This is a genomic window from Duganella zoogloeoides, assembly GCF_034479515.1.
Taxonomy (GTDB): domain Bacteria; phylum Pseudomonadota; class Gammaproteobacteria; order Burkholderiales; family Burkholderiaceae_D; genus Rugamonas; species Rugamonas zoogloeoides.
The window spans coordinates 3,035,024-3,150,366 of sequence record NZ_CP140152.1; the positions used below are offsets into that span (position 1 = coordinate 3,035,024).

A 115,343-nucleotide genomic window follows, 5' to 3' on the forward strand; every position below is an offset into this window, starting at 1 on the left:
GCCGATCCCAAGCCATAACCCCCGCCCAACCGGCTGCCGGCACCAGCGGTGACTGCTGTCAGCGGTTGCTCTCGCGGCGCTGCGCCGCAAACCGCAGCAGGTCGGCGGCGGCCACCGGCCGCGAGATATGGTAGCCCTGCAGGTAGTGGCAACCCATCGCATCGAGCGCGTCGGCCTGGCCGGCGGTTTCCACGCCCTCGGCCACCAGTTGCAGTCCCAGGCTCTGCCCCATGGCGACGATGGTCGCCACCAGCGCGTGGCTGCGCGGGCTGTCCACCATGCCGGTCACAAAACTGCGGTCGATCTTGAGTGTGTTGATCTCGAACTGGGTCAGATAGCTAAGCGACGAATAACCGGTGCCGAAGTCGTCGAGCGAAATGCTCACGCCCAGCTCGCGCAGCCGCCCCAGCGCCGCCCGTACCTGTTCGCCGTTACCGATCAGTACCCGCTCGGTCAGCTCCAGTTCCAGCCGCTGCGGCGCCAGGCCGTGTGCGGCCAGCGCCTGCTCCACCAGCAAGAGGAACGCCGGATCGAGCAACTGCCGGGCCGAGACATTGATGCTGACCGCCAGGTGCGGCAACTGGTCGCGCCACGCGCCCAGCTGGCGGCACGCCTCGGCCAGCACCCAGGCACCGAGGTCGATGACCAGGCCGCTGTCCTCGGCCACCGGGATGAAGCGGTCGGGCCCCACGTGGCCGAGGGTCGCGCTCTGCCAGCGCAGCAGGGCTTCCACCTTGTCCATGCGGCCGGTGCGGGCATCGACGATCGGCTGATAGACCAGCCGCAGCTCACTGGCGGCAATCGCCCCGCGCAGCGCGCCGTCGATCACCAGCGCTTCGCGCGCGTAGGCGCTCATGCCGGCGTCGAATAACCGCAACGCTCCCCGGCCCGATTTCTTGACGTCGTGCATGGCAATATCGGCGTTGCGCACCAGGGTATCGGCCTCGTCGCCGTCGCTGCCCTGGCAGGCCACGCCGATGCTGGCCGACACCGTGATGGCGTGCGGCGCCAGGTCGAAGCTGCCCCCCAGCGCGTGCAAGATTCGCTCGCCACAGGCAGCGGCCTGCGTCGGCGCCATGCCGGCGGCCAGTCCCGGCAGCACCACCACGAATTCGTCGCCGCCGAAACGGCCCAGCAAATCGCCGTCGCCCACGCAACTGCGCAGCCGCGCCGCCATCTGGCGCAGCAATTGGTCGCCGGTGGCGTGGCCGAACGAATCGTTGATGCGCTTGAACTTGTCGATGTCGATGAACAGCACCGCGCACTGCTGGCCGGCGTCGCGGGCGCGGACCAGCGCCTGGTCCAGTTCGATGCCCAGGCCGTGGCGGTTGAGGGTGCCGGTGACACTGTCGTAGTGGGCGGCGCGGTAGAGCTGATCGTCTTTTTTCTTGCGGTCGGTGATGTCCATCACCAGCATCATGCACAACAGCTGGCCGCGCTCGTAGTGCGGCGAGGCGATCAGCTCCACCGGCAGCTCGAATTCGGTCCCGTGGCGAAATACCGTGGTCTCCACGTAGGGATAGGTGGCGGCGCTGGCAAAGCGCTGGAAATGGCCGGCCACCGTAGTGCGGGTGACGCCCGTCATCCAGTCGCCGATATTGCTGCCGATTAGTTGCCGCATACCGGGCGCGCCCAGCAAGCGGACGCAACGTTGATTGGCGGTGCGGATCACGCCGTCGCGGTCATAGACCAGGAAGCCTTTGCCCAGGCTGTCGATGGCGTGGGTGTAGCGGCGCTGGATCTTGTCCTGCACCGCGTGGATCAGGCACAGCATCGAGACCGACTTGACCAGGAACGACCAGATCAGCCACAGCTCGATCAGCTGCGGCACCAGGTGCATGCCGTTGGCCAGGTTGAACACGCCACGCAGCACGAACACCACCGCCAGCAAGCGGTAGCCGGAACGCTGGCTCAACAGGCGCCAGCCGATCCACAGGAAAGTGAGGCCATAGATACCGGCAATCACCGATGCAATCGACCGGGAATGACCGATGGCGACGAATACGCCATAGCAGGCAAAACCAAGTCCGACGGACACAGCGGCCGCGCGCCGCAGCCGCGCCGGGTTCAATTTTCCAAGGAAGGCTTCGGTACCGGCCCAGAAACCGGCCACGCTGACCGTCAGCGTGAGCGCGGCCAGTACGGTCTTGGGCAGGTACTGGGGGCCGAGGCTCCAGCAGACAATGCCGAACGAGAGCGCAAACTGACCGACGGCCCAGGCCAGCGCGTGCTTTTCATCGTTGTGGCGCCACCACAAAAACACCAGCACCATGCACAGGACGAGATCGACCCCGAGCGAAAAAAGAATAAAAACCTGTGAATCTACGTTCATCTGGGCGTCGATTTGCGTGGTGATTAGCGCGAACGATTGTAAATCAGTCTAAGAATTGAGCGCCACTTTTATTTCTTAAAGGAAGGATTTCAACCACGGCATCGGCCATGCGCCATGCGGGCGACGTTGTCGGCCTGCTGTGACTAGACTTGCAAGACCCTCTTTTCTCAGCCAAGGAGACCCGCCATGTACCAGCTCATCACCCGCCTGAATGGCTGCGCCCTCGCTGCCGCAGCCCTGACCTGCCAAGCCCAGCCGACAGCCCCACCGGGCGCCGACAAGTCGGCCCACACTCGCGCGCTCGAATTGGGGGCCAAAGTCTTGCAGGGCAATGGTCCGCTGCCGGGCTTCCATATTTACCTGGTGGGATTCCACCCGATGCGCGACATGCCGGAAAACCAGATCGAAGCGCACCATTACTGCCAGCAGCAGAACGAAGACTTCGCCCAATGTGTATTATTCGACGGCAGCAGCCGCAGCGCCAATCTGCACGGGGTCGAATACATCATCTCGGAGAAACTGTTTGCCACGCTGCCGGCAGCAGAGCGCAAGTACTGGCATCCGCACAACGGTGAAATCCTCAGCGGCCAGCTGATCGCGCCCGGACTGCCGGCGGCGGCGGAAAAATCGCTGATGCGCTCGAAGATGAACAGCTATGGCAAAACCTGGCACATCTGGAACACGGGCCATCATGGCGAACACAACGACACACTGCCGTTCGGCGAGCCGATGCTGGCCTGGTCGTTCAATCGCGACGGCGAAGCCAGGCCCGGGCTGGTGGAGCAGCGCGACCGCCGCCTGGACGTGGATACCAGCCACATCCGTAGCGAGCGCAAAGAATTGCGCGAGCTGGCGCGGCCGCAAACCGGAGTCGATGCCATGCAAGGCCAGTTTGCGCGTCCCACCAGCGGCATCCCGGGCGTGGTCGATAGTGGCAGCGCCGGCAAATCGGACTAGTTCAGCACGCCGTAGCCAGTAGGGCCGTGCCCAATTGGCGCTGTTCGGCGACGATTTCGCGCAAGTGCGCCGGCGTGGTATGGACATTGCTGAGCACCACGCGCAGCACCGTGATGCCATCGGCAAACGGTGCGCGCTCGAGCACCGTGCGCGACACGAAACTGTGGCCGTTGGCCTTTTGCCGCTCCTGCAAGCGCGCATTGAGCTCATTGACCTGGCGGTTGACGATGGTCGCCTCATCCACGCGGCCGGCGGCCAGCAATTGCGCCAGGCGCTGCCCCAGTGCCGGCGGCAGGAAGCGGTAGGTCAGGATGAAATTGTCCGAATTGCTGGTCAGTTCGAAATCGGGCTGGGCGGCGATCAGTTCACGCATGGCGGCAGCCAGGCTGGCGGCGTGACCGAGCAGCGTGGCATAGCCGCCCTCCCCCAGCAGCTTGAACGACACCCACAGCTTCAAGGCATCGAAGCGGCGCGAGCCTTCCAGCGAAGTCTGTCCCAGGTCGCCCGAATTGCTGCGGATGATGTAGTTGGCGTTGTGTTTGAGCAGGTCGAGGCTGGCCGGGTCGCGCAACAGTACCATGCCCTGCGCCATCGGCACCCAGAACAGCTTGTGGCCGTCGATCACCACCGAATCGGCCGCTTCGATGCCGGCATACAGCGGCCGGAAACGCTCGGCCATCAGCAGCGCCCCGCCCCAGGCGGCATCGACGTGGAACCAGGCCTGTTCGCGCTGCGCGATGGCAGCCAGTTGCGCCAGCGGATCGATGGCGCCGGTCTCGGTGGTGCCGGCAATGCCAACGATGGCGACGATGCGGATGCGGTCGCGCCTGAGCGCGGCAATGGTGTCGTCGAGGGCCGCCAGGTCGATGCGGTTGTCGCCATCGACCGGGACGCGGTACAGCGCGTCCTCGCCCAGGCCCAGCGTGCCGAGCGCCTTTTTCAGCGAATAATGGGCGCGCGCCGAGGCGATCACCGCCAGGCCGCGATGGCCGGACTGCTGCATCGCCGCGTAAATGCCATGCTTGCGCACGCCGGGCAGGGTACGCTCGAGCGCCACCGCCAGCGCGGTCAGGTTGCCCATGGTGCCGCCATTGACGATATTGCCCAGCGCGTGGTTTTTGGCGCGCATGGCGTCCGCGTACAACGCATCGGGCGCGCGATAGACCATGCGGTGCATCCAGCCGAGCACCTGTTTTTCCACCAGGGTGGACGCGTAGGCGGTTTCGATCTTGACCTGGTTCTGGTTCAGGGTGGCAGTGAGCGCTTCCACCAGCACCGTCATCCAGGGCAGCGCCTGGGTCATGTGGCCGATGAACTTGGGGTGGTTCAGGCGCGCGGTATGGGGCAGCAGCTTGCGTTGCAGTTCTTCCAGCACATGCACAGGCGCCATGCCGCCCGCGGGCGGCGCCAGCTCGGCGAACAGCGGCAGCAGCTGGTCGATGGGCGTGACCGGATACGGCGACCTGCCCTCGGGCGTCATCCAGTCGCGCACCATGCCTGCCATTTGCTGCAGCACGTCCGCATCCACCTGTTCGACCGCGAAGTGCCGATTCAGCAATTCGCGCAAGTCGCTGTCACTCATCTGCCACCCTTCAACCCAATGCGGGGTGGCAGTATAAAACAAAGTGGCAAAAAAGTGCTTCAGATCAGCGTTCGCCACCACCTTTTATGCGCACCAGCCGCCAGGCACCGGCCGCAAATACCAGCCAGGCCAGCAGGCATACCGCTGCCGCCGCGCGCCACGGGGCTGGCGCCGCGCCTGGCGCCGGCGCGAATACCGGCTGGTGGGCCGCCTGCGCCGGTCCGAACGGCAGGTCGGTAAACAGGTAGCCATAATAGAAATTGCGCAGCGCCTCGTGGAAGCTGCTGATGCGCTGCTGGTACGCCAGTTGCGCCGGCAGGTCGGTGGCGGCCAGCCGGTGCAGCACCGCCTGCACACCGACGCCGGGCAGCACCCAGCCCAGGCGGTCGGTCCAGGCCTGGCGTGCCAGCAGCCCGGCGCGGTATTGCTGCACCTGCCCGGCCACGCTCTCGTCGCCCAGCTGGTGGAATGCGAAATACCACTTCCAGTGGAACCCTTCCGGCAGCGGCGCGCTGTGCTGCCATTGCGGGTGGCCGAGATAGAACTTGCGCATGGTCTCGTCGCGCGGCACTTCCCAGGCGCCGTGCACCACCTGGCGCTGCGCCAGCATCAGGTCCACGCCCTGGTGCACGGGAATGGCGCGGGTAAGCGCAACGTTGGCCAGCGTGGGCAACACCAGCGTGAGCACCGCCCACACGCCCATCAACGCGGTGGCATTGGTGACCGAGCGCCGGCCGTGCGCCCCGACCAGCAGCGACACGCCGATCCAGAACGCCAGGTAGCTGGCCGCCACCGCCAGCACGATGACGCTCGCCCCCATGTCAAGCCCGGCCCACCCGGCGCCGGCCAGCACCGGCAAGACCAGGCAGGCCAGCAGCAGCGCGAAGCGCAGCGCCACCCGGCGGCGCCACAGGCGGCCGCCATCGGGCATGGCCGCCAGCATGCGCAGCCGGCCCGATTGCCGCTCGCTCGACACCAGGTCGTGCAGCAGCGCGATCACGAACAGCGGCGCGAGGTAAATCAGCACGAAGGCGAAGTCGAACCTGCCCGGCAGCGCCACCTCCGGGTTGAAGGTCTCGCCTTCGTAGAGCTGCGCCTGCAGGCCGAGCGCACGGATGCGCAGCGCGTACGGCGCCACGTCGCGCAGGCCCAGCGCCAGGAAGGCGGCGTCCGCCGGTGCATCCCAGGTGTGGTGGAACGTGTAGTAGGCGGCGCTGCCGGCGTTGCCGCCGGTGGCATTGCGCGTGGTCGCGACAGCGGCGTCCTGCGCCTGCAAGGCCGCCAGTTGGGCAATGGTGTCGCGCTGGCGCGCCACTTCCTGCACGCCGGACCACACCGACAGCGTGGATAACACCAGCAACAGCAGCAAGGCCACCACCGACAGGCGGGAACGGGCGATCAGGCGCCATTCGAAAGTGAGCCAATCTATGGAAAAATTCATCGCACGGCCCTCCCCAAACGTCCACCCAGCCACCAGGTCAGCCCCGTCAGGGCCAGTATCCACAGGATCAGCGCGGCGCCGGCAGGCGCCGCGCGCAGCAGGATTTCATCCACCTGCGCCTGGCGGTAATGGAATGGCGGGAAGCCCTGCCAGTGGCTGTTCGAGATGCGGTTTTCCTTGCCGGCCTGGCCTTCGTCGGCGTAGTGCACTTCTTCCGCATGCAGTTTATTCAGGCCCTGGATCAGCGCGTAGCGATAGGCTTCGCCCTGCTCGAGGAAGCTGCGGAAGCTGGCCAGGTCGGTGCCGGAGGCCGTCATCGACAGGCGCCGCAGCGCCAGCGCAGGACTGAGCCAGCCGGCGTGATCGATCAGGCGGCTCTGCGCCTGCTGCCGGTCCATGCCGGCCGCAGCGTAGCGGTTGAACAGTTCCGTCGAACGGCGTTCGCCTTCCATGCTCACCAGCCCTTTCAGGTTGACCGGCAGGTCTTCCACGCGGGTGACGTTGTATTGTTTGAGCAGGCCGTCGCGGAAGGCGGCGAACTTGGGATCCTGCGGGTTGTGCGAGTCGCCCAGCGCCAGGTAGTCGCGCTGGACGTTGATGACGTTTTCGTAACGCGTGGGCAGCGCCACGGCGCTGCTGGCCAGATCAGGAATCCAGCGCGGCAGCAGGATCACCGCTACCGTCCACACGGCCAGCAACACCAGCAAGGCGTCGCGGCCACGCGCAAACAAGGTCGAGACCAGCACCACGCCCAAGGACCACAGCAGCAGCCAGCCGGTATAGCCAGCGGCCAGCAGCAGCACCGGCAGCCACGGTGCGTGGCCGCTGGCGGCCATCCAGGCCAGGCCGGCCAGCGCCGGCAGCAGCATCAGTGCGGTAAAGCCGCACAACGCCAGCAGCTTGCCCAGCACCAGCTGGCGGCTGGCCACGCCCTGCGCCAGCAGCACCCGCAAGGTGCCCGACTCGCGCTCGCGCGCCACGGCCGCGTGGCCGAAGAACACCAGCAGCAGCGGCGCCAGCACCTGCAGCACGAACGCCGGCGTCAACTGGCCGAAGCGCAGCAGCAATGAGGTCTGGCGCACGTCACCGAAGTTGGCGCTGTTCTGCTGGTGCCCTTCGACGAACAGCGTGCTGCCGGTGTAACCGTCGATACCCGGATCGAATGCCGCCAGCGGGTTCACCGGCCGGAACAGGAAATGGCCGTAGTGGACCATGCGGTGCGGGTGGCGGTCGGGCTGGGCCTGGAATTCATGGTTCGACTGGGCCTGGTAGCGCGCCCGTTCGGCATTGGCGCCGCGCTGCTGTTCGTACGCGGTCAGCGCGGCCACCAGCATCAGCACAGTCAACAACAGCAGGCCGACGACGGCGGCGCGGTCGCGCGCCAGTGCGCGCCATTCCTCCAAGGCGATGCGTTTGATCATGGAAGCGGCCATGGTCATGCTGCCTGGCCGGACTGCGCGGCAGGTGCCGCAGGTGCCACTGGTGCCGCCTGGGCAGCATAGCGGCGGTGCAGGGCGCGCACATCGAAGCGGTCGGCGCCGGTGGCGGCCACCTCCTCGCGCAGGCGCCCCGCTTCCAGGAAGCCGATGCGGTCGGCGACGTCGGCGGCGCTGAGCAGGTCGTGGGTCACCATCAGGATCGCCACGCCCTGGGCGCGCAACACGCCCAGCAGGCGGTTGAACTCCGAGGTGGCTTGCGGATCGAGGCCGGACGTCGGTTCGTCGAGCAGCAGCGCCGGCACCTTGCGCGCCAGGGCCAGCGCGATCGCCACCTTCTGCCGCATGCCCTTCGAGAAGCCGGCCACGCGGCGGTCGAACGCCGCCGCATCGAGGCCGGCGGCGCCCAGGGCTTGGTCGATGGCGGCGGCGTCTTCCTGCTGGCCGGCCAGGTGCAGCAGGTAGCCGACGTTTTCGCGCGCGCTCAAATGCTCGTACAGGGCGACATTCTCCGGGATATAAGCGAGGTGGCGGCGTGCCTGCCCCGGTTCGCTCACGGGATCGAAGCCGTTCACCTTGACCGTGCCGGCAGTGGGCGCGACAAAGCCAAGGAACAGGCTGACGCTGGTAGTCTTGCCAGCGCCATTGGCGCCCAGCAGCGCATAGATCTCGCCGGCGCGCACCTGCAAATCGAGCTGCTGCAAAATGATCTTGCCGCCATAGCCGGCCACCACGGCGGTGGCGTCAAGCACGGGGCGGCCGCCCGGTTGGATGCCCTGCGCGGGCGGGTGAAAACTGTCGATGGTCAAGCAATTCTCCTGGTCGGATGGGGTAGAAACACTGTAATCGCAACATGGTTGCGTTTACTAATGAGAATAGTATCTCATTAGAAGCATGTAGCGCCAGCCTCATCCACGCTCGTTTGCCTGATATTTGCGCACGCTTCGAAAATCGTCGAGTATGGCCCTCGGCCACAATGACTGGAGAGCACCATGCAAACCACGGTGACAATCAGCGACGAGTTGTATGCGCAAGCGCTGGAAATGGCTGACCCCGGCATGGAGAAAGGACAACTGTTCCAGGAAGCGATTCAAACCTTCATTCGGGTGCAAGCCGCCAAGCGCCTGGCGGCGCTCGGGGGCGCAGCGCCGGGAATGAAAGATGTGCCACGCCGCCAAACTGAATCTGCAAAATGACAGGGGTACTGCCAGAAGCCAGACCAGCTCCGCTAGCCGCTGCAACAGGATTGACCGAGCGGGAAGCGCTATTCGGTTCAGGTTGCGGCCTGGTCGATATGTCTTTGCTGACTTCGACACTAATGACGCCGGGGGCCAAGTTATGGACACTGGACAAGCGCCAGTCGGCACTTGCCAAGCGCTTTGCGGTCCTGCACTGACATTACTGCACAGTGCGAAAACGCTCAATCCCGTGATTGTTCACGCCGCCGTAGCAATCCCGGGGATATCACCCGCTACTATTTCGGCATGAAACCTCTGACCTTTACCAAGCCCCTCGCCGCCACGTTGCTGGCTTTCTCCCACCTGATTGTGGCCGCTCCGGCGTTGGCCGGTACTCCCGTCAAAATCGGCACGGTCGCCGTCGTCCCGTCCGACGCCACACTTCAAGTGAGTCTCGACCGTGCGGACTGGACCTACGCGGTCGGGCAGGCTGCGACGTTCCGCGTCAAATTCAATCTCGCGCCCTACCCGGCCGAAGGCGTGACCATTTCCTATCGCCTGGGGCCGGACATGCTGGAAGGCGCCGAGCGTACGGCGATCGTGCCGGAACAGGGTTTGAGCCTGCCTGCGACGGCGCTCGCGCAACCAGGTTTCGTGCGGCTGCTGGTCAAGGCCACCGTGCAGGGAAAAGTGCAGGAAGGCCGGGCCACGGCCGCGTTCAGTCCGCAGAACATCGTGCCGGTGCAAACGGAGCCGGCGGACTTCGACCAGTTCTGGCAGGCGCAAAAGCGCGCGCTGGCCGCCGTGGCGCCGCAGTTTACGCTGACGCCGGCGCCGGCGCTGTCGAACGAACAGGTGGAAGTGTCGTACCTGACCTTCCAGAACGTGGCGCAGCCGCCGGGCGGGCGCCCCACCCGTATCTATGGCGTGCTGTCGGTGCCGCGCGGCGCCGGGCCATATCCAGCCGTGCTGCAAGTGCCGGGCGCCGGGGTGCGCGGCTACAAGGGCACGCCGGAGATGGCGGCCAACGGTTACGTCACGCTGCAGATCGGCATCCACGGCATTCCCGTCAATCTGCCCGACGAGTTGTACGAGCAGCTCAACTTCGGCGCGCTGGAGAGCTACAACCGCTATAACCTCGACAACCGCAACGCCTATTACTATCGCCGCGTGTACCTGGGCGCCTTGCGCGCGCTCGACTACCTCGCTCAGCACCCGAAGTGGGACGGCAAGAACCTGGTGGCGCAAGGCGGCAGCCAGGGGGGGCAGCTGGCGATCATGGCCAGCGCGCTCGATGCGCGCGTGACCGCCACCGTCGCGTCGTACCCGGCCTACAGCGATGTCACCGGCTACCTGCACGGGCGCGCGGGCGGCTGGCCCGGCCTGTTCCGGCAAGATGCCCAGGGCCGCGTGCAAGACCAGCCGGTGGACGCCAAGGTAACCACCAGCGCCTACTACGACACCGTCAACTTCGCCCGCCGCCTGCGCGCGCCGGTGCTGTACTACGCCGGTTTCAACGACATGGTGACGCCGCCTACGTCCACGCTGGCGGTGTTCAACGTGATCACCGCGCCGCGCGAACTGGTGCTCGATCCGCAGCAGGTACACTTGACTACGCCGGAGCATCGAGCCACCATCGAGCGCTGGCTGGCGCAACAGGTTGGGGCAAAGCCGTAGGTGTTACTGTAGTCGAACAATAAAGTTCGACACAAATGCGACTAACAAAATTAATGGGGGAAAGAAATGGTAAGAGTCAGCGCCAAGAGTCTTTGTCTGGCCGCGTTTTTGTTTCTGTCTTTTAACTCTCATGCTGAAGATTTGATACAGATCCATTTAGTATCCGGCTACTCCACACTAAGGCAGGCTGTGACGGAATCATCGATTGTGGCAAAAATACAGGTTACTTCAATTTCTCCTGTTCTGGATGTAGCTGTAAAGGAAAGGCCTGCTTGCGGGTTTCTGTATGGTGCAAAAGTCATTCAGTCATTCAAGGGTGGTTCCGATAATTTTAATTTTTTCATGCCATCGCAAGTTGGGTTGTTTTCTCCAGGAAAGAATTATCTGGCTTTTGTCAAACATCGAACGACAGATGAGCAGAACATTATTTTTTCAAACTTTGATAGTGCAATGAGTCCATCTGAGAGCTATTCGGCCAGATGCAGGTTCAAAAGTGGTTTTTATGTATCGGCAAATTTTCCTCTTGTTTTTCCTTTTGATATGGATGCGGGAAAACAGTTTGGTGGGCAGTGGTTAGTTGATACGCCTGGAATAATTTTTTGTCAATACGAGGTGGATTATTCGGAAGAGAATGATAATTTTTCCAGAAAAAATAAGTTGGGAAAATCTTTTATGAACTGGTTGGAGGTAGAGCGTCTGATCAAAAAATCCAACAGGTGGTTTGATTTTTTTCGACAACATACAACTGATTCGTGTATTGAATAAACGTTTGTATGGAAGAGAATTTCGAGAAGGTATGGCAGGTGCTACCGGAGTACTGGGGCGAGGCGCCACACCCGACCCTGACGAGCGTGGGTGTGACGTGGTTGTTCGGGTTTCAGTTCGAGATCAAGGTGATCGCGCAGCTACCCGTGGCCGGTTAATACAGCACGACCGAGCGGATCGACTCGCCGGACTTCATCAAATCGAAGCCCTCGTTGATACGCTCGAGCGGCAGGCGGTGCGTGATCAGGTCGTCGATATTGAGCTTGCCGTCCATGTACCAGTCGACGATCTTCGGCACGTCGGTACGGCCACGGGCGCCGCCGAACGCGGAACCTTTCCACTCGCGGCCCGTCACCAGCTGGAACGGCCGGGTCGAGATTTCCTGGCCGGCCGCCGCCACGCCGATGATGAACGACTGTCCCCAGCCCTTGTGGGTGCACTCGAGCGCTTCGCGCATCAGTTGCGTGTTGCCCACGCACTCGAAACTGTAGTCGGCGCCGCCGTCGGTCAGTTGCACGATGTGGTCAACCACGTTCGGCGTGTCTTTCGGGTTGATGAAGTGCGTCATGCCGAACTTGCGCGCCATCTCCTGGCGGTTCGGGTTGATATCGACCCCGATGATCTTGTCGGCGCCGACCATCTTGGCCGCCTGGATCACGTTCAGGCCGATGCCGCCCAGGCCGAACACCACCACGTTGGCGCCCGCTTCCACCTTGGCCGAGAACACCACGGCGCCCACGCCGGTGGTTACGCCGCATCCGATGTAGCAAACCTTGTCGAACGGCGCATCCTCGCGGATTTTCGCCAGCGCGATTTCCGGCACCACGATGTAGTTCGAAAAGGTGGAGGTGCCCATGTAGTGGAACAGCGGCTTGCCGTCGAGCGAGAAGCGGCTGGTGGCGTCTGGCATCAGGCCCCGGCCTTGCGTGGAACGGATGGCCTGGCACAGGTTGGTCTTGCGCGACAGGCAGAATTTGCACTGGCGGCATTCCGGGGTGTACAGCGGGATGACGTGGTCGTCTTTTTTCAGGGTGGTCACGCCGGGGCCCACATCGACCACGATGCCCGCGCCTTCATGGCCGAGAATCGCCGGGAAAATGCCTTCAGGATCGGCGCCGGACAGCGTGTAGTAGTCGGTATGGCAGATGCCGGTGGCCTTGAGTTCGATCAGCACCTCGCCGGCGCGCGGGCCTTGCAGGTCCACTTCCTCGATGGTGAGCGGCGCGCCTGCGCGCCAGGCTACGGCTGCTTTGGTTTTCATGGTGGTTCCCTTTGCTTGAAGATGCGCGATTCTGGCACCCGCAAGCCTGCGCGTGGGGCGGCGCGCCGGAGAATGGCAGGATTTGGTGCAATAATGACCGGATTTTCTCCTGATACCAGCGCTTCATGACAGTCACACCCGCAGCAATCACCATCGACATCGTGGTCTACCCCGGCTTCAAGGCCATGGAAGCCGTCGGCCCCATGTCCGTTTTCGAGTACGCCAACCTGCATTTGCAGCGGCGCGGCCACCCGCCCGGCTACGACGTGCGCATCGCCTCGTGCCAGGCCGGCCCGGTACGTTCCGACACCCTGATGTCGCTCGACGCCACCAAGGCCCTTGATCCGCTGGCATTGCCCGACAACGCCATCATCGTCGGCGCGCGCCACATCCGGGAAGCGCTGGTGGACAGCGCCGCCATCATCGCATGGGTGGCCGCCGTGGCGCCGCGCATCAAGGCGTTGACGGCGCTGTGCTCGGGCGCCTTTTTCCTGGCCGCCGCCGGCGTCCTCGATGGCAGGCGCGCCACCACCCACTGGAGCGTGGCCGAGCGGCTGCAAGCCGAGTACCCGGCCATCGAAGTCGATGCCGACGCGATCTTTCTGCGCTCCGGCAATGTATGGACGTCAGCGGGCGTCACCGCCGGCATCGACCTGGCGCTGGCGCTGGTGGAGGAGGACTACGGCCGCGACCTGGCGCTGGAAGTGGCCACCGAGATGGTCGTGTATCTGAAACGCCCGGGCGGACAATCGCAGTTCAGCGCCCACCTGCTCAGCGAGCGCACCACCCGTCCCACCATCCGCGAGCTGCAGAACTGGATCCTCGAGCACTTGGACGAAAAGCTCACCGTGGCGCAACTGGCGCAGCGCGCGATGATGAGCGAGCGCCATTTCGCCCGCGTGTTTCAGCAGGAGGTGGGCCTGAGCACGCAGGAGTTCATCGAGCTGTGCCGGTTCGAGCGCGCCACCCAGCTGCTGGCCGACCTGGCGCTGCCGCTCAAGACGGTGGCGGCGCGCGCCTGCTTCACGGACGAAGCCCATATGCGGCGCGTGTTCATGAAAAAGCTCGGCATCACGCCGCGCACGTACCGCGAGCGCTTCGCCACCACCGGGGTCGATGGCTGAACCTCGCTACGGACAAGGTTCGTCGCCAGGCGCGGCGCCCAGGGTCTCCACAGCGGCGATCGTCGTGGACATCGGCAGTTCCAGAGGCAGCTTCACCAGCGGGAACATGGCGCGATAGGCGGTCAGGTCGCATTTGTCAGTGACGGCCGGATCGCAGATCCGTACCCGCACCAGCCGGATGCACGCGGCGCTGTTGGGATCCTTCATGCAGGCGATGCGGTTGTTCACCGGGCACGCTGGCATGTTGCCGGCGGCGATGGGCTGCATCACTTCGGTGCCGGCGCCGGACAACGACATGTAGTCGATACGCACATGGGCATCGCTGACCGGCGCGCCCATGATCAGGTTGCCGGGCATCGTGCGCAGCACCGCGCGCTGGCGCACCGCCGCCATCGCTTGCGGGTTGGAAAAGTCGGCGCTGGCAGCGGCAAGCGCCGCGCGCTGCGTCACCATGTACAAGGCGTTGTACAGGTACATGGCGCGTCCCACTTCCAGCACCCCGCAGGCGACGGTCAGGAATACCACCAGCACCAGCGAAAATTCCGCCGTCACCAGGCCGCCCGCCCTGCGCATGGCGTTCACCGGTACAACTCCACCGGACCGCCCAGGGTGTGCTCGGGCGCCAGGCCGCCAAACTCCGCATACAGCGTGGTGGGCGTGGCCGGTACCGTCATCAGGAATTTGCCGATGGCCAGCACGGTGGCCGGCTCGGGCCCGCCGGCCGCCACCGGACAGGCCAGCAAGGGCACGTTGAGCACGCGGCGATTGGTCACGCCCTTTTGCACCAACGGCGGCGCCTGGAAATTGGTCCCGCTCGTGCTCTGGTACGGGATGGTGCCGGGATAGCTCTTGGCGGCGGGCGCGCCCGGGGCGTACAGGCTGGCCCAATCGCCGGCGCCAAAGGTCGCGTAACCGGCCGCCGGTTCATCGACGCCCTCCTTCCATTCGCTGAACGGCACCGCCCTGGCATAGGCCCACAACGGTCCGTATGCTTTAGGGTCGGTGCCGGCGGGCGCTGGCGACAGGTCGGCGATGGTGCGGCGCTTGCCGCCGCTGGTAATGACCTGCGCCCCTTGCTCATTGGGCGTGGCGGCCATCCACGGCACGCCGCCGTCGCGCAGATACGGCCGCGAGTTACGGTCCACCACCGCGGTCGCGGCCGCGCACAGGTTGTTTTCGTACTGGGCGAAACGCGAATTGAGCTGGCGGTACAACGCTGCCAGCGGAAACGGCTGCGCCACCATCAACTTGCCGCCCTGCAACGTAGTAATGCCCAGCTGGCCGGTACATACGTGCGGTCCCACCACAGCATCGCTCAGTCCGGCGGCAACGCCAGCGCCGCCGGCTTGCCCAGCTGCCAGCGTGGGATGAATCACGAAGCTGACGGGAACGACGCCGTCCGGATTAAGTTGCATCAGATCGTAGGCGACGCCGCGCCGGAAGCCGTATTCCACCAATTCCTCGGTGGCCGGCGGACCGGTATTGAGGCGCTTGGCACCGGCCGCTTCGGACATCGCACACACCGCCAGCGGCATGACGTCGATGCCGGAGCGGCCCGCCACGGCGGTGGCGGCCACCGCCACCGATTGCATGGAAGAGTGAAGCAGCCTGATGATGAACAGCGCGACCGAGCCCACTGCCGCATCGAGCTTGCCGGTATCAGCGCGCACGAACAGCAGTCCCGCCGCCGCCGCCCGGGCCGCATCCGCGCTCTGCCAGCCGCCGGTTGGCGTGGCGCCGAACGACAGCATGTCATCGCGCCACGCCAACCGGCGCGCGCCATAGCGGTAGCGCAGGTCGGCCAGCGCCTCCGCCCCCTTTGCCAACGCGTTGTCGATGCCGCTGGTTTTGCCATTGAGCTGCTGGGCAGCGGCCACCGCCACCGTGCGCGCGGCGAGATCGAGCTCCTGGCGACGATATTGCACCAGGGCCAGGTCGAGCGCCATGCCGCTGAACACTAGCAGGCCCATCAGAATCATGATGAACATGAGCGCAGTGACGCCGCCCTGGCGACGGCGAGGAAGGGTTCTGTATATTGCCATTGCGAAATTGTAGATCGCAGGAAATATTCAGATTTGTTTTAACGCAAGGTGAGCATGGGGTCGGTCGGCCGCCATGGCTGCCATGGGTGCGCCAGCGGCTGGGCCATGGCTGCGGTGCCGGGCAATGTCAGCGGCGCTTGAGCAGGTAATAGCCCACGCCCAGCGCCACCGCCGCAATCGCGGTTTTCTTGACCGTGCGCTTGTCCACCCGGCGGGCGATGCCTGCCTGGATGGCCGGCGCCTGCGTCAGCAGCAGCTTGCCCCACTCGCGCAGCTCGTTGTGGGCCAGCTTGGAGCTGGTTTGATCGAGCAGTTGCCTGACGCGATCCGGCAGGGTGTCGACAAAAGTCGGTTCGTGGCCGGTGACCAGGTCAGGGTTGGTGGCAGACTGGTTGACGGGCTTGTTGACAGGCTTATCCAAATTCATGGCGATGCTCCTTTGGTTAGTTTGTTAAAAGATACACGGACAGAAACCCGTTCAACGTGCGCTCGCTAACCCTGGCCACACTGTCTGAAAGAACAGGCTGTACCAACGCGGCACACGCTGTTGTCGAAGATGCTTTACAATCAGAAACATTGTTCATGAATGAAACATCTTCAGGAACGTGATATCTACTTACAGCAACGGGAGCAGCATGACCGCCACAACACAACCCCATTACAGCGCCGAGGAAAAACGCAAACGCGTGTTTGCCATCATCAGCGCTTCCTCCGGCAACCTGGTCGAATGGTTCGACTTTTACGTTTATTCGTTTGCCTCGATCTACTTCGCCAGCCAGTTTTTCCCCAGCGGTAACCCCACCACCGAATTCCTGAAGTCCGCCGCCGTGTTCGCGGTCGGCTTCCTGATGCGTCCGATCGGGGGCTGGCTGTTCGGCCGTATTGCCGACCGCGTGGGCCGCAAGAAATCGATGATGATCTCGGTGATGATGATGTGCGGCGGCTCGCTGGCGATTGCCGTATTGCCGACCTACGCCACCATTGGCGTGGCGGCGCCGATCCTGCTGCTGATAGTGCGCATGTTCCAGGGCCTGTCGGTGGGCGGCGAGTACGGCACCACCGCCACCTATATGAGCGAAGTGGCGCTGCGCGGCCAGCGCGGCTTCTTCTCGTCGTTCCAGTACGTGACCCTGATCGGCGGCCAGTTGCTGGCCGTGTTGACGGTGGTGATCCTGGAAGTATTCCTGACCGAAGCCGAGCTGAAGGCCTGGGGCTGGCGCATTCCGTTCGTGATCGGCGCGATTGCCGCCGTGGTGTCGCTGCTGCTGCGCCGCACCCTGCACGAGACCAGCAAGGCCGCCGACATGAACAACAAGGAAGCCGGCACCCTGGCCTACATCTTCAAGCACCACCGCGCAGCTTTCATTACCGTGATCGGCTACACGGCCGGCGGCTCGCTGATCTTCTACACCTTCACCACCTATATGCAGAAATACCTGGTCAACAGCGCCGGCATGCCGGCCAAGACCGCCAGTATCGTGATGACCGGCGCGCTGTTCCTGTACATGTGCATGCAGCCGCTGTTCGGCATGCTTGCCGACCGCATCGGCCGCCGCAACTCGATGATGTTGTTCGGCGCCCTGGGCGCCATCGCCACCTTCCCGATCCTGGCCATGCTGCGCGGTAACGACAGCCCGGTGCTGGCATTCCTGCTGATCACGCTGGCCCTGGCCATCGTCAGCCTGTACACGTCGATCGGCGGCCTGGTAAAAGCGGAAATGTTCCCGCCAGAAGTGCGCGCGCTGGGCGTGGGCTTCTCGTACGCGATCGCCAACGCCATCTTCGGCGGCTCGGCCGAATTCGTGGGCCTGACCTTCAAGAACCTGGGCCACGAAAACTGGTTCTTCGTCTATGTGACGGTGATGATGGTGATCGCCTTCCTGTTCAGCACCCGCCTGCCGAAGACGCCGTCGTACCTGCATACCGATCACTGACCGGCAGCGCCGGGCCTGCGATTTACTCCCACGCCCGCGCCGCCGACCTGTGGATGGTCCACGTAAAGCCGATACCGGCCGACCAGCCGCTGTTCTTGCGCAGCAAGGGGCTGTCGCGGTTGGCCGCGTGGCTCAGGTTGTCGTAGCGGGTAAAGCCGAACAGGCGCCAGTCGGGTGACACGCGGCGCGACAGGCTCACGCCCAGCCGGGTCATCATCAGGCCGGCGTCCGCCTGGTAGGCGGGTCGCTCGGCGGTGGCGTATTGCGGCGCCACGTCGTAAAAATACTGGTTCAAGCGGGCGTTACCGAAGACCATGCCGAGGTTGGCGTCGGCTTGCCACAGGCCGCTGCGGTCGCCGGTCTCCGCCACCAGGCGCGGCTCGAACACCAGGCCCTGGCGTTTGAAGCCATTGCCCAGTTCCAGCGGCACCCGCAACGGCAGCTCCAGCCGCAGGCGCGACATCCCGGTCTCGGCCAGGCGCACTTTCAGGCGCGGGCCGAATTCCAGTAACGAATTGAGGTCGGGCATGCCGGCGCGCGCTCCCACGTCGTCGGACTTGGCCGGCAGCGACAAGGCGAAGCCGACGTCGAGTTCCACCCGGTCGGTGTTGAGCAAGCGCGCACCGATGCCGGAACGGTCGGCGCGCAGCACCTTGCCGCGATAAATCACCATCGGCAACACCAGTGCCCGCTGCGAACGGTCATCGGCGCCCGGATAGGCCGGCGTGCTGGCGGCGCCGCCAAACAAGCCGACTTCCCACAGCGGCAAGTCCGGCGCTGGAGCCGGAACCGGGACTGGTTCCACCCGCTGGGCGACGGCCGGGGCTGCCAACGCAGCCACCACCACCACGGTCCACAAACGTACCTTCATTAATACTCCAGGTTCAGGCCAACAAGTGCGGGCCAATCTCGCGCACCGATTTTACGCCCGTGAGCACCATGGTGGTCCGGATATCTTTTTCCAGGATGGCCAGCAGCTTGTCCACGCCAGCCTGGCCCTGCGCCGCGAGCGCATACACGAACGCCCGGCCCAGCAGTACACCGTCCGCGCCCAGCGCCAGCAGGCGGAAGATGTCGGTGCCGGTACGGGCGCCGCCGTCGGCAAAGATGGTCATCTTGCCTTTGACTGCCTCGGCAATTGCCGGCAGCGCGCGCGCGGTGGACAGCGCGCCGTCGAGCTGGCGGCCGCCATGGTTCGAGACAACGATGCCGTCCGCACCGAACGACAGCGCGGCGCGCGCATCGTCCGCTTCCAGGATGCCCTTGATCACCATCGGCCCTTCCCACTCGTCGCGGATCCACTGCAGGTCGCTCCAGCCGATGGCCGGGTCGAAATTATTGCCCAGCCAGCCGATGTAGTCGGCCAGCCCGGTCACCTGGCCGCGATAGGTCGAAATATTGCCGAGGTCGTGCGGGCGACCGTGCAGGCCCACGTCCCAGGCCCAGCCCGGGTGCGTGACCGCCTGCAGCATGCGCCGCAGCGCAGCGTTGGGGCCGCTCATGCCGCTGTGGGCATCGCGGTAGCGTGCGCCAGGCACCGGCATATCAACGGTGAATACCAGCGTGGTGGCGCCCAGCGCCTTGGCGCGCTGCAAGACGTCGCGCATGAAGGCGCGGTCCTTGAGCACATACAGCTGGAACCACAGCGGCTTGTCGATCGCCTTGGCTACCTCGGCCAGCGGACACACCGACACCGTGGACTGGATGAATGGAATGCCGCGCGCACTGGCCGCGCGCGCAGCCTGCACCTCACCCCGGCGCGCGTACATGCCGGTCAGGCCCACCGGCGCCAGCGCAATCGGCATGCCGTAGGTGTTGCCGAACCACTCGGTGGTCAGGTCCAGGTCTTCCGACCCTTGCAGGATGCGCTGGCGCAGGTTGATCTGTTGCAGGTCATCGACGTTGGCGCGCAAGGTCTGCTCGGCGCCGGCGCCGCCGTCGAGATAGTGGAACAGGAACGGAGGAAGCTTGCGTCGCGCGACGGCGCGGAAATCGGTTGCGGATGAAACGATCATGGGCTGGCAGACGGGTTGGCGGGGGTTGCCCGATTGTATCATTGCTACTCTTTTGCAATCGTTGGCAATCAGCATCAATCATCAAGATGCGCATTACTCGTCGGTCTACCGGAGCATCAGCTGTTAATTTCCATGCGTAAAAAGTAGTAGAATTCCCCGCTGACCACCTCAATACGCGAGTTCCCCTTGTTAGACAGCTTTCCGGTACGCGCCCTGCGCGCCGCCCTCGACCAGGGCGACCTGGACCTGCACGGCTGGCGCGCCCGGCTGCTGGACGGCCTGTGCAGCGCTGCTTTCTGGCTAGGTTTGCTGGTGATGCTGCCCAGCCTGTGGGGCGGCGCCAGGCAGGGCCACTGGATGCTGGTCGTGGCCGACATCGTTGCCGTCACCGGCATGGCCGTGCTCAATTTCCGGCGCGGGCTGTCCTACCGCTGGCGCGCCGGCGCGCTGCTGGCGATCGCCTACCTGATTGCGGTGGCAGTGCTGTTTTCCATCGGCCCGCTGTCGCAGATTTACCTGATGGCAGTGCCGGTGCTGTGCACGGTGCTGATCGGCAGCCGGGCAGCCTTCTGCGCCTTGCTGTGGTGCAGCGCCACCTTGCTCGTGGCGGGCGTGGCCGGCGGCATCGAAACCGGCGTGGCCGTCCTGGTGATCAGCCCGCTGGCGCACTGGATCCTGCTCACAATTAATTTCTTGCTGGTCGCCGCCGTGCTGACCATTTCCTGCACCTACCTGTTGCACGGGCTCGACGGCGCATTGGCGCGCCAGCGTGCCCACATCCTCGCCCTGCAGCAGCGCGAAACCGCCCTGCAGGCCTCGCAAGTGCGCCAGGCCGAGTCGCTGGCTGCGCAGCGGGCGGCCGAAGTCTCGAACCAGCTTAAAAGCGATTTCCTGGCCATGATCAGCCACGAGATCCGCACCCCGCTGGGCGGGGTGATCGGCATGCTGCGCTCGGCGCTGAAGGACGCGGGACTGCCGTCTGACACCGTCGGAAAGCTGCGCGTCGGCCTCAGCAACGCCGAAGTACTGCTGCAAATCATCAATGACATCCTTGATTTCTCGCGCCTGGAAGCGGGCAAGATGCCGCTTGAAACGCTCGACTTCGACCTGCCGGCCCTGCTGCACGACGTGGTGGACCTGCTGGCCGACCGTGCCGAGGCCAAGGGCATTTCGCTGATTGCCGATCTCGACCCTGGCTTGCCCGCCTGGTGGCGCGGCGACCCGACGCGGGTGCGCCAGATCGTGGTCAACCTGGTGGGCAACGGCATCAAGTTCACCGACCATGGCGAAGTGCGCCTGGGCGCCGCCGCCGACAGCGACGGGATAGTGCTCAGCGTGCGCGACAGCGGCATCGGCATTGCCGCCGACGCTCTCGACCGCCTGTTCCAGAAGTTCGCGCAAGCGGACGCCGGCACTGCCCGCAAGTACGGCGGCACCGGCCTGGGCCTGGCGATCTGCAAGAATATCGCCGCCGCCATGGGCGGCCGCATCGAAGCCGGCAGCGAGCCCGGCGTGGGCAGCGTGTTCCGCGTCTATCTGCCGCTGGCGCCCGGCACACCGGCGCCACAATCGGCCGTCGCGCCACGCGAGCCGCATGGCGCCCGCCTGGCGGTACTGTGCGCCGAAGACGGCAGCACCAACCAGATCATCCTGCGCGAATTGCTGGGCGAAATGGGCCATGCCATCACCATCGCCGAAGACGGCGTGGCAGCGCTGGAGCAACTGGCCGCGCGCGATTACGACCTGGTGATCATGGACGGGCGCATGCCGCGCATGGACGGCATTGCCGCGCTGCGGCGCCTGCGCGCCGGCATGGACGGCGTGCGCGACCCGCAAGTACCGGTGATCGCGCTGACAGCCAACGCCACGGTGGAAGAACGCCGGAGCTTCCTGGCGGCGGGCGCCAACGGCTTTCTGGCCAAGCCGGTGGACGAGGCCGACCTGCACGCCGAAATCGCGCGCCAGTTGATGGCGTTACAGGCCCTCGGCAAGCCCCTGGCCGGCGCACAAACCGCAACCGACCCGCGCCGTCAACTGGACACGATGTTCGGCGTGGCCGACCTGGCGCCGGCCGACGACACCTTGCAGCGCGCCTTGCGCGCCGCGTTCCAGACCGAAGGCCCGCGCCTGTTGCAGATCATCGGGCAGGGCCTGGCACAAGGCGATACGGCCGCAGTGGCGCTGGCCGCCCACAGCCTGCGCGGTGCGGCCGCCTTCCTGGGCGCCGCCGCGCTATCGCAACGTTGCCACCGGATCGAACAACTCGCCGATGCAGGTGCAACGGAGGCCATAGGTCAGCACCTGGCGGCGCTGCGGCAGGAGCTTGGGCAAGCGCTGGCGGACATAGCCGTTACCGGCCACGCGCCACGGTGACAAAGCGCGCATTTTTGCGCCATGCCGATATGCTAATCTTGCTGATTACTTTTTTTCAACAAGGACTTTCCATGCGCCACCTGGCCCCGCTGTTCATCGTCGCTTCTGCCCTGCTCTGCGCGCCAGTGCACGCCGACAATACCGGCGCGGTATCCAAAGCGAAAAACGCGGCGGAGCAATGGCTGGCTTCAGCCGATGCCGGCCAGTACGACAAGAACTGGGAGGAAAGTGCCAGCGCCTTCAAGAAGGCTGTCACCAAGGCGCAGTGGGAAAACAGTCTGAAGTCGGTACGCGGCCCGCTCGGCCCGCTGAAAAGCCGCACCCTCGCCGCCGCCGACTACACCCAGAGCCTGCCCGGCGCCCCCAAGGGTGAATACGTGGTGATCCGGTACACCAGCGAGTACGCCAACAAGGCCGGCGTGGTCGAGACCGTCACGCCGATGCTGGACGCTGACGGCACCTGGCGTGTATCGGGCTATTTCGTCAAGCGGTAATCAGGGACGCACCAGCACCGGCACGTCGTCGCCCTCTTCCGGGTTCTTGCTCAGATACACCACGGTCTGGGTCGGGAAAGCCAGCTCGATGCCGGCTGCTTCAAGCTGCTCGTAGATGTTCAGCAGCAGCTCCTCGCGGATAATGACCTGGGTATCGAATTCCTTCACGTTGATGTAGGAAAAAACTTCAATATTGAACGAGCGGTCGCTGATATTGCCCAGGCGCGCGCGGCCGCCTTCGGCCATGTTCACATTACCGGAAATGATCTGCTGCACGATCGATATCGCCTCGCGCAGCTTGGCCGACGGCGTGCTGTAGGCAATCGCGATGATCGGGTTGAACAGGAACCGGTCGCGGTCGGCGTAATTCTCGATCTGGCGCGCCGACAGGTCGCCGTTGGGGACCGTCACCACGGTGCGCTCGCCGGTGCGGATGCGGGTGGAACGGATGCCCACGTCTTCCACCGTGCCGACCACGTCGCCCACCTTGACGAAGTCGCCCACCTGCAGCGGCCGGTCGGCGATCAGGGTGACGCTGCCCACCAGGTTTTCCACGGTCTTCTGGGCGCCCAGCGCCAGCGCGATACCGCCGATACCGAGCGCGGCGATCCCGGTCGTGACGTCGATGCCGAAGGTGTCGAGGATGGCGATGACGGAAAACGCCAGCAGCAGGAATTTCACGGCGCGCCGCACCAGGATGATCACGGACACCACTTGCCTGCGCTGGTGGCGCTGCATGCGCGTAATGGCCAGGTCGGCGATGCCATCGACCAGCCGCAGGCTGAACCACACCACCGCGATGGCGGTAACGATGCCGGTGTAGCGCAGCAAGGTCTGGCGCGCCACGATCGACACCGGCAACTGGTCGGCCCAGTTATAGAACACGAACACGCCCACGAGCAGGCTGAACGGCGGCAGCGCTGCCTCGAAGAAGCGGAACGGGCTGCTGGCTGCCGGATCGGACAGCAAGCGGCGGGTGCCGACCACCAGTACCACCGAGAGCAGCCACAAGCCGCCGAAAATCGCCACGCCCAGGCCCAGCAGCGTGGCCCAGTCCTTGAGCGGCGCACCGCCGATGAGCACCTCGTTTTCCGCCGGGGCGGCCGGAACCGGCACGCGGCGGGCCGCCGCCGAGATCTGGCTCAGCGTCTCTTTCGAGATGCGCCAGATCCTGGGCTCGCCGTCGGCGCTGCGCGTCATCACGATCGGGATTTTCTTTTCCTGCAGGGTGACTTCACCGATGTCTTCCTTGTCGGCATCGAGCTCGTCGTCGAGCTTGCCGGTCTCCTGGTTCGACAGCGCCGCAAACGGCTTGAGCGAACCGCTGTCGTCGAGCATGGCGTGGAAGGTGCGGGCCTGGGTGGCGACCGCCAGTTGCTGGCGGTTGTTGGCCGGATCGGGCACATCGAAGTACTGGGCGGCCCGGTCATAGTCGAGCTCGGCCAAGGCGCCGATCAGGCCGGCCACGGCCGAACGCGGCGTTTCGCGGCCCAGGTTGTCGGTGGGGGTTTCCGCCGCCGGCGCTGGCGCCTTGGGCGCAGCGGCCATGGCTGCGGGCATGCTCATGGCCAGCATCAGGCACAGCAGGATAGATTGGAAGAATCGCTTGGGCAAATGAACCTCTTTGCTGAGTGAAGACCGCAACAGCATGCTGCGGTTGGGCTGCAAAGTCTAGCATCCAGGCCGCCTCACCTACGCACTGTTGACAAGAATCCACTCCGGCTTTATTCATGTCGATCATCATAACAATCGTTGACAAGCGCTATGATGACGATCATCATATAAATCCCTGACCGCATACTTTGGAGAGCACGATGAAATACAGCGCATTCGGCACGACCGGCTTGATGATTTCCCAGGTCGCCCTCGGCACGGCCAATTTCGGCACCGGCTGGGGTCATGGCGCCGATGCCGGCGCCAGCGCCGCCGTCTTCAACGCCTATGCCGAAGCCGGCGGCAATTTCATCGACACGGCCGACATCTACCAGTTCGGCCAGTCCGAAACATTGCTGGGCACCCTGCTGCAAGGCCGGCGCGAGGATTTCCTGCTGGCCACCAAGTACACCAATGGCGCCGTGCCCAATGCCAACCGCCTGGTGACCGGCAATAGCCGCAAGGCCATGGTGGCGTCGGTGGAAGCGAGCCTGAAACGCCTCAACACCGACCGCATCGACCTGTTCTGGGCCCACCACCCCGACGCCGACACGCCGCTGGACGAACTCGTGCGCGGCTTCGACGACCTGGCCCGCGCCGGCAAGATCCTGTACGCGGGCCTGTCGAACTTCCCGGCCTGGCGCCTGGCCCGCGCCGCCACCGTGGCCGAGCTGACCCGCGCGGTGCCGATCGCCGCCGCCCAGTTCGAACACAGCCTGGTCCACCGCCAGCCCGAAGCGGACCTGCTGCCTGCCGCGCATGCGCTCGGATTGGGCGTGGTCACGTGGTCGCCGCTGGGCGGTGGCATGTTGACCGGCAAATACCGGCAAGGGCAAACGGGACGCGCGGAGGCGTTGGGCGGCAAGGTATTCCAGGCCGAAGACTCGGCCCAGCGCAGCCGCATTCTCGATACCGTGATCGCGGTCGCAGAAGAACTGGGCGCCACGCCGGGCCAGGTAGCCATCGCCTGGGCCGGCACCCATGGCGCGGTGCCGATCCTCGGACCGCGTTCGGTTGAACAGTTGGCGGACAACCTGGGCGCAGTGGCGCTGGTGTTGACGGCCGAGCAGATCGCCCGGCTCGATACGGCAAGCAGCCTGGATCCGGCCGCCCCGCCGCGCCTGCCGGTAGCCTGGGCCGAGGGCAAGCCGGTGCGGCCGGTGGCCTAAGGCCCGACCACCTCGCTGCGCTGCTGCCGGCTGGTTTCCAGCAGTCGCTCCAGTTCGGTGTGCACCTGGTCCAGCGTCCCCGCCCGGTCGATCCACCAGTCGGTGGACCAGATCCGCAGTATTTCCCAGCCCAGTCCGCGCAGCACCTGTTCGCGCAGCAGGTCGCGGTCGCGGGCCGTGGCTGAGCGGTGGTAGGTGGCGCCGTCGCATTCCACGCCGCACAAATAGACACCGGGCGCATCGGGGTGGACGATGGCCAGGTCCACCCGGAACGACGACGCGCCGATCTGCGTGTGCACCTGCCAGCCGCGCGCAGTGAGCGCGCTGGCCACCGCTGCCTCGAACGGGCTGTCGAAACCGCCGAGGCTGCCCTTGGTGGCTTCGGCCAGCGCGCGCGGGCCGCGTTCGGCAAATGCCAGGAAGTGCTTGAGATCGCGCACTCCGGCCGCCTGGGTGCGCGACAGGTCGAACTGTTCCGCCTTCAGGCTGGAGAACACCCGCAACTCGCAGCGCGCACGGGTGATGGCCACGTTCAGGCGGCGCTCGCCGCCATCGCGGTTCATCGGGCCGAAATTCATCGAGACGCCGCCGCCCTGGTCGGGACCGTAGGTAACCGAGAAATAAATGATGTCGCGCTCGTCGCCCTGCACCGATTCCAGGTTCTTGACGAACAGCGGCTCCGGTTCCGATTCGAGGAAATACGGTTCCAGCGCCGGGTCCTTGCGCCGTTCCTCGTCGAGCAAGTCTTCGATCAGGTGCATCTGCTCGGTATTGAAGGTGACCACGCCGATGGTGAGCCTTGACTCGCGGAAGCCGGGCGCCTTGAGCTTGGCGACGATGTCCGCGACCAGCGCTTTGGCCTCCAGCTGGTTGATGCGCGCCCCGCCCTTGTCGTACACGCCGGCCACGTGGTGGAAACTGACCGCCTTGTCTTCGGCCACCGGCGACGGGAACGTCACCAGGGCGCCACCGTAGTAGCGGTGGTTGGAAAACGCGATCAGCGATTCGTTGCGGCTGCGGTAGTGCCACGACAGGTTCATGGTGGGCAGGTTGGCGCCCATGCATTCGTCGAGGATGCTTTCCAGGTCGATTTCGACGTCCTCGTCGTCTTCGGAGGCATCGGCGCGGTCGAAGAACGACGTTGGTGGTAACTGCTTGGGGTCGCCCACCATCACTACCTGCTTGCCGCGCGCCATGGCGCCGATGGCATCCCATACCGGGATTTGCGATGCTTCATCGAATACCACCAGGTCGAAGGCGCTGGTGTCGGCCGCCAGGTACTGGGCAATCGACAACGGGCTCATCAACAAGCATGGCGCCAGCCTGGCCAGCGCGGTCGGGATGCTGTGCATCAGTTCGCGCAGCGGCATGTGCTGCTTTTTCTTGCCGATTTCGTGGCGCAGCACACCCCATTCGGAATTGCGGGTGACTTCGTCGGCGCGCGGCATGCCGGCGCACAGCTGTGCCAGCACCCAGGCGCGGGTGACGTCGGTGAACTGGCGGTCAAGCGCGCGGAAGTCGCCGATGCGCTTTTCGTGCTCGGCCGAAACAAAGTTACGGATCACATCCTCTTTGTCCACCGCGCGGTTGAGCCACCAGCGGCTGTAGTTGATCTCGAACGTGCGCAGCGCCTGTGCCGGGGCCACCAGTCCGGTTTCAAGGGCGCCCACCAGCGGCCCCAGCGCTTGTGACTGCGCTTCGGCGCGCACCTTGCGCCAGGCGCACCACGACTTCAGGCGCGGCTCGGCCGCCATGATGCGGGCGCAACGCGCGGCCAGGTCGCTGAGCGCCAGCTCGTCGAACTGCATCGCCACGCCCACGCTGAACATGCCGGCCTGCGCCAGGTGCTCCAGTGCGGCCTGCAGGGTGCCAATGGCAGCCAGGTAGCGGTTGCCGGCAGTGACGACCGCCCCATCCGGCGCCAGTTGCGTATTGCCGTCGCCCACCAGCATGTCGAATGCCTGGCGCAGCACGGCGGCGTCGTCTTCGCTCTCGGCCAGGTCGGCAATCGCGTTCGAGACTGCCGCCTCGAACGCCAGCACGCGAGCCACGGTTGCCTCGCTGTTATCCAGCTCGGTCCAGGCATCGTCGATGGCGGCGCGCAGCTCGCGCATGCGCACCAGCAGGCCGAGATCCCTGGCGAGGTCCGGATCGGCGTCGCCTGAGATGCAGTCCGCCAGCGTTTTGGTCAGCTGGCGCTTACGATTCCACGACAGCGGCCAGATGCTGGCTTCGGCGTCGTTCCACGCGCGGTGCAGTTGCCGTACGTCGAGTTGTTCTATCCGCTGGTCGTAATGCACGGACAAGGCGCCCTCGCAGGACTTGAGTTCGTCCAGCAGTTGCAATCCCCGCTCGAGTTCGGCCACGATGTCGGCCGCCCACGGTTTGCCCAGCGCGCTCAGCAACGCCACGCGCTCGGTCAGCAGCACCTGCGCCTTGCGGCTGCGGGCGATGATCGCTTGCAGCCAGGCGGGGCCGCTGCGGGATGTCGAACCGCGTGCTTGCGGGGACGCTTGGGTACCGAGCGCCATCGCTGGCATCGTTGCATGCGCGGCGCCAGCCGGCTGAGACGCTTGGGAAAACGCCGCCATCGCCTGCCGCAAGCGTCCAAGCGCCGCGCGTGCATCCGGCAAAAACACAAAACTCCACTGGTGACCAAATGCCTGCGGCAGCACCTGCACCAGGTCGGCAAGCGCCGATCTGGCGCGGCGGCCGGTCGGCAAGCCTGCCAGGCCGGTGGCATTTTCCACCTGAGACAGCGCTTGTTGCACGGCGTCGGCTGCGGTTGCCGTGGCGCGCACGGCGCCGATCAGGGTCTGCTGCCACGACGGCGTCCACTCGGTCTGGCCGATCGCCATCAGCGGGCCGCCCTGCAAATGCTGCTGGCCCACGGCTGCGGCGTTGACCTTGAGGCGTTCGGTCAGTTCGCGCAGGACGTCGAGCTGGCCCTGGTCGTGCGCATCGGCATCTGGCCAGGTCAGTTCGACCCGGGGTACAGCATCGGCATCGCTATCGACCACGTTGCCGATGGCCTGGAATATCGTCAGGCCGTTGCGATGGCGCTGGTGCAGCCGCTCGACGTACTGGTTCAGCTCATCGCGCAGGCGCTTGAGTTTCAACGCCTGCGCACGCCAAACCTCGGGATCGACGTCGCCCTGCGCATCCCACGCGCGGTGCAACTGGTTGATGACGTCGAGCTTGCGCGCCTTGCTCGAATGCAGTTCCAGGCAAAACTCGCCCAGCCCTACTTCGCGCAGGCGGCGATAGACCACGTCGAGCGCGGCGATCTTTTCCGACACGAACAGCACGCGCTTGCCTTCGGCCAGGCACTGGGCGATCAGGTTGGCGATGGTCTGGCTCTTGCCGGTGCCGGGCGGGCCGATCAGGACGAAATCCTTGCCCTTGGCGCCGGCCATCACCGCCGACAGTTGCGACGAATCGGCCGGCAGCGGGCAGAAGGTCTGCTCGGGAGCGTAGTCTGCATCGAGCCGCTCGGGCATTGGGAACGCCAGGGTGGACTGCGCGCCAGATTGATACGGCTCGCGCGGCGTATCGATCAGGTGGCGCACCACGGGGCTCTGGCGCAGCTGGTCGGTACGCTGCGCCAGGTCCACCCACATCAGGTACTTGGCGAACGAAAACGGCGCCAGCACCACTTCTTCCGAGATTTCCCAGCCCTTGATGTCGCGCACCGCGTGCGAGACGGTGCGCCAGATCTGCGCCACGTCGAGCCCGGCGCCATCGCGCGGCAGCGCGCCATCGAGCACACCCAGGTTGAGCTGGAAGTCCTGCCGCAGCATCTCGACCAGGGTGGGATTGAAGCGCGGCTCGTCCTCGTGCAGGCTCACCGTGAAACCCGCGCGCGCACTCTTGCGCTGCAACGACACCGGCACCAGGATCAGCGGCGCCTTGTACACCTGCCCCGCCTTGTCGTCGCGGGTCCAGTTGAGAAAGCCCAGCGCCAGGAACAGGGTATTGGCGCCACCCTCCTGCAAGGTGGTACGGGCGCTGCGGTACAGGTCCACCAGCCGTACCTCGAGTTCCTGGGCATCGACGCTGACGAACACCTCGCGCCGCGCCAGCGCATCGAGCGCATGTTCGCGCCGCACGTCCTCGCGCGAGCGCTGCTCGTGCAGGGCCTGGTTGCGCGGATCGCTGCCCTCCATCAGCTCGGGCCGGGGCACCAGCCGGATCGGCGCGCCCTCCGACAGCGCGTCTTCCAGCGCTGCCGGTTCGGGCGCGTCGAGCCGCAGGGTCTTTTTGCCGCTCTTGAAATTGAGCAGGTTGTTGCGCAACGACAGGTCGAGCAACTTGCGCTGCCAGCGCGCCAGCCGGTCCCTGGGATCGAGTGCGGGCGCGTCTTGCGGCACCTCGTCGGGCAGATCGGGGGCGCCGTCGTCGAAGGTGGCGGCAGTCGCCTGCATGGCGTCGCCGCCGGGCGCCGCCAAGCTGTGGCTTTCCGCGCTGGCCAGCGGCTTGATGCGCTGCATGCGCGCGCGGCGGATATCGACCAGCAGCTCGAACCGGTCCTGCGCCGCTTCGGCCAGCTGGCCGGCGGCTATCTGCGTCGCGTGAGTAAACGACGGCGCCGGCCGCGCGGCGGCCAGCGTGGTCTCGAATAACACCAGTTCCTGCAAGCGCAGGCGCTTGCGGATGGCTGTCACGTCATCGACCACCACCGTGGAAAACTCTTCCTGGCGCAGCCAGACGCCGGCAAACGCATGCCCTTCGGTGAATACGATGACGGGATTCAGACCAGCCTGCTCCAGCGCCGAGCAAAACAGCAAGGTCAAGTCGAGGCAGGTGGCAATGCGCCCATCGATCAACTGCGAGGCGCTGCGCACCTTCTGGCCACGGTGTTCGAAACTCGCCGGCGGCAAGGCGTAATCGATGCCCAGCCCGGCCACGGCCGTCCACAGCGCGGACGTCAACTCCCAGGCGCGGCGGGCGCCGCCCTGGTAACCGTCGAGCGAAGGATTCTTGCCGGCCTGGCGCAGCACCTCGGCAGCCTGCTTGAGCAGGCGGTCGATGGCCGGCTCGTTCGGCTGCACGAAAGCTGCCACCAGGTCGGGCAAATGGGACAAGCCGCCCCACTGGTTACGCGGCAGCAGCTCGACCTGGCGCTCCAATGTCGCCAGCACGCGCTCGTGGCCGGTGCCGGCCCTGGTCACCAGCGTCAACGTGATGGTCGAGGTTTCGGCTTCGGTCAGTATGCCGAGCAGCATGCCGTCCAGCTGGACGTCGCAGTCGACGATGCCGTAGCGGGAACGAGGGCCGCTGGCGTCGATCAGCCAAGTCTTGGCTTTGAGGAACGGTGGAAACGACGTCAGGCGCAGATTCAAATCGACGAGCTCATGCGCACTGTCGTTGACCACCGCCAGTTCCCGCAGCAGCGGCACCGAATTCTGGAAGTCGGCGAGGTTGAGCTTGCTGCCATGCGCCACATGCAATGCGACGTCGACCGGCGTGATGGCGGCATCGATTGCCGGTGCTGCGACTGGTTCCACTTGATTTCCCATGCTATTAACATAATAGTGATGCTGTGCGACAATCATTCAATCATCGCGTTATACTGCGCCCGATGGCCCACGCCGAGCAGTTTAGCGTGGTCCCCAGAAGACCCCCTTTACAGTTCGCCAAAGTCCGCCAGCGCCACCCGCTGTGCGGCCGGTCCATGCACAACGCCAGCCAATTACCGCTTTCCGCTCTCTGGTCCACCGACCAGTCGGGTACTTTTGCTATTTTACAACTCGTCCCGGTCGCGGTGCTGGCGGTCCCCGCACGATTGTCCCTGCCCGAGTGGGTGGCAACGGTGCACGCCGGCGATATGACGCAGGACCGGGAAGCCATCGCCGCCGCCATCGGCCATGGCGCGCCGTTCCAGGTGGAGTTTGCGCTGCGCTGTCTCGACGGCATCACGCGCCGGGTGCGCCTGTCGGGGCTGCCTTCAGGGCCCGGCTGTTACCACGGCTTCATCACCGACCTCAGCGCTCACCACGAGGCGCTCGAGAGCGCCCGCCGCGAAGCCGGGGAATACCGCCTGCTGATCGAAAACACCACGGACCTGATCGCCCATGCCGACACCGCCGGCAATTACCTGTCGATTTCGCCATCGTATGAATCGATGATGGGATGGAATCCGGCCAGCGTGGTGGGCCAGCCGGTGATCGCGTTCCTGCACCCGGACGACCGGCAGCACTCGGCAGCCGCGTTGTCCAGCGTGCTCGGCGGCGGCGTGCTGCCCAACGTGGTGGAGGTGCGCAAGCGGCACCGCGACGGCCACTACATCGTGCTCGGCACCAAGGCCAGCGCCATCATCGATCCGGCCACCGGCCAGTGCGTGGGCGCCGTCATGGTCTCGCGCGACATCACGCGCGACAAGGAAATGCTGCGCGACTTCGAGGAACGGGCCACGCACGACGCCCTGACCGGCCTGCCCAACCGCGCCTGGCTGCACCAGCACGTGGACCGGCTGCTGGCCTCGGGCACGGCCGATACCTTGACTGCCTTGCTGTTCATGGACCTCAACGGCTTCAAGGAAGTCAACGACACCATGGGACACGCGGCCGGCGACGTGCTGCTGCAACTGGTGAGCGCACGCCTGAAGCACTGCATGCGGCCCGACGACGCGGTGGCCCGGCTGGGCGGCGATGAATTCGTGGTGGCCGCCGTCTGCGGCGACAGCGCCGACGCCCGCGCCATCGCCCTGCGCCTGATCGAGGCGTTGAAAGCGCCGTTCCGCGTGCACGGCACGCTGGTCAACGTGGGCGCCGCCGTCGGCATCAGCCTGGCACGGGGCGGCGCAGCCACCACGGCCGGCATGCTGCAAGACGCCGACAGCGCCATGTATGCGGCCAAGGCGCGCGGAGATGGATCGTTCGAGATCTTCCAGCGGCCGGTTAATTCACCCTGAGCCGTAACAGGTACACCGGCGTCACCGTCACTGCACGCAGTTGCGCAAGCTGAGCCTGGCCGCCAAAGTCGGGACGGGCCTTGCTGTCGAGGTAGATCGGTGCGTCCGCGCGCAGCGGCAGCACCGAGACCGTCAGCGGCTGCGCCAGGCGGTCACCGCGGTGGCGCAGGCCGAATTGCCAGCGGTAGCCGCTGTAATACCAGTCGTCGAGCATCTCCACGCCCGCATACAGGCGGCCGATGTCGCCGACGAAATCGATATCGAGCAAGGCGTCGTCGAGCCCCTTGAGCTGGGCCGGCGGCACCGTCACCTGCCACGAGGCGGCTGCGCCAAAGGTTTCCGGGCCCGGTTCCTGCGCCGCCTTGGCGTTGCCGCCGATCAGCAGCGGCGGTACCGCTTGCGCCGCGCGCAACGGCGCAATACTGGCAGTCAGCTGGCGTTCGGGCAGCGTGGCCGCAAAGGTCTGGAAGATGCCGTCCGTCCCTTTTTTCACGGTACCGGCAGCGGTCGGCGTCTTGGTCAGCACCGGGAACACGGCCACGCGGAAGGCGCTGCTGCCCACCGAGCGCAGTTGCAGCGCGCCGCCATCGACCACCAGTTGCTGTTCGCTCAGCAGCAGGCGGCGCTTGCCGGCGACGTCGGCAATGGTCAGCTGTTCGGCCTGGCTGGCGGTCAACACCACCACGCGCACCGGTCCGCCCTTGCTGCGGGCGATGGTGACGGCAGCACCGGTGCCCGGTTGCAGCTGATCGATCACCAGCTTGCCGTCGCGCTCGGCCACGCGGGCGCCCTGGGCCTGCACCTGCGGCGCAATGGCCGGGTCGAAGGCCAGTTCGACGGGAATGCGCTTGTGCGCGGCAAATACATACACCACGCCCTCGGCGCCCAGGTCGAGCCGCGCCAGCGGTTGCGCGGTGGCCGATTTGAGCACCGTGCCGTCAAGGTCGAAGTTATAGGGCCAGATGAAATAATCGCCATCGGCGATATCCACCGGCGTACTCGGGAAGGTCAGTTTGCCGCCGGGCAGGGCAACCTCGAAGCGCACGTCCTTGTGTGCGGCCATTGCATACTGTCGCACGTGGTTGTTGACGAAGACAAAACCGCTGTCGCCGTTGCTGCGCACCGCGTAGCGCGGGGTGCCCAGGTCGGCCGCGTTCTCCGGCACGGCGGCCGGCTTGCGCACCGTCATCGTGGCCAGGCGCGCGCCAAAGTCTTGCAGGAACCAGTGGTACGGGCGCAGGCGCGTGAGCACTTGCCGCTGCTGGCCGTCCGGGCCCAGCGGCGCCTGGAAATCGTAATTGATCAGCGGCAGGTCGTTGTAGCCGCCGGTGCCGGTGCTTTCCTGCAGCCAGGTGCGGCCGGCCGGATTGCGACCGCCGTGGAACATGTAGTACCCAAGCAGGTTTACACCGGAACCAAGCTGCACCGGCACCATCGAAGCGACGTCGTCGGCGCCGATCACGGGGCGGCGGCGGTACATGAACGGTACGCCCGGGCCGTATTCGGCGCCGAAGAACGGCGTTTTGCCGATTTCGTCATCGGCCGTGCCACGCTCGTGCGTCACGGTCTGCGCACCGAGGTCGCCACTGACGCGGGTATCGAAGCGGAACGCGTAGGTTTCTTTCGGAGCCAGTTCGCGCGTGCTGGTGGCCCACGGTTCATCGACGTAGCCGCCGAATACGGGCGTCACCTCGCCGGGCGGATACACTGCGCCGTCCCAGCCGGTGACCGTGTACAGCGGCGCATCGAGGCCCGCCTTCAATGCCAGCCGCTTGAGCGTGCTGATGTGTTCCGCGCCCTTGCCCGGACCGCGCAGGTTATATTCGTTTTCCAGCTGCACGCCGATCACCGGGCCGCCGTCCTTGAACATCAATCCCTTCAGTTGCCGACCAATCTGGCCATACAGCCGTTCGACATAGTGCAGATACTGCGGATCGTCGCCGCGCGTGGGCATGGTGTACACCACCCACTCCGGCACGCCGCCGAAGCGCACTTCGGCGTGGGCCCAGGGGCCGATGCGCACCACTGCTTCCAGTCCGACTTTTTTGCACAGTTGCAGGAAGCGGCGCAAATCGCGGCGCTCGCTCCAGTCGAACTTGCCAGCCTGCTCCTCGTGGTGGTTCCAGATGATGTAGCTGGCCACGACCGTGATGCCGGCCGCCTTCATCTTGCGCAGCTCGAGCTCCCAGTCGCTGGCGGGCGAGCGCGTGTAGTGGAATTCGCCCATCACCGGGAACCACGGCTGGCCGTCGCGCGTGAGGTACTGGCTATTGGCGCCCAGGCGCACGCCGGTCGGCGATACGGCCGTGCCTTGCTTGAGGTGGCCTTGCAAGGGGGCGGCCACCGGCGCGCTGGCGTCGATTTTAAGCACGGTGTCGGCTTGCGCCAGCGTGGCGGGGAAAACTAGCGCAGCCAGGGCCGCGCGCAGGAGGGTCTCGGTCATTTTTTTTAGTTGTGCAAGGGATGGGAAATTCCGGTCGCGGCGGGCCAATCTGCTGCGAACCGGTCGCAATCATCCGGCCGCAGTGCGGCCGGGACCAACTAGTCGCAATACAGCTGCGAACGGCCGCCGTCGATCAGGATGTCGGTGGCATTGATGAAACGGGCTTCGTCGCTGGCAAGGAACAGCGCCGTGTAGGCCACTTCGCGCGGCGTGCCGATGCGGCGCACCGGCAGCAACTGCTCCTGGCGCGCGCGTTCGGCGGCCGGGTCGGGGCACGAGGCCAGCCAGGCTTCGGCACTCTCGGTCAGGATCAGCCCCGGTGAAATGGAGTTGACGCGGATGCCGCGCGCAGCGTATTCGATGCCGAGCGACTTGGTCAGGCCGATCAGCGCATGCTTGGCCACCGGGTACGGAAAGCAGCCGGGGATAATCTTGTGGCCGTGCACCGAGGCGATATTGACGATATTGCCGTAGCTGCGTTCGAGCATAGCCGGCAGCACCGCGCGGATCACGTTCCACGCGCCTTCCAGGTCCACCGCGAGGCAGCGCTGCCAGTCGCCGGCCGTCATTGCCAGCGGATCGGTAAAAACGTTCATGCCGGCGTTGTTGATGACTGCATCGACGCGCCCGAAGCGGGCCAGGGTTTGCGCCACCAGCGCCTCGACCTGGGCGCGGTCGGCAATGTCGGCCTGCACGTACAGGCTGTTCGGACCACCCAACTCGTCGCGCACGGACGCCGCGTGGGCATCGTCCTGGTGGCTGTTGAGCACCACCTGGGCGCCCTCTTCCAGCAACAGCGCCGCCACCGCGCGGCCGATGCCCATGGTCGAACCGGTGACGATGACCACCTTGTCTTTTACTCTGTCTGACATAGTCTCCATTCCTTGCGGGTTTTTGCTACATTGTCTTACGGGTAGGGCCGGCGCGGCTATCCTGATTTGGCATAGCAATGACCGGATTTGGCATGGCTGCCCGCCTGCCGGACCGAGAAAACGGCGCGGGTATAATCCGAGGACCATCTTTTTTGCCTTCATTCATGAGTCATACCGTGTCCGACCGTTTTGTGCGCAGCCATCTCAAGATGCGGCACCTGATCCTGCTGGTCGAGCTGGGCCGCCACGCGTCGATCGCCAATGCCGCCGCCGCCGCGCGGCTGACGCAGCCGTCCGCGTCGCGCCTGATCAGCGACCTCGAACACGTGCTCGGCATCCAGCTGTTCGAACGCATGGCGCGCGGCGTGGTACCGACCTGGGCCGGCAAGATGCTGATACGCCGCGCCGGCGTGGCGCTGGCCGAGATGGATGCCGCGCACTTCGAGATTTCTACCCTGCTGTCCGGCATCGGCGGGCGGGTGGCGATCGGCAGCGTGCTCACGCCCGCCACCAATATCCTGATGCAGGCCATCAAGCTGTTCAAGGCGCGGTCGCAAAAGGCCAGCCTGGTGGTCGATTTCAGCACCAGCAAATCGATGGTGGAGCGCCTGCTCGACGGCCAGCTCGACATGGTGCTGGGCCGTATCCTCGACACCTCGACCGTGCCGCTGCTCAATTTCGAACCGATCACCGACGAAGTCCACCACCTGATCGTGCGCGCCACCCACCCACTGGTGGGCCGCGCCAACCTGCAACTGGCCGAGCTGGTGGAACAGTCGTGGATCGTACCGCCGGCCGGCAGCATCCTGCGCGACCGGCTGACGGCGCTGTTCCTGTCCGAGGGCCTTGATCCGCCGGTGGAAACCGTGGAAACCCTGTCGGTGCCGCTGGTGGTCTCGCTGGTGACCAATACCGACATGCTGGTGGCGCTGCCGAAAGAGCTGGTGCAGGCGCAGCTGGCCGCCGGCGAACTGGTGGCGCTGCCGTTCGACCTGAAACTGCGGATGGACGTGTACGGCATCATCACGCGCCAGGGCCACGTGCTGTCGCCGGGCGCGGAAATCATGGTCGATGCGCTGCGCGAAGCGGCGGCGGTCGAACTGGCGGCCAGCCGCAAGCAACGCGCCTTGCCGGCCGGCCTGCGGGCCTAACCGAGAACCTGCAAGGTCATCCAGGCGGACATGACCGCGCCCGGCGCCAGGTCGCGCAGGCCGGTGCCGGCCACGCCGTCGGCTCGCAACTGGTGGGCATTGGGGATGTGCGTGACGGGCTCCAAGGCAACAAAATCACTGTCCGCCCCGGGCCGATAGCATTGCAGGTAGCCGCACAGCGGATCGGCACTGAGCAGCAGCGCGTAGTCCGGGTAGCTTAGTACCGCCTTGCCGTCCCAGCCCGTGTAGCAATTGTTCACTTGCCACGGCCCCACGTCCAGCGGTCCCGGTGCGACCGGTTGCGGCGCCGCGCCGGTAGGCAAATGGTCGGCCGACACGCCCCAGCGGCCCGCCCAGTTGGCGCTCAGCGTCGCACCCGCGCTGTAAAAAAACGGGTGAAAGCCCATCCCGAGCGGCATGGTGCGCGTGCCGGTATTGGTCACCCACAGCGTTTGGGTGAGCCAGTTGTCGCCGAGCGCGATCGACAGCGTGGCGGCAAAATCGAACGGCCAGTGCCGGTCGGCCTGGTGCTGCAAGCCCAGCACGACGTGCGCGGCATGTTGTTCGATCACGCGCCAGGGCCGTTGCCAGCCCACGCCATGCAGGCTGTGCGCTTCGCCCGGGTGCGGCGGCAGCGGTTGCGCTCCCGGCAAACGGCCGTGCGCGATGCGGTTGGCGTACGGCACCATGGGAAAACACGCGACCTTGCCGTCGGGCGCATGCAGCAACGCATTGCCGCGCCATTGCCAGGCGCCGATGGCCGCACCTATCGCGGGCAACAAGCGCGCGGTACTGTCGCCGCAGTGGAGTTCGATCGCTTCCAGGACAAAACCTTTCAAATGATGGGGCCGGTCGATTATACGGTCGGCACCGGGCCGCGAGCCATGCTGCTTTGTCATGCTTCGCAGCAGGAATGGCATGGCCCAAGGTCGCTGCTGCCCAGCTTTCCTTTGTAAAATCGCGGACGAAGTAAATTCCCAAAATAAAGAGACGAACAGCAAAGGACAGAGGAATGATGCATGGAATAGAACAGCCGGTTGCCGGCAGCACAACCACAGCCCCACCGCCCGCCTCCACCACCACCTTGTGGCTGGCGGCGGCCGTATCCGCCCTGGGCGGGCTGCTGTTCGGCTACGACTGGGTCGTGATCGGCGGCGCCAAGCCGTTTTACGAGGCTTGGTTCCAGCTGGTGTCGCCGGCGCAGCAGGCGTGGGCCGTCAGTTGCGCGCTGGTCGGCTGCCTGGTGGGCGCGATCGGCTCGGGCTGGATCAGCGACAGGCTGGGCCGCCGGCGCGGCCTGTTGATTGCGGCGGTGATTTTTGCCGTGTCATCGGTGGGCACCGGCTGGGCCGGCTCGTTCGACGGCTTTATCGCCTGGCGCATGATCGGCGGCGTGGCCATCGGCCTGGCAGCCGGGCTGTCACCGGTGTACATCGCCGAAATCGCCCCGGCGGCAATACGCGGCCGGATGGTCTGCCTGAACCAGATCGCCATCGTGCTTGGCATTCTCGGCGCGCAAATCGTCAACCTGTTGATCGCCGAACCGGTACCGGCCGGCGCCACCGCCGCCCAGCTGGCCGCCAGCTGGAACGGCGCCACCGGCTGGCGCTGGATGTTTGCCGCTGCTGCCGTGCCGGCGGTCGCCTTCCTGCTTGGCTGCCTCCTGATCCCGGAGAGCCCGCGCTGGCTGGCCGGCCGTGGCCGCAACGACGATGCGCTGGCAGCGCTGCACAAGCTGGGCGGCGCCGACTATGCGCGCGGCGCCATGCACGACATCCGTACCGCGCTGGGCGCATCGAGGGGCCGCAGCTTGCAGCAGGTGCTGGCCGAGCCGCGTTTTGCCCGCGTGCTGGTGATCGGCGTCGTGCTGGCCGTATTGCAGCAATGGTGCGGCATCAACGTGATTTTCAATTATGCCCAGGAGATTTTCGCCTCGGCCGGCTACGCCGTGTCGGACATGCTGTTCAACATCGTCATCACCGGCGTGGTCAACTGCGTGTTCGCGCTGGTGGCGCTGGCAACCGTCGAGCGCTGGGGCCGCCGCCGGCTGATGCTGCTCGGCTGCGCCGGCCTGTTCGTGATCTACCTGGCGCTGGGCGCCTGCTACCTGGCCGGCTGGCAGGGCTGGCCAATGCTGCTGCTGGTGGTGACCGCGATTGCCGTGTACTCGATGACGCTGGCGCCGGTGACCTGGGTGGCGCTGTCCGAAATCTTCCCGCAGGAAGTGCGCGGCGCGTGCATGGCGGTGGCCACCACGGCGCTGTGGGCCGCGTGCTTCCTGCTGACCTACACCTTCCCGTTGATCAACGCCGCCATGGGCACCGGCATGACGTTCTGGCTGTACGCGGGGATCTGCCTGGCGGGGTTTGTCTTCGTGCTGCGCAAATTGCCGGAGACGCGCGGCAAGAGCCTGGAACAGATCGAGCAAGGCTGGCGTTGAGTTCAACGTAAAAGGCCAAGATTATTTACTGTTCCGCCACCAGGCTTACATCATCGACCTTGAGCCACTGACCATCGCTGCCCTCCGAATACAAGCCGATCTGCACGCTGCCGTTCTTGACGTCCACGTTGGGCACGCTGACCTCGGTCCACGCGGTACGGGCCGTTTCGAGCGTGATGGCCGCTTCCGGCCCGCCGTGGCCGTAGGCGTACAGCCGCGCCACCTTTTGGCCGCCGCTGCCCTTTATCCACGCCTTGAGCGTGTAGCGGCCGTTCGGCAATGTGACGTTCTGCACCGCGCTGCCCATCGTGTGCTGGTCGTGCGCCAGCGTCAGCGCCCAGCGGCCGGTGCGGCTGTCCAGCACGTTGACGGTGGGGCTCGGCCCTTTCAGGTTGGTCCAGCTGACCACCCAGCCGGTAACGCCGGTCTGCGCCACGCGGTCGGCCTCGAAGCCGGGATTGAGCACGTAGTTGTTGCCCTTGCCCACCTGCCAGGTGCCGCGCCTGGCGTCGAGCGAGAATTCGCTGAGCGAGTTGAATACCGGCGCCGTTCCCTTGAAGGTGAGCGGCACCCAGATGTTGTAACCATTGCCGTTGCCGGCGTAATTGCTCCAGCGGTCGCCGGCAAACAGCACCATACCCTGCTTGCCGCCGGCAACGGCAATGAAAAAGCCGTTTTGCGAGACGTGCGAGAAGTCGTTTTCCGTGCCCTTGATCAGGCGCTCGGGCGTGTAGGGGCCGTCGATGCTGGTCGACGTCATGTAATAGCTGCGCGAGGCATTCCAGCCGTGCAGCTCCGACGAGCAGAAATAATACAGGCCGTTGTGCTTGAACATGGCATTGCCTTCGCGCCCGCCAGCCGGCGCCTGGTGCACCAGCTTGGCCGGACCCACCTGCAAGAAGTCGCTGGCGCGCAGCGGCGCCACGTACAGGTGGCGCCGCTCGCCGGAATTGCTGAAGATCAGGTAAGGCTGGCCGTCGTCGTCGATGAACACGGTCTGGTCGCCGGTGGCCGCGCCGTTGACATTGGCCACTTGCGTTTGCAGGTTGTCGTATTTGAAAGGGCCGGTGGGCGTATCGCTGGTGGCGAACAGCACGCCGTTACCGGCGCTCTTGCTGCCGTACTGGGTGATCAGCACGTATTTTTTGGTGCGCTGGTGGTAGACCACGCCCAACCGACCGAGCCAGGCATCGCGCTCGAAGATCTTGCCGGGGGCCGCCACCTTGATTACTTCGCCCTCGCTGGTCCAGTTGACCAGGTCGGTCGATGAGTAGGCGGTCACCGCGTTGAATCTGGTCGCGGAGCCGTCAGGCTTGCGGGTAGCGATATAGCCGACCGCTTCCTCGTACTTGACGCCATACCAGTAGTATTTGTCGCCCACCTTGAGCACGCCGCCGCCCTGCGAATAGATCGGCGCGCCGCTGGTATCGCGCCAGAAGTCGCCGTTGCGGATGGTGCGATTCGCCGCAGCAGCAGCAACGGCGGTGGCGGTGGCAGCGGCGGCGACCGGCGTATCGGCGGTAGCCGCCATGACCGGTCCGGTGCCGGCCGTGCCGCCCACGGCCAGCGCCAGCAGCAAGCCGGGCAACCAGCGGGGACTGGTTGTGCTTCGGGATATCGGATACCGCATCAGTCTCTCCTCGTTGTTATCCGGGAAATTCTAGCGGAGGACGGCCTGCTCGGCTATGCCGGATCGGGCTACAGCCATGTCAAAACCGGCATGGCCGGTGTTTAATCACCGATCTGAGCGAAACAGCTGCTTGTACTGCGACGGCTGGCACCGCAGGTACTGGCTGGCAGCGTGCACCTGCGCGCCCAGCGCGGCAGCCGCGTGCCATGGCCAGCGCGGGTCGTACAGGATGGTGCGCGCCAGCGCCACCAGGTCGGCGTCGCCGTTGGCGACGATCGCTTCGGCATGCAGCGGTTCGGTGATCAGGCCCACGGCCACCACCGGAATCTGCACCACGTTTTTGATGGCGCGCGCCAGCGGCACCTGGTAGCCGGGGCCGACCGGAATATCCTGGTCCCGATGCAGGCCGCCGCTCGAGACGTGGATCGCATCGGCGCCATGGTCCTCGAACATTTTCGACACGGCCTGCGCTTCTTCGACGGTAAAGCCACCCGGCACCCAGTCGGTGGCCGAGATGCGCACGCTGACGGCGCGATCTGGCGGGAACGCCGCGCGTACCGCGTCGAACACCTCGAGCGGAAAGCGCGCGCGGTTGTCCAGCGCACCGCCGTATTCGTCGGTGCGCAGGTTCGATAACGGCGAAAGGAACTGGTGCAGCAGGTAGCCGTGCGCGGCGTGGATCTGGATCACGTCGATACCGAGGTCGGCAGCGCGGCGCGCAGCGGCAGCAAAGCCGTCGCGGATGCGGCGCAGACCTGCGTGGTCGAGCGCCGCCGGGGCAACGTAATCATCATGAAACGCTACCGCCGACGGCGCCACCGTGGCCCAGCCATCGGGCTGGCCCGGGGCGATCTGGGCGCCGCCATCCCACGGCTTCTGAGTGGAAGCCTTGCGGCCGGCGTGGTTCAGTTGCACCGCAACCGGCATGGCGGACCAGTGCCGGATCGAGTCGATCACGCGGCCCATGGCGGCCTGGGTAGCGTCATCGTACAGGCCCACGTCGCCATAGCTGATGCGTCCTTCGGGCAGCACTGCGGTCGCCTCGATGGTGAGCAGCGCCGCGCCCGATTGCGCCAGCTGGCCCAGGTGCATCTGGTGCCAGTCGGTCATGCAACCATCGACGGCCGAGTACTGGCACATCGGCGCGATCACGATGCGGTTGTCCAGCGTAAGCTTGCGCACTTGCAGCGGGGTGAACAATTGAGATTGGGGCATATCGATTCCTTGAGATTAGCGCAGCAAATTCACTTTGGCCAGGTCGATCAGTTCACCGGCGCGGCCGTCAAGCACCGCCTTCATCATGAACAGCCCGAACTGGCCGGCCTCTTCCACCGTGGTGGTCGGCGGCATGATCAATTCCTGGCGCGGGGTGACCACGTCCAGCAGCACCGGGCCGTTGTGGGCCAGCGCGGCAGCGATGGCGCTTTCGAGCTGCCGCGGGTCCTCCACGCGGATGCCCTTGACGCCCATCGCCTCGGCCATGGCGGCGAAATTGGGATTTTTCAGATCGCAACCGACGTCCGGGTAGCCGTGGGCTTTCATTTCCATTTCCACGAAGCCCAGCGTGCCGTTATTGAGCACGACGATTTTTACCGGCAGGTCCAGTTGCAGCAGCGTGAGGAATTCGCCCATCATCATCGCAAAACCGCCGTCGCCCGAGAATGAAATCACCTGGCGGTCCGGGTGCGATACCTGCGCGCCGATCGCATGCAGCATGGCGTTGGCCATCGAGCCGTGGTTGAACGAGCCGACCAGGCGGCGCTTGCCGTTCAGTTTCAGGTAGCGCGCGGTCCAGGCGATCGGCGTGCCGACATCGCAGGTGAAGATGGCGTCATCATGCGCCAGTTCGCTGACGATGCGGGTGACCGCTTGCGGATGAATGTGGCGGGTGCCGTCATCGAGCGCGGCCAGCTGGTCGAGGTCCTTGCGGGCGGCAATGTAGTCTTGCCGGGCGCTGGCCAGGAAGCTGTCGTCGGTTTTGGCCTCGAGCAGGGGCAGCAGCGCGGTCAAGGTCTCCCTGACGCCGCCCAGCAGGCCCATCGTGAGCGGGCAGCGGTTGCCCAGCGCCTCGGGCCGCACGTCGATTTGCACGATGCGCGCATGCTCGGGGAAGAACTGGCGGTACGGGAAGTCCGCCCCCAGCACCACCAGCGTATCGCAACCTTTCATGGCCTTGTAGCCGGACGCAAAACCCACCAGGCCGGTCATGCCCACGTCGTAAGGATTGTCGTATTCGATGTGTTCCTTGCCGCGCAGCGTGTGGACAATGGGTGCTTGCAGCGTGCGCGCCAGTTCGATCACCTGCGCATGGGCGCTTGCACAACCGGCACCGCAGAACAGGGCCACGCGCTCGGATTCGTTGAGGATGGTGGCCAGTTGCGCCACGTCGGCGGGCGGCGGCAGGATCGCCGGCGCGGTGGGCAGCAGCCATGGTGGCGGCTCGGCATGCAGGCGCTGGGTGGCGATATCGCCGGGGATGACCACCACGGCCACGCCGCGCTTGGCTACCGCGATGCGCATGGCGCGGTGCAAAATCTGCGGCAGCTGCGCCGGATGGGACACCAGCTCGACGTAATGGCTGCACTCCCGGAACAGGCTTTCGGGGTGGGTGGACTGGAAATAGTCGATCCCGATTTCCGCGCTCGGGATATGGGCGGCAATCGCCAGCACCGGCACGCCACTGCGCTGGCAGTCGAACAGGCCGTTGATCAGGTGCAGGTTGCCGGGCCCGCAGCTGCCTGCGCACACGGCCAGTTCGCCGGTCAGATGGGCTTCGGCGCCGGCCGCAAAGGCGGCGCCTTCTTCGTGGCGCATGTGCACCCAGTCGATCTTGTCCTGCCGGCGCAGCGAGTCGGTCAGGCCGTTGAGCGAATCGCCCACCACGCCATAGATACGCTTGACACCCGCCTGGGCCAGCGTGCCTGCCAGGTAATCCGCTGCGGTACCGCTCATGGCTGTCTCTCCTCGGTGAACATTCAGAATGAAACGAGTGTAGCGGAGCGTTGCGGCGTTTCGCCTCTCCTATAGTGGAGGCGTGCCATCCGGCACACTGATCGTTTTCGCCAACTGCACGCGACCGTTGATCCATGCGTGGACACGGCTGCGTACCTGCGCAGCGATGCGCACCGGAAAGCGGATGAAACCATGCGGCGCCTCGGGCACCACGTGGCATTCGACGTCTGTCACGGCGCTCCAGCGCGCCGCCATCAGGGCGGTATCGTCAAGCAGTGGATCGCGCTCGCCGGCAAACATGATTGCCGGCGGCAGGCCGGCCAGGTCGCCATACAGGGGCGAAGCCGGCGCGGCGCGGCGCTGGTCGTCGGTCAGACCGGGCGTGATCAGGCGCAGCGACGCAGCCATCGAGGGGCCGTGCAGCACCAGCGTCTCGGCGCCCGCCGCGTGCACGCTGGGCGTACCGGCCAGGTCATACACGCCGTAGTACAAGATGGCGCCATCGATACGGCGCAGCAGCGCCGGCCAGCGCTGCAATTGCAGCAGCGTGGCTGCCGCCAGGTGGCCGCCGGCCGATTCGCCAAGCATATACACCGGTAGCCCGTCATATTCCGGCAGCCCGCCATCGAGCAGCCAGCGTGCGGCCGCCAGGCAATCGTCCATGATGGCCGCCAGCGGCGTGTTGGTCGCCAGCCGGTAATCGACCGACACCACCGCCACATCGCACGCCGCGATCAGTTCGGCGTTAAGCTGGTCGTTCATCTGCGCATTGCCGATCGCCCAGCCGCCGCCGTGAAAATCCAGTATCACCGCGCGCGGCGGCCTGTTTCCTCGCAATACCCGCACCGGCACCCGCAGTCCATCGGCCTGCGCCATGAGCTGCGAAATACGCGCGCCGGACCGTATCGTGCGCACATCGGGCACGCACTGGGACAGCCGCAACAGCGACTGGATCACGAACGGCATCACGCGGTTGCTGATCTTGAAACGCGGCGCCCATGCCAGCTTGCGGTTGAAGCTGCGCATTTGCTCGAGCGCCCCGGGTTCAACCACCAGCGCGAACGTCATCGTGCGCGGTCTTCTTTGCGGATGGCGGCAGCGAGTATGCGCTCGACCACCGGGCGCGGCACCTTGCGCACCAGCAGAAAGGCGGCGGCGCTGCGCTGGCCATACGTACGGGCCCATTCCAGGCCCTGGCGGACGATCGATGCCTGGCGGGCATCGGTACGGGGGAGTTGTTTGGTATCCATCGTGCCACTATCGCACAAAGCGCTGCACCGCACAGTACGGCGGCGAACGGTGCGGACCATGTTCCACGGTACACTGCGTTGCTCTATAGCCAGGAAAGAATCGATGTTACCGACGTTACGATGGATATTACCGTTGCTGGCCTGCTCGGCGCTGGGCGGCTGCGCCCTCACCCGCGTCTCCGACGCCACCCTGGCCGAAGAAGTGGAAAAGCTGCACGCGGTCGGCCTGACCATGGACGCGGCCAGAAAAGTGGCCACGGAACAGGGTTTCGAATGCAGCCGGTACATCGACCGGGACGTGTCGGTATCGACCAACGATGGCGTGCGCAAGACCGACGTGCTCGAGTGCAGCAAAAAGTCACTTGAACTGGTCTGCCCGCAACGCCGCTACGTGGTATTCAACATCGACCCCGCCACCGGCCTGGTACGCGCCGTGGGCAAGCGGTTTACCCAGAATTCGTGCTTTTGATGCACGCGTGATATTCTGCGCGCCACCGCATAGCCGAGAGATACCATGAGCACGCCTGATCTGCCCTTCCGGGCCACCACCGCCGAAGCCTGCGCCTGGCTCGAACAACAGACCGGCACGCCGTGGACCCTGGCGCGCATACTCGACAGCGCCTTGATCCCGGTGGTCTGGCTCGACTACGATGCCGCTTATCCCGACCTGTTCGGCGATGCCAATGGCGGCTATGCCGCGCCGATTTATTTTGCAGACGATGTCGCCCGCCTGGCCGCCGGCAGTGCGGACATTTTGATCACCATGACCAAGGACGCCTACAAGCTGCCGGTGCGGCTGCCGGCGCCAGGCTTTACGCGGTCGCTCGACCAGCTGCGCTTTCAAAAGCGCGACCTGGAACGGCTGGTGGGCAAGCTGAAACAGGAAGTGCAGGCGGCACAGGAGGAAAAGCAGAAACTCGCCACGACCGAAACCCAGGCAGGCATCAGCAAGGCCGAAGTGCTGCACGCGTTTGGCGCGCTGGTGAAATTGAACCTGGACCAGGCGCTCGACGAAGCGATCGGCATTTTTGGCGACGATGGCGCCCGCGTCAAGGCAAGCGCCAAAAAATCGAAGCGCAACGCGGTGTGGAATCCGGTCACGCTGGCCCTGGGCCTGCACGATGTGTACCGCGCACCGATCGGCCCCTTGAAGCGGGCCTTCACATCGCACGATTTCCTGCACGCGTGGCGGGGCAACTGGGAAGAATCGCTGCGCTTGCTGGGGAAATAAACTCAGGCGGCGGTGGCCTTGGCCAGCTTCTGGATGCGGCGCGGCTTGTCGTTGATGATCTGGTGCCGCTTGTGGTCGGTCATTTTCTTCCACGACCGCGCCTCGTCCAGCGTGCGCAGGCATTCCCCGCAATAGCCGGTGCGGCCTTCGAATTCGCACACGCCGGTGCAGGGAGATTTGACTGCCATGAATACCTATGAAAATAAGAAGGCCGACAACAGGTCGGCCTTCAATACGCTGACATTCGCTATTTTACCAGTACGGCCTAGCTGGCAACGCCCATGAACGGAATCACACCGCACACCAGCGCCGCCACCAGCATCACCAGCGACGCCGAGATGGCCCACAGCAAGGTATAGCGCTGGTGATCGCCGAACTCCACCTTCGCCATGCCCACCAGCAGGTAGGTCGAGGCCACCAGCGGGCTGAGCAAGTGCACCGGCTGGCCGATGATCGAAGCGCGGCCGATTTCGGCGCCGGTGATGCCGTACACGGCAGCGGCCTTGGCCAGGATCGGCACGATGCCGAAGTAAAACGCGTCGTTCGAGATGAAGAACGTGAACGGAATGCTGAGCAGGCCGGTGACGATGGCCAGGTGCGGGCCCATCCACTCGGGAATTGCATAGATCACGCTGGCGGCAATCGCATCGACCATCTTGGTGCCTTGCAGGATGCCGACGAAAATACCGGCCGCGAAGATCAGCGACACCACCGGCAGCACATTGCCGGCATGGGCGGCGATGCGCTCCTTTTGCTCTTCCATGTTCGGGTAGTTGATCATGATGGCAATCGCAAACGCGATCATGAACAGCACCGGCAGCGGCAGCACGGCCAGCACCAGCATTACCATCAGCGCCAGGGTCAGCCCAAAATTCACCCAGATCAGCTTGGGACGCGCGGTCTTCGGATCGCCGACCTTGATGTCGTCGCAGTTCTCGACTTCCGGCGGGCAGTTCAGGTGCACGACCTTGCGGTCGGCGCCGGCGCGGCGGCCCACGAAACGGGCGCCGTCGCTGTGACCGAACTGGGTGGCGCCAGCGGCCGGCGTGTAACCGCTCATGGCGGCGTTCACCTGGCGCGGCTGTTCGAAACCGGCGTAAGCCTTTTGCGGAACCAGCGCGGCGTCCAGCTCTTCCTGGGCCGCCTGGGCGGCCTTGGCCGCTTTCGATTGCAGCGGCTGCAACTCCACCACGCCAAGACGCTTGCGTTCCTTGCGGCCCAGCATATAGGCCACGAACAGCACCCAGCATACGCCGGCGATCATGGCCGGGATCATCGGCACGAAGATGTGGCCGACGTCTACGCCCAGGGCGCTGGCAGCGCGAGCGGTCGGCCCTCCCCATGGCAGGATGTTGAACACGCCGCCAGCCAGCATGATCACGCAGGCCATCACCAGGCGGCTCATGCCGAGGCGCTGGTACAGCGGCAGCATGGCCGAGACGGTGATCATGTAGGTGGTGGCGCCGTCGCCGTCGAGCGAGACGATCATCGTCAGCGCGGCCGTGCCGACCACGATTTTCATCGGGTCGCCCTTGACCAGCTTGAGGATCAGCTTGACGACCGGATCGAACAGGCCCGCATCGATCATGACGCCGAAGTACAGGATGGCAAACATCAGCATGACGCCGGTCGGCGCCAGTTGCTTGATCCCGGCCAGCATCATCGGGCCGAGCTCGGGGGCAAAGCCGCCGATCACGCCAAAGATGATCGGCACCAGGATCAGCGCGACCAGCGCCGGCAGGCGCTTGGTCATGATCAAGAACATAAACACCACGACCATCGAATAAGCAAGCACGGTCAACATTTGATTTCCTCCAGGCATTTCGTCTCCGGCAACCACACCGGGGTTATAGTTTTCTCGCATATGTAACATCAGCGACGTGAATACTATAAGTGCCTGAAGCTTTCAATTCACTTTCAGTGCAGCGCAATCAGCGCGTTTGGCGCTTGCTGCGGCGCTGCCAGAACGGCGCGTCCGGCCACCGCTGCTCGGCCGCGTAATAGCCTTGGCGCATGTGCAGATAGGTTTCGAAGTTGTCGAACAGCGAGCGGTTGTATTGGCGGGCCATGCTGGTGTCGCCCAGCAGGGTCGCTTCGGCCACCCGCGCAGCGTGGATGCCGGCGCTCACCGCCTGGCCGATGCCCATCGATGAAATCGGATCGAAACACACGGCCGCATCGCCGGCGGCGGTCCAGTTCTCGCTGTCGGGCAGCGAAGCCACGCGGCTGTGGATGGCGTAGTGGCGCATGGCTGCCGGCGCCGGTAGGCGCGCCATGATCCGGCCCACGTGCGGCGTTGCCAGTCCCTGTGCGCGCCAGTTGTCTGCCTCGTTGAGCGCGAGGCGCTTGAGGATGTCGGTGTCGGTGATGAAGGCTACCGCCACCTTGTCGCCCGGCAGTGGCGTGACGTAATACCAGCCGTGTTCCGTGGTTTCCACCAGCGTCTGTTGCGGCAGGAACGTGGGGGCGCCCAGGTCGTAGTAGCCGTACAGCGCCACCAGGCCATCCTCGGTATGCACGGGGCGCCCGCGCTTTTTGACCACCAGCGCACTCTTGCCGCTGCAATCGACCAGGTAGCGCGCCGACAGGTCGAGCGCCTTGCCGCCGACCAGCAGTTGCAGGCGCCATGCCTCGCCATGCGCAAGCTGAACGACCTCGGCGGGCCGGTACAGCGCCACCCCGGCCCTGGCTGCCTGGTCGAGCAGAATGGTGTCGTAGCGCCTGCGGTCCAGCTGCAAGGTATTGCCCTGGCTGCTGAAAATGGTCTCGCGCATCACCAGGGCACCGCTGCCCCACGCTGCCGCGTGCGAATACGTGGGCAGTTGCGCCCCCGCCAGCGCCGCGCGCGGCACGCCCAGGTAATCGAGCAGCGACAACAGCGATGCCGAGACCGATTCTCCGGCCCGGAAGTCCTCGAACAGGCGCCGCTCGACCAGCGCCACCCGCAGGCGCGTGTAGCGGGACAGCGCCAGCGCGGCAGCAGTGCCGGCGGCACCGCCGCCGATCACCACCACGTCGTAATCAAGCGGCGCATCCATCCTAGTGCCCGTAACGACGACGGCCGGCAGCAACGATTTTCTGCGGCACGTCATGCTGCGACGCCTGCGCCCCGTTGCTGCTTGCCACGCTGGCTTGCAGTGCCTGCAGCTTCTCCTTCGGCGACTGCGGGTCCTCGTCCTTCAGGAACCAGGCGGGCAGATAATTCGAGTCGTCGCCGGTGATGAAGCTGCTGGCATTGCCCACGCCCACGCTGGCCACGACGAATTTATCGTGGTTGCGTTCCTTCTCGACAAAGTACGGGTACAGGCGGCCGGCATCCGCGTCCTTGTTCTGGTTGACCACGAAGCCCAGGTATTGCCATGAGCTGATCATTTGCGAGAAGCTGTTCATGCCACGGCTGTACATCACCTGCATGCCGGCCGGCACGCCAGCTACCAGCTGCTCTTCCCTGGTGGTGGCGCCGCTGATGACGTTCCACGGGCTTTGCGGCGGCCACCAGTACGCGTAGTATGTCGGCGGCACCGGGATCGACGTAGCGGGATTTTTCACCAGGTCCGGGTTGTCGAAATTGATCATCTGCACCGAGCAGTCGTAGAAGTCCGCCTGCCACGGAATTGCCATGCGCTTGGTAAGGTCGCCCGGCTCGCAACCGCTGCCGACGGTCGGGTTGTTCCAGTCGATCGGTTCGCACTCGTCGCGACCGGGCGACAGGCCGTTCTTTTCATAATCGGCATCGGCGCGGTGCAAGATCGCGTACGGACGCTCGTAAATCACCGGGTTGCGCACGCTCCAGGTCACCTCGATGCCGGGGCACATCGGCTCGCCCACGCAGTTGCCGATGGCGGCGCGATCGAGCGCGGCGATGCCGGCAAGCGCCAGGCCCGGCGCGGTGGGAGAAAACTTGCCGGCAGCCCATTGTTGAAGGGCGAAATACTGGGTATCGGTCAGCACCGAGAACTTGCTGATGATGTTGTTGCGGACCGAGTTGGTACCGGAATTGAGCGGCATCAGCGGAATGCCGGCAGCCGGGTCGGACTGCGTATTGCCGCTGAACAACTGGTTGCCCTGCCCGCCCGAGAAGCCCGGTGGCTGCGTCAAAGAAGCCTGCTTGATCTTCGACGGCTTGCGGAAATAGCTGAGGAATTTTTCGCGGTTGGCGCGGTTGTGGTCCGACGCATCGGCCACGTCGAAGGCCGGGCGAATGAACGCGGTCATGGCCGGCACCGTGGCCACCCACTGGTAGTCGCCCATGCGCTCGAGGAACGGCCGGATGTCCTGCTCGAAGTTGACCACGTAGTCTGGGTTCCAGCCGTCGGTGGCCGCCCACCGGGCCGCATCGTAGGCGGCAGGTAACGCACCCTTGAACTTGATCGACAGGTCGGCCACCACGTCGTCCCAGGTCGAGATATTGACCAGTTCGGGCGCGAACTTCGGCGAGCCGATCACTACCCAGGCTTTCAGTTCGACCGGTGCGCTGCCGTCCCTGAAATACACGGTGGCAGTGACCGGGCCGTCCGCGATGTCATCGTTCCAGGTGTCGCCGCCGCCGAAGCCGGTGATGGGATCGATGCCGCCGGCGCGGCCATAGGCGCCGATCACCAGCAGGTTGCCGGCGCTGTCCGTGCGCATTTCGCCGAGCGTGCGCACCGGCAGGCCCTGGGTGACGACATTGGCATCCGGGAACGACACGTGCGGATAATTACCGGCGCCCTGGGCGTCGAAGTGGGCGATTTGCTGCACTCCCGCCAGCACGCGCGGACCCGGATCGACGATCAGCTTCTGGCGGTCGGTGCCGGTAACGGTGGGATTGCGCAAACCGATCCAGTTCTGCTGGCTCAAGCCCCACGCTTCCGGCGTATTGGTCCAGGTTTCGTAGCTGTTGTTCTGGCCGAACATCAGGTCGCCCAGCAGTGGCACGTAGTTCCACCAGGCCGCCTTCTTGTTGGCGACGTGGACTTTCCATTCGATCTTGGCGATGGCCGGATCGTCGAGCGCAATGGCAACGGGCGCCTGGTCAGGCAGGTTGCGGTAGATCTGGAACTTGGCAGCCTGGCGGCGCACGCGACCGAGGCTGTCCTTGAACTGGCTGACGGTGACCGGCTGGTTGTTCTGGAGGACGGGATTGCCGTTGGCGTCGGCTTCGAACGGCAGGCCGCCGGTGGTTTCCGGCGCCAGGTAGAACGAATCGAGGCTGTTACCGACGCGACCGATACCGATGGCCGGGTGGATCGAGTACTGCGCATTGTTACCATTGTTGCTCATGTGTTTTCCTTTGAGTTTATCAAGATATCTGTCGTTTCAAGATCGCTTCATACCCCTCCACCAGCAGGCGCAAACCTTCTGGCGTTTCCTGCGGTGACAGCGTGATGTCGAGGGTGCCGGTCTTGGGCTTCTTTTTGAACAGCCCCCCGTTCTGGCCGCCCGGAAAATTCAACTGCAACTCGCCCCCGACGATTTCCATCTCGAAGCTGGCCGTGAACCTGGCCGTTTCCACCTTGGCCATCGTGAACGGCACCAGGGTGACCAGCGGGACCGCCACTTCCAGGTTCTCGAGCTGGCCGGCCTCGTTCAGGTGCGGATATTCCAGCGTGACCGTGCGCGGCACCAGGGTCTTCTGGTCGCCCGGCTGGCTGCCTGTTGCAGGGTCGGCGGGCACCTCGATGAAATATTTATCGAGGATCTTGGTATTCGCATCCATCAGCGCATCGCTCGCACCGACCAGGGCTGCGTGGATTGCGGCTATGAATGATTTCAGGCTGATCATCGGTGTTACCCCCGTCGTTTCACTTGTTCCAGTTTTTCCATGGCGTTCGCTACCAGAGGCTTGCTTTCCACCGCCAGCCCGATCGCGGCACTGCATTGCGAACAGATGAACTGCACGCCAAGCAGCAACTGGTGGGTATTGAAGGGAATCTTGTTATTGCACACAGGGCACGGGATGGACTGTTCGGAATTGATCATGATTTGTTTGAAATAGTTGGGTTTCTGTTAGCCGACGCGGAAGCGGGAGCGGAAGTGGGAACGGCAACGGGCTGGATGGCCTTGGTGTACAGATCGAGAATGGTCAGCACGCCGGTTGGTAATGGCAGCGGGCTGGCATTCAGGCTCACCTTCAAATTGCTGCGCTGGTCCGCCCCCTTGCCACCTTGCGATGACCGTGCGATTTTTCCATTCAATTTGGCGCGGTGATCGGTTACCTTGTTATCGGTGCCGTTGGCGGCAACAGCCTTCTTCGGTATCGTGGACGTGATTTCCATATCGAAATCGATGCTGACCTTGTCCACTGCCAGCGAGTTGATCGGGATGATGCACAGCAGCGGCATCGAAAAATTGAGCTCCACCATCTTCACCTGGCCCGGCTCGCCATCGTCCGCTGCCTCATCGACCACGCCCCTGGTCATGGACATCACGATCATGATCGGCGCATAAACGTCGTTCTGGTCTTTGGTAAAGCAGTACTCCAGCAGGAACCTGGTTTGCCCGGTCACCATCACCGCGTTGGCTTTCGACGCTGCGACCAGCGGGGCGCTGATCATGGCTTCGATATCGAGTTCCTTGCTGAAGTTGGGTTTGAACGTTTTTTTTCCGGAGTCGGCCATAAGTTCACGCACGGTGGCGAAGTGGGTTAAACAGGCCGGCCCCGGTCAAGGGCCGGCCACAACGGGAGCGCTTACGATTTGGGCGCAGCAGGCGCATCCAGCGTGATCGGCGAGATCGACTGGGTGAACGCCTCGATGATGGTGTTCACGCCCTGCGGCAACGGCAACTGGGCCGCGTGGACCGCCACCGTGTATTTCGCCGAGTTGCTCTTCTGGTAGTGGGTGTTATGCGTCGACGAATCTTTCGAATCGTAACTGGCGCTACCGCGGATGGTGACCGACACCGGCCCCCAGCCCACCTTGGCTTCGAAGCTGCCTTCACCCTTGCTTTCCGACGACTTCTGGTCCGACTGTTCTTCGGAGAAGCTCGAGTTCACTTCCATTTCGAAGTTGATGTCGACCGTGTCCACGGCCAGCGAATTGAGCGGGACGATGGTCAGCAAAGGCAGGTTGAACTGCGTGGTCAGCGACTGCAAGCTGGTGGCGGTGGCGGGTACCACGATGGTTTTTCCGTCGGGGCCCAGCACTGCGGGAGAGCCCGGCGTGACCACGCCACGCGTGAGCGACATCACCACCATGATCGGCGAGTAATTGTTGTACGCCGCCATTGCCGGTTTGCCGACCACTTCCGCCGTCGTCACCACGCCGTGGGCATCGACCACCGCCGGTACGCCTTTGACTTCCGCCGTGGCCGCGACCGGCTGCAGGTTGAAGCAGGTATCGAGCATGAATTTTGTCTGGGTCAGCGCCATGGCGGAGTTGGCCCGGGCGGCGGCATTGAGCGGGCCGCCGATCAGCGCGTCCATCGGCAGTCCGGAGAACTGCTGCGCCATCGATAACAAATTGGAATCCATCTTCTTGTTTCCCTTTTCAGTTTTGGGTTTGCGTTGGTATTTGCATCAGCGGCGCCGTTCCGGACCGGTGCCGCCAGCGCTCTACTGCAAAGGTCATGCCACCGGCAAAAGAAATAAATTTGTCTCCGCCTGGCGGCGCTTGACCAGCCCCGGCATCACCACACCGCCGGCGTGGTCCCACAGCTTGAATTGCTGTGCCGCGCCTGCTACGTCGCCCTGGTTCAACAACTTGAGCAGGGTCGAAGTCGCAAGATTTTCCACGCCGAGGTTGTAGGTAAAACTGACCAGCGCGGCAAACTGGTTGTCGTTGACGGATACCTTGAGCAAACCCTGCACCTCCGCGCAGGTCGCGCTCACATCATCCTGCAACAGGCTGGTGGCGTCGGCCACGCACAGTCCGCCGGGATAGAGCTGATCGGCCTGCGCACCGCATGCCTGGCCCTTGAGCGGCTCGTGGTTGACGGTGATTTCGTGGCCCCAGCCGATGGTCCAGATCTCGATGGGATCGGCATACGGACGGAAGACCTGTGCCGTGGCATCCCAGCCCCCCGCCCCTTCGAATTGCTTGATCAACGCGATACCCGCGTCGTTGCATGCGCGTGCAGCCATAGAACCTCCTGAGAAAAAAACACCGGTAATGGCTGCATATATTCGCAAGCACCGTGCCACCTCCGACTACCGCCCAGCAAGCCATTTATGGCGATTCCAACCCGCGATGCCAGCGCTTTTTTACATGTCAACAACCGCTTTTTACATGTCAAACCGCGCTGAAATAAGTCCGGCGCCAGATGGCAACGCGTAGCGCAATTGTTACAATTAAACATTGACTTCAAGCAATTGCCAATTGATAATCATTAATGCATTTGGCAAGTCTTTCCCTCGCCCCCGGTCACAGGAGTTTGCGATGATTTCGGTAGAAATTTCAGCTGCGGTGTTGGACCGGTTCGGCGACTACGAGCTGCGTGGTAGCCTGGGCGAAGGCGGCTTCGGCCGCGTGTACCGGGCGTGGGACCCGGCGCTGCAACGAACTGTGGCCCTCAAGTGCCTGAAGACGGCCAACCACCACGCCAGCCCCGATACCCTGATCGACGAAGCACGCCGCGCGGCATCGCTGCGGCACCGCGCCTTCGTCAAGATCTTCGCTTTCCAGGAGTGCAACGACATCCAGGGCATCGTGATGGAACTGGTGCCCGGTACCACCCTGAGTGCGCACATCGGCAGCGCGGCGCCCGACGTGGAGTTGGCGCTCGCTATCATCGACCAGGTGGCCGACGCCATGGCCGAAGCGCATGGCGCGGGCCTGATCCACGGCGATCTGAAACCGACCAATCTGATGCTCGAGCCTTCGGGCGCGGTGCGCATCCTCGATTTCGGCCTGGCGCGCAAGGTCGATCCGCTGGCCACCGATCTCACCGCCGGCCAGGACGATGGCGCCACCGTGGCCTATACCGCGCCCGAACGCCTGATGGGCTGCCCGCTCAGCCGCGGCAGCGACATCTATGCACTGGGCGTGGTGCTGTACGAGTTCCTGGTCGGCGAACGGCCGTTCGCCACGCTCAACGGACTGGCCCTGGCCGCCGCCCATGTGCATACCACTTCGGAAAGCTGGCCGTTCCCGGCCAGCACCGACCGTTCGCTGGTCGAACTGGTGCGGCGCATGACGGCGCACGATCCGGCGCGGCGGCTGCCGACAATGGACGCCGTGCGCGAACGCATCGCGGTGCTGCGCAGCGCCGATGGCGCGCCACCGGCAGCGCTGACTTTGCAGCCGGCATTGCAGCCCGCATCGCCGGCGATCACCGAGCCGTCAGCGCCGCAGATGGCGCAGCCGCTGTCTGCCGCCACGTCGCAACTGCTTCCGGCGACCACGGCACATCACGAGCTCGCCCTCGCGCCGGCGCCAGCCGCACCGGTCCGGCCGGTCTGGCAACGTTGGCGCTGGCCGACGGCTGCAATACTGGTGGCTGGCACGGTCGCGGCCACGGTACTGGCCTGGCCATCGCTGCCGCTTGATCGCCTGGGCGTCGCGCTGACGCCCTATTCCGAGGCGCGTGCCATGGAAAGCGGCCTGGAAAAACTGGCCCACGGCGACCGCGATGGTGCGCTGGAGCAAGCGTTACTGAGCTTTAACACCATCCTCGAACGCAATCCGAATCATGCGGGCGCGGCCGCAGGCGCTTCGATCGCCTACAGCCTGCGCTACGTTGGCGACGGCCGCGATGACAACTGGCTGCGCTTTGCCAAAGCCGGCGCGCAGGCCGCGCTCAGGCAGGACGACCACCTGGCGCTGGCGCACGTGGCGCAAGCCTGGTCGCTGGCATTGGGCGGCGACAAGGAAGCGGCACTGGCCGCCGCCGACCGCGCGCTGGCGCTCGATCCCCTCGATCTGCAAGCGCTGAACGCCAAGCTCAATATATTGCTGGACCTGCGACGGTACGAGCCGCTGGGCGCGCTGCTGGAAATGGCCAGGAAAAAGCTGCCGAAGCAACGCATGTTTCCAGACATCGAAGGCACGATGCACTACCGGCGCGGCGACTACGCACGCGCCGAGCAAGCGTTTCGCACCAGCTTGCAACTGGAACCGGACGGCATGCGCGCGTACGCCAACCTCAGCGCAGCACTGATGCGCCAGGACCGCCTTGATGAGGCGCTGCATGTACTGCAACAGGGGCTGCGCGTGCGCCCGAGCGGCGCGCTGTACACCAACCTGGGCAACGCGTTGTTCACGCGCGGCGACTACACCGGGGCGGCGCGCGCTTTCGAACACGCCGTCTCGAGCGCACGTGGCAGTCCCAACGACTACCTGAAATGGGCCAACCTGGCCGATAGCCTGAACTGGATACCAGGCCGTGCGGAAGAAGCGCGCAACGCTTACCAGCGCGCCGCGCGCCTGTTGGCGCCCCTGGTCGAGCGGCATCCCGCCAATGGCGCCTACCTCAGCCGCATGGGCCTGTACGCCGCGCGAGTGAGGGATGCTGCGGCACTGACCTGGATCGACCGCAGCCTGCGCCAGGAACCGGACAGTCCGGATGTGCGCTTCCGCGCCGCCATCGCCAACGAACTCACGGGCCGGCGCGACCAGGCGCTCGCCCATCTCGCCCGTGCCAGGCAATTGGGCTACCCACTCAAGCTGCTCGAGGCGGAGCCCGACCTTATCGCGCTGCGGCGCGATCCCCGTTACACCACCACCATTGAGGAAAAACTACGATGAGCGATACCCCGACCATTCCACAACCACCAGCGCGGCTGATACTTGAAGTCCGCTTCGATGTCGATCAGCAATCCGGCCAGCTGTCCTACCGCCTGCTGCCCGATCCGCTGTTCCCGCCGGAACCCGATCCCAACCCGCGCCGTGGCGGCTACGCCAACGCACTGTATTTCAAAGCTGGGGAGCAGGTCACGGTACAGGTGGTCGGCGGCGGCGACAAGGTCGATAAAAAACCTGGTTTCGTGTCGTTCCAGATCCTCGATTGCACCATCATCACCAAGCCGCAAGTGGTGCGCCGCGACAAGGGCGTGCGCACCGAGTACGCGCCCCCATCGCCGTTCTCGCAAGCGCTGAGCGCGAGCTACCCGCTGGCGCTGGACTTCTCGACCCACATCACCGTCGACGAAGAGAATTACTTCGAGCTGACGCAGAACTGGAAACAAACGCTCGACGTTGCTTACAGCCCGGGCCTGTGGGAACTGTCCATGGTACTGACCGTACGCATCGTGCGCGGCGTCGGCGAAGTCGATGAAGTGCGGGTGTTCAGTTTCGATCCCGAGGCCGAGGTCGGCGGCGTCGGCACCATGCCAACGCTGCCCCGCTTCCCCTAAGCGAGCAGCCCTACCCCGCGCAGGTGCCGCCTCAATGCTTCACTCGGCGTTTTCAGCATCTGCGCGCACAGCACCACGTCGTCGCCGCAGGCGCCGACCGCGCTTTGCAGTTCGGCCAGCGGAATCGCCACCGCCGGGCGAATGTCCGGATGATCGTCGATCAACTTGTACATGGACGGCCGCGACACGCCCAGCGCCAGCGCCGCCGCGCCCACCTGCCAGCCATTATCTTCCAGCGCAGCGAGTACGGCATCGTGATCGAGCTCGGACAGCTTGGCGCGCCGCGTGACCTTGCGCACCGCATCGTCGGGCGCTACGCCACCGACTGGCAGACGCCCGGCGACATTCGAAGGCTGTGGCGGCTGCTCCACTTCCGGCACCAATACCTCGAACGCGGGGGCAGGCCCGTCCACGGCCGCAATCAGCGCCCGCCGCACCACCATCGCCAGTTGGCGCACATTGCCGGGCCAATCGTAGCGGCACAGCGCGTCGATCAGCGTGGTCGGCAGCTCCGCCGGCGCGTTGCCGGCGTTTTCCCACTGCATGATGAAGTGGCGGATCAGCAGGCCGATATCTTCGCGCCGCGCCCGCAACGGCGGCAGGTGGATCACGAACCCCTCGAGGCGGCGCAACAGCGCCTGGTTGTATCCGTGTCCGAGGTCCTGGTCGGTGGCGGCGATCACGCGCGCACCGCTCCTGACGTCGGCAGCGGCGCCCAGCGGCCGGTAGGTGCCGGTTTCCAGCACCCGCAGCAGCATCGGCTGGACCGTGCCGGGGGTGTCGCCAATTTCGTCCAGGAACAGGCTGCCGTCGCCCGCTTCGGCAAACCAGCCGCGCCGCGCGCTGTCGGCGCCGGTATAGGCGCCCTTGACAGCGCCGAACATGTCGGCTGCGGCCAGCGTCTCGCTCAAGGTGGCCATGTTGACCGCCACCAGCGGGCGGTCGCGGCGCGGACTGCCGGCGTGGATGGCTTGCGCCACCAGTTCCTTGCCGGTACCGGTTTCACCGAGCAGCAGTACGGGCAGCAAGGTGCCGGCCGCCTGCCGGATCGATTCGTGCAGGCGCAGCACCGCGCCGCTCACGCCGAGCAAGGTCTTGCTGCTGTTCAGGCGTGGCAACTGGTCGCTCCAGTGCATGCACAGCAAAACGCAGCCGCCGAGGGCCAGCACCACGCCGCGTTCGACCGCCGCCATTGAAAGCGTGGCCCCGCCCGCCAGCGTCTCGCCATCGACACCGATGCTCATGCGGCTTTGCGGCGTGACGATGGTGACCTGGTCGGCGGCGTCGCGCAGCAGCATGACGGGATCACGGGCGATGCGGCGGTCGCCCAGGCCCAGCGGCGTGCCGCCGGGACGGCCGAACAGCGGCGCGAAACGGTTGAGGGCGATCTGGCGCGAACCCGGACTGGCAAACGCCTGCTCGCCCACGCGCGCCAGCTCCGGGTGCCACAGCACCGTGAACGTCAGCATGCGCTGCGCACTGCCCGTCAGCGACGACAGCAGCGAGGTGAGAGTGTGTTCCGCGTCCTGGTCCATCAGCGCCCTGCCCTTATTTGTCGAGTGGCGTTATCTTAACGGAGTTCTGGGCGGAATGGACTTGGGGCCATGCTGGAATTGTCGGGCTTGAACCAGCGATAGCAGGCCGACCAGATACGGAACAAGCGAATCTAACGTATCATCGCACGCTTTCGTCACCGTTCAACAAGCAATCGAATGAGCAAAGCAGCATCACCGTACGGCCCACAGTTTTTCTCCAACCCGGCAATGGTGCTGGCTCTGGCTACCCTCTGCTGCATCTTGTGGGGCAGTTCCTTCCCGGCGATCAAGAGCGGATACGACATGCTCGGCATCGCCCGGCACGACGTGCCATCCAAGCTCATTTTTGCCGGCTATCGCTTCCTGCTCGCCGGCGTGGTCCTGCTGGTGCTAGCAGTGTGCATGCGCAAACCCGTGCTGCGGCTGGACCGGCGCCAGTTCGGCCAGCTGGCCGCCCTCGGCATCGCGCAAACCGGACTGCAATATGTGTTCTTCTACATCGGTCTCGCTTACACGACCGGGGTGCGCGCATCGATTCTGAATGCAACCACGACCTTCTTCAGCGTGCTGCTCGCGCACTTTGTGTACCGGAACGACAAGCTGTCGCCGCGCAAGAGCGTGGGTTGCCTGCTGGGCTTTGCCGGCGTGCTGGCGGTCAATGCCGGCGGCGGTCCGCTGACAGCGCCGCCGTCGCTGCTCGGCGAGGGCTTCATTGTCATTGCCGCGTTCGTGCTGTCGGCAGCGTCGATCTACGGCAAATATGTTTCCAACCACATGGATGCGATGGTGATGACCGGCTGGCAACTGGCCATCGGCGGCCTGGCCTTGCTGGTGGGCGGCTACGTGACCGGCGGCACCGTCGGCGCCATGACGCCGGCATCGACCGCGCTGCTGGTGTACCTGGCGCTACTGTCCGCCGTGGCGTTTACCGTGTGGAGCCTGCTCCTTAAATACAACCCGGTGGGCAAAATCAGCGTCTTTGCCTTCCTGGTTCCCGTCTTCGGCTCCGCCCTGTCGGCCCTGTTCCTCAACGAAACCATCCTCGAGTGGAAAAACCTGGCCGCCTTGCTGCTGGTGTGCGGCGGCATATGGCTGGTCACGCGAACACCGGCGCCGCCCGTGGCCGCGTCTACCGCCAGTTAGCATTACCGCCGCGCAGCCGCAATGATCACGTCCGCCACCTTGGCCGGTTGCGACACCATCGGCACGTGGCTGGTCGGCAGCGTGGTGGTGACTGCGTTGATTTTTTTGGCGAACGCCTGCTGCAATTCCGGCGCGATCATGCGGTCCTGGTCGGCCACGATGTAGTAGTTGGCCTTGTTCTTCCAGGCTGCCACGGTGGTAGTGTCGGCAAAGGCCTTGGCGGCAATCGGGCCCTGGGTGGCGGCGATCGTGCGGGCGGTGGCGGCCGGCACGTCCTGGGCAAAGTTTTTCGCCACCGAGTCGGCCGGCAGCCACAGGTAGCCGGTGGCGTCCTGTTGCAGGGTTGGCACGCCAGGCGGCACGGCGTAGTCCTTGCCCAGGTTGCCGCTGGCCTCCCCTTCCGATGGCGCAAATGCCGCCACATAGACCAGCGCCTTGATCTTGTCGCTGGTACCCGCTTCCGTGATCACGGTGCCGCCCCACGAGTGGCCGACCAATACCACCTTGCCGGTTTGCGCATCGACCACGCGCTTGGTGGCAGCGACATCGTCAGCCAGCGAGCTGAGCGGATTTTGCACGGCCACCACCTTGTAACCCTTGGCGTGCAGCAGGGGAATCACCTTGTCCCAGCTGGAGCCATCGGCAAAGGCGCCATGCACCAGCACGATGGTAGTGTCGGCAGCGGCGGCGGGTACATCGGCAGCGTTGGCGAAGGCGGTGGTGGCAAACAGGGCGGCGGCGATCAGCGAGCGTTTCATGATGGTGTTCCTTCAGGTAAGAGTGAAGTAGGGATGAATTAAGTAGTGCGCTATGTATTTATAATAGTGCGCAATTTAATAGTGCACAAGTTATTTTTAATTTATTTTGCGTGGCTCGCTTAAACGGTGGGGACGGTGCCGCCGTCGATCACGTGCTCGGCGCCATGGATAGCCGCAGCGCGGTCCGAGGCGAGGAACGCCACCAGTTCGGCCACCTCTTCCGGCTTGCCGGGGCGGCCGATCGGAATTCCGCCCAGCGACGTCATCACGCGCTGGCGCGACTCTTCCTCGCTGACCTGGTCGTGCTCGGCCAGCCGGCGGATGAACGTCTGCGCGGCCGCGGTCTCGATGAAGCCTGGCGAGACGGTGTTGATACGGACGCCGCGCGGGCCGAATTCCTTCGACAAGCCCTTGCTGTAAGTGCTGAGCGCTGCCTTGGCGGCAGCGTACGCCAGCGTGGAGTCGTAAAGCGGCAGCATGCGCTGGATCGACGAGATATGGATGATCACGCCGTAGTGCTGCGCCACCATCGCCGGCAACAGCGCGCGGTCGAGCCGCACTGCCGCCAGCAGGTTGTCGTTGAGCGCCTGCTGCCAGGCATCGTCATCGAGCGCCAGCGCGCCGCCCCCGGGCGCACCGGAACCACCGACGTTGTTGATCAGGATATCGACGCCACCGAGCAGGCGCTGCGCCTGCTCGATGACGGTGGCGATGCCTTCCCGGGTACCGGTATCGGCCTGGATCAGGTGCACGCCGGCCGGCAGGTGCGGCGCGGGGGAGCGGGCCGTGGTGGCGATGGCGGCGCCCCGCTCGTGCATCAATGCCAGGGTGGCCGCACCCATACCCTTGGTGCCGCCGGTGATCAAAACGCGTTTGCCTGCGAAGTCGGTGTTCATGCTGTTTTCCTTGACGTTGAAAGAGAACCGTCATCGTAGGCGTGCCGACTGCATGGCGAAACAGTGGTTGATCACTGCTCTTTCAACTTCAAGTTGATAATCAGGCCGAGTTTCAAATGCCGTAATCTGCCTTGATGAGATCGGCCGCACGCTCGCCGATCACCACGCAGGGCGCCATGGTGTTACCGGTTGTAATGCGCGGCATGATCGAGGCGTCGGCAATGCGCAGGCGGGCAATCCCATACACCTGCAGGTCGGCGTTCACCACCGACAGTTCGTCGCGCCCCATCTTGGCGGTGCACGACTGGTGCCAGTAGGTGACGGCGCTGTTGCGCAGCCAGTTTTCCATGTCTTGCGGCGCCAGTTGGCCGGGCATGGATTCGCGCTCGACCAGCGGCCGGAACGCGGCGGCATTGCCCAGTTCGCGGCACATTTCCACCGAACGCAGCGCTGCCTTCACATCATCGGGGTCACCCAGCGTGTTGGCGTGGATGACGGCGGTGTCGGTCGGCTGCCGACCGGACAGCAGCACCTGCCCCCGGCTTTTCGGATGGGCCAGGCCGGCAAACATGGTCCAGCCGTGCTGCGGCACGTGCGGGCCGGCGTTTTCCGCGCTGGGCACCGGGAATTCGACCTGGCAGTGCAGCATGTCGGGCGCATCGAGCGCGGCATCGCTTTTCCAGTACAGCGTGGCTTCCGACCCGCCGTTGCCCACTTCCTGCGGCGCCTTGTATTCCCAGATGCAGCCGAACGACACGTGGTCCTGGTGGTTCTGCCCTACCCCCGCCAGGTGCTGGCGCACCGGAATACCATGGCGCCGCAGTTCCTGCTCGGGCCCGATCCCGGACTGCATCAGCAGCTTGGGCGTGTTGACCGCGCCCAGCGACAGCACCACCTCGCGCGCGGCGCCGAACAAGCGCGGTTCGCCATCGAGCAGCACTTCCACCCCGGTCACCCGGTTGTTCTCGAACGTGAGCCGCGACACCAGCGCGCCGGTCAGCACGGTGAGGTTGGGCTGCGCCATGCGCGGATAGGTGTAGGAGCGGAACACCGACAGCCGCTTGCCATCGCGGATGCGCAGGTCGTTGATGGCTGCGCCGCCATGGCCTTCCATCATGGCGCCATTGGGGCTGTCGAAGGTGGGCACGCCCAGCGAACGCGCGGCGTCGAGCATCACGGTGGCGGCCGGCTTGGGCTGGTGCGCCGGGGCCACGTACACCGGGCCGCCAGTGCCCCGGCGCTCGGGATCGGCCGGGCCGTGCCAGTCTTCGATGCGCTGGTAAATCTTGAGCACGGACGCGTAGTTCCACGCAGCGTCTCCCGCTTCGGCAGCAAAATAATCCCAGTCAGCGCGGTGGCCGCGCGCCCACAGCATGACGTTGATGCTGGACCCGCCGCCCAGCACCTTGCCCATGTTCATCGGAATCGCGCGGCCGTTCAGGTGGCGGTTCGGTTGCGCGACAAAACCCCAGTCGCGCTCGGTGTTCAGATTGAGCGGCCATTGCGCCGGTTCAATCACGCTGGCCACTTCGTCGTCGCCGCCGGCCTCCAGCAGCAGCACGCGTACTTCGGGATTTTCGGCCAGGCGCGCGGCCACCACCGAGCCCGAGGAACCGGCGCCGCAAACGATGAAGTCATAACTGGCTGCGAGGGCGCCACGCAGCGCAGCCTGGTTGGCGCGGACGGCAGCCGCGAAATCGTGTTGATTGAGTTGAATGTTGTTCATTGTCGAGGAACTGGTTGAGTAGTTGAAACGCCGTCGAATGCGTGGACGACGCGCATTTACGCATTTCTATTTTTGCGTATATTGCCGATTATACCGATTTTGCCGATTTAGGCGAGTTGTTTCTCATGTTTCGGATGGATGAGTCGGACCGGCATTGGCGTGCGCTATACTTACGGCAATGAAAAGTTCGCTCAGCAAAAGTTCCATCATCACCACGGCGCAGGCGGCCAAAATCCTCGGCGTTTCGCCGCGTACGGCCCAGCTATGGACGGAAAGTGGCGTAATCCCGACGTGGAAAACGCCGGGCGGGCACCGCCGCATGTTCGAGGAGGACGTGGTCGCCGTCCTGCACCGCAGCGACGACATCGTGGTCAAGCCGCGTCGGGTGCTGGTGCTGGCGCCAAGTGGGCGTCACAGCGCCTGGTCGCACGCGCTGGCCACGCTGGACGTCACCGACGTCAGCCTGGCCGCCGATCCGGTCACCGCTGCCGTCATGCTCGGCGCCACCGTGCCGGATGTGCTGATCATCGAGGCGCAAGACCTGCACGCGCTGCCAGACAATTTTCTTGCGACGCTGCGCGGTATCGCCCTGTTGAGCCGGCTGCAAATCGTGATCGCGTCGGCCGCACCGCAAGCAGCGCCCGACTTTCCAGCCACGGTCATCCACCTGCAACCGGCCACCGACAATCTGGGCGAAGAACTGACGCGACATACGCAACTGCAACCGTTGCGGGTGCAACCGCTGCCGGCCGCGCTGCGCGAGGCGCCCTTCCCGGTCGCCGCCAACGAACCACGCCGGCTGCTGGCCGTGCACCGCTCCGGCCTGCTCGACAGCGCCAGCGAGGCAGCGCTGGACCACCTGACGCAGATTGCCGCATTGAGCCTTGGTGCGCCGGTCGCACTGATTACCGTGCTGAACGAAGACCGCCAGTGGTTCAAATCGAAGGTGGGGCTGGAGATGCCAGACACGCCGCGCAGCTGGGCGTTCTGTAATTACACGGTGCTGGAATCGGGCTTCCAGGAGTTCCCGGACTTGCAGGCCGATCCGCGCTTTGCCAACAACCCGGCCGTCAAAGGTGCGCCGCATTTCCGCTTTTATGCCGGCACGCCGGTCACCGACGACCAGGGCTATGCGCTCGGTTCACTGTGCGTGATCGATACCGAGCCGCGCCAGCTGGACGCCGCGCAAAAGGAAATCCTGGCGCGACTGGCCAGCCTGGTCACGGCTGAAATCGCGCGCGGTAGCCGGGGACAGACGGGCCGTCGATAGCCCGTCCGCAGGTGGTTTCGCAACTTTGCGCGCGTCGCGATCCGAGGCGCCGCAGTCGCGCTTTGTAGCCGCCGCGGCTGCCAGCGCGGGCCCGCCTGCAGATAAAGCTGACCCGTACGTGCGCGGGGCAGCGTTCTTATTGTGCGGCCTTGCGCACCACGATATCCGGTGCCGGCGGCGTCTGCATTTCGTGGCCGATAAAGTAGCTCGGGTACGGCGGCTGGTTGTACGCCGTGTTTTGCCACGCCACGGCCACGCGGTATTGCGGGTCGTGCATCAAGGTCACCAGCCGCCGTTCGGTCGGATACGGCGTGGTGTAGATGCGCAGGAATTTCTCGTCGGGCGTATGCAGGATCACTTCCTCGCGCCAGTCGCCGAAAAGGTCCGCTGACAGGGTCGGGATATTCTTGGTGCCGCCAGTCTGCGTCGCGCCGGTCGCTTCCAGCAGGTTGTGCGACTTGCCGGTGAGCCAGTCCCACTTGGTGATGCGGTTCTTGTCGAACAGCTCGCGCAGGTCGTCGCCGTCCCACCACATCACGAAGCTCAGCTCGCGCGGGTGCTTGACACCTTCGATCGGCTTGCCCTGCGCCGTGTACAGGATGTCGCTGTTGCTGGCCCATGCCTCGGAACCTGGGAAGCGCGGATCGATGTCGGCAGTGACGGCGCGGCCCGTATCCTTGTCCGCCCTGGTGCTCCACAGGATTGCGCCGGTGCGCGCGTCCAGCATGGCCGAACCGATGCCGCCGTTGTGCTTGATCTCTTCGTGGGCGCCGAATTTTTCCAGTCCCGGACGGGCGGGATCGAGGTCGCTCACGGCCATCGCATCGCCATGCTTGAGGCCGGAACTCCACAGGCCCTTGCCGTTGTCGTCGATTGCCATCGAGCCGTAGATGATTTCATCCCTGCCGTCGCCATCGACGTCCGCCACGCTCAACTGGTGGTTGCCCTGACCGCCGAATTTTTCGTTACCCGGCTGGGCGCTGTCGAAGGTCCAGCGGCGGGTCAGCTTGCCGTCGCGCCAGTCCCAGGCGGCAAGCGTGCTGCGGCCGTAGTAGCCGCGCGCCATGACGATGCTGGGGCGCTGGCCATCGAGGTACGCGGTGCCGGCCAGGAAACGGTCGGAGCGGTTGCCGTAGCCGTCGCCCCAGGTGTCCTTGAACTGGGCTGCAGTCGGCGCATCGGTTTCAGGATGGCGTGCCGGCCAGTACGGTTCGCTGGCCAGCGCGCGGCCGGTGCGGCCGTCGAAGATGGTGAGAAATTCCGGGCCTTTCAGGATACGGCCCTGCAGCGGCGCCACCATGGTGCCGTCGGCCAGTACCTTGCCGCCGGTGCGGTCGGTCGACGGCACTTCGCCGCCCTTTTCGCGCCAGTCGGCATGGGCGTCGCCGAGCACCTTGCCGGTCCCGTCGATGGTGCCGTCGCTGGTGCGCACGGCCAGTTCGGCGACGCCGTCGCCGTCGTAGTCGTACACCTGGAATTGCGTGTAGTGGGCGCCGGCGCGGATGTTTTTTCCGAGATTGATGCGCCACAGGCGCTTGCCGTCCAGCGTGTAAGCGTCGAGGTACGCGGGGCCGGTGTAGCCATCGAAGGCATTATCCCTGGCGTTGGACGCATACGTGACCTTGGCGTCGGCGCTGTTGACCGGGTCCCATTTCAGGATGATTTCGTAGCGGCCGTCGCCGTCGAGGTCGGCCACGCTGGCTTCGTGCGCGGTGTAGTGATAAGCCTCGCCGCTGGGCGTGACGCCAGCCGGCGGTTGCTCGATCGGCACGCTCAGGTAGCCTTCGTTCCACACGATGGCCGGCTTGCTGGCGCCCACGTCCTTGCCCCGCACGACGGCATGCACCGCGTAGATCGATTGCGGCGTGCCTGCCTGGTCGACATAATTGGTGCCGCCGGTCAGCGGCCTGGCCGTGATCTTCTTGCCGTCGCGGTACACGTCGAATGCGGTGGCCTGGGCGTCGTTGCCCAGCAAGCGCCAGGTCACGAGGTTGCCGCCCTCCCTGGCCGGTACCGCCACTGCGCCGCGGTCCAGCGCTTCCATCCAGCGCGGCGCGGCATGCGCGCCGGCCGCCAGCGTCCACAGTGCCGCAGCGCCCAGTGCTGCCCACGCTACGCGGCGCCGTGCCGCATGATTCATCGTCATCATCTTGTACAACCTTTCTTATTTTGCTGCTGTGGAGGGGTAAGCCGCGTCGAGCGCCCGCGCCTCGGCAGCGGTAATCGGCAGGATCGCGCCATGCTTGGGCAGCGGGTCGGGGAAGTTCACCGGCACCTGCTCCCACTGCGGTTGCGCCACGTCCCTGGTACGCAGCGCAACATAGGTCTTGTTCGGAATCCAGCGCTCCATCCACAGGTAGTAATAATCGCCATGGATGTCGCCCGGATTGGACTTGAACGCCAGCGGCGCTTCCGATTCCGACACCCCTGCCTTCGCGCCCGTGCACGAGGTCACCTTCTGCCACTGCGCGCGCGGCGCCCGCAGATTTTTCGAGCGCTCGGCCACGATGTCGTGGCAGTTGGCATGGGCCTGGTCGATCGACTTGGTGTAACGGTAGTACCAGTCGCCCACCTTGTTGACGGTGGAATCGATGCGCCACTCGCCGGGCTGCCACACTTGCGCTTCGGTAAACGTGACAAAGTCGCGCGTGGTGGCGTACATGGGCGTGAAGTAATCGTTGCTGCCAATCTTGGACGTCCAGAACACCACGTAGGCGCCGATCGAATCATCCCACACCGCTTCCGGCGCGTACGTGTTCTGCACCTCGGGCGGCGCCACCAGCACGTCGCGCTGGGCCGACCAGTTGACCAGGTCGTGCGATTCCCAGACCTGGATGTAGCGCTTGCGGTCCGGGCCCTTGTCGCCTTTGAACCATTTGAGGTCGGTGGCCATCAGATAAAACGTGTCGCCATCGGGCGAACGCACGATGTACGGATCGCGCAGGCCGGTCGTGCCGATGGTGGACGTAAACACCGGCTTGCCGTGGTTCAGGCTGCGCCAGTCGAGCGCACTGTTCCCCTTCGACAGGCTGAAGTGAATTTTTTCCTCGGTGAACGTGAAGTGCACGAACAGGTAAGCGGCATCGGCCGCCTTGTCGAATTTTTTCACCACGCGCACCGCCACGTCGCGGCTGGCCGTGGCAGCGCCCTTGCGCAGCGTGGCACGCAGCACCGTGCTGGCGTCGCGCCCTGGCGGCCGGGTCACCTCGCCGCTGGCGGTCACCAGCGCCGGGTGGTCCGAGGTCCAGGAAATGGCTGCGCCGTGCAGGCTGGCCGGCAGTGCCAGGTTGCCGTACGCGGCTTCGGCATTGACCACTGCCAGCTGCGCTGCCGCCAGTTGCACGGCCGCGTGGTCGTCGTTCGGCACGGCGGCTAGCTGACCGTCGGACGGCGCCGCGGCTGCCCGGTTGCCGCGCTCGGCGGTCAGTGGCTCAGTGACCGCCACCGCTGCCGCGTGCCAGGCGATTGCCGGCGTGGCGGTGCCGGACCAGGCCAAAACCAGCAGCAAGGCGCTGGCCACCCGGGCGACAGGTTTCATCACAGTTTCCTGGTTCATTGCAGCACCTCCACGCCCAGCGGCGGCAGTTGCAGCCTGGCGTTCCAGCTTTTTCCGGTAAGAATGCCGTTCTTGTGACCGTCGACGGCAACGTCGACCGGGTTGCGGGTGGTGTTGACATACAGCGTGCGGCCATCGACGACGCGGGCATACACGCCTTCGGGCGTGACCGGTCCGCGCACGATGCCCAGTTCGCGGTACAGCTGGCGGTACAGTGGCTGCAGCACCGACGGCTGCGCCAGCGTGGCAACATAGATCGCCCTGCCCTTGCCGTACTGGTTGGACGTGATGACCGGCAGCGCCTGGCCGGCGCTGCTGCCCTGGTCGCCCTGGTCAAACTGGTCGAAGCGCGCCAGTACCTGCGCGGTAGTCGGTTCCAGCACCTCGTACAGGTTAAGCGACGTCTTGAACGGCACGCCGTCGATGGTGCCGGTAAGCGGCTTGGTGTGCTGGTAAAACGCCTGGGTGGTCAGGCCGAAGACGTCGGCCAGTTGGCCCGGCAAATCGGTGCTGTGCCACTGGTTGTTGCCATCGGTTTTATCCGACTGCGCGGTCATCACCACCGTGCCGCCCTGGGCCACGTACTTGCGTACCGCGTCGGTGGCGGCCTGGTCCATCAGGTATTCGCCGGCAATCACCAGCAGCTTGTAGCGCGTCAGGTCTTCGTGGGCGATATTGATCACCGCGACGTCGAGGTTGTCGTTGTACAGCGGCGAGAAGGCGCCGTACTTGTGGTCGCGGTACGGCGTGCCGTAGTACTTGTTCAGGCGCACGCCCTCGGCTTGCCGGCTGGCCGCCTGCCGCGATTCCCAAGAATACGACAGCGCCACTTCGGGTTTCAGTTCGCGCGGAAAGCCCAGTTGCTGCATGGTCTGGAATTCGCGCGCCGTGGCGCCCCACTCGGCCAGCTTCCACGACGGCTTGTCGTTGTGGTCGATCAGGCCGAAAATGATCTGCTCCTCGCCACCGAGGTGGCTGTTGTAGTTCCAGGCCAGCATGCCCTGGCCGCCGTTGAGCAAGCCGAAATACATCAGCATGCGCGAGCGGCCTTTTTCGCCGTAAAAGCCGAAGTTACCGGCCTGGAATTCGTTGAACCACACGGGCGCGGTCATGCCGCCCTTCATCATCATGGTTTCGAACGCGCCGGCAATCACGTTGCCGGCGTAATAACCGAACGCGCCATGCGTGGTGTAGCGGCGGTACGTGGACAAATAGTCGAAGCCGCGCCGGCCGGCGTCGCTAAACAGGTTCGAGATTGCCGGCTTGGCGGGCGCATGGCGTTTGCGCAGCGCTTCAAGGTCATCGAGCACGGCCAGCGTGGCGTCGGACCAGAAGCGGCGCAGGTCGAGGTAGCGCTCGTTGGGACCCACACCGGCCACGCTGGGCAGGCGCACCTGGTCCCAGTCGCTGATGGTGCGCGACCAGCGCTGCGCGGCCCAGGCGTGGTTCAGCTTGTCGAGGCTGCCGTACTTGGTCTTGAGCCAGCCGATGAAGCGCTGGCGCACCGGTTCCGAAAACGACATATAGCCGTTGCCGATCTCGTTGTTGAAGCCGATGGCGACCACGGCCGGATGCTTGCCGTAGCGCGCCAGCAGCTTGTCGGCAAAGCGGTGCAGCAGGCGCCGGTAGTCGGGGTCAAGGATGTTGTCCATGTAGCGCTCGGCCGGATACAGCTTGCTGCCATCTTCCTGCACCAGCGTCACACCAGGGTACTGGTAGTGCAGCCATTGCGGTGCGGGTGAGCCGCCGAGGTCGAACAGCACCTTGATGCCGGCCGCGTGCATCTGGTCCATCACGCTGTCGAACGCGGCAAAGGTAAATTTGCCGTTGGCCGGTTCGAAGTAATCCCACGACAGGTCGCCCATGCGCACGATGGTCAGGCCTGCCTGCTTCATGTGGGCGATGTCCTGCGTGATCTGCGCCGGGGTGCGGTCCACCGGCTGGTAGCAGGTGCCCACGAACAGCTGGCCCTGGCCGGCCCAGTCGGCGCGGGAAGTCGCCTGCTGGGCGTGGGACGCGGGGGAAAATAGCAGTCCCAACGACAGAAGCGCAGCGCTGGCGGAAAGAAAATTTGTGCGTATGTTCATTTGTAGCGATACACTTTCACTTTCTGGATGCCGAACTTGTTCGGCGGCAGGCGCAGGTAGCGGCCCTGGCCGCTTTCGTCGCCGTTGAGCCAGCGGCCTGGTACCCATTTGCCATCGACGAACTCGCCGTCGATCACCTGTTCCAGGCCCACCCGGTAGCCCGACTTGTCGTCGGCGTCGGCAAACCGCACCACCACGCCGCGCCCCGCCACCAGGAACTCGTCCTTGCCGGTGGCGATGATCAGGCCGCCATGGGCGGCGATGTCCTGGGTGTTTTTCGGCGTGCGCGGGTCCACCATCGAGACGTTCAGCTTGTAGCCGCCCAGCTCGAACGTGCGCGGAGTTTCATCGACCACGCCGGTCGCGCTCAGCGGCGCCTTGAAGCCGCGCATGGTGCCCTGGCCCTGGTTGGCCAGCACCAGCGGCGCCACCTGGCGCAGCACGCGGTAGGCGTCGGTCAGCGGATCGGTGGCCGGATTGGGCAGCAGTTCAATGGCGAACGGCCCGAAGCCGATGCCTTCCAGCTCACCCAGCGTGTAAAAGGCGTTGGCGCCGGCGTCGGTCTTGCCGGCTTGGTTCGCTTCCGGCACGAACACCGGGTTGTCGGGGCGCTTGAACTTGTCGGCCCACTCGGTATAGTTCGGGTAATACACGTCCATGCCGATCAGGTCGATATCGGGTCCGCCCGCCTTCCAGATATCGAACAGGTGCGGCAGCGGGCCGCCGCTCGGGTACTCGCCCGCCTTTTGCTCGGGGCTGTTGAGGGCCACGTTGACATACATCGGCAGGTTGTAGGCCGCCTTGCCGGCACGCGTGAGTTCATTGGCAAACTCGGTAAAACCCCAGGCCTGGAAGATTTCCTGCGCCTCGGTGCTGTCGCCGAACACCTGCGACCAGGTGCCGGCAGTCTGGTAATCCTTGGCGGCCCACACGTCGCGCACGTACGGGTGCAGCGTGGCCTTGTGCTGTTGCAGGTAATCGAGCAGGGCCTTGGGCACCTGGCCCTTGTATGCCTGCTGCGCCTGCGGGCTGTAATCGCGCACCACGGGCAGCATGCCGATTTCGTTTTCCACCTGCACCATCACCACGGTGTGGCGCTTGTCGAATGTTTTCAGATGCGCCATCAGCGCGGCAAACGCGCGCTGGTCAGCTTTTAAAGTGTCCGGGTCGTAAGGGCTCAGGATGTCTTGCGGCACGCCCTTGTTATCTTGCGTCTTGGAATAGGTCTGGTAGTCGTGCTTGATATACGGCGGCGTGTACGACGACGTCGAATTTTTCCACGCGCCAAACCACAGCAGCACCACCTTCATCTGGTTGGCCTCGGCCTGGCGGATCATGCCTTCGAGCGGCTTGAAGTCGTACACGCCCTGCTGCTGTTCGATCTGGTCCCACTCGACCGGCGCCAGCACCGTGTTGATGCCGATGGTCTTGAGCACCGGCCACTGGCGTTCCAGGTACTTGAGGTCGGAGGCGGTGGAGTTACCGAGCTCGCCGCCGAGGATCAGCAGCGGCTTGCCATCGACCACCAGGTGGGTGGCCGTGCCATGTTTTTTTAAATGTGGAATCGGTTGGGCAGCAGCGCCCAGTGCGGTTGCCAGGCCCAGTGCGGCCAGCAGCATGCTCAGTGGTTTTCGGTTCATGAATTTCGTCGCGAATCAGGAAAAAAATCCCGCACACGACCGTGTGCGGGAGAAGGGACAACACAGACACTTCGGAGTACCACTGGATAAATCAGAATTTGTAACCCACGCCCGCGTAGTACCGGCGACCGTTCCAGCCGAGATCGTTCTTGCGCATTTCGCCGCCGGCCGTGGTTTGCGATATTTCGTCGGTCAGGTTTTTCGCTTCGATCGAAAACGTCAACTGGGGCGTGACGCGGTACTGGATCTTGGCGTCGAGATAGCCGCTGGCGTTCATGAATACCGGGTTGCCGGTATTCACATCGTTACCGCCCGTGTAATAGCTGCTGCGGTAGTTATAGGCCAGGCGCGCGTTGAGCTTGTCGCGGTCGTACCAGATCGACGCGTTGTAGCTGTTTTTCGACATGCCGGGGAACGACAGCTGGGTGCCATCGAGCGTGTTCAGCAGCTCGGCGCCACGGGCATACGAATACGTCATGCGCGTGTAATTGGCATCGACGCCAAAGCCGCTCAGGAAGCCCGGCAGGAACGTCAGCGCGGTGCGGCCGGCCAGCTCGATACCCTTGGTGGTGGCGCCTTCGAAGTTGACGGTGGTACGCACGTCCCACAGCTTGCCGTCGCCAAACAGGTCCTTGCGCACGGTGACGTTCGGCTGTATCGACGTCTGGATATCCTTGCGGAAGTACGCCAGGCTCAGCTGGCTGTCGCGGTTCGGGTACCACTCGATCGACAGGTCCTTGTTGGCTGCGCGGTACGGTTTGAGGTCGGGATTGCCGGCCGTGCAATCGTCGGTGCCGTCGCCGCCAAAGCGGGTATCGCCGCTGCCTTCCAGGCAGTTGATGGCCGGCGCCAGCTTGTCGATGGCGGGACGCGACATCACCTTGCCGTAACCGATACGTACCGTCAGCTGGTCCGGCACCAGCCAGGTGGCGGCGTTAAAACTCGGCAGGTAGTCGTTGTACTTGTTGTCCTTGGTGACGATGGTGTTGGCGAGGATGCGGTCGTCGTATGCAGCGCTGGTGGCGTCGCGGGCCACGCGGCGGCGGTATTGCTGCACCCCGGTCGAGCTGGTGCGGGTGCCGGAGTAGCGCAAGCCCACGTTACCGTCGATTTCGTACCCAAACAACGTGTGATCGAAATCGAGCCGCAGGTAAGCCGAGCGGATCCGCTCGCTGGTATCGTAGGCCGGAATCTGCGGGTAGAGTTTACCGTCGCGGCCCAGCGCCTGGCGCACGTCGTCGTGGTTGAAGCGCGACGTGTCGAAGAACTGGGTGCCGGCCGCATAGTTGGGCGCCAGCCAGTTGGCCGGGTAGCCGCCGATGCCGGAACCGTTGAGAAAGTCCGGCGATTGCGAGCGCACCGCTTCGACCAGTTGCCGCATCTGCTGCGGGCCTACCCAGATTTCCGAGTTATTGCTGTTGATAAAGCTCTGGGTAACGGCCGGACGCTGCACCGTGCCGGTGTACAGCGGGTCCCAGTTCCATACCTGGGTGACATTGGCCGTCTTCACATCGAGGTCGTCGGCGGTGCTGGCCAGGTTGGCGCCGTTGTCGATCAGGTAGCCGCCGCCGTTGTACTGGAACATGCGGGTCTTGCGGCCCTGGCCGCCAAACGAGATCTTGTTGATGAACGGCAGATTGGTGCGGTAGCGCAGGTCGAGCTTGACCTGGTCTTCCTTGCTTTCCGACTCGGTGGGACGGTAGTTGAGTTCGGCGCGGGTGTACGAACTGGCGCTGTTCGGGTCCCAGCCGGCCGGGAACGTGAAGTGCGGGCGGCCGTCGCCATCGAGCGTGACCTTCAGGCCAGGCGCGCTTTGCACCAGGCCGAGGTAGTTGCTGTCGTTGGTGTAGGCCGATTCGCTCTTGGCCAGCAGCGCTTCCACGTCCCAGCTGCCCTTGCGGTAGTTGAAGCCGGTGGAGCGGTACTGGGCGTCGTTCTTCTGGATGAAGTCGCGCGCGCTGGTGGAAAAGGCGCCGTAGCCGCCCCGGCCCGAAATCGCCATGCAGTCGCCGACCACGTATTCGGTCACGTGGTGGTTGGTGACGACCATGCCGGCCGGGGTGGACGTGGTGGGTGCGGCGTTGCAGGTGCCGGCGGTGGTCACGGTGCCGTTGGCGGCATAGACCGGTGCGCGGCCGGCCGTGGCCAGGCGATTGACATCGGCAAAATCGGTGCCGTACGTGAAGTCCTGGTAGCGCGCATCCTGCTTGTTGCGCTGGTAGCTGGCAAACGCGTTGAAGCTGTCGCTGAATTTGTATTGCGCGGTGAATTCGCCGGACTTGCGTTCATGCGAGCGGGTGCCGATCACGTAGCGCGGCACCGACGGCGAGTAGTCGAACCACTGGCGCTCGCACTCGGTGCGGTCGGCCGCGGCCGTCAACGCCGCGCAGCCGGCCTTGGTGCCCACGCCGGCAGCGGCGCCGTTCATCGACGTCACGGTTTTTTCGGGCGAGAAATCCCAGTCGCGCAGGAAGCGCCAGCCGGTGTTGCGCACGGTATCGCCCTGGGTGTGCACCTTGTCGTAGGTCATATTGGCCATCAAGCCCAGCTTGCCTTCAAAAAAGCGGTCGGCAATCAGCAAACTGGCGCGCGGCTGGGCGCCGTCGCGCAGCGTGTTCTTTTGCGCCGAGATATTGGTGGCGACGGTCAGCTTTTTGAAATCGAGCGGCTTGTTGGTTTTGACGCTGACGGTGCCGCCGATGCCGCCTTCGGTCATGTCGGCGGTGATGCCCTTGAAGACGTCGATCGATTTGATCAGTTCGGCCGGCAGCTCGCGCAGCTCGGCGCCCCGCCCGGCCGTGTTATTGGTGCTCAGCACCGACAGGCCGTTGATTTCCACCCGGTTCAAATCCGGCTCCACGCCACGGATGGCGATCTGGCTGCCTTCACCGAAATCGCGCGACAGTTGCACGCCGGTGATGCGCGACAATGCCTCACCGACGTTTTTATCGGGGAATTGGCCAATGTCCTCGGCCACGATCGAATCGCTGACGGTACCGGCACCTTTCTTGCGCTCGATGGCCGAGCTGACCGACTGCCGGGTGCCGGATACCACGACCACGTTCTGCGGTTCGGCAGCGGGCTGTGCCGCCGGCGCTTGCTGCGCATGTGCCACGGGATACCCGCACAAGGTGGACAAGACGGCCGCCACGGCCAGGGCGCAACGGGTGCGGCGCGGAGGTGCGCCGTGCAATGAAGAGTCGAGCATTTGATGGTCTCCTGATTTTATTCGAGCGTGCCGCCGCTACGGCTGCTGCCGGGCTTGAGCTACGTGCCCCACCGGGGCTGCGGGCATTGGTCTTTCGATGCCCTCATCTGGATGACGGGTCCGAAAAAACTTTCCTAGCCCAAATGGATGCGGATGTTCAAGTAATCAGGGAATTGATCAGAAGGCGTAGCCGGCGCTCAGAAAATAGCGGCGCCCGCTCCACGAGTATTCATTGGGGCGGGTAATGGCGCCGGCCGTGGTCAGCGTGTGCGCATCGGTAAGGTTCTTCGCTTCGAAGGCGAACGACAGGCGCGCGGTGAGGTGCAGTTGCAGCTTGAAGTCGAGAAAGCCGGCAGCCTCCACGAACAGGGGGTTGCCGCTGTTGGTGTCGTTGCTACCGGTGTAATAACCGCTGCGCCGGTTGTAGACCACGCGCGCATTGACCGGGCCGCGCTCGTACCACAGCGCCAGGTTGCGGGCCGTGCGCGACATGCCGGGGAACGGCAATTCGCTGCCGTCGAGCGAATTGACCAGCGCCGTGCCCGGCGCATAGGCGTAACCCATGCGCGTAAAATTGGCGTCGATGCCGAAGCCGTCGAGCGGCGCGGGCAGGAACGACAGCGCCGTGCGTACCGCCAACTCGATACCCTTGGTGGTGGCGCCACGGGTGTTGACGGTAGTCGTGACGTCGAACAGGGTGCCGTCCTGCAGCAGGTCGGTGCGCACCACGGCGCCGGTGCGGATCGCCGTGTCGATATCCTTGCGAAAGTACGCCAGGCTCACCTGGTTGCCCTGCCCCGGATACCATTCCAGCGACAGGTCGGTGCTGGTGGCGCGGTACGGTTGAAGGCCCGGATTGCCAGCCGTGCATTTGTCCACGCCGTCGCCGCCGAACTGCGGCTTGCCGCTGTCGATCACGCAGGTGATGTTGGGGCTGAGGCGCTCGAGGCTGGGACGCGCCATCACTTTGCCATAGCCGGCGCGCAGCAACAGCGTTTCGGGACGCAACCACAGCACCGCGTTGGCGCTCGGTAAAAAGTCGTGGTAGCGGCTTTCCCGCGCGACGATGGCGGTGCCCAGCAGGCGGTCGTCGTACGCGGCGCTGCCGGCCGCGCGTTCGGTGCGCACGAACAGGCGCTGGCGCCCCAGCGAGCGGGTGCGGGTGCCGGCGTAGCGCAGCCCCAGGTTGCCTTCGAGCGCATGGCCGAACCAGGCGGTGCTGTAATCGGCGCGCACGTAGGCCGCGCGGGTGCGCTCCGCCACCTGGTAGGTGGGAATCTGCGGATGGATGGCGCCATCGCTGCCCGGCGCCTGGCGCACGCGGTCGTGGGTAAAACCGGACGTGTCGAAAAACGGCGCCGCCGCGCTGTAACTGGCACTGGCCCAGTTCGAGGGAAAGCCATCCAGGCCAGCCCCCGCCAGGAAATCGGGCGAGACGCCGCGCACCGCGCCAACCAGCGCACGCATCTGCGCGCCCGTCACCCAGCGCTCTTCGTTGTTGGCGTCCACGAAGCTTTGCACGACCGGTGGACGCAGCGCGCCGGCAGGATTGAGCGGGTCGTAGTTCCAGGTATAGCGCACGTTGGACGACTGCACGGCCAGGTCGTCGCCGGCGCCCGCCAGGTCGCTGCCGGCACCGAGGACGTAACCGCCGTTGGCGTAGCGCTGCGTGGCCTGGCGCCGTCCCTGCACGCCAAACGCCACGCGCTCGATCAGCGGCCATTGCGGGCGGTAGCGGAGGTGGAGCCGCAACTGGTCTTCGCTGTTGTCGATCTCCACCGGGTTGTAGGTGAACTGCACCTGCGTGTACGCGGACAGGTTGTCCGGTCCGCCATTGGCGGGAAACGTAAAGTGCGGAAAACCCCGGCTATCGAGATTGACTTGCAGGCCCGGCGCGTTCATCAGCAAACCCAGGTAATTGCTGTCGTTGCGGTAACGGCCGTCGGCGCTGGTGAGCATGGCATCGATGTCCCACCCATCCCGGCGCCAGGTAAGGCCTGCCGTGCGGTAGTAATTGTCCACGCGCTGGACGAAGTCGCGCGCTTCGATGCTGAATGCATTGCTGCCGCCGCGCCCGCTGAGTGACAGGCAGTCGCCCACCACGTATTGCGTCACATGGTGATTGGTGACCACCACCCCGGCCGGCGTGGCGGCCAGCGACGGCGCCACGCACGCGCCGCCCGCCGGTACGCCGTTCGCATCGTACGTCGGCAAGGCGCCGGCGCCGGACAGCCGGTCGGCGGAGGTCAGGTCGGCGGCGTAGTTGAGGTCGTGCAGGCGCGACGCTTGCCGAAAGCGCTGGTAAGAGACGTAACCGGTCAGCGCATTGCTGAACTTGACCTGCGCGGTAAGCTCGCCGGTGGTGCGCGCATGGTCGCGCCGCAAGATGCCGTAGCGCGGGTTGCTGGGGCTGTAGTCGTACCACTGGCGCTCGCAGTCGGTGCGGTCGAGGCTGGCCAGCGCCGTGCAGCCTGCGCGATCGAGGACGGCAGCCGCAGCCGGATTGAGCGACGGGACGGTTTTTTCCGGCGACAGGTCCCAGTCGCGTAGAAAACGCCAGCCGCTGTTGCGCACGCGATCCGCTTGGGTGAGCACCTTGTCGTGCACCAGGTTGGCCATCAGCCCCAGGCGGCGGTCGAAAAACTGGTCGGCAATCAGCAGGTTTGCGCGCGGTTGCACGCCTCCGCGCAGGCTGTTCTGCTCGGCGGCCACGGTGCTGGCGAACGTGAATTTCTTGAAGTCCAGCGGCCGGTTGGTGCGGATCAGGACGGTGCCGCCGATGCCGCCCTCGGTCAGGTCGGCGGTGACGCCCTTGACCACCTCGATCGACTTGATCAGCTCGGACGGCAGCTCGCGCAAGTCGGGCGCGCGCGTGCCGTCGGCCGTGGACAGGACCGAGGCGCCGTTGATCTCGATACGATTGAGGTCCGGCTGCACGCCGCGAATCGAGATCTGGTTGCCCTCGCCAAAGTCGCTGGAGATCTGCACCCCGGTCATGCGTGATAACGCCTCGCCTACATTTTTATCGGGAAACTGACCAACGTCCTCGGCCACGATCGAATCGGTGACCGTGGCGGCATTTTTTTTCAAATCGATGGCCGACGCGATCGCCAGCCGGGTGCCGGAAATGACCACCACCGGGGCCACGTCGCCGGCAGCCGGCGCACGCGCGGGATCGGCCGCTGCGGAAGGTGGCGCCGGCAATGGTGTCGTGGGCTGGCTGCTGCGCACCGGCGCCTCCGGCGTGATGAAAATCGCGCCGCTGGGCATGGTTTTTCCGGCCAGCCCGGAACCGGCCAGCAGCTGCGCCAGCGCGCCATCGATGCTGTACGCTCCCTTGACCGCGCCGGTGCGCCGTCCGGCCAGCTGCTCGCCCGAGGCCAGCACATTGACTTGCGCCTGGCGCGCGAACGCCGCCACCGCCTCGGCTGCGGAGCCGGCCGCAATGTCGAATGTTCTTTTACCTTCCCTGCCCTGCTGCCGCTCCTGTTCCTGAACTGCCAACTGTTGCTGCGCCTGCGCCGGTTGCGCCACCACCATCGCTCCCGCCGCCACCGCAACCATACCTGCGCCAACGCCATGACGAACCAGCATCTTGCGTGTCCCCTCTGTTTTTATATGGTCCTGCTACCTGCCACTGCCTTTCCAGCTTTCCTCATATTAACGCACAACGCCCGGCGCAGCGCCGATGGCAATCCGGTCCGCCGTGATCCGGACCGGCACCGCGAGAAACGCGCCCACGTCGCGCGCGAACAGTTCGGGCGCGTCGATCTGGTACTGGCCCACCAGCGTGCGCGTGGCCAGGCGCGGATCATCGATGACGATTTTCTTCAGGCTGTAGCGGTTGAAGTCGGCCACGGCGTCGGCCAGCTTCTGGTCTTTGAACACCAGCTTGCCTTCGCGCCAGGCCAGCCGGCGGGCCATGTCGTCGGGACGCCAGGCCACCGCGATGGCGCCACCGTGCACGGGGATGAACGCACTCTGGCCGGCCGTAAGCAATTGCCGGCCCGCGCCGGCCGCACCGGTGATTTCCACCGTACCTTCGGTGACCAGCACTTCCGCACCGCCCGCGTGGCGGCGCACGCCAAACGCGGTGCCCACGGCGCGCACTTTGGCATCGCCCGCCGCCACCACGAACGGCCGCGCCTTGTCCTTGGCGACCTCGAACCACGCTTCGCCGCGCTGCAGCGCCACCTGGCGCGATGCCGGATCGAGCCGCACTTCCACCACGCTGTCGCTGTTGATGCTGGCGACCGAGTGGTCAGCCAGCGGCACCCGCCGCACTTCCCCAAGGGCCGTGGCCAGCACGGTGGGGGCCGGCGCAGCGGTAAACCAGGTGCCAAGCCCGAAGAATGCCGCACCGGCCGCCAGCGCACCGGCTGCCAGCCAGGCCCGGCGCGGCGGCGCCTGGCGCCAGGACGCACCCGCCCATTCCGTGCGCAGCCGCTCGGGCGCAGGCCGCAACGATTCCTGCACCGTGGCGCGCGACAGCGCGTTGTTGATGGCGGTGGCGCGCAGGTAGGCGCCCTGGTGGCGGACGTCGGCGCCGAACCAGGCGTCGAACGCCTGCTGTTCCGCATCATCGAGCTTGCCTTGCTCGGCGCGCAGCATCCAGGCCATCGCCTGCTGATCAATGGTGGACATTTTTTTTCTTTCTTGCGCGAACCGCAACGTTGGTGGTGCCGGCGTCGTGATGGACGCCGACGCGGGCGATCATGTCGGCAATCAGGTTCATGCCCTTCATGGTCTCCTGCTCCACGATGCCTTCCGAAATACCCAGGGTTTGCGCGGTCTCGTTCTGCGACAGCCCGTAAATGCGGCGCGCACGGAACACTTCCTTGCAACGGTCGGGCAAATTGGCGATCAGGCCGATCACCCATTTCAGTTCGGAGCGCCCTTGCGCCACCCGTTCCGGCGAAGCGCTGACATCTTCCACTTCCAGCTCGTCGAGGCTGGCCATCGATTCGATGTTGACGATGGCCTCGCGCCGCAGCCGGTCGATGACAATATTCTTGGCCGTGCGCACCAGGAAGGCGCGCGGCTCGCGGATATGCGCCACGCCGTCGAGCACCAGTACCTTGTAATAAACCTCTTGCACGACGTCATCCACTTCGGCACTTCCCTGGCAAACCCGACGCAGAATGACGCGCAACTCCGCCTCAAAAGGCAGAAAGTTTGATGTAACCCAATCTACGACATCCGGATTCATGAGCGTAATTCCCTTGTTGTACCTGAGTATGACGGGTGAGAAAACGCAATCCTATGAAATTTGTGAAAAATATTTCGTGCGCCACACCGGGTAGGAAAATTGCCGCCCGTGCGTCATAGGAATAGGAATGGCCGCGCCGGCACCGGGTGCAGGCAGCCGCCATCCCGCCACGACCAAGGTAACCATGCTCGATTTCGATGATACGGCTGCGCGCAAGCGCCTGTTGCTGCTGCTTCTGTGCAGCGGCCTGACGGCCTGCGCTGTGCCGGTGCCTTCAGGCCTGCCTTTCCCGGGCGCGCGGGAAACCGGTCAGCTCGTACTGGTCAACCGCCCGCTGGCCGATGCGGTGGCCGATTTCAACCGAAATAATTGCAAAGAAGGCAAGCCGATCATCCTGCTGGATCCGGCGCTGGGCCGCAAGACCCTGGTCGGGCGCTATCCGGTGAACGCGCCGGAGATGTTCGCCCGCGACGTCAGCGCGCTGTTCGGGGTGCCGGTGAATATCGGCGACGACCATATCGCCATCGGCCTCCGCTAGCGCCCTGGTCCTCCGCGCGCACCATAGAAAGCCAGCCATGTACAACCACGAACGCCGCCGACAGTTGCTCAAGTTGCTATCACAGCGCGGCTTTATCGCAGTGACCGAACTGACAAAGTTATTCAATATTTCACTGCCGTCGGCACGCCGCGACATCGTGTGGCTGCTCGAACACAACCTGGCGCGGCGCCGGCTGGGCGGCATCGAATGCCTGCCCGGCAAGCCGGCGTTGTCCTTCAATCCCGACTCCAGCCAACCCGAATTGCCGCTACGCGCAGCGCGCCGGCGCGCCATCGCCCGCGCCGCAGCTGCCATGTGCAGCGACGGCGAGACCGTCACCATCAACGGCGGCGCCACCACCTTGCTGATGGCGGAGTTTCTCGCCACCAAACAATTGACCGTGCAGACCAATTCGTTCCAGAGCGTGCGCACCCTGATCAACGCGGGCAGCAGCGAAGTGGTGCTGCAGGCCGGCACCATCGACCGGCAACGGGGCATCGTGCTCAGTCCGTTCGAGCGTGACTATGCCACCTACCATTACAGCAGCAAGATGTTTATGGGCATCGCGGGCGTCAACGAGCACGGCCTGATCGAGTCCGACGCGGAGCGCCAACGTGCCGAGCAGCGGATGATCGACCAGGCCGAGCGCCTGATCGTGCTGGCCGACAGCACTGAACTCTGGCCACGCACCGGCCCGGTGCTGTGCCCGCTCAGTGCGGTCGATACCGTGATCACGGACACCCAGGCGCCGCCTGCTGCGGTAGCCATGCTGCATCGCAGCGGCGTGCGGGTGGTTCAGGTGAGTCCGTAGCGTATCGCGCATGGGCGCAATGTACTCACTCCCGCAAGCAACGTGTAGAATTAACGGTTGGCATTACTACAACAACCATCTCCACGCAGAGAGAAAGACTGAGACATGCCCCAACAGAACCAACAAACTCAACCATCTCGCCCGGTGCGCCGGGTCATTATTGCCGGCGGCGGCACCGCCGGCTGGATGGCCGCCGCCGCCCTGTCGCGCACGCTGGGCAAGGTGCTCGATATCAAGCTGGTCGAATCCGACGACATCGGCACCGTGGGCGTGGGCGAGGCCACCATTCCCAGCCTGGCGCAGTTCCATCGCCTGATCGATATCGACGAGCGCGAATTCATGGCAGCCACCCAGGCCACCTTCAAGCTGGGCATCAGCTTCGAGAACTGGCGCGCCCGTGACGAAAATTACATCCATGCGTTTGGCTCCACGGGCACCGACCACTGGACCGCCGGCTTTCACCATTTCTGGCAAAAGGGCCGCGAGCGCGGCATCGCTGCCGACTACGGCGACTATTGCCTCGAGCACAAGGCGGCGCGGGCACTGCGCTTCGGCCACCTGCCCGACGACGGCCTGGTGTACGCCTATCACCTCGACGCCAGCCGCTACGCGCGCTACCTGCGCCGCTACGCCGAGCACTTCGGCATCGAACGGATCGAGGGCAAGATCGCCAGTGTCGAGCGCGACCCGGCCAATGGCAACGTGGCGGCGCTGCTGCTCGATTCGGGCCGCCGCCTCGAAGGCGACCTGTTCATCGACTGCACGGGCTTCCGCTCGCTGCTGCTGGGCCAGACCATGGGCGTCGAGTATGAGGACTGGTCGCAATGGCTGTTCAACGACAGCGCGATCGCCGTGCAGACCGAGTCGGTGGGACCGGCCGTGCCGCTCACGCGCGCGATCGCCCACGACTGGGGCTGGCAGTGGCGCATCCCGCTGCAGCACCGCACCGGCAACGGCATCGTGTTTTCCAGCCGCTTCGTCGATGACGACACCGCGAGAGCCGCACTGCTGGCCAATATCGAGGGCAAGGTGCTGACCGAGCCGCGCGTGATCCGTTTTACACCAGGCCAGCGCCGCCAGGTGTGGGCCGGCAACGTGGTGGGACTGGGGCTGGCAACCGGCTTCCTCGAGCCGATCGAATCGACCAGCATCCACCTGATCCAGCGCAGCATCGTGCGCCTGTTGCAGCTGTTCCCGACCGAAGGCATCGAACCGGTGGACGTGGCAGAGTTCAACACCCAGGCCGCCGACGACATCCGCACCATCCGCGACTTCATCATCCTCCACTACAAGGTGACCGAGCGCGACGATACGCCGTACTGGCGCGCCGCGCGCGACATGACGGTACCGCCGTCGCTGCAGCACCGGCTCGACCTGTTCGGCGGCTCGGGCCGCGTGTTCCGGTCGCAGAATGAGCTGTTCTCCGAAAACTCGTGGGTGCAGGTCATGCTGGGCCAGGGCTTATTTCCGCGCACGCAGCACCATACGGCCCACGTGATGCCCGAGCGTGAGCTGGCGGCGTTCCTCGACGGCATCCGTACCGGCATCGACCGCACCGTTGCGCAGATGCCGGCGCACCAGGCGTATGTCGAACGCTACTGCCCGACGAGCCAACCGTAGCAGCCGGCTGTCTGACAGTCTGCCTGGCGGTGTTGACACGCACCGCCAGCCCGCGCCGCCACCGCGCTCCCGTTGTGTCGGCACCCACGTGCCGCACAATTCGTTGTTAGTTTGCACGTTAAATTGCACCATATCCACATCGCCTGTATAGTTCCAATAGGTTCTCGGATTTTTCCCGCCTCCCCTGCCGTACCCCCTCCTTCGCAATATCGAAGTGCAATTATTTGCATGTCGAAAATATAGATCAGCCCATATGCCGAGCAATTCTTCTGCGCCTCGTATGCTTGTACGATTCGCCATCATTTTTATGTGTGCCAGAGCGGCAAGCGCGCAGGCACAGGCGACGACGGACGAGTTGGCGGTGCAGCCGTGGACCTTTGCCGGCTACGGCAGCGCCGGGCTGGTCCACTCCAGCGAACGCAACGCCGACTTTACGTCGAATGTTATTAATCCCGGCCGCGCCGGAATGTCAAAGCACACCAGCTATGACGTCGATAGCCGGTTCGCTGGCCAGATTAATTATGAATCGAACGCCGACTGGTCGGCGGTGTTACAGGTTATTACCGAGCGAAACCTGGACAAGGATTTTTCACCGCGCGTTGAATGGGCGAATATAAAATACCGCTATTCGCCGGAACTCAGTATTCGCATCGGCCGCACTGCACTGCCGATATTTTTATTGGGCGATTATCGCAAGGCCAGTTATGCATTGCCGTGGGTACGGCCCCCGGTCGAGGTCTATGGCGGCCTGCCGGTATCGAACAGCGACGGCATTGATGTCAGTTACAGCTGGCGCACGGGCGGGCTGAAAAATGTGACGCAGGGCTCGTTCGGGCGTACCCGGGTGCGGGTCGGCAATTCGGCCCACGCCAATGCCAGGCAACTGATCGGCATTTCCAACACCACCACCACCGACAACCTGACGGTGCGCGCCAGCATAATGACCGCCACGCTTACCGTCGATATCGCCAAGCCGCTGTTTGACGCCTTCAGGCAATTCGGACCGCCCGGTGCCGCGCTGGCCGAGCGCTACGACGTGTCGAACAAGCGGACGTCGGTTGCAGCGATCGGTTTTACGTATGATCCCGGTTCCTGGTTCCTGATGGGCGAAACCGGCCGCTTGAACGCACGATCATATCTCGGCAACAAATCGGTGTCGTACCTGGGCACCGGCTACCGCTGGAATGCATTCACACCGTTTGTCACCTATTCCAGGGCCAAGGCGCACCAGCCGTTATTCGATGCGGGCCTGCCCGTGTCGGCGTACCCGGCGCAGGTGGTACCGCTTGCCATCGGTCTCAATCAGCAGCTCAACGGCTTGCTGCGCACCATCGCCGCGCAGCATACGGTCAGCACCGGCGTGCGCTGGGACTTCGCGCGCGACTACAGCCTGAAGCTGCAATACGATCGCCTGCGCCCCGAGGGCGTGAGCAATGGCACGCTGATCAATGTCCAGCCTGGCTTCAGATCGGGGCATCCGGTCCACGTGGTGAGCACCATGCTCGATTTCGTTTTCTGATGGTGGCGCCATGAACCTCTATACGACACCATTTACAACACCATTACTGACATCGCTGCTGGCACTGACGCTCAGTATCATTTGCCCCAGTGCGTCTGCCGAACTGGTCGTCATTGTCTCGGCCAAGCGCGCGCCGGTGGCGCTCAATCGCGGCCAGGTCTCCGATATTTTTCTCGCCCAGACCGAACGTTTTCCCAACGGCGACAGCGTCACCCCGCTGGACCTGTCGATCGATTCGCCGCTGCGCGAACAGTTCTACGACAAGGTCAGCGCCAAGTCGCCGGCGCTGCTGCGCGCCTACTGGACCAAGATGGTCTTCACCGGGCGCGGACTGCCGCCCAGGGAAATGGCCACCAGCGTGGCGATGCGGCGCCAGGTCGCGGCCAATCCATCGCTGATCGGCTACATCGACAGCGCCGCGCTGGACGACAGCGTCCAGATCGTATTAGTTGTGAGTAAATAACATGCCCCCGGCAAAGGTTGGCAATGCCAGCCTGGAAATGTTTGCCCAGCACACCGAAGTGCGGCAGTCGCTCGCCATGCCGCTGTTCGCCCTGGTGTTGCTGGTGCTGATCTGGGGTGCGACCTTTCACTTCATCCGCATCGAGCACGACAACACGGTGCGCGCGGTCAACGCCTCCCTTGCAGACCTGATCGACACCTACGAGGCGCAAATCGCGCGCAATGTCGGCGGCATTGAGCAGACCCTCAAGACCGTCAACTATGCCGTCAAACTGAACGGCACCAGGAACGCCTTGCAGGCAATGAAGAACGAAGACCTGCTGCCGCCGGCGATCGTGTTTGCAGTCAGCGTCATCGACAGCGACGGCAACCTGGTGGAAGCCAGTCCGCCAGCGGCGGCCGCGTCGGTGGCGGCGCAACCGTTTTTCAGGCATCACCGCGACGATGCTACGGACCGGGTGTTTGTCAGCGGTGCGCCCGGTGCGGACCAGCACCATGCAGCGGTTCAATTTACCAAGCGCCTGACCGATAACGCCGGCCGCTTCAGCGGCGTTGCCATGCTGACCGTGGATGCCGGATATTTCACCAGCGCCTACGAGACGTCGCGCCTCGGCAGGCATGGCATGCTGGCACTCCTGGACCAGGACGGCGCCATGCTGGCGTCGCGTATCGGTGACAACACGTCGTTACCGCCCACGGCCGACGCCATCGAGCGCTATACCGCCACGCGCCGCATCGGCCGCTTGCATCTGAACGCGGTCGTCGGGCTGGGAAAAGCGGAGCAACTGACGGCCTTCGACGCGCGCCGCCTGACCCACCTGTGGCAAGCCGGCGGCGCCACGCTGGTCTTGCTGGCCATGCTGGCCGTATTCTGGGGCTGGAACCGGCAAGGGGCCAAAACCCGCCGCAGCATCCGGCTGGCGCAGCAAACCTACGAAGCCGCCTCGGAAAGCAACCAGGATGCGTTTTTTGTCCTCCACAGCATGGTCGATCAGGCCAACACGATTACCGACTTCCGCATCTCGGCAGTCAACCGCCAGGCCGAAGTGATGACCGGCGTCGGCCGGCACCACCTGCGCAATACGTCGCTGCGCAGCCTGATGCCGGACGCCTTTACCAACGGGATCTTCGACAAGCTGGCGCGGGCCGCGACCCAGGGTGGCGTCCACGAAAAGGAAATCAGGAATACGGTCGAGCAGTTCAAGGGTACCTGGTTTCACGAACAGCTGATCGGCGTGGAAGGCGGCGTGATTGCGATCGTGCGCGATGTCAGCGAACGCAAGGCAGCGGAAGAAAAAATTCTCCACATGGCCCAGCACGATGCGTTGACGGGCTTGCCCAATCGCGCGCTGCTGCAATCGCGCATCGAACGCGCGGTGGCGCACGCGACCCGCCGCGACGGCGTGGTGGTGGTGGCGTTCATCGACCTCGACAACTTCAAGATGGTCAACGATGGCCTGGGCCATGGCGCCGGCGACATGCTGCTCGCCCAGATCGCTGCCCGCATGCACGGTTGCCTGCGCCGCCAGGATACGCTCGGACGTTTTGGCGGCGACGAGTTCGTGATGGTGCTGCCGGCCCGGCGCGACCAGCTGGCGCAGTGTTTCGCCCTGCTTGACCAGGTCACCGCCTCCGTCGCGCGCACCGTGGACATCGAAGGCCACGCAGTCCAGATCAGCTGCAGTACCGGCGTTGCGGTGTTTCCGCGCGATGGCAATACCGCCGCCTCCCTGCTCACCCGCGCCGATGTCGCCATGTACAGCGCCAAGGCCTCGGGCAAGAATCAATGCCGCTTTTATGCGGACAGCATGAACGCCAATGCGGAAAACAAGCTGGCGATGGTGGCCAGCTTGCGTACGGCCGTGGAGGAGCAGCAGTTCCGCGTGGTGTACCAGCCCAAGTTCGATATCAGGACCGGCGCGATTTTCGGCGTGGAGGCACTGGTGCGCTGGGACCATCCGACCGGCGGCCCGATCCCGCCGGCCGACTTCATTCCGCTGGCCGAGGAATGCGGCATCATCGTCGACATAGGACGCTGGGTGATGCGGACGGCATGTGCCCAGAGCATGGCCTGGCAGCACGCGGGACTGCCGCCGCTGGTCATGTCGGTCAACGTCTCGCCGCGCCAGTTCGACGATGCGGACCTGCTGACCGATATTGCCGCCACCCTGCTGGGCACTGGCCTGCCGGCCCACTTGCTGGAACTGGAGATCACCGAGAGCCTGATCATGCGCGATCTCGATGGCGCCGTCGCCACCATGCGCGAGCTCCAGCACATGGGGCTGTTATTGTCGATCGACGATTTCGGCACCGGCTATTCCAGCCTCTCGTCGCTGAAATCCTTCCCGATCACCACGCTGAAGATCGACCAGTCGTTTGTGCGCGACCTCGGCGCCAAGACCGAAGACCAGGCGATTGCCCGCGCCATCATCGCCCTGGCGCATGAACTCAAATTGCGCGTGATTGCCGAAGGCGTGGAGACCCACGCGCAGCTGGACTTCCTGCGCGCCAGCGGCTGCGACGAGGTGCAAGGCTACCTGTTCGGCCGTCCCTCGGCCCCGGATGTGATCGAAGCGCTGTTGCAGGCGCCCGCCGTGGCAGCCTGAATAATCATCGCGGCGATCACTTGGCGCGTGCGAACGGACAATGGATGACTTCCGGTCGCAGTATGGTTATGCTGGTCCGTTTCCATACCGAGGACCACCATGCATCCAGTTGGCATATTCCTGGCGCGGTTGCTGATACCGGTCTTGCTGGCCTGCGCCGCGCCTGTCGCGCGGTCGGCCGACACCACTCCCGTCACCGAGCAGCGCTACCTGTCCGGCCAAGGGCCCGCCACGGCCGTGCCGTGGGAATTCAAGGTCTCCGATGGCCGCCGCGCCGGCGCGTGGTCAACCATACCGGTGCCATCGAACTGGGAGCTGCAAGGCTTTGGCGGCTACGACTACGGCGAAGGCGCCAAGCGACACAACGAACAAGGCCAGTACCGCGTGAAGTTTGCCGTGCCGCCGGCCTGGCGCGGCCGCACCATCAGGCTGGTGTTCGAAGGCGTGATGACGGAAGCGACGGTGCGCGTCAACGGCGTGGCGGCTGGCGCGCCCCATATCGGCGGCTTCTACCGCTGCGGCTACGACATCACGCAACTGGTCAAGCTTTCCGCCAATGCCGACAACGTGCTGGAAGTGGATGTCAACAAGGTCGCGTCGGATGCGGCCAGCGAAAAAGCCGAACGCGCCGGCGACTACTGGGTCTTCGGCGGCATCTTCCGTCCGGTGTGGCTGGAAGCAGCACCGGCGCAGGCGATTACCGGCGTGGCCATCGATGCACGGGCCGACGGCACGCTGGCCGCGCGCGTGCGCCTGTCGCAGCCGGCGCCGGGCGCCAGCGTGGAAGGCCAGGTATTTGACGCAGCGGGCAAGGCGGTCGGGCCGGTGTTCCGCGTGGGGTTGCCGGCTTCGGCTTCGGCTTCTTCTGCCGATCCCGCGCCGGTCACCGTGCGCGGCAGCGTGCCCGCGCCGCGCCTGTGGACGGCCGAGACGCCCAACCTGTACACGCTGCGCCTGACCTTGCGCCAGGACGGCAAGGCGCTCCACACGCAAAGTACGCGCTTCGGCTTCCGCACCTTCGAAGTGCGCCAGGGCGATGGCCTGTACCTGAACGGCCGCAAGATCGTCATCAAGGGCGTCAACCGCCACAGCTTCCGGCCCGGGACAGGCCGCGCGCTCGACCGCGAGGACAACTACGCCGACGCGCGCCTGATCAAGTCGATGAACATGAACACGGCGCGCATGTCGCACTATCCTCCCGACCCCGCCTTCCTCGAAGCGGCCGACGAACTGGGCTTGTACGTGATCGACGAGCTGTCGGGCTGGCAGGCCGCGCACGGCACCACGATTGGCCGCAAGCTGGTGGCGGAGATGGTGCCGCGCGACGTCAACCATCCGAGCATCCTGTTCTGGGCCAACGGCAACGAAGGCGGTTTTAACACCGACCTCGACGCGGAATACGGCAAGTACGACCCGCAGCAGCGTCCCGTCATCCATCCATGGGCCATCTTCAACGGGCTCGACACCAAGCATTATCCGAACTGGAACCTGGTCAACGAGCGCCTGCGCGGCCCCAACCTGTTCATGCCGACCGAATTCATGCACGCGCTGTACGACGGTGGCGGCGGCGCCAGCCTGCAAGACTACTGGGACGCGATGATGGCTTCGCCGAGGGGCGTCGGTGGCGTGATCTGGGCGCTGGTGGACGAAGGCGTGGCCCGTACCGACCAGGGCAACCGCATCGACCCGTACGGCACCTATGGCCCCGACGGCATCGTCGGGCCGCACCACGAAAAGGAAGGCAGTTACTACGCGGTCAAGGACATCTGGTCGCCGATAAAGCTGGGCGCAGCCACGTTCGACGCCGGTTTCGACGGCACGCTGCCCGTGCACAACCGCTACGACTTCGCCAGCCTGGACCAGGTGCGCTTCGACTGGCGCCTGCTGCGCTTTGCCGCGTCCGATGCGGCGTCCACGGCTGCGCACGAACTGGCCAGGGGCGCAGGCAGCGCCCAGGGCGTGGCCGCACGCAGCGATGGCAAGCTCGACCTGCGCCTGCCTGCCGGGTGGCGCAAGCTCGATGCCGATGCGATCGCGGTGACCGCGACCGGCGCGGATGGGCAGCACATCTGGACCTGGACATACCCGGCCAGCGATCTGTCGGCACGACTGGCCGCGCGCATGGCGGGCAAGACCTTGCCGCACCAGCGGCAGCCTGCGCGCGCCGCCGCCAATCCGGTCAGCAATGCTGAGCGGATGTCCGCTTCTGCCGGTGCCGGTGCCGGCAACTCTACTGCCAGCGCCGCGTCAACCATTGCTGGCGCAGCCAGCGCTTCGTCTGCCAGCCCCGCAGCGATCCCCGCAGCCGCATCTCCGGCAGCATCAGCTACGCCGACGGTCACCACCGAGGGAGATACGCTGCGCCTGGCCGCCGGGCCGGTCAGCGCTACCTTCGACGCAGCCAGTGGCCAGCTGCGCACGCTGCAACACGGCAGCCGCGTGTCGGCCCTGACCAACGGGCCGCGCCTGGCGTATGCCCGCCCGCTGCCAGCAGCGAGTACCGACATCGCCTGGCTGCCGCTTATCGATCGCGCAGACGATAGCAGCCCCCCTAGCGCCAGCAACCAGCCCGGCGCCACCATCCACCGCCTGACCGCGCCGCAAACGGCCAGCGTGATCGAACTGACTCCTGCCTTCGACAAGGCTACCGCCTACGCCCGCTTCAAACTCGAGATCAGCGCCGACGGCACCACCTGGAAAACCGTGTTCGACGCCACCCGCCGCAAGTCGGACGGCAACGCCTACCGTTTCCCGCCGCAGCCGGTGCTGGCCGTGCGCATCACCAATCCCATCGACCAGCATGGGCAGGCGATCGCCATGACCGGCGTGCGCCTCGGCCACGCGGCGCAGCGCTTCCCTGCCGCATCCGATACGGCAAGCCTGGCCACGGTGCGCAGCGGCACCGGCGCCGATGCCGATGGCAAGCCCGTGGCCTGGATCGAGGCCAGCCATAGCGGCGGCCTCGATCGCCTGCGCTGGACCATGGCCGCCAACGGCGACCTGCGCCTCGATTACGGCTACCGGCTGGACGGCGTGGTGCAATACCACGGCATCACCTTCGACCATCCCGAGACAGCGCTGCGCAGCACGCGCTGGCTCGGAGAAGGACCGTACCGCGTGTGGAAAAACCGGCTGCAAGGCACCTGGCTCGGCGTGCACGAGGTGGCGCAATTCGACCAGCAGCCGGGCGAAAGCTTCCGCTATCCCGAATCGCAGGGCTTTTTTGCCGGCGTACGCTGGGCGCGGCTGGACACCACGACCGGCATGCTGCGTGTCAGCAGGAACAGCAGCAGCAACAGCAGCGACGCCAGCAGCGGCGCGCCCGACGGCTACCTGCGCATCGGTACGCCGCGCATCTCGCATGCGAATACGACTGTGGAATTCCCGGCCGGCGACCTGTCCTGGCTGCACGCCATCCCCGCCATCGGCGAAAAATTCACGCCGACCGAAGCGCTGGGCCCCTCGGCCGCCTGGCCGGTTGCCAACGGCGCCTACGCAGGCAGCCTGACCTTGCGCTTCGACTGATGTTCACCCTGACCCGACGAAAGGCCCACATGCCCCGCTTGACCATCCTGTCCGCCATTCTGCTGTGCTGCGCGCTGCCGGCCATCGCGCAGCGATCACCGGCGCAGCCGGCGCAACCGTCGCAGCAGTCGCAACCAGCGGCCATCGCGCCGCTACCGCCGGCCGACGCCCCCTTGCAATTGCCCGCCATGCACCTGCACGATCCGTTTATCGTGGCCGACCAGGCCAGCCGCACCTATTACCTGTACACGTCGAATGTGCCGTCCATGTCCGGCGAATGCGGCGTCGGCGTCATGGCGTACACCAGTACCGACCTCAAACACTGGCGCAAGCCCACTGTGGTGTTCCGGCTGCCGCAAGGCGGCTGGGCCAACGACGGCGCGTGGGCGCCTGAAGTGCACGCCTGGCAAGGCAAATACTACCTGCTGACCACGATGTACAACGAAAAGCTAACCCTCGATAAGCCATCGGCATCGGGCTGGAAAGCCTTCAGGCGCGGCACCATCATGGCGGTGGCTGACAGTCCGCAAGGTCCGTTCGTCCCGCTCAATCACGGCGAGCCGGTGGTCCCCAGCGACCTGATGACGCTCGACGGCACGCTGCACATCGACCGCGCCGGCAAGCCCTGGTATGTGTACGCGCATGAATGGGTGCAAACGGCCGACGGCACCATCGAAGCGATGCCATTGACCAGCGCCCTGAAGCCCGCTGGCGCACCGGTGCTGCTGTTCAAGGCGTCCGAAGCCGACTGGAGCAACGGCCAGAAACCGGTGGACCCCGACGGCAAACCCGCCAAGGCGCCCGTGTACGTCACCGACGGCCCGCAACTGTACCCGTCAACCGACGGCAGCCTGCTGATGCTGTGGTCGAGTTACGACAAGAACGGCTACGTGCAGTCGGTCGCGCGCTCGGCTTCCGGCGACGTGCGCGGGCCGTGGACCCAGCTGCCGCCTATCCTCAAGCGCGATTCCGGTCACGGCATGCTGTTCGATACCTTCGACGGCAAGCGCATGCTGGTCGTGCACCGCCCGTTCAAGAACGCCCGCGGCAAGCTCTACGAAGTGCGCGATGCGGGCGGGCGCATCGAAATCCTGAACCAGCGCGTGGACCTCGACGGCGACCATTTGATGGGGGTGGCGGAGCGGGCGCCGAAGCTGGCGTGTCCGGCGGCGAAGTAGGTCTGCGTGGCCGGCACGCGTACGCAGCCAAAGCGCGTTCAGTTTCAACTTTTTTATGTTTTCGCTACGTGAATTGGTACGCGCACGAACACACCGAATTCGGCAGTGCCATTACTCTGAACCCGGAACTTTGATCGGCGCATCGCGCGCCGTTTTTTAACTTACCGGGAACCCTCCAATGACACGTACCCTGACCCTTTCCGCAGTAGCCATGGGCGCCCTGCTCTGCGCCAACGCCGCCTTTGCCGCCACCCCGGCCACGCCCCCGAAAGCTGACGCCAGCATGCAGAAAGTGCTCGACGCGCTTGCCGCGCTTGGCGGCAAGCCGATCGAAACCCTGACGCCGGAAGAAGCGCGCAAGCAGCCGACGCCGGCCGATGCGGTCAAGAAGGTCTTGACCGACATGGGCAAGAGCACCGCGCCGGAGGCAGGCGTCACCGTCAAGCAAATGACCATCAAGGGTCCGGCCGGCGATTTCCCGGTCCATATCTACACGCCCGAAGGCAAGGGCCCGTTCCCGGTGATGGTGTACTACCACGGCGGCGGCTTCGTGATTGCCGACACCAAGGTCTACGACGCCTCGCCCCGCGCACTGGCCAAGATGGCCAAGGCCATCATCGTCTCGGCCGACTATCACCGCGCGCCGGAAAACAAGTTCCCCGCCGCACCTGGCGACGCCTATGCGGCCTATACCTGGACCCTGGAACACGCCAAGGAATTCAATGGCGACCCGGCCCGGGTAGCGGTTGGCGGCGAGAGCGCGGGCGGCAACCTGGCCACCGTGGTCTCGATCATGGCGCGTGACAAGAAGGCCACGCTGCCGGTGCACCAGCTGCTGGTGTACCCGGTGGTGGACAACGACATGACGCGCCCGTCCTACGTGACCAATGCCGCCGCCAAGCCGCTCAACAAGCCGATGATGGACTGGTTCTTCAAGCACTACGCGGCCGATCCGAAGAGCCCGATGGCGCTGCCGCTCAAGAACGCCGACCTCAAAGGCCTGCCATCGGCCACCGTGATTGCCGCTGAAATCGATCCGCTGCTGTCCGAAGGCAAGGCCTACGCCGACGCGCTGCAGAAAGCCGGCGTGCCCGTCACCTACAAGCTGTACAACGGTGTCACCCACGAGTTCTTCGGCATGGGCGCCGTGGTGCCGAAAGCCAAGGACGCCGAGCAATTCGCGGCCGACGCGCTGACCAAGGCATTCGCGGCGAAAAAGTAAGGCGGAAACCGCAGCCCGGCTATCCTGGGCTGCGGTGCAATCATGCGAACCTCGCAGCAAAACTACATTACACTGGTGAAAAATTACTTGTCCAATGTATGCCGCACAATTCCGATCCGCACGCTGTCGAACTCGGTGATGCCCAGACCATCCTGGACAGCATCACCGACGCTTTTTTTACGCTGAACCGCAACTGGGAATTCGCCTATGTCAATCGGCGTACCGAGCAGGTGCTGGGACATGCCGCCAGCGACCTGATCGGACGCAGCATCTGGGAGGTATTTCCAGGCACGGTGGGCAGCGAGTTCGAACGCGTGTACCGCGCAGCGGCAAACACGCGCACCGCGGCCAGCTTCCACGCCTATTACCCCGATCATGACCGCTGGTACGACGTCAACGTCTATCCGGCGGAAGGTGGCTTGTCCATCTATTTCCGCGACATCTCAGAGCGCATGAAGGAAGAAACGCTGCGCCAGGCGTTGTCGAGCCTGAGCGACGTGCTGCGCAATCTGACCACGCCGGAGGATATCGCCATCAGCGCCGCCGAAGCGCTGGGGCGGGCCGTGGGTGCGAGCCGGGTCGGTTACGCCACCATTGGCGCCAACGCCGAGACCTTGCACGTCGTACGCGAATGGCAAGCAGACGGCATTGCGCCGCAGGCAGAACAGCTTTCCCTGCGCGATGTCGGCATGTACATCGACGATCTTAAACAAGGAAAACTCGTCGCCGTCGACGAGGTGCCGGCACAGGCAAGCACCGCAGCCGCCCTGGTCCACGTTCCTTTGCTTGAGCGGGGCCGGCTGGTGGCGATTCTTTATGTTAACCACGCAACCGCGCGGCGCTGGACACCGGCAGAACTCGCCTTTATCAGGGAGGTGGCCGATCGCACCCGCATCGCCAGCGAGCGGCAACGGCACGTGGGCGCGCTGGCGGAACTGGCCGCCGGTTCCGACCGCCGGCGCCGCCTCTACGAGACGTTCCTGGAGAACTCGCCGGACCTCGCCTATGTGTTCGATCTCGATCACCGTTTTACGTATGCCAACAAGGTGCTGCTGCAGATGTGGCAACGCACCTGGGAAGAATCGATCGGCAAGAATTGCCTCGAACTGGGTTACGAACCATGGCATGCGGAGTTGCACGACCGTGAAATCGAGCTGGTGGTGGCGTCCAAACAATCGGTGCGCGGTGAAGTGCCTTTCGACGGCGGCTTCGGGCGCCGGATTTATGAATACATCTTCGTACCGGTGTTCGGTCCCGACGGCGAAGTGGAAGCCATTGCCGGCACCACCCGCGATGTGACCGACCGTAAGCAAGCCGAGCAGGCGCTGGAGCAGGCCAGCCAGCGCAAGGATGAATTTCTTGCCATGCTGGCCCACGAATTGCGCAACCCGCTGGCGCCGATCAGCGCGGCTGCCGAGATGCTCGACCAGTTCGCGTCGGACGAACAGATCAGAAAACGCAGCGCCGGTATCATTCTGCGCCAGGTAAAACACATGACCGCTCTGGTCGATGACCTGGTGGATGTGTCGCGCGTAACGCAGGGGCTGGTCGATATCGAGAGGGTGCCACTGGACCTGGCGCCGGTGGTGGACAGCGCGATAGAACAGGTGCGCGCCTTTATCGAATCCCGCCAGCAGCAACTGCGCGTGCGCGTTGCCCCGGCTCCTGTTTTTGTGCTGGGCGACCATAAACGCCTGGTGCAAATCGTCACCAACCTGCTCGGCAATGCGACCAAGTACACGCCGGCGGGCGGCGCCATCGACATCCACGTGACTGCAACGCCGGACACCATCACGTTGTCAGTGGAGGACAACGGCATCGGCATGGCGACGGAACTGCAATCGCGGGTGTTCGAGTTGTTCACCCAGGCCAAGCGCACTTCCGACCGCTCCCAGGGCGGCCTCGGCATCGGCCTGGCCCTGGCGAAAAGCCTGACCGAAATGCACGGCGGGGACATCAGCTGCTTCAGCAACGGGGAAGGTACCGGCAGCCGCTTCACGGTGACGTTGCCGAAACATATTCCATTGAACGGTGATTCATCTGCCCAGGCCCGAGCGCTTGAACCGTGGCAGCTGCCAGCAGACGGGCCGTTGCGCATCCTGGTCGTGGACGACAATGAAGACGCCGCCAGCACGCTGGCGCAGTACCTGGAAGCATACGGCCACCAGACCTTCGTGGAACACCTGCCCGGCAGCGCCCTGCTTCGCGCCCAGCTGGAAAAGCCGGACGTCTGCATCCTCGACATCGGTTTGCCGGAAATGGATGGCAACGAGCTGGCGCGCCGGTTGAGGAGCCAACCGGAGACAAAACATGCGTTGCTGGTCGCCCTGACCGGCTATGCCCAGGAAAAAGACAAGCTGGCGACGCAGGCGGCGGGCTTCGACCAGTTCTTTTCCAAGCCGCTCGATACCGGAAAATTGCTGGCGCTGCTGCGGCACCGCCGCAGTTAGCACGGTTGGCAGCTGCGCCGATCGCGGTTTTGTCAGCGGGACGCGGAAGGCTGGGTTTTCCCAACCTGCTGACTGGAGATAAGCTGCACGATGCGCGGGGCATCATTACCAACGCACTGCGCCGGCACGAACGCCACCTTGTCGCGCTCAGCCAGGAGCATCCCGGCAGGCGCGAGTGCGATCGTATATTTGCGCAGCCGCATGGTGCCGTACTGTACCGCCACGAAGCGGGTGCCGGCCAGTTGGCCGGCGTCGAGCGCCGCCAGGCAATCGGGCAGCTTTGCGGGACGCTCGCCCTCGGCGTACACCCTGTCGATGTAGCCGTGCCGTTGGTCAGCGGGGCCGTACGTGGTGCAGCCACTCGTGGCCGCCACTATGGCTACCGCCGCCAATCTGCGTAGTCTGTTCATGGTCAGTTCCTTTCGATATCAGTCGATCGTCCACAGCGCGTGGGCATCGAGCTGCACGCGGGCGGCGGCGGCCAGTGCCGCGATTTGGGCGGTTTGCGCGGCCAGCGTGGTGTCGAGCGCCTGGCGGCGGCTCAGCAGCGCGTCGCTCAGGTTCGCTTCACCGGCCTGCCAGGCGCGCTCCATCAACTGCGCCTGGCGGCCGCTTTGCTGGGCCACCTGGCGCAGGCTGGTCCAGGCCTGGTACGTGTGACGCTGCGCCGCTACCGCGCGCTGGGCATCAAGCTGCACCCGGGTCTTGACCTGGCTGACCCGCTCTTCCGCCATGCGTGCGCGCACGGCAGCGGCGTCGCCTTCGGCGGTGCGGGCGGCGCCACCGAGCGGGATCGACAGGCTCACGCCCAGCGTGCGTTCCTGGCCGTCGCGTTCGCGCGTGCTGCGGATGCCCAGCACCGGATCGGGCATCCGTTCGCTGGCGGCGCGGCGCGCCTTCAATGCCTGGAACTGCGCTTCCACCTCGGCCAGTTCCAGTTCGTGGTTGTCGTCGGTGATGCGGGCGACCCGCGTTGGCATGTCGTATTGGTCTCCTTGCGGTTCCGGCAGGCGGTCCAGTTGCGGCTGCGGTAGCTGGCGGTAAGTGGTCGATAGCAGTGCCAGCGCCTGCGCGGCGTCGTGCCGGGCTTGCGCCAGCAGCACTTCGGAGCGGGCCAGCTCGGTTTCGGTCTGCATCACTTCCAGTGCCGGGCTGTCGCCGGATTTGACGCGCAGCTCGGCGGCCGCTTGCAGCTGCTGTACCAGCGCGTGCTGTTCGGCCAGGCGCTGCACGGTGGCGAGCGCGCGCAAGGCGTCGTACCAGTCCTGCATCAGGGTGCGGCATGCTTCGTGCCAGGCGTCGGCGCGTTGGGCCTGCGCCAGCGTCACGCCTTTCTCGCCGATCTTGCGGTCCTGGTCCGCCTTGCCGAACCAGCGGATGCCGCGCTCCAGGCCCAGTTCCTGTTCCGTGTAGCGCCGCTCGCCCTCCACGCGGCGCTGCGAGGCGCCTGCGCGGACCGTCCATTCGTGGGTGCCTGCATTGAGCCTGGCCTGTTCGGCGGTGGCCAGTTCCTGTTCCATGGTCCCCAGCCGCAATGGCGGCAACGACTCCAGCGTGCGGCGTACCGCCTGCTCGGGCGGCAGCGCGTACAGCAGGTCGCCGGCCAGCGGCGAGCCAGTGACCGTACTGTTGGCGTTGGCCGCATTGGTCACACTGACGAAAAGCGCACAGGCCAGGGCAACCTGCGTAGCCAGCGCCTTCATGCCAGCCTCCCGCTGGCCAGCAAGGGACTCATCCAGTAATCGACATCGGGCGCCGGCATCTCGGCGGCCAGCGCCTGGATCAGCAATTGCAGTTCGGCGTACACGCCGGCAATCAGCACCAGCTTGCGCGCGCTACGGCCCTGCACCAGCTCCATTGCCGATTGCAGCCGTGCGCCCTGCCCCATGCCCTGCGCGGCGATGATGGAAAAACCACCGGCCCACTTCGGATGCAGCAGCAAAAAATCGAGGATGTCTTCTTCCAGGCCGACGGGAATGACCAGCGTCAGCAGGGTATCGTTGGTTAAAAATTTCATTCAGTTTCCAATCGGGCAGGCATGCCGAAACGGCGGAACAGCAACGGCAGCAAAATCAGCGTCAGCAAGGTGGCGCTGAGCAGGCCGCCGATGACGACGATGGCCAGCGGCTTCTGGATTTCCGAGCCGGGGCCGGTGGCCAGCAGCAGCGGCACCAGGCCCAGGCCGGTGATACAGGCGGTCATCATCACCGGGCGCAGGCGCCGCAGCGCACCCTGGTTGACCACCTCCGCCAGCGGCACGCCCCGCGCCACCATCTGGTTGAAGCACGTGATCATCACCAGGCCATTGAGGACGGCAATGCCCATCAGCGCGATGAATCCCACCGAGGCCGGCACCGACAGATATTCGCCGGTCACCGCCAGCGCCACCACGCCGCCGATCAGCGCGAACGGAATATTCACGAACACCAGCACCGCCTGCCGCACGCTGCCCAGGGTACTGAACAGCAGCAGGAAGATCAGCGCCAGCGCCGCAGGCACCACCACCGCCAGCCGCGCCGCCGCCCGTTGCTGGTTCTCGAACTGGCCGCCCCACGACAGCCGGTAACCGGCCGGCAGCTTGACCTGCTGCGCCACCGCAGCCTTGGCTTCCTCGACAAAACCGACCAGGTCGCGGCCACGCACGTTGGCGCGCACCACGGCCAGCCGGCTGCCGTTCTCGCGTTCCACCTTGACCGGGCCATCGACCGCGCGCAGCGCGGCGATCTGGCTCAATGGCACCGAGTGGCCATCGGCCAGCGGGATGCGCATCTGGCGGAACAGCTCGGGCGACATGCGCAAGTCGTCGCCACCGCGCAGCAGCAGCGGCAGGCGCTGGGCGCCGTCGATGACGATGCCGGTTGTGCGGCCCTCGATCATGGTGCGCAGGTCGTTCTGCACCTGCTCGGCCGTGAGGTTGAGGCGGCCGGCAGCCACGCGGTCGATATCGACCAGCATGTACTGCACGCCTTCGTTCTTCACGGTGAGCACGTCTTCGCTGCCGCGCAGTGCCTGCACCACGCCGACAATTTTTTCGGCCAGCTCGCCCAGTTGGTGCGTGTCCGGACCGAAGATCTTGATGGCCAGGTCGCCGCGTACGCCGGACAGCATTTCCGACGTGCGCATCTCGATCGGCTGCGTAAAGCTGAAATTGATGCCGGGGAAATCGGCGGTGGCCTGGCGCAGGGCGTCGATCAGGCCTTCCTTGTCGGGGCTGCGCCATTGATCGCGCGGTTTCAGGACCAGGAAGGAATCGGTTTCGTTGGGGCCCATCGGATCGAGGCCCAGTTCATCGGTACCGAGGCGAGCGACGATGCGCGTCACTTCCGGCACCTGCTGCAGGATGCGGCGCTGGATCGCCAGGTCCTGGTCGGTCGATTCGGCCAGGCCGATCGACGGCAGCTTCTCCGATTGCATGATCAGGTCGCCCTCTTCCAGCACCGGCATGAACGATTTGCCGACCACCATGAACAGGCCCACTGCCACCACCAGCGCCGCGCCGGCCGCTGTCATCACCAGCCGCTCGCGCCCCAGTGCGCGCGTGAGCACTGCCTGGTACACGCCTTCCATCCACACCACGATACGCGGCGCCGGGCCGTGATGGACCTTGAGCAGCAGCGACGACAGCACGGGAATCACGGTGAGCGACAGCAGCAGCGAAGCGCCCAGCGCGAAGATGATGGTCATGGCCACCGGCGCGAACATCTTGCCTTCCAGTCCCTGTAACGTCAGCAGAGGAATGAAGACCACCATGATCACCACCATGCCGGCCGTGACCGGCACGGCCACCTCGCGCACCGCGCGGTAGATCACGTGCAGCCACGACATGCCCGGCTGCGCCTTGCTGCTGTGCGCTTCGATGTTTTCCACCACCACCACCGCCGCATCGACCAGCATGCCGATGGCAATCGCCAGGCCGCCCAGCGACATCAGGTTGGCACTGAGGCCGAACTGCCGCATCAGCAGGAAGGTGCCGAGCGCGGACAATGGCAAGATGCACGCCACCACCACCGCCGCGCGCACATTGCCGAGGAAGATGTACAGCAGCACCACGACCAGCACGGTCGCTTCGAGCAGCGCCTTGCCGACGGTGCCGACCGCGCGCTCCACCAGGTGGCCGCGGTCATAGAAAGTGTTGATGGTAGTGCCGGCAGGGAGCGTTTTGCCGATGTCGGCCAGCCGCGCACGCACCTGGTCCACCACGTCGAGCGCATTGGCGCCGCGCATGGCCAGCACCAGGCCCTGCACCGCCTCGCCGGTACCGTTTTGCGTGACCGTGCCATAGCGCGTCAGCGCGCCGATGCGCACCTGCGCCACCTGGCCTACGGTGACGGCCACGCCGTCGCGGCTGATGATGGCGATCGCCGCCACGTCGGCCAGGTTGCGCACGCTGGCGTCGCTGCGGATCAGGAACGATTCCTCACCGCTGTTCAGGCGGCCGGCGCCATCGCTGCGGTTGTTCGCCTGCAGCGCCTGCTCGAGCTGGTCGAGCGACACCTTGCGCGCCGCCAGCGCGGCCAGGTCGGGAATCACCTCGAAGCTGCGTACTTCGCCGCCCAGCGAGTTGACATCGGCCACGCCGGGAATATTGCGCAGCTGCGGGCGGATGGTCCACTCGAGCAGCGTGCGTTTTTCCATCAGCGATAGCGGACCGTCGATGGTGAACATGAACACGTCGCCCAGCGGCGTGGTGATCGGCGCCAGGCCGCCGCTGGCCGATGCCGGCAGGTCCTGCAGCACCGCGGCTAGCCGCTCGGTGGCCTGCTGGCGCGCCCAGTACATATCGGTGCCATCGTCGAAATTGAGCGTGATGTCGGCAATCGCGTACTTCGATTGCGAACGCAGCACCGCCTGGTGCGGTATGCCCAGCAGTTCCTGTTCGATCGGCGCGACGATGCGGGTTTCCACTTCCTCCGGCGTCATGCCGGGCGCCTTCATGATGATTTTTACCTGGGTGCTGGAGACGTCCGGGAAGGCGTCGATCGACAGCTCACCGACCGCCTTGGCGCCTGCCAGCACCATCAATATCGCCAGCACCAGAACCAGCAGTCGCTGCGCCAGCGACAGTGCAATCAGACGGCCCAGCATTATGGCTGTCCTTTGGCGGCAGGTACTGCAGGTGCCAGTGCCTCGGCTGCGGCCTCACCGAGACCGCTCCACGCGCCCTTGATGGCGGCCACGCCGCGCATGGCCACCGGCGCGCCATCCTGGAGGGCGCCACGCACCCAGACCAGCTCACCGGCAGCGGCGCCCGGTTGCACCGGCACCGCCTCGAAACCCTGCGCATTGCGCACGAACACGTAGCTGGCCGCGCCGCGCCGCGCCAGCGCGGCGGTCGGCACCGCCAGCGCACCGGTCTGCGTGCGCGCACGCGCCAGGCGCGCCTCGACAAACGCGTTGAGCTTGAGGCAGTTGTTGCGCTCTTGCTGCGCCGCGCGCACCAGCGCGGTCTGGTTGACGCCATTGACCAGCGGAGAAATCGCGCTGATGCGTACCTGGCACCCTTCAGCCACCGTCAACCGGTCGCCCACCGCCAGCACCGCCAGTTGCTGGCGCGATGCTTGCAGTTCGACCCAGAGCGGACCGTCGCGCACGATCTTCGCCACGCTGGCGCCGGGTTCGGCCTGCTGGCCGACCGCCAGTGGCATCTCGATTACCGTGCCGGCCGCCGGCGCGCGCACCGTCAGCAAGGGGCTCAAACGCTGGCTGGCCGGCAGGGCCGCCAGCGCCTTGGCGCTCATGCCGCCCGAGCGCAGCGCCTGCGCATGCTGGTGCACGGCCAGTTGCGCCAGTTGCGCGGCCGAGCGGCTTTCGTCGAGGCGCGCGCGGGCGATGATGCCGTCGGCATGCAGACTTTCGTCGCGGGCCAGCTTGTCGGCCGCCAGGCGTGCACGCGCCGACAGCTCCACGTAATCACGCTGGAGTTCCATCCAGGGCTGGCTGAACAGGGTCGCCAGCGGCGCGCCGGCCTTGACCGCCTGCAGCGTGGCGACGTGCACTTCCTGTACCATACCGCCCCAGGCCGTGCCGCTGACAATCATCGCGGTGGCCGATGGCACCACGGTACCGGACAGCACCACGGCATCGCCGTCCGTGCCGCCCGCTTCAGGCAAGCGGGCCAGCGCCGGCGTAGTCTGGATGCCGGCGCGCTGGATCTGCGCGGCGGTGACGGTCACCTGCTCCGGACGGGGGGCCGGCACCACTGCGGTGGCAGCGGCGGACATGAGTAATAATCCGTTGAACATGGTTGATTCGCGGTGGGGAGAATGCGGGCGATGGTGCTGAGCAGTTCTTAAGAGGTTCTTAACAACTGCCGCCCAGTATCCGCGCCACCCGACGTACAGAAGAAAACAGGCTGACACGATGCGACTACTGCTGACCGAAGACGACCCGCAACTGGGCCGCGCCACCCAGATCGGACTGGAACAGAACGGCTACGCCGTTGACTGGGTGCTGAGCGCCGAGCACGCCCTGACGGCGGCGCGGCTGCACGACTATGGCTGCATCCTGCTCGACATCGGCCTGCCGGGCCAGGACGGCATGCAGGCCCTGCACCTGCTGCGCGACAGCGGCTATACGGGTGCGGTGCTGATGGTGACGGCGCGCGACCAGGTGCCCGACCGCATCGCCGGGCTCGACGCCGGCGCCGACGACTTCCTGGTCAAGCCGTTCGATCTCGACGAACTGGCGGCCCGCATCCGCAGCGCCTGCCGCCGCGCGGCCGGGCGGGTGCGCGAACAGCTGGTGCACGACGACCTCGTGATCGATGTCGCCGACCGGCTTGTGACCAAGGCAGGTCGGCAAGTGGCGCTGACGATCAAGGAGTTCCGCATCCTGCTGATGATGGTCGAACAGGCCGGCCGGGTGCTGAGCCGGGAGCAACTGGAGAAAAACCTGTACAGCTGGGGCGACGAGGTGGAAAGCAACGCGGTGCAGGTCCACATCCACCACCTGCGCAAAAAACTGGGCCGCGACCTGATCCGCACCGTGCACGCCATCGGCTACTGCATCGACAAGCCGGCGGCGCCATGAGCACAGCAGCTGGCAAACCGTGGTCGCTCAAGCGCACCTTGCTGGCGTCGTTGCTGGGACTGACGCTTCTGCTGTGGGCCAGCAGCGCCGCCATCGTCTATGTAGAGGCGCAGCAGGAAAGCGACGAACTGTTCGACCAGTCGCTGGTGGAAACCGGCCATTTGCTGCTGTCGCTGGTGGAGAACGAGGTGCGCGAGCATGGCTTGTCGCAGCCGATCAGTCTGCCGATGAAGGGCCACGCCAACCCGCACCGGTACCTGCTATTCCAGGTGCGCGACGTCAACGACCGGGTGCTGTACAAGAACGATGGCGCCCCCGATGCGGCGCTCTCGCCCGACGCGCCAGCCGGCCTGTCGTGGACCACGCTGCACGGCCAGCGCTGGCGCCTGTACACGCTGTGGGACGAAAGCCGCGAACTGGCGCTGGTGGTGGCCGAACCCACCAGCCACCGCGAGGACATCAGCAGCCGCTTCTTCTACAAGATCGTCATCTTCGGCACGCTGCTGGCATTGCTGGCGACGGCGGCGCTGTGGTGGAGCATCAGCCGCGTGGTGCGGGTGTTGCAGGATTCGGCGGACGAAGTGGCGGCGCGCACGCCCAACGATCTGGCCGAGGTGAGCCTCGACGCCGCACCCAGCGAGGTCCATCCGCTGCTCTCCGCCATCAACCGCCTGTTCGGCCGCGTGCGGCAAACCATGGAACACGAACAGCGCTTCACCGCCGATGCGGCCCACGAACTGCGCACGCCGCTGGCCGCCATCAAGACCAATCTGCAGGTGCTGCAGCGCGCCCGCAGCGCCGGGGAACGCGAGGAGTTCATCGCCGCCCTCGGCGTGAGCGTGGACCGCGCCGCGCGGCTGATGGACCAGTTGCTGACGCTCGAAAAAGTGGAAGGCGCGATCACCACGCCGCAAGCCGGCGACCTGGCGCCGCTGCTGCGCGAGCACGCCGACCACTGGCGCCAGGTGTGCGCTCACCAGGGACTGGCGCTGGAGCTGTCGATCGCGCAAGCGCCCTGTGCGCTGCACGCGGACAGCATGCACATGCTGATCCGGAACCTGGTCGATAACGCGGTACGCTACACGCCTGTCCCCGGCCGCATCGCCATCAGCTGCGGCCAGCGCGATGGCAGCAGCTTCCTGTGCGTGGCCGATTCCGGACCCGGCATTCCGGCGGAGATGCAGCAGCGCGTGTTCGAGCGCTTTTTCCGCCTGGCCGGCGCGTCGCTGCCGGGCAGCGGCCTGGGGTTGTCGATCGTGGCCCGCATCGCCGAGCGCCACCGCGCCAGCATCAAGATGAGCGGCGGGCTTGATGGGCGCGGGCTGGCAGTGACCATGGAAATTCCAGCCGACGCCTGAAGCTCGGCAGCGCTCACGGTCCAGGTATCGACGATCCGGATACCAGCCATGCATCCAATTGATTTTACACAGCGTGGCTTGGCCGGCACACTGCCCTCACCGTAAAAACAATCAGCGAGACAAGCCGATGGCCGCGCCGTTCCCAATCCTGCTGTGCCACCTGGACGAGCTGGCGGACGGCGCCGCGCGCGGCTTCGATCCCGCAGGCTGCGGCCAGGACAGCATCCTGGTGGTGCGCCAGGGCGCGCGCCTGCATGGCTACCGCGACCTGTGCCCGCACTACGGCGACACGCCGATGGCCTGGCGCCGACACGCCTACCTGAACGCCACCCGCACCCACATCGTGTGCGCAGCGCATGGCGCGCTGTTCGACATCGGCAGCGGCGCCTGCGTGCGCGGGCCGTGTTTGGGCCAGGCGCTCACGCCGATTGCACTCACGGTCGATGCCAGCGGCGACGTGCTGCTAACAAGCGACTAAAAACAAGCAACTGAACACCACAATAATCATACTTCGACGGAGACAACCGTGACATCACCAGCAAACAAAATCCTGATCATCGGCGGCGGCTTTTCCGGCATGGCCGCCGCAATCGAGCTGCGCAAACTGGGCGCCGACGTGGACGTGGTGGAAATCGATCCGGGCTGGCGCTCGTACGGCGCCGGCATCAGCCTGGGCGGCGCCACGCTGCGCGCGTTCAAAACCCTCGGCATTCTCGACCGGTTTCTCGAAGACGGCGCGGCGGCCGATGGCGTGGACCTGATGCTGCCACACGGCCAGTACCTGGCCACCGTGCCCACGCCGCGCCTGGCCGGCGCCGACGTGCCTGGCGGCGGCGCCATCATGCGCCCGGTCCTGGCGAACATCCTGGCCGACGCCACCATCGCCAGCGGCGCCAGGGTGCGCCTGGGCTGCACTTTTACGAGCCTGCGCCAGCACGCCGATGGCGTGGAGGTGGAATTCACCGACGGCACGGCGGGCCAATACGACCTGGTGATCGGCGCCGATGGCCTGTACTCGCAAGTGCGCGAGACGCTGCTGCCGGCACCTGCACCGCGCTACAGCGGTCAGTGCGTGTGGCGCGCCGTGCTGCCGCGCCCGCCGGAAATCGAACGGGCCACGATGTGGGTGGGGGCGAAGATCAAGGCGGGGCTCAATCCTGTTTCGCGCAACCAGATGTACCTGTTCGTCACCGAAGACCGCGCCGACAATGTGCGGCTCGATCCGGCGCAGTTCCTCGCCATGCTGGCCGACCTGCTGGCGCCGTTCGCTGCGCCGCTGCTGCAGCAATGCCGCGCGCAATTGCTGGAACCGGGCGCCGACGTCCAGATCGTCTATCGCCCGCTCGAGGCGCTGCTGGTGCCGCAGCCATGGCATCGCGGCCGCGTGGTGCTGATCGGCGACACCGTGCACGCCACCACGCCGCACATGGCGTCCGGCGCATGCATCGGCATCGAGGACGCCATCGTGCTGGCCGACGAACTCGACGGCGCGGCCACCATCGAGGCGGCGTTGACCGGGTTCGAGGCGCGGCGCTGGGAACGCTGCCGCATGGTGGTGGAGAACTCGGGACGCCTGGGCGAGATCGAGATCAGCGGCGGCGACAAGGCCGAACATGCGCGGATCATGCACGACACCCACGCGGCCCTGGCGGCGCAGATCTGAGCAACGCGGCCACGGCAGACGCTATCGCCGTCCGCCGGCAACGCAGCAATGCTGAACGACGCCGAGCCGGCAGCTAACCCGTCCTCAGTCCGTCGCTGGCGCGCGAGCGGCGCCGCGAGGTCTTGTGGTCGTACATGCGCTGGTCGGCCAGCGCCACCATGGCCTCGGCCGATGCCGACTCCGCCGCATTGGCCCAGCCCACGCTGGCGCCGGCCTGCGGATAGCCGCGCTGGCGCAGCGCCGCCTCCAGCTTTTGCAGCGCCGCCAGCAGCGTCGCCACGTTGTGCGCAGGGGCCAGGATGGTGAACTCGTCGCCGCCCAGGCGGAACACGGCGGTTTGTGCCTGCTGGAGCGCGTTCAAACCCTGGGCGAACTCGCGCAGCAAGGCGTCGCCGCGCGCATGGCCGTCGCGGTCGTTGACAGCTTTCAGGCCATCGAGGTCGATCAGCAGCAGCGCCAGGCCGGCGCCCTTTGCCTTGCCGTCCACGCGCGCGGCGGCGTAGCGCAGCGCCAGTTGCTCGTCGAACGCGTGGCGGTTGGGGATGCCGGTGAGGTGGTCGGTGCGCGCGAGGATGATGGACTGCTCCTTCTCTTGCGCCAACAGCCGCAGCTTGTGCGCCAGCGCAAAGGCCAGCAGCAAGGCGTCCAGCGTGCCGCCCAGCAGCGTCAGTAATTCCGGGTTGCCCACCGGCGGCGCCATCAGCCCGAAATTGCTGGGCAAGATGATGGTCGCCGGCACCATCAACGCGCACGACGCCAGCACGAAATAGCGCGCCTGGCGCATGCCGGCCCGCAGGCTGGCAATGCCGCAAATGAGCGCCAGCGACAGCCAGATGCTGATGGTCAGCGTGGCCAGCATCGGCGCATACGGCAGCGCCAGCACGTTGACCGGCAATAGCAGCAGCGGCAGCACGTAGTTGATGCGGCTGATCTTTGCCAGCAGCGGAAAGTGCTGGCGCAGTTGCAGGAACTCGACGTAGAACGCCGTATGCGGCACCGCTAGCAGGAAGAACGGCACGTAGAGCCAGCGCAGGTCGTGCCACCCGAGCAGGTGCGCCGGCAGGTGGAATTCCTGGGCCCAGGCCAGCAGGTAAATGAACAGGTACAGCGCATAGAACAGCGTCGCGCGGTCCGGTTTCATCAGGTGCACGAACAGGTTGAACACGGCCAGCGCGCCCAAGGCGCCCAGCGAGCCGAGGATCAGCGTGTTTTCCAGCGTGGTCAGGTGCCGGTATTCGGCCTCGGGATACAGCCGCAGCGACGGCGGCGCCTGGTAAAACGGGCTGTCGATGCGCTCGACAATGGTGGCGGTGGCGCCTGGCGCCAGCCGCAAGCGCTTGCCGTAATGGAGCGCGTACTCGTAATCGGCGCGGTACCCGCCGGCCAGTTGCTGGACGCTGCCGTCGCTGGCGTACACCTTGATCAGCGCATGCTCGAACAGCACGCTGCCGGGCGCCAGTACCCAGTCTTCCACCGCACTGTCATTGCGCACCTCGGCCACCAGCCAGTACGCCCCGCCGAACAGGCTGACGCGCGGGACGGCCGTGCGCTGCCGCTCCCACCGCGCGATGTCGGCCTGCGCGCGGGGGAATGCCTGGTCTTGCACTGACGCCACGTAGATCCGGCCATCGAGCCGCATCAGGTCCTTCCCGGCGATGCCGGACGTGGCATTCGGGGAGCTGGCGGCGCCGGTCGGCAGGAGCATCGCCAGCAGTATGGCCAGCAGAACTTGGAGCAGTCTCATCATCGGGGAGAAGTCTATGAATCCCGTCGATCATATAACAGAACGTTACGTGCAAGAACCTGACCGGTTGACAGTTTCTACAAAAAGGAAAGCCCCTGCATATCGAGGGGCTTTCATTGCTGAATTTGTCAGTTTTTTACGACGCAGTGCAGCAAACGTCGCGGTGGCAGAACCGGCAACCTGCTACTGTCGATCACCGTTGGCCATCTGCCCGAACACCTCGTCGCGCCGCACCCACGCGTGATACAGCGCCGCGCCCAGGTGGGCCAGGATGGTGGCGAACAACACGTATGCCAGCACGCCGTGCAGGGGACGCAGCATGCCGTACACCTCCGGGCTGTGCGGCACGATGGCCGGCAGGTGCACGCCGCCGAACATCGGGATCGGGTAGCCGCCGGCCGACAGCATGGCCCAGCCGATCAGCGGCATCGCCAGCATCAGCGCGTACAGCAGCCAGTGCGACGCGTGGGCGGCGAATTTCTGGATGGCCGGCAGGTCGGCGGGCAACGCCGGCGTGGGCCGGGTCAGGCGATTGACCAGGCGCACGATGGCCAGCAGCAGGATGGCGATGCCGAGCGGGCGATGCAGGTCCAGCAGCGGCGCCCGGTATTGCAGCGAGACGACCATGCCGGCGCCGACAAACAGCATGGCCAGGATGGCCAGCGCCATGGACCAGTGCAGCACGCGGGCGAGCAGGTTGAAGTGGCGTGGGCGGTTCATCGGGCGCTCCCGTTCTGGTTGACCGGATAGGCGGACTTGCCTTCGGAGATTTCGCGTTCGCGGCGGTTGAACGATACCGAGTACGCGGCCGAGCGGGCGCGCAATACCGGATCGTCGCTGCCGGCGATGCCGTTCGGCACGATCAGCGGGTCGAAATTGAGGTCGCGGCAAGGGCCGGTCGCTTGCGGTTCGGCATGCTTGATGGCGAGCGTGCCGATGGTGGCTTCGGGCCGCGTGTCGGGCCAGGCCTTGGACGGGTCGGTGATCGGGTCGCCGGGCGCAGCGATTTGCACCACCAGGTCCCACAGCAGCGGGCCAGCGGCCAGGCGGCGGTCCAGGTCGGCGATCAGGAAGTCGGGATCGGCTGCTTTCAGCTGTTCTGGCGTGAGCGCGACGAACGGCAGGCGTGGGCGCATCGACCAGCGTACCATGCGGTCTGCTCCTTGTGCATCGGTCAGGCGGAAGGCGTTGACACCGTTGAAGCGGGTGTTACCCAGGCTGTCGGACTTGGGCGCGGTCTTGGCCCAGGCCTGGAAGGCGGCGATCTCCGGGTTGGCGGCCAGCACGGCCTTCATCTTTTCCGGGTCGGGCTTGCCGGTAGCCGGATCGGGCTTGCCGGCTTCGTTCATGGCCTGGAAGGCCTGCGGCGTGGACGCGGCAAAGAACGGGAAACTGTTCATGGCAATGCGCCATTCCTGGCCGTCATCGGTTTTCAGTTGCACGGCCATGCCGCGCACCGGCGACGCGCCATCGGGCGCATACGGGTTGTTGGACGCAGCCGAAAAGCGGCCGATGACATCGATCGAAGGCTGCGCAAACGCCCGGGCCTTCGACAGCTTTGCCGCATCGGGCGCAGGCGTGAAAGTACCGGCAAAGCACACGCCCTTGCTGTGCGCGCGGCGGAAACCCGCCGCCTGTTTGCCGGACGTCTCGGCAAAGTTCATCATTTTTTGCGGCGTCAGGTCGTGGTGGCCGAACCAGCCGCCCACCCACGCAAACAGCGCGGCAAGGGCGGCAACGATCAGGGCGATTGGTAACAGCAGCAGCGGCGAGCCGCGGCGCGAAGTGGGGTTGGGCATGTCAGGCTGGCTTTCGTGGGTCGATGGCTGGCGACGGGTAACGTCGGATAGACCGCCATGATAACGGTTCCCGGCGGCCTGCGTGGTTCGGCAGGCCGCCGGCGCCGACCCGACGCCACCGCCCTGGCGCCGGTCAGGCCCGACTCTCGCCCTCTACACGATCAGGCCGCGAAACCGCCATCGATCAGCAGGTCCGCGCCGGTGACAAAACCTGCTTCCGGGCCGGCCAGATAGGCCACCATGGCGGCAACTTCGTCGGCGTGGCCGTGGCGCTGCAAGGCCATCAGTCCGTGCATGCTGGCGGCGAAATCGCCTTCGGCGGGGTTCATGTCGGTGTCGATCGGGCCGGGCGCCACGTTGTTGACGGTGATATTGCGCGGTCCGAGGTCGCGCGCCAGCCCTTTCACCAGGCCGACCAGCGCCGACTTGCTCATGGCATAGGCGGCGCCACCGACGAACGGCATGCGCTGGGCATTGGTGCTGCCGATATTGATGACGCGACCGCCCTCTTTCATGTGCGCCACGGCTGCCTTGGTGGCCACGAACACGGCGCGGATATTGACGGCGACGGTGGCGTCGAAATCCTCCAGCGAAAACTCTTCGACCGGTCCCAGTTTCAGCACGCCGGCGCTGTTGACCAGGATATCGAGGCGGCCGAAGCGCTCTGCCGCCTGGTCGATGGCGCGGGTGAGCGCTGCGGCGTCGCTGGCGTCGGCGTGGATGGCAAACGCGGTACCGCCCTGCGCTTCGATGTCCGCGACCAGCGCTTCGGCGGCGCTGGCCGAAGCGCCGTAGCCGATCGCCACTTTGGCGCCGTCACGGGCCAGGCGGCGGGCAGTGGCAGCGCCGATACCGCGCGAACCGCCGTTGATGAAAGCTGCTTTGCCGCTGAGGTGAAGGTTCGAGTTCATGATCATTTCCTTTCGTGGGGTGAGTTGATGGATCCAGTATGGAGCGGAGAATTGATTGCGTATAGCCGGTAATTAGCATGTACACTTTCAACCATTGGTATCAAATGGAATCAAATGGACGCCCATGCTCACCGAACTCAGTAGCTATCTCGACGCCTTCATTGCCGCCGCCAGCGAGGGCAGCTTTTCTGCCGCCGCCCGCAAGCTGGGGCAGACTCCGGCCGCAGTCAGCAAAAGCGTGGCGCGCCTGGAGAGCCAGCTAGGCGTGCGGCTGTTCCAGCGCAGCACGCGCAGCCTGGCGCTGACGACCGACGGCGACCGCCTGTACGCGCAGGTGCGCCTGCCGTGGACCGAGATCGGCGACGCCCTGACGGCACTGCGCCAGGGCGCCGGCAAGCCGGCAGGCACGCTCAAAGTGTCGATGGCGCACACGGTGGGCCGCAACTACCTGCTGCCGTTGCTCGACGATTTTATCGAGCGCTACCCGGACGTGGTCCTCGACCTGCATTTCGATAACCGCCAAGTGGATTTGATCGCGCAGGGATACGACGTGGGCATCGGCGGCGGCATCGAACTGACCGAAGGGCTGATCGCGCGCGAACTGTCGCGCGTGCACATCGTGCTGGCCGCCGCGCCTGCCTATCTCGAGCGCCATGCCGCGCCGGCCACACCGGCCGACCTGGCCCGCCATCGCGGGCTGCTGCGCCGCTCGCTGGCCACCGGCCGGCTGCAACCGTGGACGCTGAAGAACCGGGCCGGCGACGAACTGGTCGCCACCATCCGGCCGGTGGCCGTGTTCGACGACCCGGAAGCGATGACCAGTGCGGCAGCGCGCGGACTCGGTATCGCCCTGCTGCCGCTGCCGCACGCCCTGCCCTGCCTCGATAGCGGCGAGCTGGTCCGGCTACTGCCGGACTGGTATGCCGAGACGCGCCCGCTGACGATCTATTACTCGAGCCGCAAGCTGGTGCCGGCCAAGGTGCGCGTCTTCGTGGAACATGTCGTTGAAAGGTTCCGGGCCAGCGGCCATGCGGCGCGCTTTGGCCAGGAACCTGGCTAACCGCCAGGTCAGCGCGGCCGCAATGCAGCGACGATGGCTTCGCCCAGCGCAGTCGCCGAGCAATGAGCTCGGCGTTATCGATGAAATCCCACATCGGACCGTGGCCGCCCACCAGCAGCACCGCCGCATAGCGGGCGGTATCGGCTTCCGACAGCTAGATCGACTGACATTGAACAGGACATGATCGCGGTGCGGCCGTCGAAACCGTTCCAATGGGCGGTGTTCGGTTCACCGGCCTATTTCGCAGAACACGGCACACCGGCAACGACCAGCGACTTGCTGCGCCATGCCTGCATCGGTTTCCGGCGCATTCGTAAACGCTGTGCGTGAGTACAATCCCCTCCCCATTCCGTCCCGGGCCGCCGCATACTTCAATGGTCCCTCTCACGTCTAGCACGATCAGTGCCTGGTTCAGCAACTTACGATTGACGCACTTCGTGGCCGCCAGATCGCGCGCCGACCAATATAGAACGGTGCGATCGCGCAGTACTGCCTTCCTTACGAATATTTTCGTAAAAACTTGTGCGCGTACGAAGTTCGTCGTATGATCGGAAGTCAGAGATGGGATATAGAGAGGCAAAAAGGAAAGTTTTGGATGCGCTTGCCCGACGCCAGTTTCTCACGAAGTGCGTGGTGACAGCAGCGTCAAGAATTTATTGCACATTGTTGAAGTCACGCCGGAGCAAGTCATTTCAATTATCAAATCCGGCGGCGGGAATGATCATGCCAGCAGCCCTCATCATTCGATAGCCGGCATCGAGGTACACGTGATCCGGTGCAGGCAATGCTCTATCAAGTTTTATTTCGTTGATCCGGACACCGTTTTTATCAGCGTGCACCAGTGAGAAAGCCATGAAACTTTTACATGCCGGCGACAAGAGCAAGGCAATTTGCTATCACTGCAATGCGCTGGTTCACACCACGTATCAGCGGCGAGACATTCCTTTCAGTGATGGCGTAGGCATTGCCACCGATATTCTGGCAGGTGTTTGCGACGTCTGTGATCGTGTCGTTTCCACGCCGGCGCAATCGACGCCCGCCATCAAGGCGAGCCGCGATAAGGCGATGGTGCCGGTTGAAGCCCAGCTGCCGGCGATCTATATGGATGCGCTGGATTTGGCATGCTACCGCATTGATTCAAGCGTCAGCTCCGATTTCAGAAAACGCTTGTTGATGTATTACGTCGGCAAGTCGAGCAAGAGCTCAGCGTGGTCCGATCGGCTGGTGGCGGCATTGAAGAATAAAGTCGAGTTCGAGTTGCCGGCGGAGTCTGCCCGCAAACGTTTGTCGATCAAGGTGTCAAAACCTATGGCGGACGAGATTGCTGCGGTCATGGCGGTCACCAAATTGAGCAAAACAGATTTGATGAAATCCATCGTATTGCAAATCAACGAGGACATTATCAAGCCCAAGATGCCGAAAAATTTTGAAGAACTCCGGACTTTGGCATTGATTGCAAATTGCTGATACGCGAGAACACCAAACCGCGCATCAGTCATGGCGCCTCATCCACCGGCGCCTCGGCGTGCAGCAGGCCGTCGGGCCTGTCGCGAATTCACGTCATTCACGCCATCCACAGCAAAAACTGCCCGGACAGCGGCAATGTCACCGCCGCCACCAGCGTCTGCAACGTGATCAGCGCCGCCATCAGGCGGGTGTCGCCGCCCATTTGCCGGGCCATGATGTAAGCATTGGGGGCGGTCGGCAGCGCACAGTAGAAACAGGCCGCCAGCGCCACCGGGGCCGATACCGCCAACAGCACGCAGACCTTGGCCGCCAGCAGCGGCAGCACCAGCAGCTTCAGCACCGACGTCAGGCCCAGGGCCAGCGGCCGCAGTCCCTGCATTGAAAACACCAGCCCGCTGCCGACGCATACCAGGCCCAGGCACAGCGCCGCCTTGCCGAGGATATCCAGCGTATTGAACAGCGGCGCCGGCAATGGCAGGCCCGCCACGCTCCAGATCACGCCGGCCAGCGTGGACAGGATGATGGGATTGGTCGCCAGGTTGCGGGCGATCCGCCCCGGGTGCGTGGGCATGCCGCTCCACCACGACAGGGCGATCACCGAGATGACATTGACCACCGGCAGGCACAGCGCCAGCGACAGCATCACCAGCGCCGCCGTCTGCGGCGTGAACAGCAGCGTCGAGACGGCGATGCCGAAATAGGTGTTGGGCCGTACCGCGCCCTGCACCACCGACGAGCGCGCCGCATCGGGCAAGGCGCGGGCCGGCAACAACATCAGCAACGCCACCACCGTGATCAGCAGGGTCGGCAGCACCGTCGCCATGGCCAGCTCGCCGACCTGCGCCGACGCGAAGCTGAGCCGCGCCGTCCCGGCAAACAGCAGCGCGGGAAAGCAGATGTTGTACGTGAACTTTTCAATCGACGGAAAAAACGCTTGCGGCAGCCAGCCATAGCGCCGGATCGCCACGCCCAGCGCAATGATCAGCAAGACCGGAAGAATTGCGTTGACCATGCTCAGTCCGCCGAAATGCCCGATGGCCCGATGCGTTCCGCATTGGGGGTATCGGCGATGCGGATGCGGATCAGGTGACGGGCCGGGTCGGTGTAATCGGCGCGGCCATGCAGCGAACGGCGATTGTTTGCCCACAACAGGGTGTCATCGGGCAGTTGCTGGGAAAAGCGCGGCGCCCGCTGTTCGATGACTTCGTGCAGCAGCTCCAGCGCTGACCGCACGGCCGGCGTATCGAGCGTCGGCCGCGCCGCCAGCCCCTTGAGCAACGAATCGTAACGCCAGCGCATGGTCAGCTGCGCGCCGTGCCGTTCGAAGACCGGCGCCATCTCGATTTCCACCTGCTCGTCGCTGGCCGCGTACACCGACGGCACGCGAAATGGCAGCGGCGTCTCGAACAGCAGCGCACACGCGGCGCGGCCGGCTTCGGTACGCTGCAGTTCGGCATAAATATCATCGACGCCGATCAGCAAGGATGCGCCGCCACCGCAACGCGCCGCCGTCACCACGTACAGCAGGAACTGTTCTTCCGGCATCGGATAAAACGACGAATCCGTATGCATGTCGGCACTGCCCACCCGTTCGGAGAAGGTCACGAAGCTGCTTTTCTGCGCGCTGCCGGGCCGGGCGCGGATGTCCCACGCCACGCGCTGGGTACGCTGGTCGGTCGAGGTCGGAAAACCAAGGCTCAGCGCAATCGCATACAGCACGGCGTTGCGCGGCGCTTCCTCCAGGCCGGCCAGGCCCAGCCCGGTGA

At 65.1% G+C, this 115,343-nt stretch carries 89 protein-coding genes and 1 pseudogene (2 of these 90 running past the window's edge); 36 read left to right on the forward strand and 54 right to left on the reverse strand.

The features are described 5' to 3' along the window. On the forward strand, positions 1–18 hold the 3' portion of the coding sequence (locus SR858_RS13410; RefSeq protein ID WP_019921307.1) for a hypothetical protein. The gene continues 660 nt to the left of window position 1, outside the view; the window shows 18 of its 678 coding nt (coding positions 661–678); the start codon falls outside the window, past its left edge; it ends in the stop codon at positions 16–18. A 40-nt stretch (positions 19–58) separates the two neighbouring features. Here SR858_RS13410 and SR858_RS13415 read toward each other — a convergent pair whose 3' ends face one another. Further along, positions 59–2,332: a putative bifunctional diguanylate cyclase/phosphodiesterase gene (locus tag SR858_RS13415; protein ID WP_019921308.1), complete on the reverse strand. Its 2,274-nt coding sequence runs from the start codon at positions 2,330–2,332 to the stop codon at positions 59–61. A gap of 186 nt (positions 2,333–2,518) precedes the next feature. On the opposite strand from SR858_RS13415, the gene SR858_RS13420 reads away from it, so the two are divergent. After that, positions 2,519–3,289: an OBAP family protein gene (locus SR858_RS13420; RefSeq protein ID WP_019921309.1), complete on the forward strand. Its 771-nt coding sequence runs from the start codon at positions 2,519–2,521 to the stop codon at positions 3,287–3,289. Position 3,290: 1 nt separating this feature from the next. Here SR858_RS13420 and SR858_RS13425 read toward each other — a convergent pair whose 3' ends face one another. The 4 genes from SR858_RS13425 to SR858_RS13440 form a co-directional block, all read right to left on the reverse strand. Further along, the gene (locus SR858_RS13425; protein WP_019921310.1) at positions 3,291–4,871 is read right to left on the reverse strand and encodes an aminotransferase class V-fold PLP-dependent enzyme; all 1,581 of its coding nucleotides are present in this window, start codon (positions 4,869–4,871) and stop codon (positions 3,291–3,293) included. A 64-nt stretch (positions 4,872–4,935) separates the two neighbouring features. Continuing rightward, a complete protein-coding gene (locus tag SR858_RS13430; protein WP_019921311.1) occupies positions 4,936–6,312 on the reverse strand; it encodes an ABC transporter permease in 1,377 nt (458 codons plus the stop codon). Next, complete coding sequence (locus SR858_RS13435; protein ID WP_154819829.1) at positions 6,309–7,733, reverse strand: ABC transporter permease; 1,425 nt, start codon at positions 7,731–7,733, stop codon at positions 6,309–6,311. Before SR858_RS13435 ends, SR858_RS13430 begins: the two co-directional genes overlap by 4 nt. Before the next feature lie 14 nt (positions 7,734–7,747). After that, complete coding sequence (locus SR858_RS13440) at positions 7,748–8,557, reverse strand: ABC transporter ATP-binding protein (protein ID WP_019921313.1); 810 nt, start codon at positions 8,555–8,557, stop codon at positions 7,748–7,750. A 183-nt stretch (positions 8,558–8,740) separates the two neighbouring features. Between SR858_RS13440 and SR858_RS13445 the strand changes: the two genes are divergently transcribed. The 4 genes and pseudogenes from SR858_RS13445 to SR858_RS13465 all read left to right on the forward strand — a co-directional run. Further along, positions 8,741–8,944 carry a DUF2191 domain-containing protein gene (locus tag SR858_RS13445; RefSeq protein ID WP_019921314.1) on the forward strand — a complete coding sequence of 68 codons (204 nt, stop codon included), beginning with the start codon at positions 8,741–8,743 and terminating at the stop codon, positions 8,942–8,944. A 288-nt stretch (positions 8,945–9,232) separates the two neighbouring features. Next, positions 9,233–10,603, forward strand: a complete 1,371-nt coding sequence (locus SR858_RS13455; protein WP_019921315.1) for an acetylxylan esterase — start codon at positions 9,233–9,235, stop codon at positions 10,601–10,603. Between the two features lie 207 nt (positions 10,604–10,810). Beyond that, positions 10,811–11,368, forward strand: coding sequence for a hypothetical protein (locus SR858_RS13460; protein WP_154819830.1), 558 nt, complete (start codon positions 10,811–10,813; stop codon positions 11,366–11,368). Positions 11,369–11,388: 20 nt separating this feature from the next. Further along, positions 11,389–11,526 (forward strand): annotated as a pseudogene (locus tag SR858_RS13465) (endoribonuclease L-PSP); the annotation flags it as partial. Here SR858_RS13465 and SR858_RS13470 read toward each other — a convergent pair. Then, positions 11,523–12,629: an S-(hydroxymethyl)glutathione dehydrogenase/class III alcohol dehydrogenase gene (locus SR858_RS13470; protein WP_152880079.1), complete on the reverse strand. Its 1,107-nt coding sequence runs from the start codon at positions 12,627–12,629 to the stop codon at positions 11,523–11,525. The pseudogene SR858_RS13465 and the gene SR858_RS13470 sit on opposite strands and share 4 nt — an antisense overlap. Before the next feature lie 125 nt (positions 12,630–12,754). Between SR858_RS13470 and SR858_RS13475 the strand changes: the two genes are divergently transcribed. Further along, positions 12,755–13,753, forward strand: coding sequence for a GlxA family transcriptional regulator (locus SR858_RS13475; protein WP_019924360.1), 999 nt, complete (start codon positions 12,755–12,757; stop codon positions 13,751–13,753). A 6-nt stretch (positions 13,754–13,759) separates the two neighbouring features. Here the strand turns inward: SR858_RS13475 and SR858_RS13480 are convergent, their stop codons facing one another. From SR858_RS13480 to SR858_RS13490, 3 genes are all read right to left on the reverse strand, one after another. Further along, entirely contained in the window at positions 13,760–14,326 is a 567-nt protein-coding gene (locus tag SR858_RS13480) for a TadE family protein (protein WP_040378172.1), read from the reverse strand. 5 nt (positions 14,327–14,331) lie between these two features. Further along, positions 14,332–15,741 carry a hypothetical protein gene (locus tag SR858_RS13485; RefSeq protein ID WP_019924358.1) on the reverse strand — a complete coding sequence of 470 codons (1,410 nt, stop codon included), beginning with the start codon at positions 15,739–15,741 and terminating at the stop codon, positions 14,332–14,334. A gap of 181 nt (positions 15,742–15,922) precedes the next feature. After that, positions 15,923–16,222, reverse strand: a complete 300-nt coding sequence (locus SR858_RS13490; RefSeq protein WP_019924357.1) for a hypothetical protein — start codon at positions 16,220–16,222, stop codon at positions 15,923–15,925. Between the two features lie 208 nt (positions 16,223–16,430). Between SR858_RS13490 and SR858_RS13495 the strand changes: the two genes are divergently transcribed. Beyond that, entirely contained in the window at positions 16,431–17,729 is a 1,299-nt protein-coding gene (locus SR858_RS13495) for an MFS family transporter (RefSeq protein WP_019924356.1), read from the forward strand. Between the two features lie 22 nt (positions 17,730–17,751). On the opposite strand, the gene SR858_RS13500 is transcribed toward SR858_RS13495, so the two are convergent. Continuing rightward, a complete protein-coding gene (locus SR858_RS13500; protein ID WP_019924355.1) occupies positions 17,752–18,600 on the reverse strand; it encodes a MipA/OmpV family protein in 849 nt (282 codons plus the stop codon). A gap of 13 nt (positions 18,601–18,613) precedes the next feature. Then, positions 18,614–19,744: an FMN-dependent L-lactate dehydrogenase LldD gene (lldD, locus tag SR858_RS13505; protein ID WP_019924354.1), complete on the reverse strand. Its 1,131-nt coding sequence runs from the start codon at positions 19,742–19,744 to the stop codon at positions 18,614–18,616. Between the two features lie 186 nt (positions 19,745–19,930). Here lldD and SR858_RS13510 point away from each other — a divergent pair, with 186 nt between their 5' ends. After that, a complete protein-coding gene (locus tag SR858_RS13510; protein ID WP_019924353.1) occupies positions 19,931–22,117 on the forward strand; it encodes an ATP-binding protein in 2,187 nt (728 codons plus the stop codon). A gap of 71 nt (positions 22,118–22,188) precedes the next feature. Then, a complete protein-coding gene (locus SR858_RS13515; RefSeq protein ID WP_019924352.1) occupies positions 22,189–22,611 on the forward strand; it encodes a DUF4019 domain-containing protein in 423 nt (140 codons plus the stop codon). Here SR858_RS13515 and SR858_RS13520 read toward each other — a convergent pair whose 3' ends face one another. Beyond that, the gene (locus SR858_RS13520; protein WP_322534590.1) at positions 22,612–24,225 is read right to left on the reverse strand and encodes a mechanosensitive ion channel family protein; all 1,614 of its coding nucleotides are present in this window, start codon (positions 24,223–24,225) and stop codon (positions 22,612–22,614) included. A 200-nt stretch (positions 24,226–24,425) separates the two neighbouring features. Between SR858_RS13520 and SR858_RS13525 the strand changes: the two genes are divergently transcribed. Beyond that, a complete protein-coding gene (locus SR858_RS13525; protein ID WP_019924350.1) occupies positions 24,426–25,433 on the forward strand; it encodes an aldo/keto reductase in 1,008 nt (335 codons plus the stop codon). On the opposite strand, the gene SR858_RS13530 is transcribed toward SR858_RS13525, so the two are convergent. Continuing rightward, positions 25,430–30,940, reverse strand: coding sequence for a DUF4011 domain-containing protein (locus SR858_RS13530; RefSeq protein ID WP_322534591.1), 5,511 nt, complete (start codon positions 30,938–30,940; stop codon positions 25,430–25,432). The genes SR858_RS13525 and SR858_RS13530 overlap by 4 nt on opposite strands. Positions 30,941–31,107: 167 nt before the next feature. On the opposite strand from SR858_RS13530, the gene SR858_RS13535 reads away from it, so the two are divergent. Beyond that, the gene (locus tag SR858_RS13535; RefSeq protein WP_040378149.1) at positions 31,108–32,346 is read left to right on the forward strand and encodes a diguanylate cyclase domain-containing protein; all 1,239 of its coding nucleotides are present in this window, start codon (positions 31,108–31,110) and stop codon (positions 32,344–32,346) included. On the opposite strand, the gene SR858_RS13540 is transcribed toward SR858_RS13535, so the two are convergent. Both SR858_RS13540 and SR858_RS13545 read right to left on the reverse strand, forming a co-directional pair. Next, complete coding sequence (locus SR858_RS13540) at positions 32,333–34,789, reverse strand: beta-galactosidase (protein WP_019924347.1); 2,457 nt, start codon at positions 34,787–34,789, stop codon at positions 32,333–32,335. The two genes, SR858_RS13535 and SR858_RS13540, sit on opposite strands and share 14 nt — an antisense overlap. Positions 34,790–34,887: 98 nt before the next feature. Beyond that, complete coding sequence (locus SR858_RS13545; RefSeq protein WP_026637745.1) at positions 34,888–35,661, reverse strand: SDR family oxidoreductase; 774 nt, start codon at positions 35,659–35,661, stop codon at positions 34,888–34,890. Between the two features lie 176 nt (positions 35,662–35,837). Between SR858_RS13545 and SR858_RS13550 the strand changes: the two genes are divergently transcribed. Next, positions 35,838–36,812 carry a LysR family transcriptional regulator gene (locus SR858_RS13550; protein WP_019924345.1) on the forward strand — a complete coding sequence of 325 codons (975 nt, stop codon included), beginning with the start codon at positions 35,838–35,840 and terminating at the stop codon, positions 36,810–36,812. Here SR858_RS13550 and SR858_RS13555 read toward each other — a convergent pair. Continuing rightward, on the reverse strand, positions 36,809–37,711 hold the full coding sequence (locus tag SR858_RS13555) for an aldose epimerase family protein (RefSeq protein WP_322534592.1): 903 nt from the start codon (positions 37,709–37,711) through the stop codon (positions 36,809–36,811). The two genes, SR858_RS13550 and SR858_RS13555, sit on opposite strands and share 4 nt — an antisense overlap. Positions 37,712–37,824: 113 nt before the next feature. Here SR858_RS13555 and SR858_RS13560 point away from each other — a divergent pair, with 113 nt between their 5' ends. Then, positions 37,825–39,252 (forward strand): sugar porter family MFS transporter, encoded by a 1,428-nt coding sequence (locus tag SR858_RS13560; protein WP_322534593.1) that lies wholly within the window; start codon positions 37,825–37,827, stop codon positions 39,250–39,252. Positions 39,253–39,277: 25 nt separating this feature from the next. Here SR858_RS13560 and SR858_RS13565 read toward each other — a convergent pair whose 3' ends face one another. From SR858_RS13565 to SR858_RS13585, 5 genes are all read right to left on the reverse strand, one after another. Beyond that, positions 39,278–40,882, reverse strand: coding sequence for a family 43 glycosylhydrolase (locus SR858_RS13565; protein WP_322534594.1), 1,605 nt, complete (start codon positions 40,880–40,882; stop codon positions 39,278–39,280). A gap of 105 nt (positions 40,883–40,987) precedes the next feature. Next, the gene (locus SR858_RS13570) at positions 40,988–42,097 is read right to left on the reverse strand and encodes an NADH:flavin oxidoreductase/NADH oxidase (protein ID WP_026637743.1); all 1,110 of its coding nucleotides are present in this window, start codon (positions 42,095–42,097) and stop codon (positions 40,988–40,990) included. Positions 42,098–42,112: 15 nt separating this feature from the next. Then, the gene (poxB, locus tag SR858_RS13575; protein WP_019924340.1) at positions 42,113–43,834 is read right to left on the reverse strand and encodes a ubiquinone-dependent pyruvate dehydrogenase; all 1,722 of its coding nucleotides are present in this window, start codon (positions 43,832–43,834) and stop codon (positions 42,113–42,115) included. Between the two features lie 69 nt (positions 43,835–43,903). After that, the gene (locus SR858_RS13580; protein WP_019924339.1) at positions 43,904–44,902 is read right to left on the reverse strand and encodes an alpha/beta hydrolase; all 999 of its coding nucleotides are present in this window, start codon (positions 44,900–44,902) and stop codon (positions 43,904–43,906) included. Continuing rightward, positions 44,899–45,084: a hypothetical protein gene (locus SR858_RS13585; RefSeq protein WP_019924338.1), complete on the reverse strand. Its 186-nt coding sequence runs from the start codon at positions 45,082–45,084 to the stop codon at positions 44,899–44,901. The genes SR858_RS13580 and SR858_RS13585 overlap by 4 nt, the downstream gene beginning before the upstream one ends. A 103-nt stretch (positions 45,085–45,187) precedes the next feature. Between SR858_RS13585 and SR858_RS13590 the strand changes: the two genes are divergently transcribed. Next, on the forward strand, positions 45,188–45,553 hold the full coding sequence (locus tag SR858_RS13590) for a hypothetical protein (protein WP_040378147.1): 366 nt from the start codon (positions 45,188–45,190) through the stop codon (positions 45,551–45,553). 45 nt (positions 45,554–45,598) lie between these two features. After that, complete coding sequence (locus SR858_RS13595) at positions 45,599–46,315, forward strand: hypothetical protein (protein WP_019924336.1); 717 nt, start codon at positions 45,599–45,601, stop codon at positions 46,313–46,315. A 2-nt stretch (positions 46,316–46,317) separates the two neighbouring features. Here the strand turns inward: SR858_RS13595 and SR858_RS13600 are convergent, their stop codons facing one another. The 9 genes from SR858_RS13600 to SR858_RS13640 all read right to left on the reverse strand — a co-directional run bounded on the left by SR858_RS13600 (position 46,318) and on the right by SR858_RS13640 (position 54,377). Then, a complete protein-coding gene (locus tag SR858_RS13600; RefSeq protein ID WP_019924335.1) occupies positions 46,318–46,503 on the reverse strand; it encodes a DUF1289 domain-containing protein in 186 nt (61 codons plus the stop codon). 77 nt (positions 46,504–46,580) lie between these two features. Further along, the gene (locus SR858_RS13605; RefSeq protein ID WP_019924334.1) at positions 46,581–48,119 is read right to left on the reverse strand and encodes a CitMHS family transporter; all 1,539 of its coding nucleotides are present in this window, start codon (positions 48,117–48,119) and stop codon (positions 46,581–46,583) included. 127 nt (positions 48,120–48,246) lie between these two features. After that, positions 48,247–49,353 (reverse strand): tryptophan 7-halogenase, encoded by a 1,107-nt coding sequence (locus tag SR858_RS13610; RefSeq protein ID WP_019924333.1) that lies wholly within the window; start codon positions 49,351–49,353, stop codon positions 48,247–48,249. Between the two features lies 1 nt (position 49,354). Continuing rightward, positions 49,355–51,577, reverse strand: a complete 2,223-nt coding sequence (gene lodA / locus SR858_RS13615) for a CTQ-dependent lysine 6-oxidase LodA (RefSeq protein ID WP_019924332.1) — start codon at positions 51,575–51,577, stop codon at positions 49,355–49,357. Between the two features lie 19 nt (positions 51,578–51,596). Continuing rightward, positions 51,597–52,079 carry a DUF2589 domain-containing protein gene (locus SR858_RS13620; RefSeq protein ID WP_019924331.1) on the reverse strand — a complete coding sequence of 161 codons (483 nt, stop codon included), beginning with the start codon at positions 52,077–52,079 and terminating at the stop codon, positions 51,597–51,599. A 5-nt stretch (positions 52,080–52,084) separates the two neighbouring features. Then, entirely contained in the window at positions 52,085–52,276 is a 192-nt protein-coding gene (locus tag SR858_RS13625; RefSeq protein WP_019924330.1) for a hypothetical protein, read from the reverse strand. Continuing rightward, the gene (locus SR858_RS13630) at positions 52,273–52,914 is read right to left on the reverse strand and encodes a DUF2589 domain-containing protein (protein WP_019924329.1); all 642 of its coding nucleotides are present in this window, start codon (positions 52,912–52,914) and stop codon (positions 52,273–52,275) included. Before SR858_RS13630 ends, SR858_RS13625 begins: the two co-directional genes overlap by 4 nt. 71 nt (positions 52,915–52,985) lie before the next feature. After that, positions 52,986–53,768: a DUF2589 domain-containing protein gene (locus SR858_RS13635; protein ID WP_019924328.1), complete on the reverse strand. Its 783-nt coding sequence runs from the start codon at positions 53,766–53,768 to the stop codon at positions 52,986–52,988. A 93-nt stretch (positions 53,769–53,861) separates the two neighbouring features. Then, positions 53,862–54,377, reverse strand: a complete 516-nt coding sequence (locus SR858_RS13640; RefSeq protein ID WP_019924327.1) for a lysozyme — start codon at positions 54,375–54,377, stop codon at positions 53,862–53,864. A 295-nt stretch (positions 54,378–54,672) separates the two neighbouring features. Here SR858_RS13640 and SR858_RS13645 point away from each other — a divergent pair, with 295 nt between their 5' ends. Further along, positions 54,673–56,979, forward strand: a complete 2,307-nt coding sequence (locus tag SR858_RS13645; RefSeq protein ID WP_026637742.1) for a serine/threonine-protein kinase — start codon at positions 54,673–54,675, stop codon at positions 56,977–56,979. Next, the gene (locus tag SR858_RS13650; protein WP_019924326.1) at positions 56,976–57,587 is read left to right on the forward strand and encodes a hypothetical protein; all 612 of its coding nucleotides are present in this window, start codon (positions 56,976–56,978) and stop codon (positions 57,585–57,587) included. The genes SR858_RS13645 and SR858_RS13650 overlap by 4 nt, the downstream gene beginning before the upstream one ends. Here the strand turns inward: SR858_RS13650 and SR858_RS13655 are convergent. Beyond that, positions 57,584–59,122, reverse strand: coding sequence for a sigma 54-interacting transcriptional regulator (locus SR858_RS13655; protein ID WP_019924325.1), 1,539 nt, complete (start codon positions 59,120–59,122; stop codon positions 57,584–57,586). The two genes, SR858_RS13650 and SR858_RS13655, sit on opposite strands and share 4 nt — an antisense overlap. Before the next feature lie 177 nt (positions 59,123–59,299). Between SR858_RS13655 and SR858_RS13660 the strand changes: the two genes are divergently transcribed. Beyond that, positions 59,300–60,265 (forward strand): DMT family transporter, encoded by a 966-nt coding sequence (locus SR858_RS13660; RefSeq protein ID WP_084670163.1) that lies wholly within the window; start codon positions 59,300–59,302, stop codon positions 60,263–60,265. 2 nt (positions 60,266–60,267) lie between these two features. Here SR858_RS13660 and SR858_RS13665 read toward each other — a convergent pair whose 3' ends face one another. From SR858_RS13665 to SR858_RS13675, 3 genes are all read right to left on the reverse strand, one after another. Then, positions 60,268–61,023, reverse strand: coding sequence for an alpha/beta fold hydrolase (locus SR858_RS13665; RefSeq protein ID WP_019924322.1), 756 nt, complete (start codon positions 61,021–61,023; stop codon positions 60,268–60,270). A 119-nt stretch (positions 61,024–61,142) separates the two neighbouring features. Then, the gene (locus tag SR858_RS13670) at positions 61,143–61,919 is read right to left on the reverse strand and encodes an SDR family oxidoreductase (RefSeq protein ID WP_019924321.1); all 777 of its coding nucleotides are present in this window, start codon (positions 61,917–61,919) and stop codon (positions 61,143–61,145) included. Between the two features lie 112 nt (positions 61,920–62,031). Further along, positions 62,032–63,645 (reverse strand): GMC family oxidoreductase, encoded by a 1,614-nt coding sequence (locus SR858_RS13675; RefSeq protein WP_019924320.1) that lies wholly within the window; start codon positions 63,643–63,645, stop codon positions 62,032–62,034. Between the two features lie 178 nt (positions 63,646–63,823). Here SR858_RS13675 and SR858_RS13680 point away from each other — a divergent pair, with 178 nt between their 5' ends. Next, positions 63,824–64,915, forward strand: coding sequence for a GAF domain-containing protein (locus SR858_RS13680; protein ID WP_019924318.1), 1,092 nt, complete (start codon positions 63,824–63,826; stop codon positions 64,913–64,915). A gap of 136 nt (positions 64,916–65,051) precedes the next feature. Here the strand turns inward: SR858_RS13680 and SR858_RS13685 are convergent, their stop codons facing one another. The 8 genes from SR858_RS13685 to SR858_RS13720 all read right to left on the reverse strand — a co-directional run bounded on the left by SR858_RS13685 (position 65,052) and on the right by SR858_RS13720 (position 80,615). Next, entirely contained in the window at positions 65,052–67,064 is a 2,013-nt protein-coding gene (locus SR858_RS13685) for a rhamnogalacturonan lyase (protein ID WP_040378161.1), read from the reverse strand. 15 nt (positions 67,065–67,079) lie between these two features. Then, positions 67,080–68,453, reverse strand: coding sequence for a glycoside hydrolase family 43 protein (locus SR858_RS13690; protein ID WP_322534595.1), 1,374 nt, complete (start codon positions 68,451–68,453; stop codon positions 67,080–67,082). Positions 68,454–68,467: 14 nt separating this feature from the next. Further along, entirely contained in the window at positions 68,468–70,558 is a 2,091-nt protein-coding gene (locus SR858_RS13695; RefSeq protein WP_026637741.1) for a beta-galactosidase, read from the reverse strand. Further along, the gene (locus tag SR858_RS13700) at positions 70,555–72,198 is read right to left on the reverse strand and encodes a GH35 family beta-galactosidase (protein ID WP_026637740.1); all 1,644 of its coding nucleotides are present in this window, start codon (positions 72,196–72,198) and stop codon (positions 70,555–70,557) included. Before SR858_RS13700 ends, SR858_RS13695 begins: the two co-directional genes overlap by 4 nt. Positions 72,199–72,289: 91 nt before the next feature. Then, the gene (locus SR858_RS13705; protein ID WP_019924313.1) at positions 72,290–75,406 is read right to left on the reverse strand and encodes a TonB-dependent receptor; all 3,117 of its coding nucleotides are present in this window, start codon (positions 75,404–75,406) and stop codon (positions 72,290–72,292) included. 177 nt (positions 75,407–75,583) lie between these two features. After that, on the reverse strand, positions 75,584–79,000 hold the full coding sequence (locus SR858_RS13710) for a TonB-dependent receptor (protein WP_154820123.1): 3,417 nt from the start codon (positions 78,998–79,000) through the stop codon (positions 75,584–75,586). Between the two features lie 66 nt (positions 79,001–79,066). Beyond that, a complete protein-coding gene (locus SR858_RS13715; RefSeq protein ID WP_019924311.1) occupies positions 79,067–80,050 on the reverse strand; it encodes a FecR family protein in 984 nt (327 codons plus the stop codon). After that, complete coding sequence (locus SR858_RS13720) at positions 80,037–80,615, reverse strand: RNA polymerase sigma factor (protein ID WP_084670162.1); 579 nt, start codon at positions 80,613–80,615, stop codon at positions 80,037–80,039. Before SR858_RS13720 ends, SR858_RS13715 begins: the two co-directional genes overlap by 14 nt. 127 nt (positions 80,616–80,742) lie before the next feature. On the opposite strand from SR858_RS13720, the gene SR858_RS13725 reads away from it, so the two are divergent. From SR858_RS13725 to SR858_RS13770, 10 genes are all read left to right on the forward strand, one after another. Next, positions 80,743–81,153, forward strand: a complete 411-nt coding sequence (locus SR858_RS13725; RefSeq protein ID WP_019924309.1) for a hypothetical protein — start codon at positions 80,743–80,745, stop codon at positions 81,151–81,153. A gap of 37 nt (positions 81,154–81,190) precedes the next feature. Further along, complete coding sequence (locus SR858_RS13730) at positions 81,191–81,964, forward strand: DeoR/GlpR family DNA-binding transcription regulator (protein ID WP_019924308.1); 774 nt, start codon at positions 81,191–81,193, stop codon at positions 81,962–81,964. A 105-nt stretch (positions 81,965–82,069) separates the two neighbouring features. Continuing rightward, the gene (locus SR858_RS13735; RefSeq protein ID WP_026637739.1) at positions 82,070–83,584 is read left to right on the forward strand and encodes a tryptophan halogenase family protein; all 1,515 of its coding nucleotides are present in this window, start codon (positions 82,070–82,072) and stop codon (positions 83,582–83,584) included. 253 nt (positions 83,585–83,837) lie between these two features. Next, positions 83,838–85,103: a hypothetical protein gene (locus SR858_RS13740; protein ID WP_154820121.1), complete on the forward strand. Its 1,266-nt coding sequence runs from the start codon at positions 83,838–83,840 to the stop codon at positions 85,101–85,103. A 10-nt stretch (positions 85,104–85,113) separates the two neighbouring features. Then, positions 85,114–85,566 (forward strand): hypothetical protein, encoded by a 453-nt coding sequence (locus tag SR858_RS13745; RefSeq protein ID WP_019924305.1) that lies wholly within the window; start codon positions 85,114–85,116, stop codon positions 85,564–85,566. A gap of 1 nt (position 85,567) precedes the next feature. Beyond that, positions 85,568–88,171, forward strand: coding sequence for a bifunctional diguanylate cyclase/phosphodiesterase (locus SR858_RS13750; RefSeq protein ID WP_019924304.1), 2,604 nt, complete (start codon positions 85,568–85,570; stop codon positions 88,169–88,171). A gap of 99 nt (positions 88,172–88,270) precedes the next feature. Beyond that, complete coding sequence (locus tag SR858_RS13755; protein WP_154820119.1) at positions 88,271–91,696, forward strand: glycoside hydrolase family 2 protein; 3,426 nt, start codon at positions 88,271–88,273, stop codon at positions 91,694–91,696. A gap of 29 nt (positions 91,697–91,725) precedes the next feature. Further along, on the forward strand, positions 91,726–92,874 hold the full coding sequence (locus SR858_RS13760) for a glycoside hydrolase family 43 protein (protein WP_154820118.1): 1,149 nt from the start codon (positions 91,726–91,728) through the stop codon (positions 92,872–92,874). A gap of 178 nt (positions 92,875–93,052) precedes the next feature. Next, positions 93,053–94,096: an alpha/beta hydrolase gene (locus tag SR858_RS13765; RefSeq protein WP_322534597.1), complete on the forward strand. Its 1,044-nt coding sequence runs from the start codon at positions 93,053–93,055 to the stop codon at positions 94,094–94,096. 98 nt (positions 94,097–94,194) lie between these two features. Then, positions 94,195–96,546 carry a PAS domain-containing protein gene (locus SR858_RS13770; RefSeq protein ID WP_019924300.1) on the forward strand — a complete coding sequence of 784 codons (2,352 nt, stop codon included), beginning with the start codon at positions 94,195–94,197 and terminating at the stop codon, positions 96,544–96,546. Positions 96,547–96,578: 32 nt separating this feature from the next. Here SR858_RS13770 and SR858_RS13775 read toward each other — a convergent pair whose 3' ends face one another. The 5 genes from SR858_RS13775 to SR858_RS13795 are packed head-to-tail and all read right to left on the reverse strand — an operon-like array spanning position 96,579 to position 102,767. After that, positions 96,579–96,956, reverse strand: coding sequence for a hypothetical protein (locus tag SR858_RS13775; RefSeq protein ID WP_019924299.1), 378 nt, complete (start codon positions 96,954–96,956; stop codon positions 96,579–96,581). An 18-nt stretch (positions 96,957–96,974) separates the two neighbouring features. After that, positions 96,975–98,249: a TolC family protein gene (locus tag SR858_RS13780; protein WP_019924298.1), complete on the reverse strand. Its 1,275-nt coding sequence runs from the start codon at positions 98,247–98,249 to the stop codon at positions 96,975–96,977. Further along, a complete protein-coding gene (locus SR858_RS13785; protein WP_019924297.1) occupies positions 98,246–98,563 on the reverse strand; it encodes a DUF3240 family protein in 318 nt (105 codons plus the stop codon). The genes SR858_RS13780 and SR858_RS13785 overlap by 4 nt, the downstream gene beginning before the upstream one ends. Next, a complete protein-coding gene (locus SR858_RS13790; RefSeq protein WP_019924296.1) occupies positions 98,560–101,631 on the reverse strand; it encodes an efflux RND transporter permease subunit in 3,072 nt (1,023 codons plus the stop codon). Before SR858_RS13790 ends, SR858_RS13785 begins: the two co-directional genes overlap by 4 nt. Then, positions 101,631–102,767 (reverse strand): efflux RND transporter periplasmic adaptor subunit, encoded by a 1,137-nt coding sequence (locus SR858_RS13795; protein ID WP_019924295.1) that lies wholly within the window; start codon positions 102,765–102,767, stop codon positions 101,631–101,633. The genes SR858_RS13790 and SR858_RS13795 overlap by 1 nt, the downstream gene beginning before the upstream one ends. 139 nt (positions 102,768–102,906) lie before the next feature. Here SR858_RS13795 and SR858_RS13800 point away from each other — a divergent pair, with 139 nt between their 5' ends. From SR858_RS13800 to SR858_RS13815, 4 genes are all read left to right on the forward strand, one after another. Beyond that, positions 102,907–103,575, forward strand: coding sequence for a response regulator (locus SR858_RS13800; RefSeq protein WP_019924294.1), 669 nt, complete (start codon positions 102,907–102,909; stop codon positions 103,573–103,575). Then, positions 103,572–104,933, forward strand: coding sequence for a sensor histidine kinase (locus SR858_RS13805; RefSeq protein ID WP_019924293.1), 1,362 nt, complete (start codon positions 103,572–103,574; stop codon positions 104,931–104,933). Before SR858_RS13800 ends, SR858_RS13805 begins: the two co-directional genes overlap by 4 nt. A 127-nt stretch (positions 104,934–105,060) precedes the next feature. Next, on the forward strand, positions 105,061–105,411 hold the full coding sequence (locus SR858_RS13810; protein ID WP_019924292.1) for a Rieske (2Fe-2S) protein: 351 nt from the start codon (positions 105,061–105,063) through the stop codon (positions 105,409–105,411). 48 nt (positions 105,412–105,459) lie between these two features. Further along, the gene (locus SR858_RS13815; RefSeq protein WP_019924291.1) at positions 105,460–106,596 is read left to right on the forward strand and encodes an FAD-dependent oxidoreductase; all 1,137 of its coding nucleotides are present in this window, start codon (positions 105,460–105,462) and stop codon (positions 106,594–106,596) included. Between the two features lie 73 nt (positions 106,597–106,669). On the opposite strand, the gene SR858_RS13820 is transcribed toward SR858_RS13815, so the two are convergent. From SR858_RS13820 to SR858_RS13835, 4 genes are all read right to left on the reverse strand, one after another. Further along, positions 106,670–108,343 (reverse strand): GGDEF domain-containing protein, encoded by a 1,674-nt coding sequence (locus tag SR858_RS13820; RefSeq protein ID WP_019924290.1) that lies wholly within the window; start codon positions 108,341–108,343, stop codon positions 106,670–106,672. Between the two features lie 180 nt (positions 108,344–108,523). Continuing rightward, positions 108,524–109,060, reverse strand: a complete 537-nt coding sequence (locus tag SR858_RS13825) for a cytochrome b (RefSeq protein WP_019924289.1) — start codon at positions 109,058–109,060, stop codon at positions 108,524–108,526. Then, positions 109,057–110,139: a catalase family peroxidase gene (locus tag SR858_RS13830; protein ID WP_019924288.1), complete on the reverse strand. Its 1,083-nt coding sequence runs from the start codon at positions 110,137–110,139 to the stop codon at positions 109,057–109,059. Before SR858_RS13830 ends, SR858_RS13825 begins: the two co-directional genes overlap by 4 nt. 161 nt (positions 110,140–110,300) lie before the next feature. Continuing rightward, a complete protein-coding gene (locus SR858_RS13835) occupies positions 110,301–111,050 on the reverse strand; it encodes an SDR family oxidoreductase (protein WP_019924287.1) in 750 nt (249 codons plus the stop codon). A 124-nt stretch (positions 111,051–111,174) separates the two neighbouring features. On the opposite strand from SR858_RS13835, the gene SR858_RS13840 reads away from it, so the two are divergent. Further along, positions 111,175–112,110: a LysR family transcriptional regulator gene (locus SR858_RS13840; protein WP_019924286.1), complete on the forward strand. Its 936-nt coding sequence runs from the start codon at positions 111,175–111,177 to the stop codon at positions 112,108–112,110. A 692-nt stretch (positions 112,111–112,802) separates the two neighbouring features. On the opposite strand, the gene SR858_RS13845 is transcribed toward SR858_RS13840, so the two are convergent. Next, positions 112,803–112,964 (reverse strand): hypothetical protein, encoded by a 162-nt coding sequence (locus tag SR858_RS13845; protein ID WP_157094845.1) that lies wholly within the window; start codon positions 112,962–112,964, stop codon positions 112,803–112,805. Between SR858_RS13845 and SR858_RS13850 the strand changes: the two genes are divergently transcribed. Then, positions 112,963–113,577, forward strand: a complete 615-nt coding sequence (locus SR858_RS13850) for a hypothetical protein (RefSeq protein WP_019924284.1) — start codon at positions 112,963–112,965, stop codon at positions 113,575–113,577. The two genes, SR858_RS13845 and SR858_RS13850, sit on opposite strands and share 2 nt — an antisense overlap. A 97-nt stretch (positions 113,578–113,674) precedes the next feature. Here SR858_RS13850 and SR858_RS13855 read toward each other — a convergent pair whose 3' ends face one another. Beyond that, positions 113,675–114,589, reverse strand: coding sequence for an AEC family transporter (locus tag SR858_RS13855; RefSeq protein ID WP_026637736.1), 915 nt, complete (start codon positions 114,587–114,589; stop codon positions 113,675–113,677). Positions 114,590–114,591: 2 nt separating this feature from the next. Continuing rightward, positions 114,592–115,343: the 3' portion of a TauD/TfdA family dioxygenase gene (locus tag SR858_RS13860; protein WP_019924282.1), read on the reverse strand. 235 nt of this gene lie beyond the right edge of the window; 752 of the gene's 987 nt are visible here — the last part of the coding sequence; the start codon falls outside the window, past its right edge; its stop codon occupies positions 114,592–114,594.

What these genes read in the sequence shown, in the direction of transcription:
- SR858_RS13540 (WP_019924347.1), bottom strand. Translation starts at nt 34,789, where the DNA reads ATGACCGAGACCCTCCTGCGCGCGGCCCTGGCTGCGCTAGTTTTCCCC.
- SR858_RS13705 (WP_019924313.1), bottom strand. Translation starts at nt 75,406, where the DNA reads ATGCTCGACTCTTCATTGCACGGCGCACCTCCGCGCCGCACCCGTTGC.
- SR858_RS13420 (WP_019921309.1), top strand. Translation starts at nt 2,519, where the DNA reads ATGTACCAGCTCATCACCCGCCTGAATGGCTGCGCCCTCGCTGCCGCA.
- SR858_RS13470 (WP_152880079.1), bottom strand. Translation starts at nt 12,629, where the DNA reads ATGAAAACCAAAGCAGCCGTAGCCTGGCGCGCAGGCGCGCCGCTCACC.
- SR858_RS13515 (WP_019924352.1), top strand. Translation starts at nt 22,189, where the DNA reads ATGCGCCACCTGGCCCCGCTGTTCATCGTCGCTTCTGCCCTGCTCTGC.
- SR858_RS13595 (WP_019924336.1), top strand. Translation starts at nt 45,599, where the DNA reads ATGAGCACGCCTGATCTGCCCTTCCGGGCCACCACCGCCGAAGCCTGC.
- SR858_RS13430 (WP_019921311.1), bottom strand. Translation starts at nt 6,312, where the DNA reads ATGAATTTTTCCATAGATTGGCTCACTTTCGAATGGCGCCTGATCGCC.
- SR858_RS13695 (WP_026637741.1), bottom strand. Translation starts at nt 70,558, where the DNA reads ATGAACATACGCACAAATTTTCTTTCCGCCAGCGCTGCGCTTCTGTCG.
- SR858_RS13650 (WP_019924326.1), top strand. Translation starts at nt 56,976, where the DNA reads ATGAGCGATACCCCGACCATTCCACAACCACCAGCGCGGCTGATACTT.
- SR858_RS13700 (WP_026637740.1), bottom strand. Translation starts at nt 72,198, where the DNA reads ATGAACCGAAAACCACTGAGCATGCTGCTGGCCGCACTGGGCCTGGCA.
- SR858_RS13790 (WP_019924296.1), bottom strand. Translation starts at nt 101,631, where the DNA reads ATGCTGGGCCGTCTGATTGCACTGTCGCTGGCGCAGCGACTGCTGGTT.
- SR858_RS13635 (WP_019924328.1), bottom strand. Translation starts at nt 53,768, where the DNA reads ATGGATTCCAATTTGTTATCGATGGCGCAGCAGTTCTCCGGACTGCCG.
- SR858_RS13800 (WP_019924294.1), top strand. Translation starts at nt 102,907, where the DNA reads ATGCGACTACTGCTGACCGAAGACGACCCGCAACTGGGCCGCGCCACC.
- SR858_RS13805 (WP_019924293.1), top strand. Translation starts at nt 103,572, where the DNA reads ATGAGCACAGCAGCTGGCAAACCGTGGTCGCTCAAGCGCACCTTGCTG.
- SR858_RS13500 (WP_019924355.1), bottom strand. Translation starts at nt 18,600, where the DNA reads ATGAAGGTACGTTTGTGGACCGTGGTGGTGGTGGCTGCGTTGGCAGCC.
- SR858_RS13675 (WP_019924320.1), bottom strand. Translation starts at nt 63,645, where the DNA reads ATGAACAACATTCAACTCAATCAACACGATTTCGCGGCTGCCGTCCGC.
- SR858_RS13810 (WP_019924292.1), top strand. Translation starts at nt 105,061, where the DNA reads ATGGCCGCGCCGTTCCCAATCCTGCTGTGCCACCTGGACGAGCTGGCG.
- SR858_RS13740 (WP_154820121.1), top strand. Translation starts at nt 83,838, where the DNA reads ATGCCGAGCAATTCTTCTGCGCCTCGTATGCTTGTACGATTCGCCATC.
- SR858_RS13770 (WP_019924300.1), top strand. Translation starts at nt 94,195, where the DNA reads ATGCCGCACAATTCCGATCCGCACGCTGTCGAACTCGGTGATGCCCAG.
- SR858_RS13755 (WP_154820119.1), top strand. Translation starts at nt 88,271, where the DNA reads ATGCATCCAGTTGGCATATTCCTGGCGCGGTTGCTGATACCGGTCTTG.
- SR858_RS13590 (WP_040378147.1), top strand. Translation starts at nt 45,188, where the DNA reads ATGTTACCGACGTTACGATGGATATTACCGTTGCTGGCCTGCTCGGCG.
- SR858_RS13485 (WP_019924358.1), bottom strand. Translation starts at nt 15,741, where the DNA reads ATGTTCATCATGATTCTGATGGGCCTGCTAGTGTTCAGCGGCATGGCG.
- SR858_RS13780 (WP_019924298.1), bottom strand. Translation starts at nt 98,249, where the DNA reads ATGAAGGCGCTGGCTACGCAGGTTGCCCTGGCCTGTGCGCTTTTCGTC.
- SR858_RS13825 (WP_019924289.1), bottom strand. Translation starts at nt 109,060, where the DNA reads ATGAACCGCCCACGCCACTTCAACCTGCTCGCCCGCGTGCTGCACTGG.
- SR858_RS13425 (WP_019921310.1), bottom strand. Translation starts at nt 4,871, where the DNA reads ATGAGTGACAGCGACTTGCGCGAATTGCTGAATCGGCACTTCGCGGTC.
- SR858_RS13435 (WP_154819829.1), bottom strand. Translation starts at nt 7,733, where the DNA reads ATGATCAAACGCATCGCCTTGGAGGAATGGCGCGCACTGGCGCGCGAC.
- SR858_RS13480 (WP_040378172.1), bottom strand. Translation starts at nt 14,326, where the DNA reads ATGCGCAGGGCGGGCGGCCTGGTGACGGCGGAATTTTCGCTGGTGCTG.
- SR858_RS13840 (WP_019924286.1), top strand. Translation starts at nt 111,175, where the DNA reads ATGCTCACCGAACTCAGTAGCTATCTCGACGCCTTCATTGCCGCCGCC.
- SR858_RS13415 (WP_019921308.1), bottom strand. Translation starts at nt 2,332, where the DNA reads ATGAACGTAGATTCACAGGTTTTTATTCTTTTTTCGCTCGGGGTCGAT.
- SR858_RS13750 (WP_019924304.1), top strand. Translation starts at nt 85,568, where the DNA reads ATGCCCCCGGCAAAGGTTGGCAATGCCAGCCTGGAAATGTTTGCCCAG.
- SR858_RS13495 (WP_019924356.1), top strand. Translation starts at nt 16,431, where the DNA reads ATGACCGCCACAACACAACCCCATTACAGCGCCGAGGAAAAACGCAAA.
- SR858_RS13690 (WP_322534595.1), bottom strand. Translation starts at nt 68,453, where the DNA reads ATGAAACCTGTCGCCCGGGTGGCCAGCGCCTTGCTGCTGGTTTTGGCC.
- SR858_RS13720 (WP_084670162.1), bottom strand. Translation starts at nt 80,615, where the DNA reads ATGAATCCGGATGTCGTAGATTGGGTTACATCAAACTTTCTGCCTTTT.
- SR858_RS13490 (WP_019924357.1), bottom strand. Translation starts at nt 16,222, where the DNA reads ATGAATTTGGATAAGCCTGTCAACAAGCCCGTCAACCAGTCTGCCACC.
- SR858_RS13730 (WP_019924308.1), top strand. Translation starts at nt 81,191, where the DNA reads ATGTACAACCACGAACGCCGCCGACAGTTGCTCAAGTTGCTATCACAG.
- SR858_RS13605 (WP_019924334.1), bottom strand. Translation starts at nt 48,119, where the DNA reads ATGTTGACCGTGCTTGCTTATTCGATGGTCGTGGTGTTTATGTTCTTG.
- SR858_RS13745 (WP_019924305.1), top strand. Translation starts at nt 85,114, where the DNA reads ATGAACCTCTATACGACACCATTTACAACACCATTACTGACATCGCTG.
- SR858_RS13555 (WP_322534592.1), bottom strand. Translation starts at nt 37,711, where the DNA reads ATGACAAAGCAGCATGGCTCGCGGCCCGGTGCCGACCGTATAATCGAC.
- SR858_RS13630 (WP_019924329.1), bottom strand. Translation starts at nt 52,914, where the DNA reads ATGGCCGACTCCGGAAAAAAAACGTTCAAACCCAACTTCAGCAAGGAA.
- SR858_RS13710 (WP_154820123.1), bottom strand. Translation starts at nt 79,000, where the DNA reads ATGCTGGTTCGTCATGGCGTTGGCGCAGGTATGGTTGCGGTGGCGGCG.
- SR858_RS13610 (WP_019924333.1), bottom strand. Translation starts at nt 49,353, where the DNA reads ATGGATGCGCCGCTTGATTACGACGTGGTGGTGATCGGCGGCGGTGCC.
- SR858_RS13525 (WP_019924350.1), top strand. Translation starts at nt 24,426, where the DNA reads ATGAAATACAGCGCATTCGGCACGACCGGCTTGATGATTTCCCAGGTC.
- SR858_RS13660 (WP_084670163.1), top strand. Translation starts at nt 59,300, where the DNA reads ATGAGCAAAGCAGCATCACCGTACGGCCCACAGTTTTTCTCCAACCCG.
- SR858_RS13785 (WP_019924297.1), bottom strand. Translation starts at nt 98,563, where the DNA reads ATGAAATTTTTAACCAACGATACCCTGCTGACGCTGGTCATTCCCGTC.
- SR858_RS13475 (WP_019924360.1), top strand. Translation starts at nt 12,755, where the DNA reads ATGACAGTCACACCCGCAGCAATCACCATCGACATCGTGGTCTACCCC.
- SR858_RS13560 (WP_322534593.1), top strand. Translation starts at nt 37,825, where the DNA reads ATGATGCATGGAATAGAACAGCCGGTTGCCGGCAGCACAACCACAGCC.
- SR858_RS13585 (WP_019924338.1), bottom strand. Translation starts at nt 45,084, where the DNA reads ATGGATACCAAACAACTCCCCCGTACCGATGCCCGCCAGGCATCGATC.
- SR858_RS13845 (WP_157094845.1), bottom strand. Translation starts at nt 112,964, where the DNA reads ATGGCTTTCTCACTGGTGCACGCTGATAAAAACGGTGTCCGGATCAAC.
- poxB (WP_019924340.1), bottom strand. Translation starts at nt 43,834, where the DNA reads ATGAGCGGTACCGCAGCGGATTACCTGGCAGGCACGCTGGCCCAGGCG.
- SR858_RS13640 (WP_019924327.1), bottom strand. Translation starts at nt 54,377, where the DNA reads ATGGCTGCACGCGCATGCAACGACGCGGGTATCGCGTTGATCAAGCAA.
- lldD (WP_019924354.1), bottom strand. Translation starts at nt 19,744, where the DNA reads ATGATCGTTTCATCCGCAACCGATTTCCGCGCCGTCGCGCGACGCAAG.
- SR858_RS13625 (WP_019924330.1), bottom strand. Translation starts at nt 52,276, where the DNA reads ATGATCAATTCCGAACAGTCCATCCCGTGCCCTGTGTGCAATAACAAG.
- SR858_RS13820 (WP_019924290.1), bottom strand. Translation starts at nt 108,343, where the DNA reads ATGATGAGACTGCTCCAAGTTCTGCTGGCCATACTGCTGGCGATGCTC.
- SR858_RS13850 (WP_019924284.1), top strand. Translation starts at nt 112,963, where the DNA reads ATGAAACTTTTACATGCCGGCGACAAGAGCAAGGCAATTTGCTATCAC.
- SR858_RS13830 (WP_019924288.1), bottom strand. Translation starts at nt 110,139, where the DNA reads ATGCCCAACCCCACTTCGCGCCGCGGCTCGCCGCTGCTGCTGTTACCA.
- SR858_RS13795 (WP_019924295.1), bottom strand. Translation starts at nt 102,767, where the DNA reads ATGTCCGCCGCTGCCACCGCAGTGGTGCCGGCCCCCCGTCCGGAGCAG.
- SR858_RS13670 (WP_019924321.1), bottom strand. Translation starts at nt 61,919, where the DNA reads ATGAACACCGACTTCGCAGGCAAACGCGTTTTGATCACCGGCGGCACC.
- SR858_RS13735 (WP_026637739.1), top strand. Translation starts at nt 82,070, where the DNA reads ATGCCCCAACAGAACCAACAAACTCAACCATCTCGCCCGGTGCGCCGG.
- SR858_RS13765 (WP_322534597.1), top strand. Translation starts at nt 93,053, where the DNA reads ATGACACGTACCCTGACCCTTTCCGCAGTAGCCATGGGCGCCCTGCTC.
- SR858_RS13535 (WP_040378149.1), top strand. Translation starts at nt 31,108, where the DNA reads ATGCACAACGCCAGCCAATTACCGCTTTCCGCTCTCTGGTCCACCGAC.
- SR858_RS13775 (WP_019924299.1), bottom strand. Translation starts at nt 96,956, where the DNA reads ATGAACAGACTACGCAGATTGGCGGCGGTAGCCATAGTGGCGGCCACG.
- SR858_RS13655 (WP_019924325.1), bottom strand. Translation starts at nt 59,122, where the DNA reads ATGGACCAGGACGCGGAACACACTCTCACCTCGCTGCTGTCGTCGCTG.
- SR858_RS13545 (WP_026637745.1), bottom strand. Translation starts at nt 35,661, where the DNA reads ATGTCAGACAGAGTAAAAGACAAGGTGGTCATCGTCACCGGTTCGACC.
- SR858_RS13680 (WP_019924318.1), top strand. Translation starts at nt 63,824, where the DNA reads ATGAAAAGTTCGCTCAGCAAAAGTTCCATCATCACCACGGCGCAGGCG.
- SR858_RS13715 (WP_019924311.1), bottom strand. Translation starts at nt 80,050, where the DNA reads ATGTCCACCATTGATCAGCAGGCGATGGCCTGGATGCTGCGCGCCGAG.
- SR858_RS13645 (WP_026637742.1), top strand. Translation starts at nt 54,673, where the DNA reads ATGATTTCGGTAGAAATTTCAGCTGCGGTGTTGGACCGGTTCGGCGAC.
- SR858_RS13725 (WP_019924309.1), top strand. Translation starts at nt 80,743, where the DNA reads ATGGCCGCGCCGGCACCGGGTGCAGGCAGCCGCCATCCCGCCACGACC.
- SR858_RS13580 (WP_019924339.1), bottom strand. Translation starts at nt 44,902, where the DNA reads ATGACGTTCGCGCTGGTGGTTGAACCCGGGGCGCTCGAGCAAATGCGC.
- SR858_RS13565 (WP_322534594.1), bottom strand. Translation starts at nt 40,882, where the DNA reads ATGCGGTATCCGATATCCCGAAGCACAACCAGTCCCCGCTGGTTGCCC.
- SR858_RS13570 (WP_026637743.1), bottom strand. Translation starts at nt 42,097, where the DNA reads ATGCCCCAATCTCAATTGTTCACCCCGCTGCAAGTGCGCAAGCTTACG.
- SR858_RS13600 (WP_019924335.1), bottom strand. Translation starts at nt 46,503, where the DNA reads ATGGCAGTCAAATCTCCCTGCACCGGCGTGTGCGAATTCGAAGGCCGC.
- SR858_RS13455 (WP_019921315.1), top strand. Translation starts at nt 9,233, where the DNA reads ATGAAACCTCTGACCTTTACCAAGCCCCTCGCCGCCACGTTGCTGGCT.
- lodA (WP_019924332.1), bottom strand. Translation starts at nt 51,577, where the DNA reads ATGAGCAACAATGGTAACAATGCGCAGTACTCGATCCACCCGGCCATC.
- SR858_RS13620 (WP_019924331.1), bottom strand. Translation starts at nt 52,079, where the DNA reads ATGATCAGCCTGAAATCATTCATAGCCGCAATCCACGCAGCCCTGGTC.
- SR858_RS13835 (WP_019924287.1), bottom strand. Translation starts at nt 111,050, where the DNA reads ATGAACTCGAACCTTCACCTCAGCGGCAAAGCAGCTTTCATCAACGGC.
- SR858_RS13855 (WP_026637736.1), bottom strand. Translation starts at nt 114,589, where the DNA reads ATGGTCAACGCAATTCTTCCGGTCTTGCTGATCATTGCGCTGGGCGTG.
- SR858_RS13685 (WP_040378161.1), bottom strand. Translation starts at nt 67,064, where the DNA reads ATGATGACGATGAATCATGCGGCACGGCGCCGCGTAGCGTGGGCAGCA.
- SR858_RS13760 (WP_154820118.1), top strand. Translation starts at nt 91,726, where the DNA reads ATGCCCCGCTTGACCATCCTGTCCGCCATTCTGCTGTGCTGCGCGCTG.
- SR858_RS13665 (WP_019924322.1), bottom strand. Translation starts at nt 61,023, where the DNA reads ATGAAACGCTCGCTGATCGCCGCCGCCCTGTTTGCCACCACCGCCTTC.
- SR858_RS13445 (WP_019921314.1), top strand. Translation starts at nt 8,741, where the DNA reads ATGCAAACCACGGTGACAATCAGCGACGAGTTGTATGCGCAAGCGCTG.